Raw genomic sequence first — 108,630 nt, forward strand, 5'->3', positions numbered from 1 at the left:
GCTGGTCGTCGTGATCTTCATCGGCGTGAGCTGGATCGTCGACGGCGTCGTGGCGTCGGACGACTATTCCGCGGCGAAGGCGCTCACGTCGCCGACGAGGCGGGTGTTGTCCGCGGGAACGGGGTCGATGACCGCCTTGGCGACCTCGGCGGCGAACTCGGACACGTTGTAGAGACGGCCGGCGGATTCGCGGCGCTCGGCGATCGCCCCGGGGTTCGCGCGCTCGAGCAGCGTCGCGGTGATCGTGCCCTCGATCATGTCGCCGGAGACGACCGTGAAGCCGATCCCCTTCTCTGCGAGGCCGGGGATCAGTTCCCGCAGCGCGTCCTCGCCGGCCCGCTTGGACAGAGCGACGGGCTCGTACTCCGGCATCGTCGGCGTCGTGCGGATGAAGTGCGCCTGGTGGCTGGTGACGAACACGACGCGTGCGCCGTCCGACAGCAACGGGGTCGCGGCGTTGAGGACGTTGAGTTGCGCGTCCCGGTTGAGCGTCAGGGCGTAGTCCTCGGCCATCCCCGACTCCATGCCACCCGAGGCGTTGAGGACGAGGACGTCGAGACGCCCGTACTCGGCGCGGACGGCGTCGAACATCTCGGCGATCGACGCCGGGTCGGTGAGGTCCGCGCCGACGACGAGCGCCCGGCGGCCCAGCTCGCGCAGCTGCGCTGCGAGCTTCTCCGCGCGCGGCGCCTTGTTCCGGTAGTTGATGACGACGTCGGCGCCGGCCTCGGCGAGGTACCGCACGGTGTCGGCGCCGATCCCCCGCGATGAGCCGGTGACGAGGGCCACCTTGCCGTCGAGGGATCCTGCGGGAAGAACGTCGGTCACGGGTGACTCCTCATGGTGCGTGGAACGCCGTGAGCGCACGGCCCTCACAGATTACCAAGGGGGCGCGGTGGCGGCCGGTCGGGCGTCGCCACGCGTGGTACGTTGACGGCAAAGGAGGCCGCATGGACAACTTCTCGACGTTCGTCACGTTCATCGACCACTGGGCATGGATCGGGTGGCTCGTCCTCATCGCCGTCTTCCTCGTCATCGAGATGCTCTCCCTCGACTTCACCTTCCTGATGCTGAGCTTCGGCAGCGTGATCGGTCTCGTCACCGACTTCGTCGGGCTCCCGGTCTGGATCCAGATCTTGATCGCCGCCTTGGCGTCCGCCCTCTTCATCCTCTTCCTGCGGCCGCCCCTCTTGCGCCGACTGCACCGCGGTGCCGACCCCACCCGCTCGAACGTCGAGGCGCTCGTCGACCTCCGCGGCATCGCGCTCAGCGAGATCACGCAGATCTCCGGCCAGGCGAAGCTCGCGAACGGCGACACCTGGACCGCCCGAACCACCACCCCGATGGCGATCCCCGCGGGGGCGCCTGTCGCCGTCAGCGCGATCAACGGCGCGACCGCCATCGTCCGACCCCTCAACGACTAGGAGCACGCGTGGACGACGCATCGATCATCCCGACCGTGATCATCTGGATCCTGGTGATCGCGGTCATCATCTTCGTGATCGTCACGATCGCGCGGGCGATCCGCATCATCCCGCAGGCGACCGCCGGCGTGGTGGAACGACTCGGCCGGTATCACAAGACCCTCTCCCCCGGCCTCAACATCCTCGTGCCCTTCATCGACCGTCTGCGGCCGCTGATCGACATGCGCGAGCAGGTGGTCTCCTTCCCGCCGCAGCCCGTGATCACCGAGGACAACCTCGTCGTCTCCATCGACACGGTCGTCTACTTCCAGGTGACCGACGCCCGTGCCGCCACCTATGAGATCGCGAACTACCTCGGCGCCGTGGAGCAGCTCACCACCACGACGCTCCGCAACGTCGTCGGCGGTCTGAACCTCGAAGAGGCGCTCACGAGCCGCGACAACATCAACGGCCAGCTCCGCGTGGTCCTCGACGAGGCGACCGGCAAGTGGGGCATCCGCGTGGGCCGTGTCGAGCTCAAGGCGATCGACCCGCCCGTCTCGATCCAGGACTCGATGGAGAAGCAGATGCGCGCGGAGCGGGACCGCCGTGCGGCGATCCTGACCGCCGAGGGGACGAAGCAGTCCGCGATCCTCGAGGCGGAGGGCCTTCGTCAGGCGGAGATCCTCCGGGCCGAGGGCGACAAGCAGGCAGCGGTCCTTCGCGCCCAGGGTGAGGCGGAGGCGATCCAGAGCGTCTTCACCGCGATCCACCAGGGCGCTCCGGACGACAAGCTCCTCGCCTACCAATACCTGCAGATGCTCCCGAAGATCAGCGAGAGCCCGTCCAGCAAGCTGTGGATCATCCCGAGCGAGCTGACCGAGGCGCTCAAGGGCATCGGCACCGCCTTCACCCCGAAGACCGGGCCGGGTTCGACCACTCCCCCCGCTGGCGCGTGACCCACCCGTACTTCGTCAAGGCCGAGCAGCCCCGGATCCTGGCCCATCGCGGTCTCGTGACCGCCGAAGGGCGGGAGTCCGGGGTCTGGGAGAACACGGCGGCCGCCTTCGCCGCTGCTCATGCCGCCGGGGCCGAGTACATCGAGACGGACTGCCAGGTCACCGCAGACGGCGACGTCGTGCTCTTCCACGATCACGACCTCCGGCGTCTGGTGGACGATCCGCGCGCTGTCCACGAGGTCCGGACAAGGGAGCTGAGCGCGCTCTTCGCGGAGCACGGCGGTCTGCTCACCGTGGCCGAGGCGCTCTCCGCGTTTCCGGAGACGCGCTTCAACATCGACGTGAAGACGCCGACCGCTGCGGCTCCCCTGGGGCCCGTCCTGGCCGCGCACACGCACCGTGTCCTGGTCACCAGCTTCTCGGACGCCAACCGGCGCGCGACGGTGGAGGCCGTGCGACAGACCGGCACCGGGCTCCGGCCCGCCACCTCGGGCGGGAGCCGGACGATCGCGGCGCTCCGGACGCTGTCCGCGATGCGCCTCTCCCCCGGCCGGCTGCTGCGGGAGATCGATGCCGTGCAGATCCCGGAGCGCCACGGGGCGCTCACAGTGCTGACGCCGGCCCTCCTCCGCGCCGCCCACCGCCTCGGTACCGAGGTCCACGTGTGGACGGTGAACGAGGCGGAGGACATGCGCCGCCTCGTCGACGCCGGTGTGGACGGCGTCGTGACCGACCGCGCCGACCTCGCCGTCGCCACGCTGCGGACGGTCTGAGCGCCCTTTATCCTCCGGCGCTGGGATTCCGCTGTGAATACCGGGCAGAACGCCCCCACGTGGATGAAGCGCACAGGCTCGAACGTTATACCTGACAGCGACGAGAGGACCACACAATGGCAGATCGCAGCCTGCGCGGCATCCGACTCGGCGCCCAGAGCCTACAGAGCGAAGAGGGCGTCGTTTTCATGGAGCGCCGTGAGACCACCTACACCTGTGACACCTGCGGACACGACACCACGCTCATGTTCGCAGCCGATGCCGAACCGCCTCAGACCTGGGAGTGCCGTTCCTGCGGAGCGGAAGCCCGCCTGAAGGTCGACGGCGAGGCCGTCACCCTCGAGGTCACCGACGAGAAGGCCGCCCGCACCCACTGGGACATGCTCATGGAGCGTCGTACCCGTGCGGAGCTGGAGGAGCTTCTCGAAGAGCGCCTCGCCTACATCCGAGCCCGGCGCGGTGCCGGCGAGGACCCCACCCGAGAGAAGATCGGCGCCTAGCGCCGACGGGCGCGCCACCACCCGAGACCGAGCGCACCCAGACCGCCCCAGAGCAGCACCTGCTGCAGCCAGGGGCCCAGGACGATTCCCGCCGTGAGGCCGGAGCGGAGTTCGACATCTTCGAGCATCGCTCCGGCCTCATCCGCGTCCAGGCTGGTGACCGTGCGACCGTCCGGGAGGATGACCTGGCTCGTGCCGACCGTGGAGATGTTGACGACGCTCCGGCCCGTCTCGATGGCGCGCATCCGAGCGAAGGCGAGCTGCTGCAGGTTCTCGTCCGTGCCGCGGAAGTCGGCGTTGTTCGTCTGGAAGACCAGTACTTCGGCGCCGCCGTACAGGCCCTCGGTGATGACGTCGTCGTAGATCACGTCGAAGCAGATCGCGAGACCGACGCGGACGTCGTCGACCTCGACGATCGGCGGGTTGGTCCCCGGGGTGTACTCGCGCTGGATCAGCCCGATGAGGTCGGGGACGAGGGCGTTGAAGAAGGCCCGATCCGGCACATACTCGCCGAAGGGCACGGGGTGGCGCTTGTCGTGCTTCTGAGGCGCCGTGGCGTCCGGCAGCCACAGCATCGACGTGTTGTAGTAGAGGTTGCCCCGACCGGTGGCGGCATTGGCGAGCAGCGGCGCATCGATGCGGTTCGCCACGAGGGTCATCCGCCGCGCGATCGCGGAGTTCGCGAACGGATCCGTGTCCAGCCCGCCCTCCGGCCAGACGAGAAGATCGACGTCCTCGCCGTAGAGGGGCTCGGTCGCCTCCGTCTGCGCCTGGACGACGGCGAAGGGTTCGCGCTGGTCGAAGTAGCCGGTCGGCCCGTTCCCCTGCACCGCGGCGATGCGCATCGATCCGGACGGCGTGGTCGGGAAGAGCGGGGTGAGGAAGAGGATCAGGACCAGTGCGACCGGCGCGAGGAGGGTGACCGGCCGCCGCCACAGCCCCGTGCGGACGATCTCGATCACCATGGCGACGAGGAAGACCATGAGGAAGCTCAGTCCGCTGACGCCCACCCAGGAAGAGAGCGCCGCGAGCGGGCTCTCCGCCTGGCTCATCCCGAGACGAGCCCAGGGGAAGCCGCCGTATGGCCACCAGCCGAGGAACAGCTCCCTCCCTACCCACAGCGCCGCAACGACCGCCGGGAGGGTCAGCAGGCGACCCGCGGTGCCCGGCCAGGCCCGGGGCAGCCACCGGTAGGCAAGGGTCAGCGGGATCAGCGCCACGGCCGTGAGCGCGCCCTCGACCACGCTCAGGGCAGCCCAGGGCAGCGGCCCCAGATATCGAGACGTCCAGGACACGAGCAGGGCGAAGAACACGATGCCGTAGACCAGTCCCACGAGCAGTGCGCCACCGGCCCGTCGACCGATCAGCGCGAGCAGCAGCAGCCCCGTGGCGGGGAAAGCCAGGATCCAGATCGCCGCTTCGGGAAACGCGAGGTCCATGAGCAGCGCAGCCAGGGCGGCGACGGGTACGGCGGCCCACAGGGGCAGGAGGGCGCGTCGGCGAACGGGAGCTTCGATCATGCGGGCGGATCTCACATCGAGGAGTAGGCGACGATGCCACGGCGCACACCGTCGAGGGCTGCCCGGGCGGTGCGTGCGAGTGCGGCGTCCTCCGCGACGATGGACAGCTGATCGAGGAGGTCGATGGTCTGCTTCGCCCATCGCACGAAATCACCGGCCGCCATGTCCGCGTCGATGAGCACGCGATCGAGCATGCCGCCCCGCGCCCACGCGTGCATCGCTCCCGCGAGTCCCGCGGCCAGCGGCTCGCTTCCCGGCAGCTGGTGGTCCTGCTCCAGGTCGTCGAGCTCGGCCCACAACGCGGTCGTCTTCTCGTATGCCGCTCGGAAGGCACCCCGCGGGAGGCCCCGCTCCCCCGCGTTGGCTTCGTCCCGACGCGGCTCGTACACGAGGGAGCACGCCATCGCCGCGAGTGACGGGGCGTCCAGTCCCTTCCAGAGCCCCTGACGCAGCGACTCGGCCACGAGTAGATCGCGCTCACCGTAGATCCGCCGCATCGTGCGGCCGGCGTCGGTCAGGTGCATCCCGTCCTCGTCGCGACGCACATAGTCCAGCGTCTCCAGCACCTCGACGACACGGTCGAAGACGCGAGCCACCGTTCCCGTCCTGGTCTCGATCTGACGCCGCGTACGGTCTGTCTGTCGCTTGAGCTTCCAGTAGCGCTCGGCCCAGCGAGCGTGCTTCTCGCGGTCGGGGCACCGATGGCACGGGTGGCGCTGCATCCGCGTGCGGAGCGTCTGGATGCGCTTCATCCGCTTGTCCCGGGCGGCACGGGGAGCCTGGGTGTCCTGTCGATTCTTCTTCTCGAGATCGCTCAGCTCGCGGCGGATGGCGGCGTACTCCGGGAAGTCGCCGTGCTCGCACGCCATCGCCGACTGGTAGCCGGCCAGCGACTCCTCGGCCTCCCGCACCTGTCGGGCCAGGCCGACCACGGCGCGGTCGGCCTGGAACTGGGCGAACGACGACTCCAGGATCTGCCGCGCCCTGGCCTGCCCGAACAGATCGATCAGGTTGACGGCCATGTTGTACGTCGGCCGGAAGCTGGAGTTGAGCGGGTAGGTCCGCCGCGATGCGAGGGCGGCGACGGCCTGCGGGTCCATGCCCTCGGTCCACTGCACGACCGCGTGCCCCTCGACATCGATGCCGCGGCGCCCGGCGCGGCCCGTGAGCTGCGTGTATTCGCCGGATGTGATCGCGACGCGCGCCTCTCCGTTGAACTTCTCCATCTTCTCCAGCACGACCGTGCGCGCCGGCATGTTGATGCCGAGGGCCAGCGTCTCGGTCGCGAAGACGACTTTGAGCAGTTTGCGCCGGAACAGCTCTTCGACGACCTCCTTGAAGGCAGGGAGGAGGCCGGCATGGTGGGCGGCCACGCCCCGTTCGAGGTTGTCCAGCCACTCCCAGTAGCCGAGCACCCCGAGATCCTCGTCCTGCAACGTGCGGGTGCGTTCCTCGACGAGGGCCCGGATCTCCGCGCGCTCCTCCGACGAGGTCAGGCGCAGGCCGGAGCGCCGCACCTGCTGCACCGCGGCATCGCAGCCCACGCGGCTGAAGATGAAGAAGATGGCGGGAAGGAGATTCGACCGTTCCAGCAGCTCGACCACGTCAGGGCGGTCCATGCGCTCGATCCGGTGCGCGTTCGCGGCGCGCACGGGGCGGCGGCCGCCCCGTGGCGGTCGGGCGGCCTGGCGCCCGGCGTGGCGATTGCTGCGATACGACTGCGCCTGGCGGTTGCTCTCGTAGGTGGAACCCGTGAACGAACGGATGCGCATGAGCTCCTGGTTCACCTGGGCCGTGGCGATGCCCGCCCGGTCGTCGAAGAGCGGCAGCAGGTCGTCGCGTACGAGCACGTGCTGCTCCAGCGGCACCGGACGGATCTCGGAGACGATGACCTCGGTGTCTCCGCGCACGGTGTCGAGCCAGTCGCCGAACTCCTCGGCGTTCGACACGGTCGCGCTCAGCGAGACCAGCCGCACGCGGGGCGGGAGGTGGATGATGACCTCTTCCCACACGGCACCACGGAAGCGGTCGGCCAGATAGTGGACCTCGTCCATCACGACGTAGCGCAGGTCGCGCAGCGCCGCGGAGTCGGCATAGATCATGTTCCGCAGCACCTCGGTCGTCATGACCACGATGCGGGCGTTGCCGTTGATGTTCGTGTCGCCCGTCAGCAGACCGACGTCGTCCGCGCCGTAGACGTCGACGAGTTCACGGAACTTCTGATTCGAGAGCGCCTTCATCGGCGTGGTGTAGAAGGCTTTGTCCGTCGCGGTCTGCATCGCCAGGTGGATGGCGAACTCCCCCACGATCGTCTTCCCGGCACCCGTGGGGGCTGCCACGAGAACGCTGCGTCCGTTCTCCAGCGCGTGGCATCCGGCGAGCTGGAACGGGTCGAGCTGGAAGCGCTGGCGCGAGGCGAATGCTGCGGTCTCCGGGTGCGCCGCGCTCTCCTGCGCCTGCGCGTATCGCTCGGACGGCGAACTCATGGGGCGTCCGGGATGAGTCCGGCGGCGGTGTCCTGCTTGCGCTTGCGCCGGTCGAAGAGGAGGGAGAGCCCTGCCGCTGCGAAGAAGAGGACGATGAGGATGCCGGCCAGCATCAGCATGCTCACGACGTCCGCCGCGGGCGTGGCCAGTGCGGCGAAGATCGTCGCGATGAGGATGGCCACCCGCCACCCCTTCAGGATCGCTCGGCCCGACATCACCCCTGCGAGGTTGAGCGCGACGAGGAAGACGGGGAGGACGAACGAGATGCCGATGACGATCATCAGCTTGAACACGAAGTCGTAGTACTCCTGTGCGGAGTAGAAGTTGGTGCCGCCCTCCGGGGTGAAGCTCCACATGAGCTCGATGACGTGCGGCATGATCTGCACCCCGAGATAGCACCCCGCGAAGAACAGGGGCACCGCGGCGACGACGAAGCCGACCGTGTAGCGGATCTCCTTGCGGGTGAGACCGGGCATGATGAAAGCCCAGATCTGCCACAGCCAGACGGGTGCGGAGAGGAACAGGCCGATCGTGAGGGCGATGCGCATGCGCATGTCGAACGCGGACGTCACTGTCCCGAAGTTCAAGGCGCTGAAGTCATCACCGCGCTGTTCCGAGATGATGCGGATCGGACCGGTGATGAAGTGGATCACCGGATCCGCGATGAGGAACGCCACCACCATGCCGACGACGAGAGCGATCGCCGCGTACATGAGGCGCTTCCGCAGTTCGACGAGATGGGCTCCCAGCGACATCCGCCGATCTCGCTCCGCCGTCGGCGTCACGGCCGGTTCGATGGCTGCCACGGCCGTCAGGCGCGAGGCGGGGTCTCAGGGTCGGTGCCCGAGTCCTTCACCGTCGTGGGCTCCGCGGGTGCCGACTCGGCACGACTCGCGTCCTCTTCCTTCATGGCCTTCATCTCCCCCTTGAAGACGCGGGCCGACTGGCCCATGCTCTTCGCGAGAGCCGGCAGCTTGGCAGCGCCGAAGAGAAGGAGGATAACGGCCAGCACGATGAGCAGGTGCCAGCCTTGCATTCCAGCGAACATATCGACAATCCCGTCGTAGGGGGGCTTTCCGCCCCAGTCTACAGATCAATCCTCGGCATCAGGCCGGTGGTAGAGCGCGAGTCCGGCGGCGGCCCACTCCCGTGTGGCAGCCCGTGCGATGCCCGGATCCGTGACCTCCATCGCGCCGCCGAAACGGGCCGCGAGCCGCTTGATGCTGCGAGGGTCCGCGAGGTGGAGGTGCGTCGTCACCATCCCATCACCCGTGCGGAGCGTCTCGGCGGGCACGAAACCGCTGAGCAGCGGAGCAAGGCGCTCCGGGACACGGACGGTGACCTCCCGCTCCTCCTCCAGCCCCGCGAACGCCTCCGGCACCCGGTCGCCGCCGTGCGTGCTGGGGATGTCGGTGAGGGTGGGTGCGCTGACGCGGTCGAGGTGGAACGTGCGCATCGCCTCGCGCATATGGCACCAGCCCTGCAGGTACCACTGTCCGTTCGTGATGAGGATCTGCACCGGATCCACGGTGCGCGTGGTGGGCTCGGCGTCAGGGGCCTGGTAGGTGAACGAGACGGCCACCCCGTTCTGCAGGCCGCGGGCGACGACCTCACGCACCTCGTCCACCGCGGTCGGGGCGACGACGACATCAGCCGGCGCATCGGCGGCTCCCCGCGAGAGCTTCGAGATGAGGCCGGCGACGAGACCGGAGTCGGATACGGCCGGCACGGCGGCGACCATCTGCAGGCCGGCGAGCAGGGCCGCGGCCTCACGCGCCGTGAAGCGCGGGACGCGACGCAGGGCCACGTCGTTCGTGATCTCGATGACGTCCTCGAGATCGAGGAGATCCCAGTTGATGTCGAACATCTCCTGCGGCTGCTGCCAGTAGCCCGCCTCGCCGGGAAGGCCGATGACGGTCAGCTTCTCGACCATCGCCCGCATCTCCCGCGGGGTCACGCCGAACTCCTCGGCGGCCTCGGCGAGGGAGACCTGCCCGTGCTCGAGCAGGTACGGGACGAGCGTGAGGTAGAGACGCACGCGCTCTGCGGCGAGGAGGGGCTTGGGTGCGGCGCTCATGCGGGCACCTCCGTATCCGTGTGGGCCTCGACCACGGCGCGCAGGCGGCTGATCACCGCGTCCCTGAGCGATGCCGGCTCCACGACTCGGACCTCGGGTCCATAAGAGGCGAGCTCATCGGCCAGGATGTGCAGATCGACGAAGGGCACGTGGATGCCCTGGGCGGCGGGGGTCGCCCGTCGGCCCAGGCGCAGTGCGGCTTCGGTTCCGGGTGTGACCTCCAGCAACGCCGAGTTCTCCGCGGCGACGCGCTCGAGACCGCTCAGCGCCCGCTCCCCCGCGCCCTCGCGCAGCGCGGGGTCGAACGTCGTGGCACTGACCACGACCTCGCCGACGATGCGGCTCAGCAGGAACGTCCGGTCCTCTTCGATGTCGACGTCGACGCCGTACACGTGCCAGCGCGCCTCGTAGTCCACCAGTGCGAGCGGGCGGATACGACGCCGACGAGGGGCGTCCTCTCCCGGCTTCAGATAGTCGAAGGTGACCACTCTGCGGCGTTCGATCGCGTCCTGGAGCGGGCCGAAGGCGGCATCGCGTGCGGTGATGCGCGGCGCGAAGCCGATGATCGGCTCGTCGCCGTCGATGCCGAGGGCGCGGATCTTCCGCACTCCGGACTGCGCGTCTCCCGAGACGGACTCCGCGCTCCAGACACTTCCCGCGAGGCGCAGGACAGCCAGCTCCGCAGGGGAGAACTCGATGTCTCCTGGCAGGTCGTATTCCGCCTGCGGGATGCGGTACCTGGCCTCGCGGAGGTCGTTCGGGTCCGCGGCGTCGCCGATCGTCTCGATCGGGACGCCGAGCGCACGGAGCTCGTCCTTGTCCCGTTCGAACATCTTCTCCAGGGCATCCGAGCGTGTCCCGGCATCCGCGCGCTGGCGATAGCCGGAGACGTTGTCGAGGATCTGCTGCTTGGTGAGCCCGATCTCCGTCGCCATCAGCGCCACGACGAGGTTCGTCAGGCGCTCTTCGGCAGGGATCCGGGCAGCCATCAGGGTGCGGAGACCGGGGACACGCCGAGGATGTCGACCACGACGGCCATCGCGGAGGAGGTCTCGGTCTTGGGGAGCACGACGAGGACCTGGGAGCCGACGGGCTGCCCGACGAGCGCGTCAGCCACCGGCGCCGCGATCTGTCGGATGCCGTCGGTGGCGGACTGTCCCCAGGTGCTCTGCAGGACGGACTTGTCGTCCCAGCTCACCGCGGTGAAGTGGACGAGCGGCGTCTGGTCCGCGGTCAGCTTCTCGCCGTCTCCACGGATCAGCGTCTGGACGACCTGCTCGTCCGGGGCGGCGCTGTCGGGGATGATGATGCCCGGGGTGCCGTCATCGGCGCGCACGACGGTCGGCATCCCCTTCGCGTCGTTGAACTGCAGGGTGCCCTCTGCCTTCGGGAGGAAGGCGTCGACGACGTCGATGACGAACACCGCGATGTCGTCCTGGCCCATGCCGAAGCCGCTGAGGTTCGCCTCGCCGAAGTCTTCCGGGGTCAGACCCGCCACGATGCGGGTGCCGCCGGTCGCGCACTCCATGGCGTCGGCGAGCCCGGGAGACTGTGTGGCCCAGGAGCCGATCGTCGACGCGCGGGTGCTCTCCTCGTCGTACGTCGTCTGGAAGATCTGCTCGCCGGTCGCACCGTTGTAGATGGAGATCTGGGCGATGAGCGGCTGGGCGTCGTCGACGAGCGCACGACCGTCCCCCGTCACGACGTCGGCGTAGGACGTCTCCGTCAGGCGGACGGGCGCGAAGATCTCGACCTCCGGCTCGGACCCGACGTCGCCGGTGACGGTGACGGCACTGTCGATGCCGTTGGCGTGCCCGTCGCGATCGCACGAGGCGTCAGCGGACGATGCGGTCACGCTGCACCCGGTCAGGGCGAGGGCGGCGAGGCTGAGAGAGGCCAGAACGGCGGACGTTTTACGCACGCGCTCCAGTCTATTCCGTCGTGTGCTCGGATTCGCGCGATGCCGCGGCCAACCGCGCGCCTTCGGCCGCCTTCCCGGCCTCCCTGGCACGTTTGCGGAGGTTCTTGTCCGTGATCTCGCGATCACCCACCGCGCCCGGCGTCCACAGTTCGACGTCCTCGTCGCCGTAGCTGCTCTTCGAGGCGCGACGCTTCACCGACGGAGCCACGGCGCCGGGAGCGAGCCGGCGAGCCGTGAGCAGGAAGCCGGTGTGCGCGACCATGCGGTGGTCCGGCCGGACGGCGAGCCCCTCCACGTGCCAGCCGCGCACCATCGTCTCGGATGCCTCCGGGTCGGTGAAGAGGCCGGTGCCCCGGATGAACTCGGCAACGCGGGAGAGCTGTGTGGCAGTGGCGATGTAGCAGAGCACGACACCGCCGGGGGTCAGCGCGTCCGCGACCGCCTCGATGCACTCCCACGGCGCGAGCATGTCGAGGACGACCCGGTCGACGGTGCCGGGCTCGACTTCCTCGGGCAGCGCGGCGACGAGGTCTCCGACGACGACCCGCCAGGAGTCGGGGCGCTCCCCGAAGAAGGTCTCGACGTTCGCCTGGGCGACCTCGGCGAAATCCTCGCGGCGTTCGAAGGAGAGCAGGCGTCCGGCAGAGCCGACGGCTCGCAGCAGCGACAGCGACAGGGCGCCCGAACCGACTCCGGCCTCGACCACGGTGGCGCCGGGGAAGATGTCGGCCTGCATGACGATCTGCGCCGCGTCCTTCGGGTAGACGATCGCGGCACCGCGGGGCATCGACATCGCGAAGTCCCGCAGCAGCGGCCGCAGCGCCAGGTACTCGTGCCCGGAGCTGTTCGCCACGACCGAGCCATCGGGGAGCCCGATGAGGTCTCGGTGCCGGAGGACCCCGTGGTGCGTGTGCAGCTCGCCGTCTTCGCGGAGCGTCACGGTGTGCAGGCGACCCTTCGGGCCGGTGAGCTGCACGCGGTCGCCCTCACGGAAGGGGCCGCTGGGGCGCGGGGCGGATGTGGTCGTCATCGGGTGGCCTCCGTGATCGCGGCGCGGGAGCCGAAGAGCTCCACGAGGTCGGCGGCACCACGGCCGTCGAGGGTCGGCCACAGCTCATGGGCACCGAGGCCGTCGAGCGGGACGATGTGGGGCACGCCGAGCGTCAGAGCGCCGGAGGCGAGGCCCGCGCGGAGACCGGTCGGGGAATCCTCGATGACCACGACCTCGGCGATGTCGACGTCGAGGAGCGCGGCGGCCTGGAGGTACGGCTCCGGGTGCGGCTTGGGGTTGTCGACGTCGTCTCCGGCGACGACGATGTCGAAGGCCTCGAACTCGATCAGCCCGACCACGTCGAGAGCCATCCGGCGCAGCGACATCGTCACCAGCCCGGTCGGGATGCCGGCGGCACGGAGGTCGCGGAGAAGCTCCTGGGCGCCGGGCCGGAAGGGCACGCCCTGGGCCCGCAGCGACTCCTGCACGGCACTCGTCAGATGGGAGACGATCGCCTCCGGGGCCATGTCGACCCCCGCGCCCTGGAGGATGATCGCGCTGTCGATGAGGCCGCTGCCCACGAGCTGCAGGGCGTCCTCATGGGACCACCTGCCGCCGAACGACTCCACCAGCGCGGTCTCGGCCGCCATCCAATACGGCTCGGTGTCGACCAGTGTTCCATCCATGTCCCAGAGGACCGCGCGGGGCTTGTTGCTCACTGAACCCATGCTAGCCGGGCCCGCCCACATCCCCTCGACGCGGGCTAGCCTGGGGGGATCGAATCCTCGACCTCGAAGGGAGCACGGCATGGACGTTCTCGGTTCACGCATCATCATCGCCGCCTTCGACGGCTGGAACGACGCCGGTGAGGCCGCGACCGGAGCCGTCGGCGCGCTGCAGGCGGCGGGCGGCTACGACCTCGTGCACTCGGTCGATCCGGAGCTCTACTTCGACTACCAGTACACCCGCCCGGCGACCCGACTCGATGCCGAGGGACGCCGTCAGATGACGTGGCCCGAGGCCGGGCTGTGGCGCCCGCGTGATCCGGGCCCCGGCCCCGAGTTCTGGCTGCTCACCGGTGCCGAGCCCGCGCGCACCTGGCAGGCGTTCGCGTCCGAGTTCATCGACGTCGCCCTGCGCGACGACATCACCGGCTTCGTGACCCTCGGCGCCATGCTCTCCGACGTCCCGCACACCCGCCCGATCTCGATCTTCGCGTCGAGCCAGAACGAGCAGGTCCGCGAGGCACACGCCCTGGAGCGGTCGGTGTACGAGGGACCCGTCGGCATCCTCACCGTGCTCGAGCACTTCGCCGAGAACGCGGGGATCCCCTCCGTGAGCCTCTGGGCGAGCGTCCCGCACTACGTCGCCTCGGCCGCCCCGTCGCCGAAGGTCACCCTCGCGCTCCTCGACCGGCTCGAGGAGCTGACCGGTGTGGACGTGGACCGCCGGCACCTCCGTACGGAAGCCGCGGCCTGGGAGGCGTCGATCGATGCCGCCGCGTCCGAGGACGAGGACATGGCGGAGTACATCCGGCAGCTGGAGCGCACGCGCGACACGTGGGACTCCCCCGACGCCTCGGGAGACGCGATCGCCCAGGCCTTCGAGCGCTATCTGCGGCGCCGCGACGACGGCCGCGGCGACCGCAAGCGCTGAACGGCGCGCGCCTCAGGCCGAGGCGGGGATGACGCCCATCGCGAGCAGCACGAGCAGCACGCCGCCGAGCAGGATCCGGTAGATCACGAACGGCAGGAAGCTGCGCTTCGAGATCCAGTTCATGAAGAACGCGATCACACCCAGTGCGACGACGAAGGCGACGCCCGTGGCGGCCACCGTGTCGCCGAGCGAGAAGAAGGACGGCTCGCCCCAGCTCTTGAACAGCTGGTAGAAGCCGCTGCCGAACACGGCAGGGATGGCGAGCAGGAAGGCGTACCGGGCGGCGGCGGCGCGCTCGTAGCCGAGAAAGAGACCCATGGTGATCGTGCCGCCGGACCGCGAGACGCCGGGGATGAGGGCGAGTGCCTGGGCGAGCCCGAAGGCGATGCCGTGCGGGTAGGTCAGGTCGTCGAGCTTCCGGCGCTTGGCCCCGACGTGATCGGCGATGCCCAGGAGGATGCCGAACACGATGAGCATGATCGCCACGATCCAGAGTGACCGGAAGACGGTCTCGATCTGATCCTGGAAGAGCAGCCCGAGCAGCACGATCGGGATGCTGCCGATGATGATGAGCCAGCCCATGCGCGCGTCCGAGTCGTTCCGCGGCACCTTCCCGGCGAGCGACCGGAACCACTGGGAGATGATGCGGACGATGTCCCGCCAGAAGAACACCACGACGGCGGCCTCCGTGCCGATCTGCGTGATGGCGGTGAAGGCCGCGCCCGGGTCCTCCCCGGAGGGCAGGAACGTCCCGACGACGCGCAGGTGGGCGCTGGAGGAGATCGGCAGGAACTCGGTGAGACCCTGGACGATTCCCAGGATCAGTGCTTCGAGCAGGTGCATGGAGAGGCCTTCGTCTTTCGGGACGGCACGGAGCGCGTGGACGCCGCTCAGTACGTGCGCAGCAGATCGGCCAGCACCCGCTGACCGAAGACAAGTGAGTCTACGGGCACCCGCTCGTCGACTCCGTGGAACATCCCGGTGAAGTCGAGATCGGCCGGCAGACGCAGCGGGGCGAAGCCGTAACCGGTGATGCCGAGAGTGGCCAGCGCCTTGTTGTCGGTCCCGGCTCCCAGGAGGTACGGGATGACCGGTACGCCGGGGTCGTGCCGACCCAGGGCTGCCACCATCGCGTCGACGAGCTCCCCCGCGAACGGCGTCTCCATGCCGATGTCGCGCACCACGGTCTCGATCCGGATGTCGTCGCCGACGATGCGCTGGAGCTCGGCGAGCACGTCGTCCTCGGTCCCGGGGATCACCCGGACGTCGATCAGCGCCTCGGCGCGCTCCGGGATGACGTTGTGCTTGTAGCCGGCGGTGAGGGCCGTCGGGTTGGTCGTCGTGCGGAACGTCGACCGCAGGAAGGCTTCTGCCGGACCGGCCGCGGCGGCGAGGGCGTCGGGGTCATCGGCGCTCCGGCCGCTCAACGCACTCAGGCCCTCGAGCAGCGCCTCCGTCGTCGGCGTGAGCCGGACCGGCCACCGCGTGCGGCCGATGGCGGCCACCGCCTCGGCGAGCTTCGTGACGGCGTTGTCGTCGTGCAGGCGACTGCCGTGTCCCGCTCGGCCGGTGGCGACGAGGCGGATCCAGATCAGGGCCTTCTCCCCCACCTGCAGCAGGTACGCCCGGCGGTCGTCCACGGAGATCGAGTAGCCGCCGACCTCGCTGATGGCCGCCGTCGCGCCGGCGAACCACTCCGGACGATCCTTCACGACGAGCGCGGAGCCCTCCACGCCGCCGTTCTCCTCATCGGCGAAGAAGGCCAGGATGAGGTCACGCTCCGGCTGCTCCCCCGCGCGCAGGATGTCCGCCACGGCGGTGAGGATCATCGCGTCCATGTTCTTCATGTCGACCGCGCCGCGGCCCCACAGCATGCCGTCCTGCACCGTGCCGGCGAACGGATCCACCGTCCAGTCCTCGGCGACCGCGGGCACGACGTCCAGGTGGCCGTGCACGACGAGAGCCGGCTTGGTGCGATCGCGCCCCGGGACACGTGCCATGACGTTCGTGCGCCGCGGGATGGGCTCGTGGTACTCGACCTCGAGTCCCAGCTCCTCCAGGTACGCGCCGACGTACTCGGCGGCTTCCCGCTCCCCCTTCGCGTTGCCGCCGCCGTAGTTGGAGGTGTCGAAGCGGATGAGGTCGCTCGCGACGCGGGCGACCTCCGGCAGGGAGGATTCGGTCATGGACTCAGGCTATCGAAACCGCGTGCCACGCCCGGGCGTCACGCTCGGTTCGAGACGCCTCCGAGAACGTGCTAATCTCATTCTTCGGTCGGCAACGATCAAATCCAACACCTGCGCGGGTGGCGGAATGGTAGACGCGCTAGCTTGAGGTGCTAGTGCCCGATAGGGCGTGGGGGTTCAAGTCCCCCTCCGCGCACAGAGAGCGAAGGCCCCGGATCCACGGATCCGGGGCCTTCGTCGTTTCCCGTGCGTCGCGGTGGGGCGCTGTGGTCCCGCACGCGGCGGGACCACAGCGCCGTCACACCGCGCCGACGCCGAAGAGCAGGCCCAGCGCGTAGGTCACCGCCGCCGCGCCGAACCCGATGGCGAGCTGCCGAAGGGCGCGGCGGAGGGGCGGGCCACCGGAGAGCACGCCGACCATCGCTCCCGTGCTGAGCAGAGCGATGCCGACCAGCACGAGCGCGAGGACGATCGCCGCAGTGCCCTCCATGCCGAAGATCCACGGCAGGACGGGGATGATCGCGCCGGAGGCGAAGAGGAGGAAGCTGGAGATCGCGGCCGTCCAGTCGCTGCCGACGACCTCGTGGGCGTCCGCACCCTGGACGCTCACGGGCCCCGTGGCCGCCCGTCGGACACCCTCCTGCGCCGCCTGGACGATGCGGCGGGCCCTGGCCAGCGACTCGCCCTGGTCCATGCCGCGGGCGCGGTACACGAGCGCGAGCTCGTTCTCGTCGATGTCGAGGTCGGCGGCGGCCGCCGCCGCATCCTCGTTCGCCTCGGTCGCGGTGAGGAGTTCCCGCTGCGACCGCACCGACACGAACTCCCCCGCACCCATGGACAGCGCACCGGCGAGGAGCCCGGCGATGCCGCTGAACAGGACGAAGCCCGAGCTCACGCCGGTGGCGCCGATGCCGAGCACGAGCGCGAGGTTGCTGACCAGGCCGTCGTTCGCGCCGAAGACGGCAGCGCGGAAGGAACCGGAGAGGCGCCGACGCCCGCGTGCGGCGAGGCCGCGAACGACCTCGTGGTGAACCTTCTCGTCTGCCCGCATGGCAGGGGTGGCCCAGCGCTCGGCGTCGTACGGAGAGCGGGCCTCGGCGCTCTGGGCGAGGGCGAGGACGAAGATCGAGCCGAAGCGTCCGGCCATCCACCCCAGGAGGCGCGAGCGGACCCCCGCCCGCGGCAGGCGGGTCGGTTCTCCGCCCAGCAGATCGAGCCAGTGCTTCTCATGCCGGCGCTCGGCCTCGGCGAGCCCGAGCAGGATCGCCCGTTCCTCCCCCGACCGGCGGGACGCGAGGCGCTGGTACACGGCGCCCTCCGCCCGTTCCTCGACGAGATAGCGAGCCCAGCGCCGTCGATCGGCGGCCGTGGAATCGGCTGCGGCAGGGGCTGTCATGGAACCTCCAGGTGTAACCGTGCCCGGCGTCCGGGCAACCGTTCCACGCTATCCGCGCGGGGTCGCACAGGCCGCGTCCTGGCACGGATTGCCAGCATTTCGGGGATCCGAAGCAGCGACCGGACCTCGCTCAGGAGCGGACGCGTTTGCGCAGCACCTCGATGCGGGACTGCAGCTGCGTCACGGTCGCCTGCGCCACCGCCGGTCCGCCGCAGATGCGACGGAGTTCGGCATGCACAGCACCGTGCGGCTGGCCCGACTGCCGCGCGTAGAGGCCCACCAGGCTGTTCAGGAGCTGGCGCTGTTCGCGCAGGGTGCGATGCAGCGGCGCAGGGAGCGTCGTCGTCTGCGCCGGCTCTGCCTGGGCCTCCCGCACTTCGCGGTGCCGGGACTGCCGCGCCTGCCGCTGCATGAGGAGCTCGTGGACGTGCTCGGGTTCGAGGAGACCCGGGAAGCCGATGAACTCCTCCTCCTCCGGCGTGTTCGGCTCCGCGAGCTGGCCGAACTCCTTGCCGTCGAACACCATGCGATCGAAGTGGGCGACGGAGGAGATCGCCTGGTAGCTGAACTCCTGGGTCAGCGCGTCGGAGGCCTCGTCCTCTCGGTTCGCGCTCTCCAGGAGTGAATCCTCGAGACCGTCGTCATCCTTGGACTGCCGATCCAGCGCGTGGTCGCGCTGCTTCTCCATCTCGTTCGCGAGCTTCATCAGCACGGGGACGTGCGGAAGGAAGACGCTCGCCGCCTCACCTCGACGACGGGCGCGGACGAAGCGGCCGATGGCCTGGGCGAAGAACAGCGGAGTGGACGAGGAGGTCGCGTAGACGCCCACCGCGAGCCGCGGCACGTCGACGCCCTCCGACACCATGCGCACCGCGACCATCCACCGGGCGGTGCCTTCGGAGAACTTCTCGATCCGCTCGGAGGCGGTGGCGTCGTCGGACAGCACGATCGTCGGCTGCTCGCGCGTGATGCTGTGCAGGATCTTGGCGTAGGCCCTGGCGACGGTCTGATCCGTCGCCAGCACGAGTCCGCCGGCATCCGGGATGTGGTGTCTGATCTCGGTCAGACGGCGGTCGGCCGCCGAGAGCACCGCCGGCATCCAGTCGCCCTCGGGATCCAGCGCCGTGCGCCAGGCCTGCGACGTGACGTCCTTCGTGTTGTCCTGTCCCAGATGGGTCTCGAGCTCGTCGCCGGCACTCGTCCGCCACCGCATCTTCCCCGCGTACATGTGGAAGAGCACGGGGCGGACGACGCCGTCCGCGAGGGCACGCCCGTAGCCATAGGCGTAGTCGGTGCTGGAGACCCGTGCCCCGGACTCATCAGGGAGGTACTCCACGAAGGGGATCGGCGCCGTGTCGCTCCGGAACGGGGTCCCGGACAGCAGCAGCCGACGCTTCGCCGGCCCGTAGGCGTCGCGGATCGCGTCACCCCAGCTCAGCGCGTCGCCGCCGTGGTGCACCTCATCGAGGATGACCAGGGTCTTCGCGTCCTCCGTGAGGTGGCGGTGCACCGAGGACTTCGCCGCGACCTGCGCGTACGTGACCACGACGCCGTGATAGTGCCGCGCCGGTGCCCAGTCGCTGTTGCGGAAGCGCGGGTCGAGCCGGATGTGCACGCGGGCGGCGGCGTCGGCCCACTGGGTCTTGAGGTGCTCCGTCGGAGCCACGACGATGACCCGGTTCACCTCCCCCATGCGCATCAGCTCGACCGCGAGGGTGAGCGCGAAGGTGGTCTTGCCGGCGCCCGGTGTGGCGGCCACGAGGAAGTCGCGCTGGTCGGCCTGGAAGTACGCATCCAGAGCCTCCTGCTGCCATGCCCGCAGCTTGTTCGCCGTTCCCCACGGGGCGCGCTGAGGGAAGGACGGAGAGAGCATCGACTCCACGATAATCGCTCCCACCGACACCGGGGCATCCGCCGGGGCGCCGCGCGCGTCCTCCCTCGGGAGCGGCGGCACGGGTAGGCTCGGTCACTGCGCGGCGGTCACCACCGTGCGCGCACGCGTTGGCGAAGGAGAGTCGGATGAGCGATCAGGAATCGACCAGGACCCCGTACGTCGCGAACGAGACCCCGCACCCGTGGCGACGGTTCGTCGCGATCGGCGACTCGTTCACGGAGGGCATCGGCGACCCGGACCCGGCGGCCCCGGGTGGACACCGCGGCTGGGCCGACCGCGTCGCGGAGGTGCTCGCCCAGCAGGTGGACGACTTCGCCTACGCCAACCTCGCCGTCCGAGGGAAGCTCATCGCGCAGATCGTCGCCGATCAGATCGAACCCGCCGTCGCGCTCCGCCCCGACCTCATCTCGATCTGCGCCGGCGGCAACGACGTCATCCGCCCCGGCACCGACCCGGACGCCATCGCCGCGCAGCTCGAAGACGCGGTGGCACGGCTGTCCTCCACCGGTGCAGCGGTGATCCTCTTCACGGGCATCGACACCGGATTCACGCCGGTGTTCCGTCCGTTCCGCGGCAAGGTCGCGATCTACAACGAGAACATCCGCGCGATCGCGGAGCGGCACGACTGCATCGTCGCGGACCAGTGGGCGCTGAAGGTCGTGCAGGACGCACGCTTCTTCGACGATGACCGCCTGCACTACAACGCCCTCGGCCACCACGAGGTCGCGCGGATGGTGCTCCGCGCCCTCAACGTGCCGAACGACCTCGAGGCCATGCAGCCGGAACCGCTGCCGCTGCGTACCTGGCGTGCCGCCCGCGGCGAAGACCTCGGCTGGGCGCGGGAGCACCTCGTGCCCTGGGTGCTCCGCCGTCTGCGGCACCAGTCGTCGGGGGATCACATCGCGGCGAAGCGCCCAGAGCCCTCTCCGGTCATCTTCCCCGGCAAGGAGTGACACGCGCCCTCACTCCGCGGGAGCGAGGGCCCACAGTGCCACGGCGGCCGCCGAGGCCACGTTGAGCGAATCCACGCCGCCGGCCATCGGGATCGTGACCACGGTGTCCGCGCTGTCGAGAGCAGTCGGCGTGAGTCCGTCTCCTTCGGCGCCGAGGAGCAGCGCCACCTTCTCCGGCCGCTGCGCTGCGTAGACCCGGAGATCCACCGCCGCGTCGCTGAGAGCGAGGGCGGCGATGTCGAAACCCTCGTCACGGAGGGCGCCCACGGCCGCATCCCAGTCGTCGATCCGGGTCCAGGGCACCTGGAAGACCGTGCCCATGCTCACCCGCACGCTCCGGCGGTACAGCGGGTCGGCGCAGCGCGGCGACACCAGCACCGCATCGGCCCCCAACCCGGCGGCGGCACGGAAGGCCGCACCGACGTTGGTGTGATCGCCGAGGTCCTCCAGGACCAGCACCAGCCGTGCGTCGCGCACCACGTCCGCGACCGGCGCCAGAGCCGGGCGGTGCATCGCGGCGAGGGCCCCTCGGTGCACCTGATAGCCGGTGACTTGTTCCGCGACCTCGTCCGGGACCACGAGCGCCGGGACGGCGCGGTCCCCCAGGATGCGCCGTACCTCGTCGACGCGCCGGGCCGAGACCAGCACCGATCGGGGTTCGTGCCCGGCGGCCAGCGCACGCTCGATCACCTTGGCGGTCTCGGCGATGTAGAGTCCCTCCGCGGGCTCGCGGACGGCGCGGAGGGCGGTGTCGGTGAGGCCGCGGTAGTCGTCCAGCCGCGGGTCGTCGATGTCGGTCACATGCTCGAGGTCCACCGCTCCACTCTGCCATCCCGGTTCTCGCCCACCCCACGCCCCGTAGACTCGAGCGAGGAGGTCCTGTGAGCGTGACGAACACCGCCGAGCCGTCGGCCGAGCTCTCCCACGCCGCCGACCTGCTGCGCGGCAAGCGGATCGCCCTCCTCACCGGCGCCGGCATCTCGACCGACTCTGGCATCCCCGCCTACCGCGGCGAGGGGGCGCGCACCCGTAGCGATCCCATGACGATCCAGACCTACCTCGGCGACGAGGCGGCGCGGCGTCGCTACTGGGTCGGCGGGCACCTCGGGTGGCGCGCCTTCGCCCAGGCCGCCCCGAATCCCGGCCACCGAGCCCTCGCGGAGATGGAGTCCAGAGGCGTGGTCTCGGGCGTCATCACGCAGAACGTCGACGGCCTGCACCTACGCGCGGGCAGCTCGCACGTCATCGAGGTGCACGGGACCATGCGCCGCGTGCTCTGCCTGCACTGCGGCCAGGTGTTCGACCGTCGCGACATCGCCGTGCAGATCGAGGAGCGCAATCCCTGGATCACGGTTCCGGAGAACGTGGCGCTGGCCCCGGACGGCGACGTGCTCCCGGAGAGCACCGAGGGCTTCGTGATCCCGCGCTGCACCGTGTGCGAGGGCATGCTCAAGCCCGACGTGGTGTTCTTCGGAGAGTACGTGCCGCAGGACCGCTTCCGTGCCGCGGAGTCGTTGCTGCGCTCCAGCGATGCGCTCATCGTGGCCGGCTCCTCTCTCGTCGTGAACTCCGGCGTGCGCCTCGTGAACCGTGCGCGTCGGCGTGGCATCCCTCTGATCATCGTCAATCGCGAGCCGACCCGCGCGGACGCCTGGGCCGATGTCACCATCGCCGCCGGCACCAGCGACGTGCTCCCCGCCCTCCAGGAGATGCTCTCGTGACCTATCTCACTCTCATCCGCCACGGTCAGACCGACTGGAACCTCGCCCGCCGCATCCAGGGGTCGACCGACATCCCGCTGAACGAGACGGGGCGCGAGGACGCACGGTGGGCGGCGGAGAAGCTCGCCGGCACGACGCACCATGCCGTCTACACGAGCCCGCTCGTGCGAGCGAGCGAGACCGCCGGCATCATCGCGGAGCGCCTGGGGCTGGAGATCGCGGGCGTGGTCCCCGACATCCGGGAACGGGAGTTCGGCGACGGCGAGGGCATGCTCGTTCCCGACTACATCTCGACCTACGGCGACTGGCACGCGGAGGTGCCCGGGGCGGAATCGCTGCACGAAGTCGGCGTCCGTGCCATCGCCGCGCTGCACCGGATCGCACGGGACGCGCGACGGAGGTCGGCGCCGCAGGCCGAGTCCGTGCTCGTCGTGACCCACGGGGGCGTGATCCGCGCCGTCATCGACCACGTCTCCGGCGGCACGCTCCCCCGCGACGGTGAGGTGCTGCGCAACGGCTCTGCGCACCGGTTCGTCGCCGCACCCGGCTACCTCCGCCTGCTGGAGGAGACGCCCGTCCTCTGACGGGACGGTCAGCCGGCGCGGGAGACCACGGCGCGCGCGTGGCGCAGGACGGGCTCGTCCACCATGCGCCCCTGGAAGCGGAACACACCCCGTTCCTCCGCCGCTGCCGCGAGGACCGCATGTGCCCAGGCCACGATCTCGGGGTCCGGTGCGTACGCGGCTCGGATCACCTCGACCTGACTCGGATGGATGCAGGCCGTCGCACGGAACCCCGAGGCTGCAGCGTCCCTCGCCTCCTGCTCCAGCCCTGCCGTGTCGGCGATGTCGACATGCACGGCGTCGATCGCCGCCTTGCCGTACGCGCCGGCCTCCAGCAGCACCCGGGAACGGGCGTAGCGGGCGATGTCCCGGTACCCGCCCTCGTCGTTCCGGGATGACGTGCCGCCGAGCGAGGCCACCAGATCCTCCGCTCCCCACATCAGTCCGGCGACTGCCGGGTGCGCGGCGATGTCGGGCGCCGCATGGATCCCGCGCGCCGTCTCGCACAGCGCGAGGAGCGAGTAGTCCGCGCCGAAGGCGTCCAGACTCTCCGCGCTCTCCGTCTTCGCCACCATCACGGTCCGGAAGGGCGACCGTGCCAGGGCCTCGAGGTCGTCCGCGAAGGCCGCGGAGTCCGGGGCGTTCACCCGCACGATGACGCGCGCGGGATCGAGGTCAGCGGCGACGACGTTCTTCCGGGCCTCGGCCTTCGCAGCCGGCAGGACGGCGTCCTCCAGGTCGAGGATCACGGCATCGGCGCGCTCCTGCGCCTTCGCGAAGCGCTCGGGGCGGTCCGCCGGGCAGAAAAGCAGGGCAGGACCGAGCTCGAAGGTCATACCGCCTCCCCTTCCGGCCGGCAGCGCACGAGCACCGTGCGGACGGCCGTCGCGACCACCGTGCCGTCCTGATTGCGTCCGGTGTGCGCGATCTGCACGACGCCCTGACCGGGGCGGGACGACGAGAGCCGCTTATCGACGACGACGCTCTCGGTCGTGAGCGTGTCACCGGCGAACAGCGGATGCGGGAAGGCGATGTCGCCGAGGCCGAGCTGCGCCACCAGCGTCCCCTGCGTGAGCTGGGCGACGGAGGAGCCCACCATCGTCGACAGCGTCCACATGGAGTTCATGAGGCGCGCGTGGAAGGGCTCCTGGGCATCGGCGAACGCGGCGTCCAGGTGCAGCGCCTGAGTGTTCATCGTCAGGGTCGTGAAGAGGACGTTGTCCGCCTCCGTAGCCGTGCGACCGGGGCGATGCACGTACCGGACGTCGGTCTCGAACTCCTCGTAGTACAGGCCGCGCTGCACGATCTCGCGCATGGTCATGCCTCCACGCTACCGGGCGAGTCCGAGCGCCCTGGCGATCACGAGGAGCTGGACCTCGGTGGTCCCCTCGCCGATCTCCAGGATCTTGGAGTCGCGATAGTGGCGCGCCACCGGGAACTCGTTCATGAAGCCGTTGCCTCCGAAGATCTGCGTGGCGTCGCGGGCGTTGTCCATCGCGGCCTCCCCGGCGACGAGCTTCGCGATCGCCGCCTGCTCGGCGAACACCTCTCCCGCGTCGCGGAGACGGGCAGCGTGGTGCCAGGCGAGTCGTGCCGTGTGGACGCGGGCCCGCATGCGCGCCAGGGTGAACTGGGCGTTCTGCCGCGTGCTGAGGGCGCTGCCGAAGATGGTGCGGCTCTTGGCGTAGTCGACCGCCGCCTCCAGGCAGCCCTCCGCCGCACCGGTCGAGAGGGCGGCGATCGCGATGCGCCCCTCGTCCAGGATGCTGAGGAAGTTCCGGAAGCCGCTCCCCCGCTCGCCGAGGAGGTTGCCCGCCGGCACCCGCGCCCCGTCGAACGTCAGCGGATGCGTGTCCGAGGCGTTCCAGCCCACCTTGTCGTAGGGCGGCTCGACCGTGAACCCCGGCGTTCCGTTCGGGACGATGATCGTGGAGATCTCCTTGCGCCCCTCGTTCTGACCGGTGACGGCGGTGACCGTCACGAACCGTGTGATCGGGGTGCCCGAGTTCGTGATGAACTGCTTGGAGCCGTCGATCACCCATTCGTCGCCGTCGAGCCGCGCTGTCGTCCGCGTCGCCCCGGCATCGCTCCCCGCCTCGGGTTCCGTGAGTCCGAACCCGGCGAGGGCACGACCGGCGAGGAGATCCGGCAGCAGCTCGCGCTTCTGCTCCTCGGTGCCGAAGCGGAAGACGGGCATCGCCCCGAGGCTCACGCCGGCCTCGAGGGTGATCGCGATCGACTGGTCGACTCGTCCCAGAGCCTCGATGGCGAGGCCGAGCGCCATGTAGTCGCCGCCCTGCCCGCCGTACTCCTCGGGGAAGGGCAGCCCGAAGAGGCCGAGCTCGCCCATCTGCCGCACGACGTCCATCGAGAGCGTGTGGGTGCGATCCGCCTCGTAGGACTGCGGGGCGACCACCGTGTCGGCGAATTCGCGTGCCATCGCGGCGAGTTCGCGCTCCTCTTCGGTGAGATCGTGCATCATCGGTCCTCCTCCGTCATCGACACGCGGGCGACCGGTTGATCGCGCCGCACCTGATCGCCCACCGCGACCAGCATCCGCACCACGCCGTCGTGCGGCGCGACCACGGGGTGCTCCATCTTCATCGCCTCGATCGATACGAGAGGCTCTCCCGCGCGGACGGCCGCCCCGTCCTCGACATGGACCGCCACGACACCGCCCGGCATGGGGGCGCGCGCCTCGGGCTCGGTGGCGCGGGCCTCCCGCTCCGCGGCGGCGAGTCGCCTCCGCATCCGGCCGCGGCGATCCAGGGGGCGGAGCCGCAGCGTCCGCCCGCCTTCGCAGACCCATATCGCGCCCTCGGCATCGCGGGCCGCGCACACCCGGTCGGACGGGGGCAGCGTCGGTGTCGTGCGCACGATCTCGTCGTCGTCGTCGGTGAGCAGGGTGAAGGGTTCGGGCGCGTGCGGTGCTGCCCCCAGACGCCACCCGGGGAGGGAGCGCCACAGCGATCCGGCGCCGCCCGGTGATGCGGCGGTCTCGCGACGAGCGTCCACCAGTCCGGCAGCTGCCGCGACCTGCGCCGCCGACGGGCTCATCGGCTCGAGCGGGAGCAGGGTGTCGATGAGACCGGTGTCGAGGTCGCCCTCGAGCACGCGACGGTCCCGGAGGAGCCGGCGCAGGAACGCGATGTTCGTCTCCACTCCCAGCACCACGGTGCGGGCGAGGGCATCGTCGAGTCGCTGCAGCACTGTCGCCCTGTCCTCCGCCCACGCGATGATCTTCGCGATCATCGGGTCGTAGAACCCGCTCACCACGCTCCCGGATTCCACGGCCGCGTCCACGCGGACACCGGAAGGTGGGTCGAAGAGCAGCACGGTGCCGGTCGACGGCAGGAACCCGCGCTCCGGCGACTCGGCGTACACACGGGCCTCGACGGCATGCCCGGTCGTCCGGGGTGCGACGTCGAGCGGCTGTCCGTCGGCCATGCGGAGCTGGAGTGCGACGAGGTCGAGTCCGGTGACCTCCTCGGTCACCGGGTGCTCCACCTGCAGCCGGGTGTTCATCTCGATGAAGAAGACGTCGTCGGGAGCATCGGCGTCGACGAGGAACTCCACGGTCCCCGCTCCGACGTAGGCGACGCTCTCCGCGGCGCGCACGGCTGCCGTGAGCAGCCGGTCGCGGGTCGCGGGCGGGATCCCGGCGGACGGCGCCTCCTCGATCACCTTCTGATGACGACGCTGGAGCGTGCACTCGCGCTCGCCGAGCGCCACGACGGTGCCGTGCGCATCGCCGAACACCTGCACCTCGATGTGACGCGGTCGGCGGATGAGACGCTCCAGGATGAGCGCATCGTCGCCGAAGGCGGATGCCGCGACGCGTCGGGCTGAACTGAGCGCGCCGGGAAGACCCGCGCTGTCGACGACGACCTCCATACCCTTCCCACCCCCGCCGGCACTCGGCTTGACGAGGAGCGGGAACCCGACCGCCTCCGCCTCCTCGCGGATCTCCGCATCCGAGAGGCCCCTGGCGTCGAACCCCGGCACCACCGGCACGCCGCTGCGGCTCACATGCTCACGGGCTCGCGCCTTGTCTCCCATGATCTGGAGTGCTTCGACCGTCGGGCCGATGAACACGATGCCGCTCTCCGCACAGGCCTCCGCGAGCCCGACGCTCTCGGAGAGGAATCCGTAGCCGGGATGCACGGCCTCCGCTCCGGAAGCGCGGGCCGCGGCGATGACGGCGTCGATGTCGAGGTAGGACTCCGCCGCCGGCGCCGGCCCGATCCGCACGGCGGCGTCCGCCTCGCGGACGTGCGGCGCGTCGACGTCTGCATCGCTGTAGACCGCGATGCTGCGGATGCCGAGGTCGCGGAGGGTCCGGATGATGCGGCGCGCGATCTCGCCGCGGTTCGCGACGAGGGCCGAGGAGAACGAGAGGGAAGGCGAGTGCGACATGGGGCTCACATCCGGAAGACGCCGAAGCGCGGCTCGGGCAGGGGGCTGCGGGCGACGACGTCCAGGGCGAGACCGAGGAGGTCACGGGTCTGCTCCGGGTCGACGATGCCGTCGTCCCACAGCCGTGCGGTCGCGTAGTACGGTTCGCCCTGCTCCTCGTACTGCGCCCGGATCGGCTCTTCGAACGCCGCACGCTCCTCCGCGGTCCACGCCTCCCCGCGCGCCGCGAGCTGGTCGTCCTTCACCGTGGCGAGCACCGAGGCGGCCTGAGGCCCGCCCATCACCGAGATCCGGCTCGCCGGCCAGGTCCAGAGGAATCGCGGCGAGTAGGCGCGCCCGCACATCGAGTAGTTGCCCGCCCCGAAGGAGCCGCCGATGATGACGGTGAGCTTGGGGACCCGGGTGGTCGCCACCGCCGTGACCATCTTGGCCCCGTCCTTCGCGATCCCTCCCGCCTCCGCATCGGAGCCGACCATGAACCCGGTGATGTTCTGCAGGAAGAGCAGTGGGATGCCGCGCTGATCGCAGAGCTCGATGAAGTGCGCGCCCTTGAGCGCCGACTCGCTGAACAGCACGCCGTTGTTCGCGACGATGCCCACGGGGTGGCCGTGCAGCCGCGCGAAACCCGTCACCAGTGTGGTGCCGTACTCGGCCTTGAACTCATGGAAGGTGTCGCCGTCGACGAGGCGTGCGATCACCTCGCGCACGTCGTACGCGGCGTTGACGTCCACGGGAACCACGTCGTACAGGGAGCCGATCTCCGCCGGGGCGCGACTCTCCCCGACGTTCCAGGCCGGGGCGAGCGGCGGCGGCAGCGTGGCCACGATGTCGCGGAGGATCTCCAGCGCGTGCTCGTCGTCGTCGGCGAGGTGATCCACGACGCCGCTGCGCCGGGCGTGCAGCTCCCCTCCGCCGAGCTCCTCCGCCGTGACGATCTCGCCGATGGCAGCCTTCACCAGAGGAGGCCCGCCGAGGAAGATCGTGCCCTGTCCGCGGACGATGACGGTCTCGTCGCTCATCGCGGGAACGTAGGCGCCACCCGCCGTACACGATCCGAGGACCGCCGCGAGCTGCGGTATTCCCTGCGCGGACAGCCGGGCCTGGTTGAAGAAGATGCGTCCGAAGTGCTCGCGGTCCGGGAAGACCTCGTCCTGTCGAGGAAGGAAGGCGCCGCCCGAGTCCACGAGGTAGAGGCACGGCAGACGGTTCTCGAGGGCGATCTCCTGCGCCCGCAGGTGCTTCTTCACGGTGAGCGGATAGTACGTTCCGCCTTTCACGGTGGCGTCGTTGCAGACGACCATGACGTGTCGGCCGTGGACCAGGCCGATGCCGGCGATGACACCGGCCCCCGGCGCCTCCCCGCCGTACAGACCGTCGGCCGCGAGCGGGGCGATCTCGAGGAACGGGCTGTCCTCGTCGAGGAGACGGGTGACGCGGTCGCGCGGGAGGAGCTTCCCGCGGGCGACATGTCGCTCGCGGGAGGCCGCGGGGCCACCCTGCGCTGCGGTCGCGAGACGGTCACGGAGCCGCTGGGCGAGCGCTTCCTGGGTTGCCGGCATCGTGACGTCCTCCTCGACCCACGTCGCGCCGGGCGGGGAACCTGGCGCGCTGCATGCATTCTCGGTTAGTGTTCACTAACCCGTTGATTCAGGTTAGCGAGGATTAACTGAGATGACAAGCCCCGCCACCGCCCGTGACCGTGCCAAGGCAGAACGCTCCGACGCCCTTCTGCATGCCGCGGCTCGGCTCTTCGCCGCGCGCGGGTACAGCGGGGTGAGCCTGGAGGACATCGGCGCCGCCGTCGGTGTGTCCGGGCCCGCGGTGTACCGCCACTTCGCCGGGAAGCAGGCCCTTCTCGGAGCGGTCCTGGTGAAGGTCAGCCAGGACCTCGTCGCGGGCGGACGACGCGTGTCCGAGGAGACGAGCGCACCCGACGAGCGCATGCGCGGGCTCATCCGCTTCCATGTGGAGTTCGCGCTCGGCAACGCCGAGGTCATCCAGGTGCAGGATCGCGATCTCGCCTTCCTCGACGAGGACGATCGCGCCGAGGTCCGCCGACTGCAACGCGCCTACATCGAGCTCTGGATGGACGCTCTCGCCGCGCTCGAGCGTCCGGAGCCGCTCGACCGGGACGAACTCCGGCTCCGCGTGCAGGCGTGCTTCGGTCTCATCAACTCGACCCCGCACAGCACGCGGGCCGCGACGAGACGGCACACGGCCACCGCGACCGTGCTGGTCGCGATGGCCGAGGCTGCACTGCGCGCCGCTAGCTGAGCAGCATCGCCCGTCCCGGATCCTCGAGGATGTCGGCCACGTCCTTGAGGAACGTCGCGCCCTCGGCCCCGTCGACGAGGCGATGATCGAAGGACAGACTCAGCGTCATGAGCTGACGGAGTGCGATCTCACCGCGGTACTCCCACGGCTGCCGCCGCACCGCGCCGACCGCGAGGATCCCGGACTGCCCTGGCGGGAGGATCGGCGTTCCGGCCTCCACCCCGAACACCCCGATGTTCGACAGGGAGAACGTGCCCCCGGCGAGCTCGGCCGGGGAGGTCTTCCCTGCGCGAGCGGTGTCGGCGAGCCGCCTGACCGCGGTCGACAGCTCCACCAGGTTCATCCGCTCCGCATCCCGGATCATCGGCACGATGAGACCCCGATCGGTCGCCGCAGCGATCCCCAGGTCGACATAGCTGTAGTGGACGATCTCGCCGGACTCCTCATCCCAGCGCGCATTCAGGCCGGGCGCCCGGCGCAGAGCGAGACAGACGGCCTTCGCGACGACGGCGAGCGGGCCGATCCGGTGCTCCGCAAGCGCTCGGTCCTCGCGGAGACGTGCCAGCATCTCCATGGTCGCGGTCACATCGACCGTGTGGAAGACCGTGACGTGCGGGGCGGTGAACGCGCTCTGCACCATCGCCGCTGCCGTGTGCTTGCGGACCCCGCGGATCGGGACGCGCGTCTCCCGCGGCCTCCCCTCCGCGCGCGGAAGGGTGCCGGAGGCCGCGGTGGTCTCGCGCTCAGGCGTCCCGGCGGGCCGTGACGGCTCCGCTCCGATACGCTCCGCGTACGCATCCACGTCTGCCCTCGTGATCACTCGGTCACCGACTTCCGCAGCGACGAGGACGAGGTCGACGCCCCGTCGCTTGGCGTAGGCGCGCACCGGAGGGGTGGACCGTGGTCGCTCCAGAACGGGCTCGACCGCGACCGATGGCGTCGCGTCGTGCGGCGCTGCCTCGAGAACGGCGGTGTCGGCCGCCGAGGCCACCTGGGCGGCACTCCGGCGCCGCGCCCGGCGCGCGGGGCGTCCACTCGATGTCGGGGCGGCTCCGTAGCCCACGAGGTTCGGCTGCGCCTTCTCCGCGGAGGCCTCTTCCTCGCCACCGGACGGCGCCGCCGGAGGATCGTCCCCCTCGATGTCGAAGGCGATCAGCGGTGCTCCCACGGCGACGGTCTCTCCCGCGTCCGCGTGCAGGGTCGACACCGTGCCTTCATAGGGCGACGGCAGCTCGACGACGGCCTTGGCCGTCTCGACCTCCGCGAGGGTCTGATTCAGCGCGACGCTGTCGCCGGGCGCGACGAGCCACTGCACGACCTCCGCCTCGGTGAGTCCTTCGCCGAGGTCGGGGAGACGGAATTCGGCGATCATGCGTCCGCTCCCGTCAGGCTGTGCGGGCGATCCATCACGCGATCGACCGCATCGAGGATCCGGTCGAGATCAGGCAGGTGGTACTTCTCGAGCTTGGCGGGCGGGTACGGCACGTCATGCCCGGTGACCCGTAGCGGAGGGGATTCGAGGTACTCGAAGCAGAGCTCGGTCACGCTCGCGATGACCTCCGCGGCGAGGCCGGCTTCCCGAGAGGCCTCGTGCGCGACGACCACTCGTCCGGTCTTCCGCACCGAGGCGGCGATGGAGTCGTAGTCCACCGGAGAGAGCGATCGCAGGTCGATGACCTCCAGGGCGACGCCCTCGTCTTCCGCGGCCTCCGCCGCCTGCAGCGCGGTGCTCACCATGGCTCCGTAGGTGAGGACCGTGACGTCCGTCCCGGAGCGCACGACCCGGGCGAGTCCCATCGGCGGCGCATCCGCGAGCGGTGCCTCGAGGTCGACCTCGCCCTTGTGGTGATAGAGCCGCTTCGGCTCGAAGAACACGACGGGGTCGTCCGACGCGATCGCCTGCCGGAGGCTCCGATAGGCGTCCTCCGGGTTCGAGACGGCGACGACACGGAGGCCCGCCGTGTGGGCGAAGTAGGCCTCCGGCGACTCCGAATGATGCTCGGCGGCACCGATTCCGCCGGCCCACGGGATCCGGATCGTGATCGGCATCTTCACCCGCCCCTGGGTGCGGTAGTGCAGCTTGGCGACCTGCGAGACGATCTGGTCGAAGGCGGGGTAGACGAACCCGTCGAACTGGATCTCGACGACCGGGCGGTAGCCGCGGAACGCGAGACCGACGGCCGTGCCGACGATCCCGGACTCCGCGAGCGGTGTGTCGATGACCCTGGCCGCCCCGAACTCGTCGAGGAGGCCGTCGGTGATCCGGAAGACGCCGCCGAGCTTGCCGATGTCCTCGCCCAGGAGCACCACCTTCTCGTCGTCGCGCATCGCCTGACGGAGGCCGGCGCCCAGCGCCTTGCCGAGAGTGAGTTCGGTCATGGTCACGCCTCGCCCTCGAATGACGCGAGGTATGCCGCGTACTCGTCGCGCTGCCGCTCCAGGCCCGTGTGCGGCTCGGCATAGACGCCGTCGAACACCGCCAGCGGCGGACGGGTGACCATGCCGAGGCAGGTCGCGCGCATCTCCTTGGCGACCGCGTCCGCAGCCGCCTGCGTCTCGGCGAGATGCTCCTCGGTGAGGTCCCCGGTCGCACGGAGGTACGCCTCCAGTCGCGTGATGGGGTCGCGGCGGCGCCAGGACTCCAGCTCGGCCTCGTCCCGGTACCGGGTGGGGTCGTCCGCGGTGGTGTGCGGGCCCAGCCGATATGTCACGGCCTCGATGTAGGCCGGGCCCTTCCCGGAGCGCGCGTGGTCCAACGCCCAGCGCATCGCCGCCAGGCAGGCGAGGACGTCGTTCCCGTCCACACGGAGGCTCGGGATCCCGAACCCGGGCGCGCGCCCGGCGATCGGATACTGCGACTGCACGGCGACCGGCTCGGAGATGGCCCAGTGGTTGTTCTGACAGACGAAGACGACCGGCGCCTGATACGACGCGGCGAAGATCATCGCCTCGTTCACATCCCCCTGGCTGGTCGCCCCATCACCGAAGTAGGTCACGGCGACCTCCGATGCCTTCTCATGCTGGATGCCGAGCGCGTACCCGACCGCGTGCAGGGTCTGGGCGCCGATGATGATCTGCAACGGAGCGACGCGGAGGGCGGCGGGATCGTAGGCCGCCCCCTCTTCACCGCGCCACATCCGCACGTAGTCCCCCGGCTGCGCGCCGCGCGCGTAGATCACGCCGGTCTCCCGGTAGCTCGGGAAGACGTAGTCCTGCGGATCGAGCGCCCTGGCCGTACCGATCTGCGTGGCTTCCTGGCCCTGGCACGGCGCCCAGAGTCCCAGCTGCCCCTGACGCTGCAGGGCCACGCCCTCGGCATCGATGCGGCGGAGGATGACCATGTCGCGGTGCAGTGCCCGCAGCTGCGCGGCGTCGACATCGGTGACGAACGGGTCGAGGCGGTCGTTGGCGACACGGGTTCCGTCCGGAGCGAGGATGCGCTCCGACAGCTCCAGATCCTGGGCGGTGTCCGCAATGGGGGTGGTCTGCGGCGACATCATCGTCCTCCTCGTCCCTGGCGGCCCTCGCGGGGCGACGCGCAATGGTGCCGGCGTCATCACCGGCATGGTCTGAGGGTACGTCCGGTGAACACCTCGCTCAAGCAACTCAACCTGGATTGAGCATGTTGCTCATTTTTCTCCGGTCGCGTGCTGCTAGGGTTTGGCACTATGCCTGGACTGGACCGGATCGACCTGGAGCTTCTCGCCGCGCTCGCCGACGACCCGCGCGTGACCATCGTCGCTCTCGCCGAGCGCATGAGCCTGTCGCGGAACACCATCCAGGCGCGGATGGCGCGGTTGGAGCAGAGCGGCGTGTTCCTCTCCTACGAGCGCGCCTTCTCCCCCGATGTCCTGGGGTTCCCGCTGCAGGCGTTCGTCAGCATCGGCGTCCGCCAGACCGAGCTTCCCCGGATCATCAACGAGCTCGCGCGCATCCCGGAGGTCGTCCAGGCGCACGGCCTGAGCGGCTCCATCGACCTGTTGGCGCGCGTAGCATGCCGCGACGCGCGTCACCTGTTCGACACGGACGCCCGGATCCTCTCGATCGAGGGCGTGGAGCGCACGGAGACCTCGCTCGCGATGGGCGAGGTGATCCCGTTCCGGGTGGCCGGACTCATCGGCCTCGCGCGACGGGAATCCTGAGGAACCGACGGACCGCTCCGGCCGCCTCGGCCGGGGTCTCGTAGTGGATCAGGTGACCCACGTGCGCGATCTCGACGAGGGACGCGTCCGGGAAGAGAGTGACCAGCGCGCGCTCCGCCTCGATCGGGGTGATGTCGTCCTTCTGGGCGGCGATCAGGAGCGTGGGAACGTCGATCGACGGCGCGAACTCCCTGACGTCGTGGGAGACGCTCGCGACGAACGCGTCGTGCAGGACCTCCCGGTCGGAGAACCGCGAGAAGTAGGTGTCGTGCTGGTCGTGGATGAAGCGACGCAGCTCCGGATCCCGCGTCTTCGCCATGGTCACGCTCATGACACGGACGATCACCCGGTTGCGCAGGAGCGCGGTGCCGATCCGCGGCGGAAGCTTGGCACCGAGAGCGTAGTACAGCACCGCCAGTCGGGTCATGATGCCCTTCGGTCCCTCCAGCGCGGGCGCGCCGATGGGGTTCACGAGGATCAGCCGCGGGGTCTCCAGCCCCCGGGCGACGGCGGCGGCGGTCACGATGGAACCGAACGAATGGCCGAGGATCACGGCACCGGGTGCCGTGGCCGCCGTGAAGTCGGTGAGCCATCCCGCGTACTCCGCCAGATCGTGGCGGCGACCGGGCAACGGCGCGGACTCCCCGAATCCGGGGAGGTCGGGAGCCAGCACCCGGAGTTCAGGCAGGAAGGCCAGGACCGACTCGAGACCGTGGTGCTCGCCCCGGAAGCCGTGGACCGCGATGACGGTCGTCTCGGCGTCGTCCGGACCGTACGCCCAGTACGCCGTCGATCCGCCGCGGACCTCCACCTCATGGCGCTGCACCGGAATCCGGCTCAATCGCTCCGCATACGGGGAAGGCACACTCATGATCCGAGTCTACGAGGCCCCGACCGCGCGGCCCGCCCGCGGGCCCGCGGAGCATCCCCACCGTGCTGTCAGTGGCATGGGCTACTGTCCAAGAAGCCCCGGCCGCCCGGAAGAGGGCGCAGCAAGGAGTGTCGGTGCAGTTCACATCCACGGACATCGAGCAGGTGGAGACCACCTGGCAGCAGTTCGTGCCCTCGGCGACCCTGCAGGACGTGGACCCGCGCCGGTTCCGCTTCGATTGGCGCTCGGTGGAGGCACCCTCGATGTCGCTGGTCCGTTACCAGCTCGCCGCCCAGGTGCACTCCCGCGCCGAGCCCGAGGATCAGCTGTTGGTGTGCCGCGTGGATGCCGCCGATGCCCGGATCTGGTCGGGGCGCCAGGGACTGGACGCCGCCCAGCCGTGGCTGACGGACGGCGTCCGCGTGGAAGCGAAATGGAATCAGGTGGCCCGGGTCCGGGCCCTCGTGTTCGATCGGACCGCAGCGCGCGACTCGATCAGGCAGATCACCGGCGACGACCGCCTCGAGCTCCGGGCCACCGGGCTCGCTCCGCATACGCAGGAGGACGGAGCGCGGTGGGAGCAGATGTTCTCCTATATCGACGGCTCGTTCGGACCGGACGGCGCCGCCCCTCTCATCGCCGCAGAACTCGAACGCCACGCCCTCCTGCTGACGATGTCGGCGTTCCCCACCACGTTCAGCGAGTCGCTGCACCGTCCCGCGCAGCGCTCTGCGGCACCGGCCTCGGTGCGTCGTGCCCTGGCGTACATCGAGGACAACGCACATCTGCCGATCACGGTCGACGACGTCGCCGCGGCCGCGTACATGTCCACGCGTGGCCTGCAGTATGCGTTCCGCCGCGCACTCGACATCACACCGAACGAGGCCCTGAGGCGTGCTCGGCTCGATGGCGCGCATCGGGATCTGCGACACGGCAAGGGAGCCTCCGTGTCGGCCGTCGCCCGCCGATGGGGTTTCAGCAATGTCTCCCGGTTCGCCATCGCCTATCGCGAGGCGTACGGGAATCCGCCCGTCCTGGCGGCCCTGTGACGCCGGACTGACACCGCGCGCATACTCTGTTCGCGCCCGACGGCGAGTCCCGGCGATGCGCACGATGTCGTGCGCAAATTGGGTAGAGTCCAAGTATCCCCGGGAGCGGTCTGCCGTCTTCCCCCTGCACGTTCCGAAGGAGCGCCATGAACACCCCCGCCTCCCGCGCGAAGGTCGGCTGACGATGGGCAGCCTGTACTACGGCGACACCCAGACGCCGATCCAGATCGAAGACCGCGCACTCGCGCACCTCAAGGTCGTCATCGCCACCAAGCTGCGGCGCAACGAGAGCTTCACCCTCTCCTGGCGCCACCCCGAGGGCGACGCCCCCGGCCGCTCCACGCTGTGGCTGCACCCGTCCATCCCTCTCCGGTTCGTCTTCGACGAGGCCGAGACGCCCGAGCTGAGCCGTCGCTGGATCGAGGAACTCGCGCACTCCGCGAACTCGAGCGGAGGCATCACCCTCGTCGAGGAACATCTCGAAGGCGCAGACGTCGTCTGACGAGAAGGGCCGCGGGTTTCCCCGGGGCCCTTCTCGTTTCCGAATGAGTCAGCTCAGAGGCCCTCGTCCGAACTGGAGCTGACCGAACGCCGGGTCGTGGGCTCCCCCGTCGCCGGGTCGACGTACGTGCGCGACACGGTCTCCGTGCGACGTCGGCGGGCGAGCAGCACGATGCCGATGAGGAAGATGATCACGCCGGCACCCATGAGGATGTAGCCGACCATGTCCAGGTTGACCCACGGCACGTCGACGTTGATCGCGAACACGAGGATCGCTCCGATGACGAAGAGCGCGATTCCGCTGCCGATGCTCATTGTCTCTCCCGTTCCGCGGCGCGGTGCCGCTCTCGGGGAGCATGGCAGCGCCTCGTGGCGTCGAGGAGGGGCTTGACACGGCCGCGCTCAGGTCTCCGGGACTCTCAGGCCGCACCGGACTCCGGGCGCCGGGCCCAGAGGTCAGGGCCGAAGACCTCGTAGTCGATACGGTCCGGCTCAATCCCGCGGGCCGTCAGTGCGCCCCGAACGGCTTGCATGAACGACAGCGGCCCGCAGAGGAAGACGCGTGCCGTCGGCGGAAGGTCGATGCCGGCGAGATCCATCCGGCCGGACCGCACCGACGGCCCCTCCTCCACGCCCGCCGTGTACCAGGTCAGGGCGCGGACGTCGCTCAGATGCTGCGCACGACCGCGCACGGCAGAGACGAGGGCGTGCGTGTCCGGCTCCCGGTCCACATGGAACAGGTGCACCGGCCGGTCGGGACGCCGCTGTGCGAGGTCGTCCACCATCGCCGCGACGGGAGTGATGCCGATTCCCGCCGAGATCAGGACCAGCGCGTCATCGGAGTCGTCGAGGAGCAGGTCGCCGGCGGGCTGGGAGACATCGAGTACCGTACCGACCTGCGCGTTCTCGTGCAGCCAGGTCGACACCTGACCGTCCGGTGCGCCGTCCACACCACGCACACGCTTCACGGTGACGCGCAGCGCTGCCCCGGGTGCAGACGAGGAGATCGTGTACTGCCGGGGCTGGCGCGTGCCGTCCGGGAGGTCGACGGCGACGGCCACGTACTGCCCGGTCCGATGGGGCGCCCGCTGACCGTCCACCGGCTCCAGGACGAGGGAGATGACGTCGCGGGCCTCCTCCACCCGCTCGATGACGCGGTGCGGCCGCCACGGGTGGTCCGGGTCTGTGCCCGCCTCCGCGTAGAGCCGCGCCTCCTCCGCGATGAGCGAGCAGCCGAAGAGCCAGTACACCTCATCCCACGCGGCGTGCACCGCCGGTGTGACCGCCTCGCCGAGGACCTCATCGACGGCGGCCAGGAGATAGCGGCCCACGATCGCGTACTGACGGGCCGACACCCCCAGCGAGACGTGGCGGTGGGCGATACGTCGCATCACCGGGGAGAAGTCCGGCGCGTCGGGATCGATGAGGTGGACGGCGAACGCCACGACGGACGCCGCCAGTGCCTTGGGCTGATCGCCCTGCGCCTGATGCGCGCGGTTGAAGACGTTCAACAGCTCCGGATGCGCCTCGAACATGCGCCGATAGAACAGGGTGGTGATCTCGTCGGCGTGAGAGGCGACGACGCCCGCGGTGGCGCGGACGATGGCTTCGGAATCCGTGGAGAGCTGCATGGCTGCCTTTCGGTCGGTGTCCGTTCAGCCTCTCGACGACGAGCGCGCCACGTCGCCGCGGATACCGTGGAAAACAGGACTCCGCCCCGCTTTCACCTCACGTAGCCGTAGGACTCGACCCGCGGGAACGCGAGTCCATCGCCTTCGCCCGTCCACACGCCGGTGAAGCGCAGCACGACATCGTCTCCGGCGTCGAGCGGCCCGTTCCACGTGACGGTGTTCTCCGCCGCGGAAGGGCGGCCGGAGGTCGCTTCCAGCGTCGACGCTGCCCAGGTCGAGTCGTCGAGGAGGCCGTCCAGGCGGAACGTGAGCGCGCTCTTCGTGGAGTCCACCTCGCCGTTGTTGAGGAACTGCATGGTGTACGTCACGGTGTCCCCCACCTGGGGATCGGTCGGGCTCATGTTGAACGTGTACTGGAAGAAGAGACAGGCAGGCCCGACGCGCTGCGCGAGCACGCCCGTGCTCAGCGGCTTCGACACGGCCGGGTCCGCAGGTGTCGCCTCCGCGTGAGCGGCGGGAGCGAGCGTCGCTCCACCGAGCGAAAGAGCGGCCGCGACGCCGAGGGCGGCAGAGGCACGGGCAATGAGCGTCTTGGTCATGAGAGATGCCTTTCTCCGACGCGCTGCGGCGTCGGCGTGGTCGTCGAGGGAAACTCCTCGACGACCACTAGACGCCGAATGGCACGATCGATCACGCGACGACGAAGAAGTCGTCGCGCGATCGATCTGCCTGGCCTCTCCTAGTCCTCAATCACCGACGCGACCCGCCACCCGATGGCGGACGCCGAGCGCTGTCAGTCCCGCAAGCAGCAGCAGCGCTCCCAGGGCGAACGGGCCGGCGGGTCCCTCGGATCCGGTCAAGGCGAGCTCACCACCCGGAGGGGGCGGCGGAGTGACGGCGGTCCCATTGGTGAGGACCACCCCGAGCGTCGCGTCTTCGGAGATCGTGAGCGTCGCGCCGTCGTCGCCGACGTCGACTCCTGCGCCGGTGAAGTGCGGGCTCTTCCACGTGACGCCCTCCACGGCGATCGGCGCCTTCTCGCGGAGCGTGACGACCGTTCCCGCCGGCAGATCCGCGAGTCCCTCGCTCTCGCCGGCACGGAGCGCGAGTTCACCGGTGACGGAACGCCCCGCGAGCTCGTACGAGTACTCCACGGTGAAGGTCTGGTGCGCAGGAACGAGGGAGGCCCCCGCCCCCGTGACCTTCTTGGTCACCGTGAAGCCCCCGACCGGCGGCGGCGTGACCGTCGTCGGGTTGGTGAGCGTCACCGCGACTGTCGTGCCCCGTGCGATGGTGACGGTCGCGCCGCCATCGGTGATCGCCACATCGGTGCCGGAGAAGACCGGCGCCTGCCAGGTCACGCCGTCGACGTCCGCAGGCGTGACCTCAGACAGGGTGACGACCGTGCCGGCCGGCAGATCTTTCAGACCATCGGTCTGCCCGGATCGCAAGGCGAGCTCGCCCTCAACCGTCTGTCCTGCGCGCTGATACGAGTAGGCCACCCGGAACTCGCGATCGTCGGGCACCAGAGCCGCCCCCGGACCGCTGAGCTTCTTTGTCACCGTGAACGCGCCGACCGGAATCACCCCCTCGCCGTCTCCCCCACCCTGCGAGTAGATGACCGGCGTGCTCTCGGCGACCCACCGGGAGCCGGTCACGGTGTTGTGGAATGCATCACCGGGACGGACGTCGGCGGGCAGTGCGGTCTTGTACCGGAGCACGTAGATCGCGTCGGCGACGATCGGCGCGTCCACCGTCACCGTGAACGACTCGGAGCTGACCTCCGTGACGGTGAAGTCGCTGCCCGACTGCAGCCCGGTCGACACGGTGTACTTGCCTCCCGCCCAGTCCTTCGCGAGCACGTACGCCACGGTGACGGAGGCGGGATCGAGCACGAGGCCGGCCGTGAACGTGTCGCTGAGCGTCGGAGCCTCCCCGGCCAGCACGGAGGACGGGATGTTCACGCCCCACGCGATGTTCCGACCGTCGAGCGTCACGTCGCCCCACTTGGTCGGGGTCGTCGGCGCAGGGAACTCCGGGACCGGCCCGATCCCGCCGGGAACGTCGACCGGGACGACGGTTCCGCCGCCCGTCGTGAACGGGATCTCCGTCAGTGTGGTCTCCTCGTCCGCCCTGGCGCGGAAGTGCAGGGTGCCGCTGACGTCGGTGTGGCTGTCCACGTAGTCCGTGAGCGTGCACACGAGCTCACCGGTCGACACCTCGCACGTTCCGACGGTCTGGCCATCCGGTGCCGTCAGGGCGAAGGAATCCCGCACCCCGGTCAGGCTCGGGCTCGTCGGAAAGGCAAGGCGGAACGTGTCTCCCGCGGTCGCCGTGTCCGGCACTGCCCAGGTCGCTTCGAACGCGATCCGGTCCCAGACCTTGATCTGGTCGGTGGGTTCGGTGATGGTCAACGAGGTGATCCCCGCGACCTCCGCAGCGCGGGCCGTGGCCGGCGTCGCGATGACGGCCGCCAGGGCCGCCAGACAGATCGCGAGCAGAGCACCCACGAACGTCGTCAGGCGCGTTCCCCGCGCGCCCGATCTGATTGCATGCTGAATGACTGGCACTTTCGACTCCCCAGATGATCGATGAACTCGCGCATTTGGCTTCTTCCGCGCGAGTGATGTCCCCAGGAAGGGATGCAGAACGGCACGTTCTGTTACGCGGTTCGGCCGAACGGGTTTCTCGCGGCACACGCAATATGCCGTGATCCTGCGGAAAACGGCGTCATGAAACGGTCACCTCGTCATCTCTCCTGTGACGGATCGCTTCCCCTTCCGACGCGTCCGTCCGTCTGTAGAGGCATTCGCCGTCTACCTGGTGCCGGGGGCATCGTTGTCTCTCCCCGCTCCCGGCACCTCCTTTCGCAGCGCATCGATGCTCCACCGGTAGCGCTTCAGCCCCGCGAGCAGGATCGCGGCGGCCGTGAAGACGAAGACCGGGTATCGGAATGGCGCAAGCGGCCCGAGGAAGACGAGCATCGTCACGCCGAACGTCACCGTGAGCAGCGCGGCGACTCCCGCCGCGAGCCGGGTCCACAGCCCGACGGCCAGCAGCAGAGCGAGGATGGTCTCCAGAGCCGTCGCCAGCACGGCCGCCGTGTCCACCACCAGGTCGACGGGGACAGGGACGAGCTGCGCCGTGTACGCACGGAAGATCGTCCACGATCCCCACGACACGCCATCAGCCCCCGGGCCGCCGAGGAGCCCGAAGCGGTCGGCGACGGCGAGGGCGAAACTCGCCGCGATCGCGAGACGCAACGCGATCTGCCCCACGTCCTCGATCCGACGACGGGTCTCCGCGTTCGGCACACTCGTGGTCGTCATGGCTCCTGCTCCGATCCGGAGGCTGACGGGCGTCGAGACCTCCAGAGGAGAGACGGGAGAACGCGGCGACGATTACGACGGACGAGACGGGTAGTAGGGCGGGTCGGACTTGAACCGACGATCGTTGGGTTATGAGCCCACTGCCTTAACCAGCTTGGCCACCGCCCCGTACCGCCCAGCCTAGCGGGGCAGGGCCTTACGCTTCCGTTGCGCGGACGTGCGTCGCCGCGTGCTCCAGGTAGATCGCCGCGTTCGCCACCAGAGAGGCACGCTCGTCGTCCGACAGCGCCCTGCGCACCTTCGCGGGAACACCGGCGACCAGGGAACCCGGCGGCACCTCGGTCCCGCCGAGCACCACGGCTCCGCCGGCGATCAGGCAGCCCTCTCCGATCACGGCACCGCTGAGGACGACGGCCCCCATGCCGATGAGAGAGCCGTCACCGATCGTGCAGCCGTGCACCACCGCGTTATGGCCTATGGACACCTGGGAGCCGACGACGACGGGATGCCCGGCGTCGACGTGGATCGACACGTTGTCCTGGACGTTGCTGCCCGGACCGATGATGATGGGCGCCGAGTCACCGCGGAGCACGGCGTTGTACCAGACGCTCGCACCGGGTCCGAGGGAGACCGCGCCCACGATGCGGGCGCCGTCCGCGACGAAGGCCGTGTCGTCGAGCTCGGGGATGCGATCCGGGAGGGCGAGGATGGAAGCTCCGGCAGCGATGCTCATGAGGCGAGACTACCCTCACTTCCGCGGAATCACGCGGAAGTGAGTGGAGCCTCAGCTTCCTTGCGGAATGTCTGAGGCTGAGTAGCGTTGTACTCGTCAGTCATGGAACTTCATTCGGAGGAGCACAAGATGAGCAAGGCCCAGACCGTTTCCACCACCGCCATCGACCCGACTGTCGCCGCCGGTGCGGCGCAGTTCCTCTCCCCCGTCGTCCTCGGTCTCCAGGCGCTGACCGTCAACGGCAAGCAGGCGCACTGGCACGTCCGCGGCGCCAACTTCGTCGGCGTGCACGAGCTGCTCGACACGATCGTCGCCCACGCCGGTGACTTCGCCGACACCGCCGCCGAGCGCATCGTCGCTCTGGGCCTCCCGATCGACGCGCGTGTGAACGCCGTCGCCGAGAAGGCCGGCGCCACCGGCGTTCCGGCCGGCTTCGCGCAGTCGGACGAGCTGATCCGCGCCGTGATCGCCGACATCGACGCGATCCTCGTCGATGTGAAGGCCGCTGTGGAAGGCCTCGACGAGGTCGACCTCACGAGCCAGGATGTGGCGATCGAGATCCAGCGCGGCCTCGAGAAGGACCGCTGGTTCCTCGTGTCGCACATCGCGGCCTGACACCACGTTCACGACGAAGGGCGGCTCCGATACGGGGCCGCCCTTCGTCGTGTGCGCGCCGCCTCAGGCAACGTGCGTGAGGCGGCCGCCGAGCAGCGTCGTGGTGACGGGCATCGTCCGGAGCCCCGCCGCGTCAGCGATGCGAGGATCCCTCCCGAGGATCACGATGTCGGCGCTCTGACCGGGACGAAGAGATGTGCGGACACTCGCTTCGAGCGCCTGCTCCAGCGTCAGCCGCTCCTCCGGATGCCAGGCAGCACGGTCGTCGTCAGTCCGCCAGACGGCCGCGGAGATCGCGTGCCAGGGGTCGAGCGGGGCGACCGGCGCGTCGGACCCGAAGCGCACCTCCGCGCCTGCCGCCCGCAGCGAAGCGAGCGGATAGCCGATGGCCGTCTGACCGGCCCAGTGGTACTCGACCAGGTCGCGGTCGTCCACCGCATGCTGGGGTTGGACGCTCGCGCGCACCCCGAGCCGGGCGAATCGAGCCAGATCCGCGTGCCGCACCAGTTGCGCGTGCTCCATCGACCCCGTGGCACCGGAAGCGCCGAAGGCGTCGAGGGCCGCCGTCACGGCGCGATCGCCGATCGCGTGCACGGCGACCTCGATCCCGGCTCCCGCCGCCGTGGTCAGCAGCGCCGTGAGTTCGTCCGGAGGTACAGTCAGCACCCCGTAGTTCGCGGAGTCGCCGGGGTAGGAGTGTGAGCACGCCGCGGTACGGGTGCCGAGCGAGCCGTCGCTGATGACCTTCAACGACCCGACCCGCACGAGGGATCCGACCAGCCCGGTCGGATCCGACACCGCGAGGCGCTCCCCTGTCCGGAGGCCCGCGGTGATCGCCCGATCGAGATCCGCCCGATAGAACGCGAACTCGACACGGTGCGCGGCGAAGCCCGCGAGGATCCGTCGCGGCCAGGCATCGGCGTTCCACGCCATGTCGAAGTCGACCAGACCGGTCACGCCACGCGCTGCGGCCGCCGCCCCCGCACGGGTGACCGCCTCATCGCTGTGGGCAGGGTCGACGGCATTCAGGCGGCGGGAGATCTCGAACGCGTCCTCCTCGCGGAGCAGACCGTCGTCCCCGCGGAAGCCCTCGCGCGCCAAGGCCGCCGAGTTCAGCCAGACGCTGTGCACGTCCGCGTTGATCAGGTAGGTCGGCACGACGCCGGTTTCGGCATCGAGCGCGGCCACGGATGGCCGATCAGGCCACAGCGCGTCCCGGAACCCCGTGCCGATCCGTCTTCCATCGGGGAGGACCGGAGCGCCGCGCATCAGTCTCGCGGCCGCTGCGGCCGAGTCCGCCTCGTCCAAGGGCACGCGCTCCGCCGCCAGAGCCCACTGCACGGTGTGCACGTGGTTGTCCCACAGCCCGGGGACCGCCCAGGCACCGTCGGCCTGGATGACCTCGCCGCGCGCCGGCAGGGCACCGGTCGGCGCGATGTCGACGATGCGTCCGTGGGCGAGGTGGAGGTCGACCGGCTCATCGTCCAGCAGGAACTCCCGCCCCGGACCCACGGGGCGGACGGCACGGACCGTTCCGACCTCGACTCCGAGGGCGCTCACGCCCCGCCACCCGTCCGTGCGTCCTGTGCACGACGCATCTCCGCGGCGAGGGCGGCGTTCTCATACGGGCCCTCGGCGTGCAGCGCCGCGATCACCGCCTCGATGGTCTCCGCGGGCTTGTTCTGGCTCAGCTTCCGCTTGGCGACGACCTTCGTCGGGGCGAGGCGGAAGCCGACCGTTCCGGATTCGAGTCTCTCGATGAAGGCCGCGTCGTTCGGACGCTCCCACATCAGGCGCGGGTCGGGCAGGCGCGACTCGAACCGCGCGACGAGGGCATCGAGCACACGGAGATTCTCCGCGGTGCTGAGGATCTCGGGAACGCCCGACAGGTGCACCGCGGTGTAGTTCCAGGTGGGGACGGCGGGGACGTCGCCGTACCAGCCCGGCGAGACGTACCCGTGCGGCCCTTGGAAGGCAAGCAGGATCTCCCGGTCCCCCAGACCGTGGATGGCGTCGTCCGGGCGGCCCACGTGCCCCACGACCGTCAGATCATCGCGGTCGTCGTCGAGGAGGACGGCATAGTGCGAGGCGACCAGACCATCCTCAGGCGCACTCACCACCGTCGCCCACGGGTTGGCGTCGATGACGCGGCGGATCTCGGCCACATCGGCGAGCGTGAAGCTCGGATTCTGTCGCATGGATCCCAGCCTAGAGCGGCGGAAGCCCCGGGGATCCCGCCCTCAGGCCTGACAGCGCGGGCACCAGTACAGCTTGCGGGCGCCGATCTCCTCCAGGGCGATCTCGGTCCCGCACACCCGGCACGGTAGGCCGGCGCGGTGGTAGACCCAGTGGCGGTCGTCGCGGCTGGCCATCGCGGCGCGGTACTGCTCAGGAGACAGTCCGTCCATGGTCATCATCTGACCGGTCTCCACACCGATGGCCAGCAGCCGCACCCAGTCGTGCCAGAGCGCCCTGACGACATCCTCCGGGACGTCGCGGCCCGGCGTGTGCGGGTTCAGGCGCTGCCGGTAGAGCATTTCGGCGCGGTACACGTTGCCGATGCCGCTGACGACCGCCTGGTCCATCAGCAGCAGCGCGATCGGGGTCGGCTTCTTCCGCACGGCGCGGACGAACCGCTCCTCGTTCTCCGCCGGATCGCCGACGAGCGGATCGGGGCCGAGCTTGGCCACGGTCGCCAGCATCTCCTCCGGCGTCTGCAGCACGCACGCGGTGGGACCGCGCAGGTCGGCCACGGTGATGTCGGTCATGAGACGGAGACGCACCTGACCCACCACGGGCGGGGGCCATTCGTCGACCTCGTCGGTCAGCCCCTTGGTCTGCTCGGACATCCGCACGTGGACCCTGGCGCGACGCGGAGCCCCGATCGAGGCGAGGGAGTTCTCCCCCGCGTCGTCGAGGATCGCCTCGTCGAAAGTGGTGCCGCGCTGATTGGTCTGTCCCATCCGGCCGTTGGCCGACGCGATGGTGGGATCGACGAGGATCTCCCCCGCGAAGTCCCACGCGCCGTAGAGGCCGAGGTGCACACGCAGCCAGAGGTCGCCCTCCGCCTCGAGGAACATCTGCTTGCCGACGGCCTGCACGCTCACGGCCTGGCGCCCGTCGAGCACGGCGGCGCCCTCGGCGAAACGTCCCTGCGGGCTGGAGGCGCTCATCGTCTTGCCGACGAAGTTGCGATCGAACTGCCGCGCGATGCGGTGGACGGAATGTCCCTCGGGCATGTCAGGCCCGGGGGTCCGGGAGGAGCGAGCCGTCGCGCTCGAAGTCGGCGATCTGTCCGATGCGCCGGACGTGCCGCTCGTCGCCGGAGAACGGCGTGGCGATGAACCTGTCGATGAACGCCGTGACCTCGTCGTAGGTGTGCTGACGCGCGCCGATGGAGATGACGTTCGCGTCGTTGTGCTCCCGCGCGAGCTCGGCCGTGGAGAGGTTCCAGACGAGCGCCGCGCGGACCCCGGCGACCTTGTTCGCGGCGATCTGCTCGCCGTTGCCCGAGCCGCCGAAGACGATACCGAGCGCCGGCACCCCTGTCGCCTGATCGACGACGACGGCCTGCGCCGCCCGGATGCAGAAGGCCGGGTAGTCGTCGAGCGCGTCGTACTCCACCGGACCGTGGTCGATCACCTCGTGCCCCGCGGCGCGGAGATGCTCCTGCAGCCGCGTCGAGAACTCGAGTCCGGCGTGATCGGTGGCGATGTGGATGCGCATGGTCTCCATCCTAGGATCCGGTGTCCGGGACTCAGGGGGCGATGCCGGCCGCCGCGGGCTTGAACCCCGCGCGCACGTTCTCGCAGCACCCGGGACGGCAGACGTCGAACGCGCCGGGCAGATCGGTGACGTGCGGACGCTCCGCGTTCGGGCGACCCTGCAGGCGCTCCTCGATGAGGTCGACGATGCCCTCCACGAACGCCTCGCGGACGCCGGGCGTCGGCGTGCGGACGAAGGCGAGGCCCGCCTCCTCCGCGGCCTCGGCGGCCTCGGTGTCGAGATCCCAGAGGACCTCCATGTGGTCGCTCATGAAGCCGACGGGGACCACGATGACCGCCTTACGACCGCGCACCGGGAGCTCCGCGATCACGTCGCAGACATCGGGCTCCAGCCAGGGCTGCGACGCGGGGCCCGAACGGGACTGGTAGACGAGCTCCCAGGGCACATCGGCGGCTCCCGGGATGGCCGCCCGCACCTGCTCCATCGTCCACTCCGACACGGCGAGGTGCTGCGCGGCATAAGCCCCACCCTCGCCCCAGTCGATATCGCGGGCGCCGGAGCGCTCGGCGTCGGCCGTCGGGATGCTGTGCGTGGAGAAGAGGACCTGGATCTCTGTCGGCGCGAAGCCCTGGTCGAGATAGCCCTGCACCGACTCCCGCACGCCCGCCTCGAAGGCCTCGACGAAGCCGGGGTGGTCGTAGAAGGGACGGATCTTGTCGATGGTGACCGTCTCGCCGAGGCCGGTGTCCGTCAGTACGCGAGCGAAGTCCTCGCGGTACTGGCGGCAGCTGGAGAACGAGCTGTACGCGCTCGTGGCGAAGGCGAGGAGGGTGGTGTGACCGTTCGCGGACGCCTCGGGCAGCACGTCCTCCAGGTACGGACCCCAGTTGCGGTTGCCCCAGTACACGGGGAGGTCGATCCCCCGGGCCACGAGCGCCTTCTCCAGCGCGTCCTTGAGCACACGGTTCTGGCCGTTGATCGGGCTCACCCCGCCGAAGTGACGGTAGTGGTGCGCGACCTCCTCCAGACGCTCATCCGGGATGCCCCGACCGCGCGTCACGTTCCGGAGGAAGGGGATCACGTCCTCCTGACCCTCCGGGCCGCCGAAGCTCGCCAAGAGGATGGCGTCGTAGGCGACGGGCGTGGTCACATAGGGGGCGCCGCCGGCAGCGGCGGGCGAGGCAAAGGGAACGACATTCGGCTCGATCGCGGTCACCCCTCCATCTTCCCACCTCCGCGGACGACGAGCGTCCGCACGACCGTGACTATCCCCGGTCCGTGAGGATCGACGGCGCGCGCGTCGCTCTGGCGTAGGCTGTCATGGTTGCCGTCGGCGCCAACTGCGCCGACCCCGGTTACATCCCCTCACCCCTGGGAGTACAGCTTTGCCTGGAGAGAACCTCACCCGAACCGAAGCGCAGGAGCGCCGCGACGTCGTCGACACGCACTCCTATGAGGTCGCCCTCGATCTGACCAAGGGCGCCGAGGTCTTCGGCTCCCGGAGCGTCGTGCGCTTCTCCGCGTCCCCCGACAGCTTCACCTTCATCGACCTCATCGCCCGTGACGTGCGCGAGATCTCGCTCAACGGAGAGCAGCTCGACCCGCGCGAGGTCTTCGCAGACTCCCGGATCGCGCTCGCCGGTCTGCAGGAGGAGAACGTCCTCGTCGTCGACGCCGACTGCCTCTACACGAACACCGGCGAGGGCCTGCACCGCTTCGTCGACCCGGTGGACGGCGAGGTGTACCTCTACTCGCAGTTCGAGGTGCCCGACTCCCGTCGCGTGTTCGCCGTCTTCGAGCAGCCCGACCTCAAGGCCACCTTCCAGTTCACGGTGACCGCTCCCGCGGAGTGGAAGGTCGTCTCCAACTCCCCCACGCCCGAGCCGATCGTCCACGACGACGGCGTCTCGGCCACCTGGGGCTTCGAGCCCACGCCCCGGATCTCCTCCTACATCACGGCTCTCGTCGCAGGACCGTACGAGGCCACCTTCTCGGAGCTCACCAGCGCGTCCGGCCGGGTGATCCCGCTCGGCGTCTACGGCCGCAAGAGCCTCTGGCAGCACCTCGACGCCGACTACATCTTCGACAAGACCCGAGAGGGCTTCGCCTACTTCGAGTCGAAGTTCGGCGTGCCGTACCCGTTCGCCAAGTACGACCAGCTCTTCGTGCCGGAGTTCAACGCCGGCGCCATGGAGAACGCGGGCGCCGTGACGTTCACCGAGACGTACGTCTTCCGCAGCAAGGTCACGGACGCCGTCAAGGAGCGTCGCGTCGTCACGATCCTGCACGAGCTCGCGCACATGTGGTTCGGCGACCTCGTCACCATGAAGTGGTGGAACGACCTCTGGCTGAACGAGTCGTTCGCCGAGTGGGCCTCGACCATCGCGACCGCCGAGGCGACCGAGTGGACCGAAGCCTGGACCACGTTCAACGCCATGGAGAAGACCTGGGCCTACCGCCAGGACCAGCTCCCCTCGACCCACCCGATCGTCGCCGAGATCAACGACCTCGAGGACGTGCAGGTGAACTTCGATGGGATCACCTACGCCAAGGGCGGCTCCGTCCTGAAGCAGCTCGCCGCGTGGGTCGGCATCGAGGCGTTCTTCGCCGGTGTCTCGCAGTACTTCCAGAAGCACTCCTGGGGTAACACCGAGCTCAGCGACCTGCTGTCCGAGCTGGAGGCCACGAGCGGTCGCGACCTCGGCACCTGGTCCAAGAAGTGGCTGGAGACGGCCGGCGTCAACACTCTCGAGCCGGTCGTGGCCGAGGACGACAACGGGAAGATCTCGCGCTTCGCCATCACTCAGACGGCTCTGGCCGACTACCCGACCATCCGTCCGCACCGTCTCGGCATCGGCTTCTACTCGCTGCAGGACGGCGCGCTCACGCGCACCCACCACATCGAGGTGGACGTGGACGGTGACCGCACCGAGGTGCCCGAGCTCCAGGGCCTGGCTCGCCCCGATCTCATCCTCCTCAACGACGACGACCTCGCGTACGCGAAGATCCGTCTCGACGAGAAGTCGCTCGCGACCGCGATCGCCCACCTCGCCGACATCCACGACCCCCTCGCCCGCTCGCTCGTGTGGGGTGCGGCCTGGGACCAGACCCGCGACGCGGAGACGCCCGCATCCGACTACATCGACCTCGTCCTCGGCAACATCGGTCGGGAGACCGAGTCCACCACGGTCCGGACCACGCTCGCGCAGCTGCGGACGGCCGCGACGCTCTACGTCGCTCCGGCGGAGCGCGAAACCGCACGGCTGAAGGTGGCCGACGGTCTCTGGGCGCTCGCCGAGTCGGCGGAGGCCGGCAGCGACAGCCAGCTCCAGTTCGTCACCGCCTTCGCGAACAACCTGGTGACGCCGGAGCACGCCGGCATCGTCGGCCGTCTGCGCTCGGGCGAGGAGACGCTCCCCGGACTCGACGTGGACGCCGACCTGAGCTGGCAGCTCCTCGTCGGCCTTGCGACGATCGGTGCGACCGACGCCGGTGCCATCGACGCCGCGCTGGCCGCCGACAACACGGCCAAGGGCGCGGAGTTCGCCGCGCAGGCGCGCGCGGCTCTTCCGGACGCCGGAGCGAAGCAGCAGGCCTGGGACGCGCTGATCGCGCGCGACGACGCCCCGAACACGATCGTCCGCTCCGCAGCCCTCGGTTTCGTCCACCCGGCGGGTGCCGAGGTGCTCGGTGCCTTCGTGTCGCAGTACTTCGACATGCTCCTGCCGGTGTGGGAGTCGCGGACCTACCAGATCGCCCAGTACCTGGTCGTCGGGCTGTTCCCCACCGCGCTCGCGGACGTCGCCCTGCGCGACGCGACGCGCGGATGGCTCTCCGCGCACCAGGACGCGCCGCCCGCGCTGCGCCGTCTCGTTCTGGAGAACCTCGCGGACGTGGAGCGCGCTCTCGCCGCGCAGTCCCGCGACGCCGAGGACTGACCCTCCGCCACCGACACGACACGGGCCTCTGCCGCCGCTCTTCCAGCCGGCGCAGAGGCCCGCTCGGTACCATCGAGACGATGCTGATTTCCGCCGAGACGACCCCCGCGCCGACGCCCGCCGAACTCCCGCCGTGGGTGCAGGACATGCTCGCCGTGCTGACCACGGTCGGCGGCAAGCTCCTCCAGATCGCGATGATCATCGGCGCCTGCGTCCTCATCGCGCTCGTGCTGCGCCGGGTGATCACCCGCGTCGTGCACCGCATCGTGGACACCGCCAAGAACAAGGCCGCCGTCGACGACACGCAGGCGCTGGAACGCTCCCCGCTCGCGGACATGCGCCTCGTGCAGCGCACCCGAACGCTCGGCACCATCCTGCAGAACATCGTGAACGTGATGCTCGTCATCATCGCGATCATCCTCATCGTCAACGCGATCGACAACGCTCTCCTCGGATCGCTCACCCTCCTCACGGCAGCGGTCGGCGCCGGCCTGGGTTTCGGCGCCCAGAACATCGTCAAGGACGTGCTGAACGGGATCTTCCTCGTCGCCGAGGACCAGATCGGCATCGGAGACGTCGTCGACCTCGGGCTGGCGAGCGGCGTCGTCGAATACGTCAGCGTGCGCGTGACCCAGGTGCGGGACGTGAACGGGACGCTCTGGTACGTCCGCAACGGCGAGGTCACCCGCATCGGGAACATGTCGCAGGGCTGGGCGCGGGCGATCGTCGACATCGGTGTCGCCCCGGATTCCGACCTCGAGCAGGTCGAGCACATCCTTCTGGAGACCGCGCAGGGACTGGCGAAGGACCCGAAGTGGCGCACGCGCATCGTGGAGAAGCCGGAGCTGTGGGGCCTCGAGTCCATCGACGGGGATGCGCTCGTCGTCCGGGCCGTCATCAAGACCAGGGCGAACGCGCGGGACGACGTGGCACAGGAGCTCCGACGCCGCCTCCGGGCCGCTCTGCTGGAGAAGGAGATCGACGTGCCGCGTCTCGCGGACGTCGTGCCCACAGGACTGGAGGGCGCGCGCCGCGTCCGGGGCGCCAACCCGCCGAAGACGCGCCCCAACGCCGTCACCGGGGTGCCCGTCATCCCCGACCGCGGCATCTGGCGACGCAAGAAGAACACCGGCGGCGACGGGAGTGCAGACAAGTGACGTTCTACGACGAGGTCGGCGGCCGCGAGACGTTCGCGAAGATCGTCTCGGTGTTCTATCGCGAGGTCGCCCTCGATCCCGTGCTCAAGCCGATGTACCCGGAGGAAGACCTCGGTCCCGCGGAGGAGCGGCTGCTGCTGTTCCTCGAGCAGTACTGGGGCGGCCCGACCACCTACGGCGAGACCCGAGGGCACCCCCGGCTGCGGATGAGGCACATGCCGTTCCATGTGGATCCCGACGCACGCGATCGTTGGCTCCGTCACATGCGCACGGCTCTCGACGAGGCGCAGTTGTCCCCGTTGCACGAAACCACCCTCTGGGACTACCTGGAGCGCGCCGCCTATGCCATGGTGAACACATTCGAGCCGTCCGGCATCGGCACGGCACCCCAGGGGCGCACGACCCTGGAGACCCGCTCCCGTCAGGAATCAACGGAGAACCCATGACGACCACACCCCCGACCGCAGACGTCCTGGTGATCGGTTGGGGGTTGGCGGGTCTCGTCGCGGCCGCGGAAGCCCTCGAGGCCGGGCGCCGCGTCGTCATCGTCGACCAGGAGCCCCGCACGAACCTCGGCGGGCAGGCGTGGTGGTCCTTCGGCGGGCTGTTCCTCGTGGACTCCCCGGAGCAGCGCCGCCTCGGCATCAGCGACTCGCTCGAGCTCGCGACCCAGGACTGGTTCGGTACCGCGGGATTCGACCGACCCGAGGACGAGTGGCCACGGCGCTGGGCCGAGGCCTATCTGCAGTTCGCGGCCGGCGAGAAGCGCTCGTGGCTCCGTGCCCGCGGCGTCGGCTTCTTCCCGGTGGTCGGGTGGGCCGAGCGGGGCGGCTACGGCGCCCTCGGCCCCGGCAACTCAGTCCCTCGCTTCCACATCACGTGGGGCACCGGGCCGGGGATCGTCGCCCCGTTTGCGGCCGCCGTCGAGCAGGGTGAGCGCGAGGGACGACTCACCGTCCTCGCCAGACACCGCGTCGAGGAGCTCATCCTCACCGACGGACGCGTGACCGGCGCGCGCGGGAGCGTGCTGGCGTCGGATGGTGCCGCACGCGGCATCCCCTCCTCGCGCGAGGTCATCGGCGCCTTCGAGATCGACGCGACGGCGACGATCGTGGCCTCGGGGGGCATCGGCGGAAACCATGACCTCGTCCGCGCGGCCTGGCCCCCGCGCCTCGGCACTCCCCCGGCGCACATGCTCTCCGGCGTGCCCGCCTATGTCGACGGCTCGATGCAGGCCGTGAGCGCCACCGCCGGCGCCCGCCTCATCAACGGCGACCGGATGTGGCACTACGTGGAGGGCATCACGAACTGGAACCCGGTGTGGCCGCAGCACGGCATCCGCATCCTGCCAGGGCCGTCGTCGCTGTGGCTCGACGCGACCGGACACCGGCTCCCCGTTCCGCTCTTCCCCGGCTTCGACACCCTCGGCACGCTCGAGCACCTGCGGCGGACGGGCCACGACCACTCCTGGTTCGTGACCTCGCGGCAGATCGTGGAGAAGGAGTTCGCGCTGTCCGGCAGCGAGCAGAACCCCGACCTCACCGGCAAGGATGTGGCGCTGCTGCTCAAGTCCCGCCTCGCGAAGGGGCCGACGGGACCGGTGCAGTCATTCCTCGACGAGGGCGAGGACTTCATCGTCGAGAACGACCTGGAGTCGCTGCTGGAGCAGATGGCGGCTCATCCCGGCGGCGAGCTCCTGGACATCGATGCCGTGCGCCGGGAAGTGGTCGCTCGCGATCGCGAGATGGCGAACGACTTCAGCAAGGATGCGCAGATCGGCATGCTGCGCTCGATGCGGGCCTATCGCGGGGACAAGCTCATCCGCACCGCGGCGCCGCACCGGCTGCAGGATCCCTCCGCAGGACCGCTGATCGCGGTCAAGCTGCACGTGCTGACCAGGAAGTCCCTCGGCGGGATCAACACCGATCTCGACGGTCGTGCCCTGGACGTAGGCGGCGCACCGATTCCTGGCCTCTTCGCCGCCGGTGAGGCCAGCGGCTTCGGCGGCGGGGGCGCGCACGGCTACCGCGCCCTGGAGGGGACATTCCTCGGCGGGTGCCTGTTCTCCGGCCGTCAGGCGGGACGCGCGGCGGCTGCGCTCGGCTGAACCGGCACTGTTCCCTGGTCCTGCCTGCGGTCACGTCAGGCTGTGGAGCCGGTGGCCCGCACCCCCGTCAGTCCGGTGGCGACGGGGCCCCGTGCGAGGACGTGGCCGCGGCGGAACGCGAGCCTCGTCCAGCGGCCGGACCGCGTGACGGTCACGTCCTCTTCACCGGAGATGAAGCCCAGCGCGTCCGCGGCGAACGCCACGCCCCGCGGCAATCCGCCGAGGTCGTCGTCCGGCTCGCCCCAGATGGCCGCGCGAAGCGCGCGCACGGCCTCCTCACCCGACCCCGGTCCCGCACCGTGGGCGACCGCGGAGATGCCCCACTGTGCACGCTGCGCGATGATGGAGGCGGGCAGGACGGACTCCGCGAGCCAGCCCTGCCGCGGGGGCGCGACGCCGGCCCATGCGGGCGAGAGGGCGGTCTCGGGCAGCCCGAGGCGCTGCGGGTCGTCCGTCGGGCTCAGGGCGTCGATCACGAGGTCGCACTCGAGCTCCGGATCGGCACGGACGATGCGCATGGCGAGGATCGTCGGCGTCTGGTCGAAGAGCCCCTGAGGTGCGAGGACCGCCGTCGTGAGCGCCAGGACGCCGTGATGGGCCTGCAGGCGAACCCCTTCGTCAGACACCCGGGCCGCGCGGCCCGTGAACGTGAGGACATCCTTCGCCGTGTCCGGATCGGCGAGCAGGAGCTGAGGGGTCACGCGTTCTAAACTACCAACGAGCGGCGACCCGGGGCCGCGGAGGGGAACACATGAGCGCCGACGAGCACGCCATCCAGACCGTGGAGCGTCTTCTCGACGTCCTCGACCTCGACGCCACCCAGGCGCGGACCACCGAGGACATCTTCACCGGTTCGTCGCACCCGATGCCGAGCGGCCGCATCTACGGCGGTCAGGTGCTCGCGCAGACCCTCGTGGCCGCGGAGCGCACGCTGCCGGAGGACCGGGCCGTCCACTCGATGCACGGGTACTTCCTCCGCCCCGGCGACGCGAGCCAGGGCATCACCATCGCCGTCGACCGCATCCACGACGGCCGCTCGTTCTCCACCCGTCGGACTCAGGCATACCAGAACGGCGTCCCGATCTTCTCGATGATCGCCTCGTTCCAGGACGCCGACCCCGGAGTGGAGCACGCCGAGCCCATGCCCGCCGGTATCCCTGTCCCCGAGGACCTCGTCCCCGATGAGGACCGGGTGCCGGGCCTCGCCGGCGGTGCACGGCGCATGCTGAGCGAGCGCGCCGCGGACATCCGCCACGTCGACTCCCCGCTCTATCTGCCGAACGATGATGAGAGGGTTCCGCGGCAGGCGGTGTGGATGCGGCTGCGTGCCCCGCTCCCCGACGACCAGCGGCTGCATCGGGCCGCGCTCGCCTACCTCAGCGACATGACGATCCAGGAGTCGATCCTGCGCGCTCACGGAGTGTCATGGTCGCTGCCCGGGTTGAAGGTCGCGAGCCTGGACCACGCGATGTGGTGGCATCGTCCGGCCCGCGTGGACGAATGGCTCCTCTACGTGCAGGAGTCGCCGAGCGCCCGGGGCGGTCGCGGTCTGGCCACGGGGCGGGTGTACACCCGTGAGGGCGCGCTGGTCGCGAGCGTCGCGCAGGAGATCATGATCCGCGTCCCGGAGGATCGCTGACCTGCGCTCAGCGGTGGGCGTACTCGATGGAGGGGCCGACGTACGGCTCCCATGCCTCGCGCATCTCCGCGGTCAGCCGCGTCGGCCGCCCGGTCCCCGCGTCGACGAGCACGATGACGGCCGTGGACCGCGCGTAGAGTTCACGCGGCTCGGCGGCCGGGTCGTTGTGCACCTCGTAGCAGACCTCGACGCTCGATCCACCGAGCTTCCCGAACCACATCTGCACCTCCAACGGGCGGCGCTGATACGGCACCGGAGCGAGGTACTCGATCTCCTGCCGCGCGATGAGCGTCAGGATGCCTTCCTCGATCCCGGAGTCGAGGACGGCCGTGGACGGCGCCTGCTCGCCGGGTCCCGCCCGCCAGAACGCGCGGACGCGCGCCTCCTCGAGCAGCTTGAGCATCGAGGTGTTGTTGACATGGTTGAACGCATCCAGATCGCCCCAGCGGAGCTGGATCGGGATGTGCAGGCGGGAACCCGGCGAGTCGGTGCTCATGACCGGCTCAGTCGCGCGTGAGCTTGCGGTGGGTCGAGCGGTGGGGCTTGGCCGCGTCCGGCCCGAGGCGCTCGATCTTGTTCTGCTCGTAGGCCTCGAAGTTGCCCTCGAACCAGTACCACTGGTCGGGCTTCTCGTCCGTGCCCTCGTACGCGAGGATGTGCGTCGCGATCCGGTCGAGGAACCACCGGTCGTGGGTGATGACCACGGCGCAGCCGGGGAACTCGAGCAGCGCGTTCTCCAGGGAGCTCAGGGTCTCGACGTCGAGGTCGTTGGTCGGCTCGTCGAGGAGGAGCAGGTTGCCGCCCTCCTTGAGGGTGAGCGCGAGGTTCAGACGGTTGCGCTCACCACCGGAGAGCACGCCGGCCTTCTTCTGCTGGTCCGGACCCTTGAACCCGAACTTGGACACGTAGGCACGGGACGGGATCTCGGTCTTGCCGACCGTGATGAAGTCGAGTCCGTCGGACACGACCTCCCACAGGGTCTTGTTCGGGTCGATCGACGAACGCGACTGGTCGACGTAGCTGATCTTGACGGTCTCGCCGATCTTCAGGTCTCCGCCGTCCAGGGGCTCGAGACCGACGATGGTCTTGAACAGGGTCGTCTTTCCGACGCCGTTCGGACCGATGACGCCGACGATGCCGTTCGGCGGGAGGCTGAAGCTCAGGCCGTCGATGAGCGAGCGCCCGTCGAAGCCCTTCTTGAGGTTCTTCGCCTCGATGACCACGTTGCCGAGTCGAGGACCGGCAGGGATCTGGATCTCCTCGAAGTCCAGCTTCCTCGTCCGCTCCGCCTCGGCCGCCATCTCCTCGTACCGGGCGAGACGGGCCTTCGACTTGGTCTGGCGGCCCTTCGCGCTGGAGCGGACCCAGTCGAGCTCGTCCTTGAGGCGCTTCGCGAGCTTGGCGTCCTTCTTGCCCTGGATGTCGAGGCGCTCGGCCTTCTTCTCCAGGTACGTCGAGTAGTTGCCCTCGTAGCCGATGAGGCGGCCGCGGTCGACCTCGGCGATCCACTCGGCCACGTGGTCGAGGAAGTACCGGTCGTGGGTGATCGCGATCACGGCGCCCTTGTACGACTGGAGGTGCTGCTCGAGCCAGAGCACGCTCTCCGCGTCGAGGTGGTTGGTGGGCTCGTCGAGGAGCAGCAGGTCGGGCTTCTGCAGCAGCAGCTTGGCCAGCGCCACACGGCGCTTCTCGCCACCGGAGAGCGGAGCGATGGCCGCGTCGCCGGGCGGGGTGCGCAGGGCGTCCATCGCCTGCTCGAGCTGGGAATCGAGGTCCCAGCCGTCCGCCGCGTCGATCTCCTCCTGCAGCGTACCCATCTCCGCGAGCAGCGCATCGAAGTCGGCGTCCGGGTCGGCCATCAGCGCGGAGATCTCGTTGAACCGGTCGACCTTGGCCTTGATGGCGATGCCGTCCTGGATGTTCTCCAGGACCGTCTTCGACTCGTCGAGCTCGGGCTCCTGCATGAGGATGCCCACGGAGTAGCCCGGCGAGAGCTTGGCCTCACCGTTGGAGGGCGTGTCGAGCCCCGCCATGATCTTGAGGATCGTCGACTTTCCGGCGCCGTTGGGGCCGACCATGCCGATCTTCGCGCCCGGCAGGAACGCCATCGTGACGTCGTCCAGGATGAGCTTCTCACCCACCGCCTTGCGGGCACGAACCATGGAGTAGATGTACTCAGCCACCGAAAACCGCTCCTTCTGTTGGCGTCGAAGATCGACACTCCAGCCTACCGGCCGTGAGCGGGCTTATCTGTGTACGCGGGTCACCAGTCGATCGGCCGCGTCACGCCCACGAGACAGCGCCCGCCGGCGAGCTGCGGCATGACGGTGGTCACGACGGCGCCGGTGGAGGGCCCGACCTGTCCGATCAGGCACTCCTCCTCGCCCCAGCGGACCGAGAACTGGATGCTCTCCGCCGGGTTCCCGACCGTGGACTGGTCCGGCGTGAGCTGCATGGCGTCCCGATCGAACCCCGCCGCGACGAGACCGTCGACGTATGCCCGCCCCTCCGCACGCTGCTCCGTGCCCCACACCTGTTCGGCCACTGCGGTGAACACGGGAAGGTTGTCTGCGGCGCTCCCGCCCGGCACCAGAGCAGGCGCGGCCGGCGGTGTCGGCGTGGCACTGGCCGTCCCGGTCGGGGTCGGCGTCACCTCCGGCTCCGGGGCGCACCCGGCGAGGACGGCTGCCGAGAGACCGGCGACGAGCACGAGCGCCGCAGCGCGGGAGTTCAGGACCGATCGGAGCACGAGCAGAGTCTAGGCCGCCTCGCCCTCCGCCGGCTGCTCCCACGCATCGCGCCCTTCCTCATCGGTCGTCGGGACGTCCCCGCTCACCTCCACATCCGTGGGAGACGGACGGGTGCTCGGTCGGTACGCGGTGGTCCCCCACCGCAGATCGTGTCCGATCGTGTCGGCGTCGATGTCGACGCTCGTCCCCTGCTTGCCATTGCTCTCCCACGGTCGTACGCGCAGTCGTCCCGAGACGATGACGCTGTCGCCGACCCTGAGCGATGCGCGCGCATGCTCCGCGAGCTGGCGGAAGGCGGCGATCGAGAACCAGTTGGTCCCCGCATCCACCCACGAGCCGCTCGCTGCGTCGAAGCGCCGGTGCGTGCTCGCCAGCCGGAAGTTCGTGACGGGCACCCCCGCACTCGTCCGCCCCGGGGTGGGCTCCGTCGCGACTCTCCCCACGATGGTCACGGTGTCGATCATGCGTTCGTCCTCTCGCTGCCGGCTCAGTGGCCGGATGCCCTCCAGCGTGCACCTCGCGGAGCAGGTTGCAGGGGCACGATCGCGCGATCTGTGGACGGGCTAAGGCAACCGTCATCCGTGCAGAAGAAGCCAGGTCACCGCCGGATATCGATGCGCGGACCAATGTCGGTGGTCGGTCGTATGTTCGAACCATGGAAGGAGAGACCATGACCGCCACCACCACCGCTTCGATCCCTGCTCCCGGAAACCCCCTCGTGGCCCCGCCGCTCGCGTCCCGGCGAGAGCACCTCGTCCGTGCCGCCGATCACCTGTGGCGCGTACAGGACAGCCGCGAGCACGTCCTCGGCCACCTGCGCGTGGTGGCCGATCCTCTCGGCCTCCGGTACCGGGCGGAGCGGCTCCATCTGGCGACGGGTGACTTCCGGCTGATCGGCGAGTTCTGGCGCGCGGACGACGCCGTCGACGCGCTGCGACACTGCTGACCTCCGGTCGACGTGACCGGCGATCACTGGCGCCCCCGGCAGGATTCGAACCTGCGACCAAGAGATTAGAAGGCTCCTGCTCTATCCCCTGAGCTACGGAGGCGGACATCTCTACCGTACCGCGCTCCCCCGGCGGATGTCGGGGCCGTCGATAGGATGGCGACATGGTGACTGCTTCCGAGAACGACCGCCTCGTCTGGATCGACTGCGAGATGACGGGACTCGATCTCGCCATCGATGAACTGGTCGAGATCGCGGTGGTGGTCACCGACTTCGAGCTGCGTCCGCTCGACCCCGGCTTCCAGGTCGTCATCCGTCCGAGCGCGGACGCCCTCGCGCACATGAACGACTTCGTCACCGCGATGCACGAGACCTCCGGGCTCATCGAGGAGATCCCGCAGGGGATCAGCCTCGAGGAGGCGGAGGAACAGACGTTGGCCTACATCCGCCGCTTCGTCCCGCTGGAGCGCCGCGCGCCCCTCGCCGGCAACACGATCGGCACCGACCGGATGTTCCTCGCGAAGTACATGCCACAGGTCGACCAGTGGCTGCACTACCGGAACGTCGACGTCTCCAGCATCAAGGAGCTTTCCCGCCGCTGGTACCCGCGGGTGTTCTTCCAGGCACCTGCCAAGGACGGCGGGCACCGCGCGCTGGCGGACATCCTCGAGTCGATCCGCGAGCTGCGTTACTACCGCGAAGCCGTCTTCGTCGACGAACCGGGACCTTCCAGCGATGATGCGAAGGAGATCGCCGCCCGCACGGTGTCGGAGTTCACCTCGAACATGTAATAGACTCGTGGGGTTGCCTGTTTCGGCGGGCGCATGGTGGGTATAGCTCAGCTGGTAGAGCGCCTGGTTGTGGTCCAGGAGGTCGCGGGTTCAAGCCCCGTTACTCACCCCAGTAAGGAGTAGGGCGGGCGGGGGATAAACCCCCCGCCGCCTACATCCCCGCCTACATCGCCTCGGATCACGCCCAATCTGGGAGTGATTATGACCGAAGACGAGAGCACAGCCAGCAACTTTGCCGACCGTGAAGCATCGCGGCGAAGTCAGCGCTGGGTGCCGACCCTATCGGGCGAGAGCGGCGCGGCGGTCGGGTCCATACTGACCGGAGATGAACTAAGGCTGACCTTCGATAAGCCTGAGTTCGACGCTCCCGCCGTGATCGGGCACATGGAGGCTCGGGATTCCGGCATCACCGAAGACCCTGAAGAGGGAACGATCGTTCAGCGCCTGGAGTACTGGGCGCGCGACCGTGAATACGACTTCACGCGAACCACTCGCCCGGAGTATGTCGAAGGGTTCAGGGACGCGCAGGGCGTCGTTCTGGGTCTGATCCAGGCATGGGAAGACCCAGGACAGGTAGCCGAGCCGACTGACGCAGAGGTGCTCGCAGCGATTCGTGCGTATGCCGATGATCGTTTCCGATATGGACATCAGGACCGCACGGTCGGCTCGATGAGGGTCGCGTCTGACCTGTACGCGATCCTCGGTCTGTCTGCGGAAGAGCTCCCAGCCGCGGAGCCCCAGGGTCAGCAGTCGGACGCTCAGGTAACGAGTGAGGCGCTTCGACGCTGGCCGCGTGACCCGAACGACCTATCTGCTCACGCCCTACGCCGCCTGCTGTTTCTGCAGGGGGCTTTGTGGATGCGCGCCGCCTCCGGAGCAGTGTCCGACCCCCAGCGTAGGAATGGGGAGTGACGATGGAATCAGCCCTGCACGAAGTGGCGCGCGTCTACATAGAAGCTGCCGCCAGTTCGCGAACGCCACTCAAGGTGGTCGCGGATCACTTTGGAGTTTCTCAGAGCACGGCCACGCGCCGCGTTGCCGCGGCTCGTAAGTCCGGCCTCGTGCCCGAGGTCACCTCCACCACCAATCCGTATGTCGCAGCCATCTGCGCAGATCTTGGCGTTTCGGTCGAAGCGTTCGAAGCCGCCGTGCGACGGCATGCCCCCAATGGGAACCTTCGCGTGCAGGTGGGCAAGCGTGGCTAGTGTCTCTCCGCGTACTCTCGCGTCTGGTGAGGTGCGTTGGCGTGTGCAGGTGCGCGTCAAGGGACAGATGAAGCAGACGACGTTCCTCAACAAGAAGGGCGCTGACCAGTACGCCGACATGATCGACAAGCACGGCTGGGAAGTGGCCGAGCGTGTCCGCATCGACCGCATGAAGCGCACCGAATCGACACCGACGCTGCGGGAGTACACGGCCCGCTACCTCGACCCGCACAGCGGCCTCCTGACCGGTGTGGAGCAAGGAACACGGCAAGGGTACGAGGCTGAGGCGGAGAGGTCGTTCCTGCAAACGCTGGGCGAGATCCCGATAGATCTAGTGACGAAGCAGGACGTCGGTTCGTGGTTGGCGTGGCAAGAGCGTCAACCCGTTTGGCGCGACCGGAACAAGCCGCTGGATCAGCAGAAGCCCGTGTCGTCCAAGACGGTTCGGAACTACCACGCGCTCCTGTCCGCGATCTTCAAGTCCGCCGTCGACCAAGGCCTCCGCACGGACAACCCCGCGTTCAAGGTGCGCGTCACCAGGGGAACCAAACGCGAGAACGTGTTCCTCTCCCCCGCCGAGTTCAACACCCTGCTCCACTTCATCCCCGAGAAGCATCAGAGGTTCGTCCTGTTCCTCGCCGGCACCGGGATGCGGTGGGGTGAAGCGACCGCGGTCACATGGGGTGACGTTGCCCTTCACGGGAAACCGCCCACGGTGCGCGTGACGAGGGCGTGGAAGAAGTCGAAGGGTGGGCCGCTGCTCAAGTACCCGAAGACGTCACGGTCGAGGCGTTCCGTGTCCCTGTTCCCGGACCTTGTGGCGATCATGGGTGCACCCGGTGAGGCCGACGCGTTCGTGTTCCCGAACCAGACGGGCGGGCACTTGTGGCACGGGCCGTTCAACACGCGCGTGTGGACCCCTGCCGTTCGAAAGGCGATGGATGCTGACCTGTGCGCCGAGCTCGGATTGACGGTAATCAAACGGGCGCCGACGATTCACGACATGCGGCACACCCACGCGTCCTGGTTGATCGCTCAGGGCATCCCACTCCCCTACATTCAGGCACGCCTTGGGCACGAGTCGATCACGACCACGGTGAACACGTATGGGCACCTTGTTGCGGATGCGCACGACCAGATGGCCAGCGCTATTGCCGCGACGTTGACGAACGTTGGGCCGCGCCTTTCGATCACACAACACGCCGAACCGTAAAGCCTGCTTGACATGACCGTAATTACAGACACATAATGGGGACATGCACAGCACACACAACTCGGGCCGGCGGGTAGTGATGACCGCCAGAAGATGCTTAGGGGTCGATGGAGACCCCGCCAACGGCAACGAGTAACACCACAGCATCACCGACACAGCGCCGTGTCCCGTATACGCAGAAGAGCCCCCGCCCAAACAGGCGGGGGTTCTGTGTTTCATCACGCAGCGGTACGGGCGGAGCGTTCGCGAGATCGTTTCGCCATCCGTTCCCTCACCATGCGCGCCGTCACCGGGTCGACTTTGATCCCGTCGACGGATTGTGCGGCACGGTGGAGGAGCGTGTAGTAGCGGACTTCGGTGATACCAATTTGGTGGCGGATTGCGTGAGTCTTCGCGGGTGTGTGTTTCGGGTGGCGGGCTTCGAAGGCGAGTAGTTCAGCGGGCGTCACGGTTCCCATGATCCTCGTGGGGTCGGACATTGACGCCGCGACTAAACTGACTTGTCTCGGCCGGAGAAATGGATGATCCGGCATGCAATCACGAGGCCTCTCCCCCGCGGTGAAGCTCAGTATCGAGTTGGATGCGATCTGTTCACGCAACAGGTACACGACTGACCCGGCACCCGTGTTGGGTGAGCTGAGGGCGACCGCGGGTGATCGTACGGATGTGCTCGCTGAGGCCGTGGGGACGTGGGTTGGTTACTTCGAGGACGAGTACACAGCCACACTGTGCACTGCCCTCCGCACGCTCCCGGACCTTGAACCGTGGATCGCGTTGGGTCAGCATCGTCGGTCACTCCCAGACCCGTCCACACCCGAACGGTTGGGGCATGGGCAAGCAGCTGCACTCCCTCTCTACATCACCACCGACCCGGCCATCCTCGACGCGCCCTAGGCAAAAACGAAAAGCCCCCGCCTGACCGTATGAGTCAGACGGGGGCTTCTCTGTTACAGGTTCGGTAGCGCCGCCCACGTTCCAGGGGTTCACTGCTACAAGACAATCAACCATCCGATCCCCCGCCCTTCCTAGATTCGATGTTCAGTTAGCGTTAGCCGGCGCCGCATACACGGCACCAAAACCAACCAGGAAGCCTCCAACGGCCAGGCCGATGATGCTCCACACCTCGTCGCCCGCGATCGCACCGTCCGACAGTGCAGCCGTGATCGCAGACCCGACACCACCAGTCGCGAGACCAGCGATACCGCCAGCGAGAGCCTTCTTCGTGCGCGCCCAGAACGACGGCGCATCAACAACAGGTGTACTCATGTGTCACTCCTTATAGATAGGTGGTTCTGTATGCCACTCGTCATCAGCGAGGTAGCCCAGGCCGAGACGGTGGAGAATCTGAGGCGGCGGCATTGGCATGTCACCGAGACGGCCACGCTGACCCCACCGCCAAACGCCCACGATCCACTCGCGGAACGCGTTCTGAATCTCATGCGATTCCTTCTTCACCGCGTCGAGCTCAGAACGAATCGGGGCAACCTGCCGTTCCACCTCTTCACGGATGTACTGAGCAAGCTGGGACGCGTCATCAAACCGCTCCGTGATACCGGTCGCCTTGTCACGCTTCCGGGTAGCGATGAACACCAGGATCGCCGCGAGACTGCCACCGCCAAGCAAACCGCCCAGAAGCGTGCCGACCCACGCTTCCATCAGGCGGCCCTACGTGCGCGCTCTTCAGTCCCGAGGATCCAAAGACGCAGACAGGGGATCAGCATCGCCGCCAACAGCAACCCGGACACCGCATCCTTCGCACCATCAACGGTCGTTGGGGAAGCGCGCATGGCGATGAAGTAGAGAAGGAGCACGGAGAACAACGCCCCCTTCCCGACAATCTCGAACGGCCACAACGCCGGGAACACCGACCCGACGAAGCAAGCAACCGCGAGTAGGAACCATGCCAGGTAGATCGCGAGCGCAACCCCTGCCGGGTACAGGGACTCGATCGACGGGATGCCGACGAACAGCGCCCGCCCACCAATGACCGCCATGATGACGTCGAACGCGGGGAACACGAACCACTTGAGCGGCCCCGCGTACTTCCGCTCGAGGATGGGGACGGCGCTCGGGTACCAGATCGACGCGCGCCACAACCGGCGCATCAGTACGTCCCGAGAGCAACGATCTTGTTGTACCAGCTCTTCGAAACCGGAACCAGCCGCGGCAACGGCACACCACCCGCCGTAGACGCAACAGCCTTACGCGACTCCCACTCCTGCTTCGTAACCACACGCGACTTACCGCGCGCCTCGTTAAAGAAACGGTAAGCACGGTTCGCGTCCGAAACATCCCGAAAGTAATAGCCCATAACCTCGTCCTCCTCCTGATCATCTGACGGCGTCGCGACCGGCCTCGAAGACCCTCCGCCCGCCGGCGCACCATAGTTCTTGTCCCGGTCGCGGATGTACTCAAAATGGTGATTCTCGTTCGCCACATACAAGCGGTTCCGGATGAAACCGTTCTCAGCGAGGATCGCCACGATGCGAGCGTTACGCCAGTCATCAGAATCCAGAGCGACACCGGCAACATGGAACGACTCAGACGGGTGCACCGCCTTGCTATGGCCGGGATACTTCGACCACTGGTAGCCAGAAACCACGTATGCGAGCCACGCGACATGCATCGCCAACTGCGTCGCCCACGACCGATACGTGGAATTGACATCGATGGCGCGCCCGAACTCTCGACGCACCTGCGCCTCCGCGCGCCTAAACGCGGCTGCCGCCTCAGGTGTGAACTGAACCCCCGGACGAACCTCCTCGATTACCAGGCCGCCCATGATCAGGCCGCCTCATATTCGACACAGAGGTAGAGGGTAGTCCCGCTTTGATGCGCCGAAGAGGTAGGGAAGGTTGCACTGAGATTCGATCCCTGGCTGATCGCTGAACCCGAAGCGGCAGGGAAGTTGACCGCCACCGTGGAGCCACCCGTATAGCGAGGTCGCACCGAGTACAACACGCTGCCATTCGCCAGGAAGAATGATCCCCAGCCGATATCCCGCGTCATCGACGTATTAGCGATCGGAGTCGGGAGGCTAAGCGTGACAGGCGCTGTCGGGGAGGCCAACGCCGAACGAGTGACCTCGTACTGAGCGCGGACCATTTTTCCCCGCTGTTCGAACTTCGCAACAGTTGTGACCCCCGTAAGACCGACGACGGTCGGGGTGAACGCGGTGAGAGGACGGAACAACACGGACCAGCCGGCAGCCGTCGTATACAGGTACTCAACCCCCGAATCCAACGCATACCCGCGCAAACCCTCGCGCTTAAACCCATACGCCTCAAGGGCGGCAACGTTCGCACGAATAATGCGGTTACCAACGTCCCCCGCGTACTCTGCCGCTTTCGTCGGATCGACCTTGATGTCTGGGGCGTCCGTATCCAGAAAAATCGGGTGTCCGTCCGGCCCGTAACTATTCACTGCCATGCCTGCCCCTTAAAACACAAAACGCCCCGAAGAGGGGCGTCGAAACGAAAATGTCTTGATTCGGGTCAGCGGGTGCCCGAAATGCGCAGAGCGCCCGAGAGGGAGTCAGTTGAGGTGCCCCGCCACATGTTGTACCCGCCGTCCGCTACCGCTATCCCCCGACCGCCCGCCGCAACATACGCACCGAACGAGAGGGGAAGCGTCTGCCACCCAGACCGTCGCCCCTGAGGAAGTGGCGTCATCGAGGTGATGGTCGGCGCACCACCAGGAATCGATGGGTGCGGGTGAACGCCAATAGACGCAACGCCAACCTGCTGCACCAACGGCAAGTAGATGTCGATCCTGGAGACCGTCCCCGCCCCCACGGCATCACGCACCCGGTTCCCGTACACCCAGATGCCGTCGTTGTTCGCCGACGCCCAGGGATCGTTCCCCCACCAGCCGGAACCCGGCTGAAAGCGACCACTGTTGGAGGCACGCACGGTCACTGTGAACGGAACCGCTTCGCCCCCCGTCTCATCCGGAGGCGCCGGTCGATCAACCGCCGCGACCTTCCCAAGAATCATCCCGCCCGGAACAGTCCAGTCCACCACCACCGAATCACCATTCGCGGGCGTGTAGGACGCCATCACCGGCATCATGTAGGACACCGAGTCGACAAGCACCGTCGCCCGAGGCGTTCCCGCTGCCGTGATCTCCCCCAACGGGCTCAAAGGCGTCACCGGCCCCGTCACAGCCGGTGAACCGTTCACCCACTCCACACGCACAGCCATACCCGCAAGGGGAGGATTAAACCCGACGCACGGAACCGTCACCGTCGCGGGGCCAATGTTCACCACCGCGAATCGGCCATCCATCCGCACAAAGACCGCAGTCTCGGAACGGGCCGACCCCTGAGCTGACAGGCGCCGCGCAACAGCCTCAGCGTTGATCACATCAACCTCCGAGCAACCCGCAACGTAACAGTCATGTATGGCGAGTCAGACAACGACACCCTCCGCAACCGACCAACCAGAGGACGCTTCCAACCCTCCAACTCCACCACGTCACCAACTTCAACGAGCGGATTCACATGGCACTGCACCTGCACGTCATACTGCTGCGAACTAATCGACTCATTCAGAACCGCGCGAACCGCCGCATCAGCCTGAGCCTGCGTCTTCACCAAATCCGAAGAGTGATACCGGGTATTGACCCCGTAATCGCCAGATACCGACAACGGACCCGACGTGACCTCCGCCACGGCATACAACGGTTTCCCCGTCGCGTCCTCATATGAACCAACAACCTGATTGAACACCGTGTAGGTCTCAATCTCGTCCGCAACCTCAGTGACCGTGCCTCGCTCACCCAACAGCAATGTTGCAACTGGATCACCAATCACATCCGGCAGAATCACCCAAGCACCGCGACTATTAACCACGGCCGAACCGCCCAGAACCTTCCCAAGCTCGAGAACCGCCTCCAACCGCCCGCCCTGCTTCGCCTCCCACACCTTCAACGAAGGAACAGGAACATCAGGAACAGACTCCTCAACCGGCATGCCAGTCAACCGACGAATCTCCGAAAAAGCAGACACCCCCGCCCTCGACTGCTCCGGAAACTTGAAGCCCCACCGGTCAACATCCACCTCAAGCGAATCGAAACCAAGCGACACGCGAGACGCAACAACCAACGACCGGCCCTCAACGACAGCCATAGTGTCCGAAGCCGCGGTAACCGACCCCACACGGTACGTCCCCAACGAAATCGATTCCTCAAACCCCCCTGCGCGAATCGTCATCACCGGCTCAATACGAGCGCGAAACGGAGACAACACGCCCTCCGTGCCAACCGGCACCACCGAAGACCCATCCACAGACGGCCGCACGATCGTCCCCGAACCCTGCGAACACACCCCACGCCCCAGATCGGAATCGATCTGCCACGACTCGAACCGGACCTCCTCGAGCACCCGCTCCGACCCGTTAAACACATTCGACGAAACCTCACGCTCAAACGAACCCGTCAGAACACTCGCGAGCTGAGCACTGTGCTGCCTCATACGGCCCCCTAGCTACCCGGCCGCGCCGGCAAGATCGTACCTACGGTTGACATCCAAAGCGAGAAGATGCGCACTGTTCAGAGCACCCGCAGTCGCAAACGACACATTGATGTCAGCAGCAGTAAGCAACGGAATGAACAAACCTGGAATCGGCGGGTCAACCTCATCCCCCTCAATCCTCTGGACCGTGGCCTGACCGCCGTACCTCACCGAAACGTCTTCCTCATTGATGTCCAGTACGCCAAGGAACAACGGCATCGAAACCCGCGTAGGGTTCTTTGACCCCACGCGCACACAGATAACCGGAACCAACGACCGCGCGTACGAGCCGATCAAGTCTTGGACCTTGTCCGCATCCTCAAGGGTCGAGCTGAGCACATCGAAGACGCCGCCAGACAGGCCGCGTCGCGGCTCCGAGAGCATGACACCCACGCGACGCCCAAGCGGGTACGAAACCTCACCCGGGACAGGCCTGCTCACCTTCTTGATGGCCGTGTCGAGTAGCGTAACCTTCACCGCGCCAGACGGATTCAACGGGTTGTGCATCCACGTGTCCTCGCAGAGGATCGTGGTCGTCGCAGAGTCCGTGAACCCCAGAGACTCCCCCGCCGCGTCAAACAACTCCGCCCGATATGTCACAGGCGCGTTGAACGGCACCTCAAAATCGATTCGCGTGAACGCGCCACCGGTAGGAGCTTTGACCGCACCTCGAACCTGAAACTCTCGCCCACCAGCCAACCGGTACACGGTCACGCTCGCGGCCTCCGGAACGAGCTCGTCGATGAACACTTCGACAAACGGCGCCCCGGTCACGTCGGTATGCAGATTGATCGCCATCAGACAGCCTCCGCGTTGTAAGCAGTGATGACGACGTAGCCAATCGCCCAAGCAACCGCATCGAACTCATACAGCAACGGCTCCGCCGCCGTCAGATCTTCCTTGTCATACAGGCCAGGCTCCACAAGTGCAGCGTCACGACCGGGCGAGAACAGATCCGGGTAGTACCGGTCCTGACGGAAAGCACCAAACGCCATGAGCACCTCCGTCAGGACCGAACACCACCACGCGACCACGCATTCGAGGACTGGTCGTAGCGGCCGATCCGCGCATCCGCTTCGACACCCATCCGTCCCACAAGCTGGTCGTTCACATCACGGATGACGAGCTCGGAGGGCATCCGCGGTGCGGCAACAGTCGCAGCACCCGTCAACCCGACAAGGTTCGAGAACGACAACTGCGGACGGAACGACTCAGCGCCAAACGCGAACTGTTCCATCAACGACTGGCCACCATCGAACACGGACGCCCAACCCTGACCCGAGAACGGGCCGCGAAGAGCCGGCGAATGCGGGAAGAACCCTTGCGCCCAACTCAACACGCCACCGATCGCGTCACCGACGTCGCGGATCATTGAGTTGATCCCGTCGATGAACCCCTGCAACAAGGCGCGACCCGAACTAACTAGCCACGAACCGGCACCCGCAAACAGATTCTGAATGTGACGCGGCAGGGCAGTGAAGATCGTCACGACTCGGCTCACACCACTACTGAAAGAGGAGGTGAGCGTCGACCAGATGCGCGTCGCCGTCCCGCTGATGTTCGTCGCCGCCGAACTGAAGAACGACGTAACCCGAGACCATGCAGCATTCCAAGTAGACGCCACCTGCGACACCAACCCCATCAAGAAGTTCAACGCCGGCGCCAACCACTCATTAATCCCGCGAGCGACATCGATGATCGGCCCCTGCGTACCCTCGACCTGCTTTCCCCAATCCTCAAGAGTCTTGTTGCCATTCAAGAACAACAGCAGGTTCACCACGAACGCAGTCAACTCCGCAAGACCCTGAATCAACGGCACAAGCACCGGCACCAGAATCCGAAGCGCCTCAGTCAGCACCGGAAGGATGTCCACCGCAAGCTGAACGAGCGGCGGGATCAACGGCAGCAACGCCACCAACAGATCAGTCAAAGGCGGCGCCAACTGCGACACCGCCTCAACAAGGGCCTCAGCGAGCAACGGAATCACCGGCTCCAACGCCTGAGCAACCTGCTCGAACGTCGCGGCTAGAACCGGACCCACCTTGGACCCGAGCTCTCGCAGCACAGGAATCAACGGCTCGAGCGTCGTCAGCAGAATGCCGAACGGTGTTGAGTCGAAGTTCGCAATGAATGAGTCCAACCCGGCGAGGAACCGTTCCCCGAAACCATCGAGCTGGACTAGGCCGCCGAGCTTGTCTTGGATGCGCTGCACCCACGGCCCGACGCGCTCCTCCAAGCCGTCCAAGATGATCGTGATCTCGTTGAAGAACGTCTTAGCGCCAGAAAGGCCGTCCCCGACGAATGCGAGCCCCAATCGGGAGAGCGAGGCGCGCATGTTCGCGAAAGCACCGCGAGTCGTGTTGCCCGACTCAAGAGCCGCGCCACCGATGTTGTCCTCGATCGCCTTACGGAAGGTGGCCGCGTCGATCTCACCCCGCGACACCATCTTCTGAAGCTCATCCGCAGTGACCCCATACTCCTTCTGGAGCCACTGCATGATCGGGATACCGCGTTCCGTCAACCGATTCAGGTTCTCCATCCCCGCGTAACCCTTAGAGGTCACCTGGTTGATGATGTCGCCCATCTCACCCATCGACGTGCCAGCAATCGTCGCCGCATCCGCCGTCAACCGCAGATACCGCTCCAACTCCTGACCCGGCTTGATACCCGCAGCAACCGCAGAAGCCGCAGTCGTCGCCGCAGCATCCAAACCAAACGCCGTACCCTTCACCGACGCAAGAGCGTCCTGCATGATCGCCTCAACGGCCTTCGTGTCATGCCCCAGACCCTTAAGCTTCGCCGTCGCATCCTCAATGTTCAGAGCACGCGAGATACCCCCACCGATAGCCAGGGCGCCAACAGTCGTGACGATGCCGGCGACAGCAAGCGCACCCCGCTTAGCCCACCGGGTAACTCCGGAGAAGAATCCGTCCGACGACTTCTCGGCACCCTTGAAAGCAGACTCAGCCTCCGTCTGGACGCCCTTCGAGAAGCCCTTACCGGACGGAAGCAGCGACACATAAGCAACACCGATTTCCTGCGCCACGAAACGCCCCCTCTCTGCCCCAAAGGGCGAAAAGGGGCAGTGCCCCACGAATTGAGTGCTACCGGCTGTCAGAAATACCGGTTAAGATGCAGCCATGAGTTCAATGGCGCAGATTGCGCCCGGCTGGTACGACGACGGTTCCGGGCGTCAACGATGGTGGGACGGCTCAACGTGGACCGCGCACTACGCCGACGCGCAACTGGTCGACCCAGCCCGGAAGACCGCGATCCTGAACGCCGAGGTCGCCCGTTACGCCGCCGCAGGGTGGATGGTGCAGTCCGCCACACCCAACCAAGTCGTGCTGTCCAAAGTGAAGCGGATGGGATGGTTCTGGAACCTGATCCTCGTCCTACTCACCGCCGGCCTATGGCTCATCTACGTCATCTACCGTGCCCTCAACCGGAAGTCCGAGAGCATGATCCTCACGATCGACGACTACGGCCGCATCCACCGGCAGCAGGCCTAGCCGCTCCCGAAGCGCCCTACGCCGCTCCGAACGCGTCGGATCATCCGTGGGCACACGCTGCTTAGAAGCAGACTCCCACGGACGTCGCACCGGCTGAGGCATCACCTTCCCCGGACGGTGATGCATGACCGCCTGCGCATCCACCCAGTCCAGAAAGAACGCGTCCATCGGGTTCGGGGCGTAACCCCAACCACGCAACGACGCATAAAGATCCGAGTAAGTGTCCTTCACCACCCGGTCAACAAGAAGCGCCACCAGATTCCAGGCGCGCCGACCCGCAACAACCTCATCGAAGCCCCACCCGTACCGTGACCACAACTCATGCTCGAGCGGGCCACGGTGGGCGAAGAAGGCAACGGTGAGGGTCAGGCTTTTCCCGCGTCGAACCCGTGCTCAGACGACACCGACACCCAGTGCTTCAACACATGGGACAGGTTTGCCTCATCGAGCCGGGCAAGCTGACGCGTCGCATCCGGGTACGTGTCCGCGAGAGTCTGAATGAAGAACCCCCACGCCTGAGCAACCTCAGACTCCGTGAGCTTCCGCCCAGCCTGGAACTTGTCCCAGAAGATAGCGAACGCGGAAGTAATCCCCATCGGGACACCCTTCACGCCAAGCACCGGCAACTGAAACAGCACCTTCCCGTTCTGGCCGAAGTCGATCATCGGGGTGTTCTCGTTCTCAAGTTCCAGTTCAAACATGGCGACCTCCAACTAGGGCGACCAGAAGAGATAACCGGGGGTGAGCGGGTCGCCACTCACCCACCCCCGGAGTAGAGAATCAGGGAGTTTCGGGCTCGGGCTCCTCAGCCACGAATCCCCACGCCTTGAAGTGGTACGGGGCAGACGAACCACCACGGAACGTCTTGAACGCCAACCCATACGCCAGCAGAGTCGTCCGGTTGAACGTCAACGCCTCACGCGAACTGTTGTCGATCTGCACGTTCGGGAAGTGCACCAGAATCAGGCGCTCCTTCTGATCCAGACCAACCGCGATCAGGTCATACCGCTTCGTCGCAGCCGCCGAATCAACAGTCACAGAACCATCAACCGCAACATCCACACCGAAGTAAGCCGACGTGACCGTCTCATTGCCCTCGAGGCCAGCGAAACTCACACCCCAGTAGCCCGGGGCGGCCTCCGAAATCAGAGGATCACCGTTATGGCCCGTCAGGTTCGTCTCATCACCCGGAGTCGGCGTCAACGTGAACCCGTCATCCGAGTAGTAACCGACCTGCTCGTCACCCGTCGTGGGCGTCCAGGTCGTACCAGTCGGGGCCGTCGACCCCACCGGACGCAAGAACAGCGCCCCATCCTTAATCAGTCGGGCAAGATCAGCGTCAACACCCGAGGTCATGTACGCAGGCTTAGCCATAAGCGTTCTCCTTCAACTAGGTAGATGCCCACGGCGACAAGGGCGAGAAAGTGACCCGGGGTCACGACTGTCAGACCGCCACCTCAAGGAGAACGGTCGAGTAGAGATATTCGAGCTTCGTCACAGGGTCAGTGACCCGAGACGGCCCAGATTCGACATCGGCGGAAAGAACCACGCCCGTCGTGTTGTTCTCAAGCCACGCGTTACCCGCCGCGGCAAGATCGAAAGCGTCACCAAGATCCGAAGACCCGTCAGGACGCAGAGACCACGCAGACAACCCCACACGGCAGTACCGCGAAATCGGGGTCACCTTCTGTTGCAGGTCAGCGCGAACCACCAGCTCGCGGCGCCGATTCGTGCGCACGTTCACTGTCGCCTCAACAGACGAAAGCCCCGCAATCAGCAGGGCCTCGATGTCCGGGGAACTCGTCGGGATACTCATAGGCGCCACCCGCCGATCAGACGAGAAAGCGTCCCATTCTGCGCCTCATCGTCCATGCTCCCGTACACGCGGGCACGAGCACGCGAAGGGGCCTGCTCGCTCACCGCATCATCGCCGACGATGCCGCGAAGAAGCGCCTCCGTCTCTGCACCTTTGAGGATCTGGGCACGAAACGCCGCCTTGTTCAGAACGAACTTCGACACACGCATCACGCCACCCCCTCAGCAGAGTCACGCAACTTCACGACCAGGCCCCCCACCGTGCGACCACGCCAATCCGCCGGCACCGAAGCAACCTCGTATTCCACGCCACGGACCCGCAACCGGTCGTCAGCGCGCACGTCAGGCCACGCTTCAAACCAGTACAGTGACGGCTCCACCACAGTCGGGGAACGCCCCACTTCCACGGCAGGGATCACGTCCTTCGGGGCAAACAGCGCGAGCTCGGCAAGCACAGTCTCCACAAGCTCATAGACCGGGTTACCGTAACGATCAGAACCCGTCTGCTCGCGACGCAACCGCGTCACCACATCCACACCATTCAAGGAGCAACCTCCCACCAACCCGGAGGCTCCACGGGGGCCGCCCAGTCCGCCATCGGGACCGTGAACGCCACCTGCACACCGCAACCCAACAGGTCACGGTCCGCCTTCGTCAAATACAGGTCACCGGTCGGATTCGCGAACTGCTGCGTCTCCTGAAACGGGCCAGCACCAGCCTGAACAGACGTCACACCAATCCCGGCCACACCCCCGGGAGTCGCCATCGCCCGCTTCACCATCTCGCACGACACGATCTTCCGGGCCGCGAGTTCCGAGACGGTCGGTGGGACCGAAGGGGGACACGACACATCCAAACGGACGGCCGCGTCCCCCAACAGCACCTCAGCGCGCGCCCGCTCCACGCTGGTGAGGGTGCGCCACCGGTCTTCAAGATCCGCAACAGTTGCGTAAGCCATAAGACGCACCCTCACCTTCACTCAGACTTCTTCGGCCGGCCGGGCTTCCGCTTTGGCTCCTGCGGCGCGGCCTCGTCGGGTGTGACGTGAACCCATCCAGCCGCTTCGAGAACCGCGATCGTCTTTTCGTTGGTCGTCACGACGACCTTGGAAGAGCCGTCGCGCCTGAACTTCACGGAGTAACAGCCGCGGGGGTCAAGACCGCGGCCGGGTAGCGGGTAGCCGCCGTACCGTTCACGCGAGTGAGCGGGTTGGCAACCTGGAAGCCGACACGGAATACCACGCGCATGATCTTCGAGTCCTGCTGGTAAGCGTTGACGATGACCTTGCCTGCGGAGTCGGTGATGACCGCACTGTCCGAGATGTTGAACGTGATGTCCTGACGGATACCAACGACAAACTTGCGGAAATCGGCCGCGAGAAGGCGAGCCTCCTCAGAATCCCACGCGCCGTTCGTGACCTCGTTCAGGGGGTACCCGTAGAGGGTGGACGGCGCGCCGGACGCCAGCGACGGCGTGTAGATCGGGGTTCCCTGCTCGTTGCGCAGCCCCACGAGCTCCCAGTTCATGCCAGGCTCAGAAGCGAAGCCATTCGCAGCGAATCCGTCCTTGGCAAGCGCCTTACCAAGGCTTGCCACATCCTGGGCAAGGTCCACGCCAGTGCCCGCCTCGACCACGTTCCCTGCCGCGATGGCCCCGGGGACGACCGCGGTGGGCCAAGAGGTGGGCTTGTCCACGCCGAACAGGCCAGCCTCATCGACCTTGCGACCGATGGCCTCAACCAGGAGCGGACGGACTTCGGACCAGATCGGGATCGAGCTGTCATCGATCACTGCATCAGGAACCACGATCAGCGCCGCAAGCTCCTCAGCCACGATCGTCAGGTTTTCCCACTCTGCCTTCGTGGTCTGCTTGAGGCCGTTGTCTCCGTTGACCCAGTAGGCGTCGGGCAGGGCGGAAAGAACCGGCTGCTTCGACGTCTTCGAGGACATGCGGACGTTTCGCGCTCGATTCAGGAGCACAGAAGCGCTCGGAAGCTCCTGGATGATCTCGTTTGCGATGGGTTCGGGGACGAGCGTGTCGTCCCGCGTGATGGACTCGTTGTATCCAGCCATGCTGAATCTCCTTCTCTAAGTTGTGTCTAGCGGCGGGCAGCCTGGCGGAGCCAGTCGTCTGCATCCTGAGCTGCCTCAGGAGGCTGCTTGCCCTGGCCAGGGATGACCGGACCCTTTGCCGGTTCACCCCGAAAAGCGATGAGCGCATCAGCCGCCGCCTCGAGCTCTTCCCGCGTGCCACCCGAAAGCAGCTCCACCGGGACGCCCTTCGACGCCGCAACCTCCGCGCGAGCAGCCTGCAAACGAGTCTCCGCAAGCTCGCGCTGAGCCTGCTCAAGAGCCTCCTGGGCCTTCTGTGCTTCGGTCTTCTGAGCGTTCTCCCACTCCGCGAACTTGTCGGCCTTCGCCTTCAAGTCGTCATAGTCGGAGAACTTGCTGCGCTCCCGGGCAATACGAGCCTGAATCGCCTTGTCGAAGTCCTCCTGCGACGTGATCGCCTGGAACTCCTTCGCCGCGTCCGTGCTCTGCCCGTTGGTTTCTTCCGTGCCCGTGGTCTGGGCCGTTTCCTCAGCCATGCTGAGCCCTCATTCCGTTTAGGGGCCGTGCGCCCATGAACCGGCGAAACCGTCACCGTGCGGCCACGGAAGAAACCGTGGAAGATCAAACGGACGACGTAACGCCATCCGTAAACGAATCAGGGAACAAGCGACGCATCGCCGCAGCAATGTCCTTCGGATCACCACTCCTAGCCGCGTCACGAGCCTGCAAATACTGGTCGTACAACCGATCCGGGTCATAACCCTCGATATGCGAACTACCCGCATCCCACTCAGGAACGATCTGACAGTCACAGTCGTCGTGATAGTCGCTGGCGACCATGCCTGCCGTCTCGCGGGACATGTACACAAACCCGCGCGAAGACAACATTGAGCACCAAGCACACGTCTTCGCCCCAGTCGGCACACGACCAAACCGCGGCTTTGACGGATCCAGTCGCACATTCCGCGCAACCGTCGTTCGACCCGAGTACAAGATGAACCGCTGCAAAGCCCCGCTGATACCGTTCACCGCGGCATACGGGTCATCCGTGAACAACGCACCAGCGTGATACCGGACGTTCTCCACCACCCCAGCCGAAGGAAACGTCTCAGCAGCGGTCTGCGCCAGAAACGCACCAGGATGCACCTGCTCAAACCACTCCGCCGCGACCGTCGCCACCAACTCGCCATACTCACGAGTCAGCAACGGCACAATCTCAACCAGAGCATCCCGAACAAGCTCCGGACGCGTCAGATCAACAGTCGCGAAGAACCCCCGGAGCTCGTTCTGAGCCATCCGCACCAACTCGCGCTGAGCAGCCGTCAACCGGTTCAGATCATCCCGCGACGTCATCCGTCACCGCCGACTGAGCCGTAGGAGTCTGCCGCGCAAGAACCTGCTGCAACACCGACCCCGACTGCGCCCGACGCTTATCCGACAACAACCGGGTGATCTCAGCATGCGAGAACCCCGCAAACTCCAACGCCACCTCAGACTCCGACAGCCACGGGAACACCGACGACAACTTCACCAACGCATCCGCCGACGTCGCCGGCGAAGTGAACGCCGGGTTAGCCCACGACACATCCAACTTCGCCAGATCCGACGTCACCGGCCCGCCATCACGCAACCGCACAACACGCTGAGCAACACGCTTCAACGACGCACCTAGGATCCGGTTCTGCGCACGCGCCGTGTTCACGATCCGCCGGTCATCCGCATACAGCGCCTCCGCGGACGGCGGGTTGTCCGTCACGATGCCCAGATTCGACACCGGAACACCCGTCGCACCACTGAACTGGGTAGCGATCGTCCGATACATGTCCGTGATCGGCTGCATCGTCATCTGCGGGAACTGACCCACACTCGGGGTGTCACCCTCAGAGTCCTTCGTCAACGCGAACCACGAATCGATCGCCGCCTGCCACTTCCCCCGCGAGAAGATATTCGCGTCCGCCAAGCCCAACGCATACATACGAGGCACAGCGTAGAAATCAGACGCAATCTCAGCCCGAATGATCGTCAACAACGCCCGATCAGTGATGTTCATCACCGCACGCGAAATCCGCGACTGCCCAAACGGACGCGTCAACTGCGGCGCATACGTCAACGGCTCAGCAAGAACCTCACCAACAGCATTCGCCCGCCGCTCAGCAACCCACGACCCAGACGGCCGACGAGTCAACGACACCACCGCATACGGGAAGAACACATCCATCCCAGTCGGCTGACCAGACTCATCCACATCCGTGATCGCCAACATGTCCCGCAGAACACGACGACGAGAATCCCACCGCGCAGCAGACCACGAAGCCTCACGAGCCATCACCAACACCTCAGGCTCACCCGAAGCAACATCACCCACAGCAGTCGTCAAGAACGAACACGAATGCGTGTACGCCGAAGAAATCGCCTGCGGCAACTCAAGATCAAACCGGTTCGCGTCCAACACCGCGCCCAGCTCGAACGGATCCTGCTCACCACCAGGCGAAACAAACCCCTCGAACACCGAACGCTCCGCCAAAGCCGAAACAGCCTTCTCGGGCCACTCCGACACAGCCTCCACCCGAGCAATCGCCTCAGCCGGAATGTTCTGCGACGGCTTCACCCGAACCTTCATGTCCCGGTACTGCGACCGCAACACATTCCGCGGAAACTTCGCCTGCCACGTCGCAAACAACCCACGAATCGCATCCAGCTCAACCTCATCAACACCAGACACAAACTGCGGCGCCGCCCACACCCCGGAGAAAGCCGTCATAGCAAAACCTGCTTCCGTCCCGGAACACGCTTAGTAGTACGCGCAGCCCAGTAGGCCGCACAGAAAGCCTCGAGGGGCTCCTTTTCAACATCCGGGACGGTTGCAATCCATCCCCATCCCGAACCGCGGGTCTTCGCATCGCAAACCGCTACCGCCGCGTCGAGAACGTCGCCAGCCTCACCGAACGGTCGAGACACCTTCTTCTCTCGGATGGCGTTCTCGGTCATGGCATTCGCGGAGAAGTAGTCGCCGGTCGTCATCGCGTGGATCATGCTCGACGGCACCCCCTTCTCCTTCAAGGCAGTCACCAACGACACACCCGCCTTGCCCAGAATCGAGATCTGCGCCGTCCGCTCCTTACGAGCAGCCAACCAATCCGCCAAAGGCTCAAGCCCGTCATCAATCGACCAACCATCAGCAACGCGAGCGGCCTCCACGATCTCGACATGCACGAGCTCGTCGGTCTTACTTGCCCCTGCGACAGCCAGCGACTTCCCATCCAGCGAGAACGCGACAGCGAAGGACCGCACACCCCCAGTCGGGGCCTCATTCGTCCCACAAGACGACCAGAACTCATCAGACCAACGCCGCGCACCCTGCGTGTCGTCATCCCAGACACCCAAAGCCTCACGACGCCAAGACTCATCAGACGGCAAGTTCTTCCGCAGCCGCAGCACAGACCTGTGCGGCGTTCGATGCGGATACGACGGGTTCGCCTTCTTGATCTGCTCGATGTCGTCCACGGAGGGACCGCCCGGCCGGCCCACGTTCTTGTCCGCAGAACACTCGATGTAAAGGGCATCCTCGCCCTCAGCCGGCACAAACTGCTCCGGAGCGAACACCAACGCCTCACGACGCCGCATCTTGAACGCCTCACCCGGGTCCACCGGCCGCGGTGGAGTTCCCATGAAGAACAGCAACGCACCAGACTCAAACCGAGACTGGTTCGTTGCTGCAACCATGTCCTCGAGCGCCTTCTCCGTCAGGATCTGCGCCTCGTCGAACACCTCAACGTCGACCTCATCGAAGCCACGGCCGAACCCGCCCTCGCGAGCACCGAACATAATGACCGAACCGTTCGTGAAACGGATCTCCTGCTCTCCATTCACCGAACGAACACCCTCGATGTACGGCGCCACCGTCTTACGACCCGCGAACTGCTTCAACGACGTGAACGTCTTCGTCGCCGTCTTCGTCCGATGAGCAGTCCACAACACCGTCAGATTCGGAAACAGCGAACACAACGCAAAGATGATCCGAGAAACCAGGTACGTCTTCGCCACCTGACGCGGGATGCTCAACGTCACCCCACCGATCGTCGCCGCGTAGTCCCCGTTCTCCCGCTTCGCGAGTATCAGCGTCCCAGCACCCCGCTGCCACTCATCAAATGAGTCACCAAACTCATTGATCCGAGCCTCCACCTTCGGAAACCCAGACGTAGCGATACCAGTAGGCATCACCACATAGCGAGCAACCTCAGATAGCCGCCTTGTCGAACGGTCGGTCTGCGACGTTGGAGGCATCGTTCTTGTCCTCCTGCTGCTGACGCTTCAAAGCCTCAATCTCACGCGAGATCTCAATCTGCCGGCGAGACAACGCGGCCAGATCGCGAGGCGACGTGTTCTCGTTATCGAGAGCCCGCGCAATCACCTTCCGCATCTGAACCAACTCATCCAGACGAGTACCGTTCTCCGCCGCGTCCAGAACCGAAACGATCGCCCTCTGAGGGCGCTCATCCTCACCGACCGCACGCAAAGACTTGTTCACCATGCGGCACCCCCTCAAAGCTCGATGCGCTTGCCCGTCATCCGAATAAACCGCTCGCGCGTGTAACGCTCAACGTTCCCGCGCTTCCACCCCCGCTCCTCCGGGGCCTCGACGAACACATGCACGCCTTCGCCAGACAGTGACCGCTCGATGAAGATGATTGGCTCCGGAATGTCGCGAACAATGGTGCGAGCGTCAGCATCAGAAACGTGATCCAAGTCATAGCATCCGATGCCGCCACCGAGCATGAAGCCAAAGCCATCGCCGGCAGTAGACCGCCGCACTGCATCGAATGATGACCACGTTGCAGGGTCGGTGCTTGACGCGGACCTTCCCGCCACGGTCAAGGGGCGCTTACCATCAGCTCGAACCCAGCGCGCCCGCGACGTCATCTGCGATGGCACACGGTTAGCCGCACGAGAGGCATAAACGCGGCACTTTGGAGAGCAGTACTTCGCCCCCGATCGCGACAGAATCAATGACCGCCCGCACCAACCACAGGTCCCGTACTCCATACTCCAACTCTACCATTTTGTTACGGATAAAGCGCGGAAATTCAAGGTTTCTATTCAGGTGCGGAGCCCGTGCGGCCATCAGCGCCAGCACCCCTCCCGGGACTCACCCGACCCCCAGTTCGGGCCTTACCGAGGCCATACAAGGCCGCTCGGGGGCGTGTGGAAAAAACGGCGGGGAGAGAACGGCCCTATACCTTCGGGGTGGCCTTGGGCGGGGGCGGGAGGGGGTCTGGCCCCGTGGCCTTGAGTTGTGCTGCCTACCAGTTGATGAGGTTGGTTACTCGTGTGGGTGGCTGCTGTTGTGTTGTTTGTGCGTGGAACTCTGCGATGGTGAGTGTTCCTTTGAGTCTGTTGCAGCGGCGGTGCATGAGGTGGGTGTTGGCGCGGTCGTATGGTGACCCGCCTCTTGCCCTGGGTAGGTCTTCGTCGACTTCTCCGCGCATGTCGTCCGGTATGCATCCGGTGCAGTTGCCTTTGCAGCGTGGTCCGTGTGCTCCTGGCTGCATGCCCCGGGTTTTGTCGATGGGGGCCCCGCATAGTGCGCACCGGTGTTCTTCTGCCCATACCCGGGCTCTGAGTTCTCGCCTCCGGTGTCCGTTGGCGTTGGCGGGTTGTGTGGGCATGGGCTACTCGCGAAAGATAGTGCGCAGCCTGCTGAAGTCGACGGTCATGCCCGTGTCTGTTGAATCAATCGGGATCGCTACGGTTCCGATCAGCACTGCTTCACCGCCGGGGATGCGCGCCAGGATCTCGATGCTCAGATTGCCGAGAGTGATTGCCATCACGTTCTCCTTAGTCGTTGTCGCCTGGGGCTGCTGGGTCGCAGCATGTGGCGGCTTGCCAGATGCTGACGTGGCCTTCGTTGCAGGTGGTGCAGGTGTGGAGTGTGCGGGTCATCGTTGACCTTCTTGTTTGGGTTTGTGGCGATAACCCTTAGTAGCGACACTGCTACTGGGGGTTGTGTGGGTGCGGAGTTCAGTCGTAGGAGAGTCGGTAGCTGAGCCGGTTCCTGCTCGGGTCGTAGCCGGTTAGGTCGTCGTTGTCGCAGCAACGGTCGCTGGCGGATTGGGAGTTCCACACGGTGTCGCAGGAGACGCACGCGTATTCGGGTTCGGTCATGCGTGTGCTCCGGTGGTTGTGCCGTGGATTCGGTTTCCGCAGACGCATGTGGTGGTCCCGTTGGCCGGGTAGGTGGCGGGTCGTCCGCATCGTGCACACGTGGTGGTCACTGTTCGGTCCCGTTGATCCAGGTGCGCATTTTGGGTGTCCAACCTTCTGGTGTTTCGGGCTGGTCAAGGTCGTGGCTGAAGGCCCAGTTGAGTGCGGGTCGGCGGAGGATGTAGGCGAGGATGATCGCGGTGAGTGTGATGGCGGTCCATGTGAGGGTGCGCATCATTCGTCCTCGTCGTCCAGGTCATCGTCGGCGTCGTCCCACGAGTCCTCGAGGATCTTCGCGCCTACTGTGATGAGCCCGTTGTCGACGTGGAAGGGTTGGCTGTTGGGTGAGAAGAGTCGGTAGTTGGTGGAGTCGGGGCGGTCGAGTGCGGTTGATGCTGCGATGACGACCCATGCGGTGGTGTAGTAGCCGGGGAAGTTTTCGGCGACGTGTGCGTTGATGGCTTCGTCGAGTTTTGCTCTGGTTTCGTCACTCATGACGTGTCCTTGTGGGTTCTTTCTGCCACCAGTAGTCGCCGTCGACCGCGTGGCCTTTGTGTGGGCCGGCGTGACCGTTGGTGAGGTGGCAGTCGAGGGAGTCGTGGTCGAGGATGTGCGTGGCCGTGCAATCAGGCGTCATCGTCGTCTCCTGCTGGGGCGCACACACACTGCCAATCCCCCTCGCCCTCCATGTGGATGATGGCGAGGTCACGGATGAGGTCTCTGGTGCTCTCCATTGAGCGTGCCTTTCTAGGCGGGTGTGAGTTCTACGATGAGGGCGCCCATAGAACGGGCGGCGTCTGCGTATTTCCGGGCGTGGTGTCCGCAGTAGACGAGTGTGCGGCCGCTCGGGAGTGCGAAGACTGCTTTGCCTCGAACGCTGATCCCGCACGCGTCGCAGGTTGCTAGGGAGTAGTCCTCGGTGTCGATGCCATTCACATCAGCTCCCATCTCGGGGGTTTTCTGCGCGGGTGCCATGTGACGGCATGTGTTGGGGCCGGAACACTTGGTTGGTGTTCCGGCCCCGTTTGGTTCTGCCCACCGTTCCTCGACGCCGGTTGCCCTACATGTGTGGCTGTTGCCCTGTGGCTGTTGCGTGGGAGGTGGGAGGCTTAGATGAAGGCGACGTCTGACCACCCAAGGGGGTGGTGTTCGCCAACCAGGAAAGTGATGATTCCGGACCGGGAGAACTTCCCCGTCGTGTCCCGCAACCACTTCGACCCGCCATCACAAGACGGGCACGAGAAACCGAACGTTGATCCGAGATCCCATGCCTGGAAGTTGTGGCGGTGCGCGGTGACCCAGATGCGTGCTTCGTGTGCACGCTGGTCGCCGCGGGCTTGACCGTTCAACCACTTCTCGAACCCGGCCGCGTCGCTGCCTGGGATCTTGTGGCCATGGTTGAACCCCATGGGCACGTTCGCGGCGGTCGTGTACACGTTCATCTCGTCGTGCGGGATGGTGAAGTCGACGTGATCGAAACCGGGAGTTGCGTGGAGCACGCGTTGCAGGGTTTCGGCGAGGAACGCTCCCCCGTTGTCGGAGTCGGAAGTGATCGACTTCGCCGACCCACCTTGACGACCGAACTCGGTGTGGTTGCAGAGCACGGAAACGAACTGGCCCTTGTCGAATGCTGGGTACAGTTCGCGTGCGTACGCTGACCACACGTCCAGGACAAGGTTCATCTGGCCGCGGAGGCCAGCTTGTACCGTGTGCGTCTGCGACGTGTAGTTGCCGGCGATGCCTTCGAACGGGTCACCGTTGTTGACGATGACGAGCTCGGTGACGTTGCGGTGCTTTCGCTGCCGGACAACTTCGGTCTGGAAGTTCTCGAGGCCGTCGTAGAGGCGGTCGAGGGTTGCGTCGATCCCGCCGCCCTCAGACTTCCCGAGTTGCATGTCGGAGAGGTTGAGGATCGCGGCTACGGGTTCGCCGAGGCCGCTTCCGGGGATGCGGCGCGGGAGCTTCCATGCCCGTGCGCGTTTCTGCGCTTCGGTGATGTCAGCTTCGGTGACCGCGTTGGTGGTCTTCCGGCGAAACGAAGCCCTGTATGAGAACAGGTTTACGATGTCGCGGTTGCCGTCTTCGGTTCGCTTGGACGACTGCCAGGTGGATGCGCGGACCGTGTCCCCGATGATCTCGAAGAGTTCGGGGTCGAGCATGAACTTCTCGAAGACGTGATCCCAGTTGGTCAGAGGGCCTTCGGAGCGGATGCCGGTGAAGTCGCCCCCGATGACGGCGCCGTCTGGCCCGTACCTGAAGTCGCCGTTCTCCTTCGCCGTGTCCTTGTCGGGCGCTTCGGAGAGGCGGTCCGCGATGCTCACTTCGTGTATCCCATCCGTCTGCGCCACACACCGAACGTGGTGTCGGCAACCTCGGGCATGCCTTCGTCGATGAGGGCTGCGAGGAGGTCCACGTGACGCCATGCGCTGTCCGTGATGGCGTTGGATACGGCGAGCTTGTCTTCCGCTTCGAGGTCTTCGTACCACCGGTTGAGGATGGTTTGGTTGGCTTTGGGCGCGGGCGGTGCCGCGAGACGGGTTGAGAGCGACACTGGGGTCACCTTTCATAGCCGGTTTGGGCATAAGCCGTGAACATGCCGTGTGAAGTTATGAAGAGGACGGCAGAGGCGGTCAAGGGGCAACCAAGACAGGGCGCATGCCGTTGCGCGAGTGTTCCGACTTCAGGCGTGGGAACAGTCGCTGTTGTGCGGGGGTGCCTGATACCCGCGTACCGCTCCTGGGATTCGGACCCAGACTGGACGGATTTTGAGCCCGTTGCCTCTACCGGTTGGGCTAGAGCGGCGTACCCGACCAAGCGCGGTGGCTGCTTCGGGTTATGACACGACGGGGTGCGCGCTTTGACCTGTAAGCGTGGGGCTAACGGTCGGTGGGGCTGTCGTGTGTTTGTCGGGTGCGTTCTTGTGCACCTGTTTTCGCCGGCGTCGACCCGGCTTGTCCTCGACCGACCATTCGCCACGGGTCATTCCATGAGCCGACCGGGAGGAACAAAAAACCCCGCCAGTCACAGATGACGACGGGGAACTATGCTTCGTGGAGTTTAGACACTCCTTCTAGGCATATTCAGGATAGCAGATGTTACCCGAGTTCTGCTACCACTTTGGTGAGCGTGTCGAAGTCGATTTCTACTCCGATTGCGCGGCCGAGTTCGATGAGCCCTTCACGCCCCACCCATACCGCAGCGCATTCATGGTTTCGGCATTCGGCGGTGATTTCGTGCCCAACGCGTGCGCTGATGCGAAGGTTGTCGGATGACTCGCCTTCCGCGTTGGTGACTTTACCGACGCCGCACCTGGGGCATTCGGATGATCGCAACGGAACCTGTTTGGGTGGTTCGATGAGATCCCACACTTTCGCCGCCCACGTGTCCGGGTATGCGTAAAGCCGTTCGTACATGTACTCGTCGATGTCGCCGGTGTTGTGGAGGGCGTGCAGTCGGTCCCAGAATCCGCGTAGGTCGAGTTTGAGTTCGCCGGCGACCTGGACGCCCCATTCCTGCAACCACGCCCGGGTGACGTCCTGGATGTGCATGAGGAGGTCGAGGGCGATTGCGTCGACAAGGTTACGGGTTGCTGGTGATCCTCCCCCGCCGCGGCTGTTGTTGGAGGGGGTGACGAGTCTCGCGAGCCAGTCGACGAGGGGCGGGAAGTGTTGCTGTCTGTCGTGATTGTCGACGGTCACGGTGAGGGTCCATGGTCCGATCAGTCGGGCCATCCCATCGGACAGTTCGGTCATGGGTTCCTCTTCTCTGCCTTTGCCGCCAGACCTCGGAGCATGCCAGCGAATCGACTGTTACTGCTGTTGCCGTTGCTCTCCCAGTCGTTCGCCGCATCACGCATGGCCTCCGCAAGTGATCCAAACCATGTGCTGTCATCGGTGTACTCGACACCCTTTGCCACCTCGCGCCATGTCCACTGCCACTCTCGCGTCTGAGAGTGCTGGAAGAACTGGTAGCTACCGAGGTCGGGAGAATGCTTATCGATGTAGTAGGCGGTCATGGGTTCTCGCTTTCGTGTTCAAGTGTGTGTTTCCGTGCACCGTCGATCTGTGGGCCGACAAGGATGACCGGACACGACGGACAACGCCACAACGGCGGCAAAGTCATCGCGCACCCCCAGCAGGGCCATGCTCAGCGCAGAAGTGCATCCCGCCGGCCGTGACCCGAGTCGGCTCGTTCCAGCAAGTTCGCTCATCGCACAGCGTTCCAGGCTTCTCCACGTCCCGTGTGAGCGCATCGATCACTAGCGCGGTGATGCTGGTCCGCTCCATGAACGCCCGCGTTCGCAGCGCCTCATGGAGCGCGTCCGGCATCCGAAGGGTCATTGCCCGGCTCATCGCGCACCCCCAGCAGCACGCAGAGCGACACGCGCTATGCCGCCAACCAGCTCGTCCCACCAGTGATCGGAGAAGCCGGAGTAGCGGCGCAACAGCCGCAGGCCCGCGAGGCGAGACACTTCCTGCACGATGATGTCCTGCGCGTCGGACGGCTCGCCCTGCGGCTCCACGGTTCGTGTGCGTTCGATGATGCTGTTGACGATCGCGCCCTGGTTTGCCATGAGTGCGTCGGCGGCTTCCTGCATGAGCCAGTTCGATCGTTCGCAACCGTTGCCGTCTCCTTTGCGGAGCTCTGCGATCAGTTCAGAAAGGTGTGTCATCGCTGTAGCTCCCCGGTGTTGCCCATGCGTCGGTCTGGGTGGATGCGCCCGGTGTCTGCCAGGGTTCGGGTGTGGGCGCCGGACGAGACTGGCCCGTGTTCCGCAGCACCGTCACCCCGTCAACCCACACGAGCAGGTCGTAATACTTCTTGCCCTCGTGTTCCCGTTCGACGGTCTCTTCACGGCCGAAGAACGAGATCCGGTCCTTCTCCTGGAACTGGGTCCAGTCGATGTTCTTGCCGCGGATGGTTCGGAAGGTGCGCCCGGTGGTGTCGTAACCGCCGTTCTCGTTCTTCCGCGAGTGGGGTTCGCTGGTCTTGAGTCCCCACGCACCATCTGTGCCAACTAGCACCTTGTCGACGAACGCGGATCGGACCTGAATGTCAGCCATTGCTGTTTCTCCTTGTGTTGATGGTTTCGTCGATGAGGTCAGGGCGGTAACCAGACCAGTGCTTCTCCCCCGTCATCACGACGGGGGCGGTCATGTGACCCATCGCTTTCAGCAGGGGCCTGTAGTCGTCCGCGGCGACCTCCTTCACCTCGATGCCTGCCGTGTTGAACCTGCGGAGTGTGGCTTTGCAGGGTTGACAGTTGGGTTGGGTGTACACAACAACCTCAGTCATCCGTCACCTTCCTAAGCGCTTCGGTGAACAGTCGAAGGTCGTCTGCCGTCCCGCCGATCTGAGCAAACATGCGCAGAGCTTCGAGTTCCTCCGGCCCCCATCCCAGTCCGCGGAGTGTGAGCGCGATGTCGTCGGTTGTGGCAAGCGTGTCGAACATGGCTCGGATGGGCTCTGTGATCCAGTCAATGACCTTCATGCGGCCTGCCTCCCCCAGTTCGCCGGACGACGGTTCGCCTTCAGCCCGAACCAACGCCGCCGCTCAGCCACCTGGTACACGAACATGCCCAGCCGGTCAGCGATATCCGCATCCGGCAGACCGGCCTTCACGAACGCCTGAAGCAGATCGTCACGGGTCACGCCGCGCGCTTCCCTGAACCCGACGACGGCAAGGTCTGAGATCTTCACGTCGCGGTCTTCGAGAGCGTTGACGAGATGCCACCACTCCCGGTCGGAGATGTTCAGCTTGATCTCCATCAGTTCCTCCATAGTTTTAGTTCTTCGGGTGTGAGGACCGACCGGCACGACGCACACAACGCCGCCGTTGTCCTGGCCTCACGACGCAACCCACACCTCGGACACGCAGACACCGGACCACTCATTCGCCTCTCCTCGCCGGGCACGGGTAACGAACACACGACCCATCCACAGCCCACTTATGACCACCCGCGCACGGATCAACCTGTTCACGCATCGCCGCATCCCACTGCGCATTGATCGCCGCCGTGTCCGCAACGGGTGGTTCGTCGTTCCACCGCTCACCGTTCAACCAGACGACAAGCGCCGGCACATACCTCTTGTCGGTCGTATCCGTGTACGCCTTCCCGAACCGGATGATGTCCGCCACCAGGGCGTCCACGTTCATCGTCTTCGCGAGGCTCAAGAACTTCGCCAACGAACGCTTCTTCTCCGTCTTCTTCGGCCACCACTCATAGGCTCTTTCGAACTCACTCTCGAGCGATCGTTCACCGATCGCGGGTAGGTGGTTGTCAGTCGCCAGTAGTAAGTAGTTAGTAGTAAGTAGTGGGGCCTTCTTTTCGGAAGGGTTCGGGGAACGGTTCGAAACCAACTCGGAAGGGTTAACCGAACGGTTCCCGAGTAGTGCTTGAACCTCCGGGAGAACGAACCCGCGCCAGTCAGGGAACTTGTCGTGGAGCCGGTTCAGCTCGTGCACGATCACACCCTTGAGTGCCATCGAGTACACCTGCCCGTAGGCGGTGACCATCGCCTTGGTGACGTTCGGCTTCTGCAGCAGGCCGTCGTGTTTCAGGAACGACCGGATCAGAACTTCCTCTGTCTCCTCGTCGATGACGACGAACAGGCCGTCTGCGAGCTCCTGGGCGGCGTCTTCGGTCTGCTTCGGGGTGCGGCCGGCTGCCAACGCTGCGATCCGCTTAGGACGCCAATCGGCCACCCCCGCGTATGTGAGGGTGGCCGATGTGAGGAGCTGCAAGTACAGCAGTTGGGCGTGTGGACTGAGACTTCGGAAGTCGTCGTCGTTCCAGATGTCAGTCCGGATATTCGCTCTGTCGCGCGCCAACGAGCTTCACCCCCTTGAACTCCCACTGGTTGGTGAAGGGGTTTACCTCACCGAATGGGAACGAGTTGTCGATGTGATGTGCGAGGAGATCGTTCATGATCTCGTTCTCTCGCGCTTCTGCTAGACCCCGCCGCTTGCCAGCGTCGAAACCGTGGTGCCAGGAATCGTCGGAGTAGGACTCTGCCTCTGCGGCGGTGTAGACAGCGGCAGTATCGGAGGTGACGCTGTAGTCAATCTCGCGTTCGTTCACCATGTTCCAGATGACACCTGCGAAGTAGGAGAACTTGTCAGGCTGCTTCACCTGGTGGCGCAGCATGGCGACAGGGATTGCCAGTTCGTACGCGGAGACGGGGATGCCCATCTGCTTCCATCGAAACAGCGTCATCCTGTAGTCGTGAGGGAGCGGTACCTGTTGGCGGTCCTCCCCCTCCCCCACGCCCCACACGTCCCACATCTCGCGGAACTCAGCCTCGTAGTCCTCCAGCGACTCAAGATCCTGCCTAAACCGCGTCATCTTGTCGATCATCCCGAGCGCGTACGCTGCCGCACGTTCTGAGAGTCCCTGCACAATGGGCGAGTCTTGCGGGATCGACGACTTCCCTGAGTTGCAATCGCGGCAGGCGGTGACGAGGTTGGACGGCTTGTCATCCCCGCCTAGAGCAACCGGGACCACGTGATCGATTTGCAGTGTCACGTCGGGCGCCTTCTCACCGCAGTATTGGCAGGTGTGCTTGTCGCGGCGGAGGACCTCGAATCGCGTGCGCTTAGTGACAGCCATAGTTCATCCTGCCTCTCTCTTGTGGCATGTGCAGGTGTTGATGCGGCATGCTTCGTCGCCACCCCAGTTCTTGCCGGGGTGGCAGCGTGGGCAGCGACCGCATGCGGGCTGTTCGCGGGCGTACGTGGTCGGGATCGCGCCCGGTGCTGTCAGGTAACTCATGCGGCGCTCCTTCTCCTGATTGCTTGCAACGACTTCGCGGAGTACCCGGCCCAGATGCCGGTTGACTGGCCTGTGCGTAACGCGAACTCGAGGCATTGGGCTTGGACGGGGCATGTTTCGCGGCAGATGCGTTTCGCTTCGTCCGCTGTTGGTTTGTCGCCGTGGAGGGGGAACCAGAGTTCGGGGTTTGTGGTGGCACAGGCAGCGTCTCGCATCCACGTTTCCGGGGTCAGGTTGTCCTCCGTATACACACGGATCGTCATGCTGTCACTCCTATGGCTTCCATTGCCCGCTGGCCGATCCATTCCGTGTACACGGGCGGTATAGCTTGTGCGAGCTCGTGTTCGTTCATCCAGTCGATGCCGAGCAGTTCGCCTCGCACGCTGAGCGCCGGGGTGTATCCGCCGCGCCTGTCGGGGTTGTCCCGGTGCTCGGGCTTGCGGTGGCGTGATCCCTTGTAGGAGCCACCGACTGGCCGGCTATCGTGCGCGCACGGGGCCGGTGCTAGACCGATTGGGAAGGACGTTTCGAACAGGCGGTGTCGTTGCAGCTGCAACTCCACTCCGTCAACGTCGGGTGCTGAGAGTCCGAACATGCTGCCACAGAGCATCACCGGGTTCTGGAGGGGGGCGCCGACGACGTTCTCGATGATGTGCGGCCGGCCCACTTCGACGAGGGCGTCACGGGTCGGAGCGAGCAGATCCGGGTGTTCCACGGAGTGGCTGTTCGCGGTGATGCTGTACACCTGGCAGGGCGGCGACGCGTGAATCACATCGAACTCGCGGCCATGCTCGAGGACGAAGGCGATTGCGTCGGCCTGGTGGAACTCGTGCGGGTATCGCGGTTGCGGTGATACGTCTACGCCTACGACGTCGAATCCTGCTCGCGCGTACCCTTCGCCGGCGCCTCCCGCGCAGCAGAACAGGTCGAGCAGTCTGGGCCGGCTCACGTGGTCACCTCGAGTTCGAGTCGTGCGATGCCGCCTGGTTCGTGGCGGATGAGAGGCGCGCGTTTGTCCATGTACTGGGGGGTGTCGTCGGGGACGATGCCGGCGTCTACGAGCCCGTCGCACATGGCTTTGAAGGTGGGGTAGATGTTGTCTGAGTCGCGGCGGCGTTTGTCTGTGACGACCCATGTGAGCTGCACGGTGACGTGAGTCTTGGGGGCGATGTCGTTTGCGCCCGCTAGTGCGTCAGTCCATTCGCGGATCTGTCGTGTGAGTTTGGCTTTCTGCGCCCAGTGGAGGCGTTGGTTTGCGTTGAGTGGCGGTCTGGGCCAGTCGAATGTGAGCACCGTCATGTTTGTCTCCTGGGGTGCAGTGAGGGCGCGCATCCTGATCGGTTGCGCGCCCTCAAGGTTTGTTGAGTCGTCAGTTGGTGATTCGTTGCGCGTACCCGGCAGAGAGGATGTGGTCGGCAAGTCGGTCGATGGCGTCCGCGGGAATGCCGAAGTCGTCTCCGCCGAGCATCAGGGCTCCGTGTCGTTCGGCGAAGCGATTGATCACGTCTGCCAGTCGCTCTGTGTCTTTCATTCGAGTTCCTTCCGCCGCTGTTCGATTGCGTCTTTCACCTGGTTGTGGATGCCGATGAGTGTTGCGTGTGCGGCGATCTCGTCGAGTTTCTGTGTGGTGGTTGCCTGGTTGATGGCGGCGTGTGCAGCATCAACCACCGCGGGGTCTACGGGGGTGTCGGCGAGGGGTTCGACCTTCCACGGCTTCGGCGAACGTCCTCTGCCAGACGCACGAATGTTCACCGTCTGCGGGCCATCAATGTGTGACAGGTGGCTCACTCGGATGCCACCTACGCGGTCTTTGCCGAACATGACGTCGGGGTCGTTGTAGAGGGTGACGCGGCGGCCGACCCACTGTTTCGCGTCGGACCCCCAGCATCGGGCGAGCACGTCGAGCATGCCTTTGCTGGGTCGCCATACGCGGGGGAAGCCTTCGAGTGCGATTTCCGCTACGGTCTTGCCGTCGCGGAGGGCCAGGCGTCCTCCGGCAGCGATGGTGAACGTGCGAGGCGTGACGAGTTCGATCGCGTCGAGCTGGTCACTGTTCGGCGCGAGGGCATCAGTGATGTCCATTAGTAGACCTCTCCGTCTATGTACTTGCCTTGGATATCTGGATGCCACGGCGGGAACACCTCGCCGCACTCGCAGCAGGTAGGCAAACGCCCGGTACACAGTGGGCAGTGGCCCTTTGAGCATCGATCCATCAGAATGTGATCTCCTCGATGCTTGCCCGCCGTTCGGTCATGGGTAGACCGGCGGTGGCGGTGGTGAAGTTGTTGACGATGTTGGTGACGTTGATCTCGAACGTCTCGGCGGCGGCGTGGATGGCATCTGTCCAGCGCTGGTCGGGGTGGACGCGTTTGACCCAGAGTGGGAGGCCGGCGCTGTATGACACGTAGTCGCACCAGTCGCGATCGCTGACGAGCATCCCCGCGTGCATTTGGGCCATGTTCTCGAGTGGCGGCAACCCTTTGAGTACGGTCTTGAGGTGTTCCTTGGGGCGACGGGACTTGATCTCAATCAGCCCGTCATCCCCCACGAGGCCGTCTGGTGAGTAGCCGATCTTGTAGCTTCCGAAGTCGCGGACCATGAACCCGACCTGTTCGACGGGTGCGAAGTGCTCGGCGTAGGCATCACGCGCGAACGGTTCGTCGTCTGTTCCCCGTTGCATGTCTTCGGTCGGGTACACGAAGTCGACGTGTCCTGTGATGCGTTCGGCGGCGAGTTGCATGGTGAGGCCGCGTGACGTTTCGTTGTCCGCGACTTTGAGGGTGGTGGGGGTGATGAGGCGGCCGATGGTGGATGCGGTGAGTAGACCACATCTCGCAGCCAGCCAGGATTCGCTGCCCTGTTCTAGGTCTTCGTAGATGCGCACATTCATGCTTGCTTCAATCCTTTACATGAGACCAATGCTGGCCGTTGAGAACGAACTGGATAGCGGCTCTCGAGACACCGAATTTCTTCGCTAGGTCTGTCTGCACCGCACCCTGAGATCGAAGGCGGCGGATCTCTCGCACTGATGCATCCGTGAGCTTGTGCATACCGTTGCGCTCGCCCGGGGTGTCTGTGCCGTGCCGGCGCTTGTCTGTGGCGTTCTCGGTCGCAGTCGCATACCGAAGGTTGTCGAGTCGGGCATTCTGCCGGTCGCCATCAGAGTGGGCTACCTGCATACCGTCCGGGCGTGGTCCCAGGAAAGCCGCGGCAACAAGAGAGTGAACGGGATACTTGCTGCACCGGTTGCCGTCAGGCTTCTGGAGAGTTACACAGAGATAGCCGGTCGCTCCGACATGCAGGCTTTTCTGTCTAGCCGCATTGGTGAGTCCGCGCGCCCTTCCGCCATGACGCCGGAAGGATCGAACTCGACCGAGGTTGCTCACCTCGTAGCCCTCGAATCCGGGTACAGCGCGCCAAACTTCACCCTGTTCGAGCTCGGCGTACGTCGTGAGCGTCATGGGTTGATCTCGATTCCGGTGATGCCGAGGTTCTGGTAGATGGCTTCGTTGCGTGCTGCCCGGTATGCGTGGACCCACATGTCGGGTGGGTAGATGGTGAGCATGTAGGTGCCGCGGTAGACGCCCCAGCATCCGGATTCGGTGTGGGCAACACGGACACGACTAGTCATGGTGTGGTCCTTTCCATCCGCCGGCGTCTTCGAGTCGTTTCTGTGCCACTACGGATTCCCAGTAACGGACGTGTGATTGTGCGAGTGCGATGGCTGTGGGGTTGTTGCCGTGTTGGGCGTGGTTGAGGTATGCCTGTTCCTGCGCCAACCGGTCGAGTGCTTCGTCAAGAGTCGTCATGGCCTCTCCTATTGCGGATAAACGACCTCAACCCGTATGCCTCGTTCGTTGGCCTGGGCAAGGATTTGATTCACCAGTTCTTGTGTCTTACCCGCACTGCGCGCCGAAACTATGGCAGTTGGGGCGGGAGGTGCCTGAGCAGGTTCGTGTTGAAGGAACTCTCTAACCGCTTTCGCGGCATCGATAGGTAGCGCGAGTGCCCACCCGAAGGCGGTAGTGATCTCGATGGCCCCGTCTCCGCGGTCACGGACACCAACCCCAGCGCTCGATATGAATGCTGTTTTCAGGCTCTCTTCGTAAAAGTTCATGGTCGTCTCCTGGTTTTGGGTTCGCGGCATGTCAGGCAGACGATGGCGAAGAAGGTAAAGAAGAGCCCCGTCAACCAGAGGGTTGCGGGGCTGTTGGGGGTGACGGCGATACACCCGAGGGAGAGGGCGGCGAGTGTGAACGCCGCAAACCTGAGCGTGGTCATCGCCTCTTCCGTCCCGCGATGTACGCAGCTCGCCAGGATGCGATTAACCCGTAGGCGGCGGTAGTTCCGATGAAGTACCAGCCGAGGAGCACACGCAGGGCACCTTCCCCGGCCGGCGGTGGCCCTGTCAGCGCGTAAAGAGCACACAGGATGCCCGGTACGGCCCAGATGCATACGAGCGCCTGCATCCATTGCTTCTTCTCGGTGTCGCTCATCGGAGTGCTTCTCTCTGTTGTTCGGTGAGGAATCGGACGGGCCGTTTGAGGATGAGTCGTTCGATCTCGTCCCACATGTCCACCAAACCGATACGCCACATCGTGTGCGCCTGCATGCCCTCCGCGAGCTCACGGAAAATACGGTCTTCCATCACGACTCCTCGCCGCTTGTCGGGTTGTAGGGTTCCCACTCGGGTTCGGGTGGGATGGGTCGCCGCTCGATCGAGTAGGTCAGCTTGTCCTCCGCGAGAAGCAGACCTGTTTGCACCAGCTTGTCTTCGGCCGCTTGAAGCGCAGCGGCTCGGGCCTGTGCTCCTTGAAGGGAGGTGGTACGCTCCCATTCCCATTGGTCTCCGTCAACGAGTCGACCAACCAACCGGTACTCGAAGTTCTCCATCACGGTTCTCCTTTGATCGTGTACGGGTTGTCTCCGGGTGCCAGCCAGCGTTCGGTCTCGTCTCGGATCGCACCGCATTCCACGGCAGCCCACAACGCGCCTTCCGCCCACACGGGACCTGCGATCGTGTTGATGGCGGCCTGTGCGCGGGTGATCCACCATGCGCGGTCGTCCGGGTGTTTGGGTGGCCAGGGTGTTTTGGGGGCGTCGCGGGCGTCGGGTGCGGGGGCCTCAAACATCGCCGCCGCCACCCGCTCGATCAGGTCATCCATGCGTTCACCCCCAGCACGCTCGGCATGTGCAATGGGGCACCGTGTACCCGAATCTGAGGTACTGGCACCGTGACGTCTGGTTGTTGTGACCCGGCCCACCGTGAGCGTTCGCCAGGACACACTTCTCACACCCCTCAACCGTGAACATCAGTGGCCTTCCTTGTGTAGTGCGCGTTGGTAGGCGGCCGTTTCGACCAGGAACCCCGCAACCCGCAAACGCCTATCCCGACGCAACACCAACAGCCGCTGAATGAGCGAGAACATCAGGACACCGGCCGGACTTCATAGCGATACTGGAAACGCTGAGCCCCGATGAAGTCCCAAGCGTCGTCCTCAATGACGAACCAAGCGATGGCAATCCCTCGGTCGCAGACCTCAAACTTCGCAGCATCCATGTCGTGCTCCTTATGTGTCTTGTGCCATAAAACGTGGATGCCGGGGACTCGAACCCCGGAGTATGCCCTCCACCCGCCAGGCCCTCCATCTCCCCGCATATGCACCAGCCGAAGCGCACGAGAAGTTCTAGACCGGTAACCGCCACCCCGAACGGGGAAGCCTGGACTCGTTAGATCACCGGCCCGTGAGAGCCTTGAATTACTCCACACCCCGCCCTCACGAGACGGAGCCGCCATCCCAACCAAGGAATGGGCCTCACACCATCCGCGGAACCACCCCTTGGTGGCCGGCCATCGGCTTGACGCTTACCTCTATGTAGTTCGCCCGATCTCCCCTTAGCCGGTCGGTATAACGCGGGATGGGGGCGGGATTTAGTTGTGCGTGCACCCTGTTTTTGGGTGCACTGAGTGACGGGTAGATCAGTGCGACCTACCAGCCGGATCTGGTGACGGGGATCAGCCGGAGAGAGCGCACCACCTACACGCGCTGTCCCGAGCGAAGTTCTCGTGGGCCAACGTCGAGTTGGGCTTGGGCCACCCGCACGACGCACACCACGACATCGCGTAGTAGAGGTCGTTGCCCGAACAGGAGGGGCAGAGGTAATCGCTCACGATGCTCTCCTCGACCGGGAACGGGAGGGTTGAGCCCATGCATCCTGAGGCGGAGTGAAACTCGACGCTTCAGGGGAAGGATTCGACTCAGCGAATCTCCTACCGAGAGCGGCGGAGTCGATGAGGTCGTATGCGGTGATGCCGAGGAAACTCGCGACTTTGTCGAGCTCGTCAGCGGTGAACGGGGTGTGCCCGTTGAGTCTGCCCGAGATGGTCGGCCGGCTGAGGCCAAGCGGGGCGGTGAGGTCGGTGAGCTTCTTGCCCTGTCGTCCCAGTTCCGCTCTGACCGCTGATGCGATCGAGGCGGAGAACGTATCCGTGGTTGCTGGCATGTCTTCATTGTTGTCCATATTTACGGACAGCGCAAGCGAGTGTGACAAACGAGTCCGTAATTGAGTACGCTTCTCACATGGGACACAAGCCGACAGTTGGGCTGACAGCCGCCAACTCGCAGTTCGCTCAGGAGATAACGCGCTACCTTGAGCACGTGCGCGCGCGGTCTGGCGTGTCCGTCCGAAAAGTCTCGGAGCAGCCAGCAAGCAAGCGCGCCAACTCGTGGTGGGCAGAGATTTTCAACGGCAAGAAGATCCTCACCACGAGCGACATCGACTGGATCTCTACAGACCTGCTCGGGATAACACCTTTCCGACTCATCGAGTACGCGCGCCTCCATGCGGAAGGGTCTGCTACGCCTCCGGTTCGGTTCTATGTCGGTGACCTCGACGATGATGTGAACGTGCTGACGCAGGAGGAAGAGTCGTTCTTGCGTCAGAGCGAGCTAGAGCTTGCGGCTTACCGAGGACGCAACGAAGCGGACAAGCCGCACGCCGAATAGGGGGGATATGCTGCGCGATCTGATACGCCACGCTGGTTCGCTCGGCGCCCAGGTTCACTTCGCGCCGATCGAAGATGACCCGGATCTCCTCGGGTACTTTCTCCCGCGGCAGAGGCGGATCGTCGTCCGCTTGGGTATGACCCTCGCTCAATCGCGGTGGGTGCTGGCTCACGAGTGCGGTCACGCGTACTACGACCACAGATGCACCGGCCCTGCTGATCGGGACTCTGCTGAGCGTCAGGCGAACGCGTACGCGGCCCGGCTGCTCATCGACCCGGTGGAGTATGCGCGGCTCGAGGCCATCAACCCGGATCAGCATTGGTTGGCGGATGAGTTCAGTGTGTCGGTCGATGCGATCCACGCGTATGAGACGCACTGTCTGACGAGGTTGCGTGGGATCACGTACTCGAGCGCCCGGATGGGCATCAATCAGTGGGCTCACAAGGCGGTGTTGGCGTAGGCGGGGTGTAGGCGTGCCTACATCGGGGGGTCAAAATCGTTGAATCTGCGGTAAACTGTATTTACAGACACACCGTACGGTGAGTCATTAAATTCCGCGTGATTCCGCGGCAAAACAGGCATTCAGTGGGTGTAGGCGTGACAGTTTCAAGCCCCGTTACTCACCCCAGCTCGAAGAGGCTCGGACCGTTCGGTCCGAGCCTCTTCGCCTTTCGGCCGGTCCGGCCCCGTGGTCGCGCGGCCCTAGACTGTCCTGGTGTCACTGGCGGTCTGGTTCTCCCTTCTCACCGCATCCGTGGTGATCAGCTTCACGCCGGGAGCCGGCGCGATCAACACGATGTCCAACTCCCTCACCCAGGGCTGGAAGCGCTCGATCTGGGGCATCATCGGCCAACAGATCGCGCTCATCGTCCATGTGGTGATCGTCGCCGCTGGAGTCGGGCTCCTCGTCTCACGCTCGGATCTCCTGTTCAACGTCATCCGGTACGCCGGCGCCGCCTACCTCGTCTACCTCGGGATCCGGTTGATCCTGACCCGGCCCGCGCCGGCACTCGACGACGCGCCGGATCCTGTGGACGCCCGGGAGAGCCACTGGTCGATGATGCGCCGCGGGTTCTGGGTGAACCTGCTGAACCCGAAGGCGATCGTGTTCTTCCTCGCGTTCATCCCGCAGTTCATCCGACTGGACCAGCCACCGCTCCCCCAGTACCTGGCACTCGTCGCGACGGTCGTGGTCGTCGACGTCCTGGTGATGTGGGGGTTCTTCGCCACGGCGGCGCGTCCCTTCCGGCGTCTCACGCGCTCCCCGCAGGGACAGCGGATCCTCAATACGGTGTTCGGAACCCTCTTCATCGGCGTGGCAGCCCTCCTCGTCCTTCTGCACTGAGCACCCGGCCGTCGCCGTAGGCTGGAGGCGATGGACATGGACGCCGCGGCCTTCGAGGCCCTCGTGATCGACGAGCTCGACCAGCTGCCTGACGAGATGGTCGAGCAGCTCGAGAACGTCGTCTTCGTCGTGGAGGACCGTCCGGAGGACGGCGGTCTCGACCTGCTCGGCCTCTACGACGGCCTGGCGCTGACGGAGCGCACGCAATACGGGATGGGCGAGCTGCCCGACCGCATCATCGTCTACCGGGAGCCGCACCTCGCACAGTGCGACGACATCGACCAACTCCGTGACGAGATCCACACCACGCTCGTCCATGAGATCGCGCACTTCCACGGCATCGACGACGCGCAGTTGCATGAGCTCGGGTGGGCATGATCATGTCGACCGCTCTTCCCGAGGTCGAGGAGACCACAGACCTGTTCGCTGCTCCGCTGGAGCCCTGGGAGGTCGTCGTATGGAACGACCCCGTGAATCTGATGAGCTACGTCATGCGCGTCTTCCGCACCTACTTCGGCTACACGACCGAACACGCCACCCGCCTCATGCTCGCCGTTCATCACGACGGCCACGCGATCGTCGCCACCGGCCCGCGAGAGACCATGGAGGTGCACGCTCAGGCGATGCACGACTACGGACTCTGGGCGACCGTCAGGAAGGCCGCATGAACACCACGCCGATCACCGTCTCCGTCGCCACGATCGAGGGGATGCACCTGGCCCGACTCGTCGATGACTTCATGGAGGTGCTGCGGGACTCCGAACAGGACGACCCGGGGGTGGCCCGGCTGACCCCGAACGCCTACCCGGACGACGACGATGCGTCGGCCGCATTCGCCTCCGCCACGCGCGCGGACCTCCTCGACCGGCGGTTGCACGACGCCCGCACGGTTCGCGCATCGCTGCAGATGTTCGACCCCGACGCCGAGGTGACCGATGCCGATGCCCGGATCCCTCGCGATGTCGTGGTGCGCCGTGACCACGTGGACGCCTGGCTGCGCACCCTCACCGCCATCCGCCTCGTGATCGCGACGCGCCTCGGCATCACCGACGACGAGCCCGACGTCGGGGGCGATGGCCAAGCGGTGTACGACTGGCTGGGATACCGCCTCGAGCTCCTCATCGAAGCCGTGGACGAGAGCGACGCCGACGCCCTCCGCTGAGCGCTCTCAGGGAACCTCGACGACTCGGGTGGCGAGTTCGCGGGGGCTGTCCCGCTCGACGTGACGGCGCTCCTGCGCCGCCCAGCGGTCCCAGTGCGGGCGGTAGGTGTCTCCGTCCCGGGCGAGCGCCCGTGACTTGCGTGAGTGTTCCCCGGACTCCACCCAGACGCGGACATCCGCCAGCCGTGCCGTGGACGGACGCAGGATCCCGCTGCCTTCGACGATGACCCCGAGCGCGGGATCGACCGCATGCGTCTCCGCCTCCTCGCCGCGCTCCCAATCCCAGCGACGCCAGGCGCCGAGCAGGCCGCGTCCGTGCGGGCGGAGGATGCCCTCCAGCGCCTTCTCCGCGCCCCCGTCGAGTCCGTCCCAGCCCGGGTACAGCGAATCCAGCGCGATGACCTGCACGCGGCCGGCAACCGGCCAGGCATGTGCCACACGCGCAGCCAGAGAGGTCTTGCCGGCACCGCTTCCCCCGTCGATGATCACGACAGGATTGGACGCCGCGAGTGCGCGGACGTCCTCGACGATCAGTGTCGCGGCGTGCGAGAGAGCAGCTGCGACCGCGTCGTCACTTCTTGAGGGCACGGATGATGCGCGTGAGTGCCCGACCTGTGACCCAGACGAAGGGCACGGCCACGACCAGGAGCGTCACGATGTTCGGCTCGAAGCGCAGTCCCTCTTCGCGACGGACGTAGACACCGACCGGGACCGACACGCCGCCGCCCCCGCCGCCTTCTCCTCCGTCGCCGCTGGCGCCGCCGAAGCCCGCGTAGGTGAACGCCACCGGAGTGACGGTGACACCGTCGATCTCCTGCGGCTCCCCGTATGCGCTCTTCACGCCGAAGGACGCGACCTGATTCCCGAGTTCCAGTGCAATGTTCGGCATGTTCCCACGGTAGCCGACGGCGGCCTCCGGCGCGCGGTCAATCGACGCCGTGATCCTTCGGATGGCGAGCGGCACCTCGTCCTTCACCTCGTCCGATGTGGCGCGCTCTGCTGATCGTCGCCGAACCGAACCGTGCCATGGCCTCGTCGACCGCCCCCTCGACCTTGCGCCAGCCCTCGTCGTCATCCCAGAGTGCCAGCGCGCTACCTCCCGCAGGCCGGAGGTTCTCGGCGCGGACTCCCACGAGGCGGATCGGGTCGCGACGCTCGATGAGCGCGAACAGACCCTGCGCCGCCTCGCCGATGCGCTGTCCGACCGCGGTGGGTTCGCTCAGCGTCTGCGATCGGTTGACGGTCCGGAAGTCGTCGAAGCGGATCTTGATCGCGACCGTGGAGGTCTCCCACCCGGCCCGACGCAGACGGGCGCCCACGCGATCGGCGAGCCGGAGCAGTTCGGCGCGGAGGAACGCTCGATCCGTGATGTCCTGGTCGAACGTCTCCTCGTGGCCGATGCTCTTCTCCACGCGCTCGGTGTCGACGGCGCGGGGGTCCTCTCCCCGGGCGAGCTGCGCGAGCCGCGTGCTGAGCGCCGGCCCGACAGCCCGGTCCAGCATCTCCGGCGGCGCCGTGCGCAGGTCGTCGATCGTGCGGAGGCCGCGGGCTTCCAGAGCTTCCGCCGCCTTCGGCCCCACTCCCCACAGCGCCCGCACCGGGCGCGGCGCGAGGAACGCGAGAGTGTCGTGCTCGGCGACCACGAGCATTCCGTCGGGCTTTGCCATGGTCGATGCCATCTTCGCGACGTGCTTGGTCGCGGCCACGCCGACGCTGCAGGTGATGCCGACCTCGGCGAGGACGCGCTCGCGGATCTGGGCGGCGATCCGGGCGGGACTCCCCCACAGCCGGCGCACACCCTGCACGTCGAGGAAGGCCTCGTCCACCGACAAGGGTTCCACGAGCGGCGTGAACGACTCGAAGATCGCCATCACCTGCCGCGAGACCTCTTGATACCGAGAGAAGTGCGGCGGGACGATACGTGCGGTGGGACACAACCGCAGAGCCTGCGATACGGGCATGGCGGAGCGCACGCCGTAGCGCCGTGCTTCGTAGGAAGCGCTGGAGACCACCGATCGTCCGTCCGGGGATCCGATGATCAGCGGCAGCCCGCGAAGACCCGGATCATCCAGCACCTCGACGGCGGCGTAGAACGCATCCATGTCGACGTGGAGGATCCGCGTCCCGGAATCGTCGGCGTCGGCCGAGGACACCATGCGGCCTCTGCCATCACCGTGTCCCATGAGTCCATTGTCCCCCGGGCCGCCGACACGGCGGCCCGGGGGCGAGAATCACTGCGCGGCGCGCTCGAGGATGAGTTCGCGGACGCGTGCGGCGTCGGCCTGGCCCTTCATGGCCTTCATGACCGCGCCGATGATGGCACCGGCCGCCTGGACCTTGCCATCCTGGATCTTGGCCATCACGTCGGGCTGCGCGGCGAGAGCCTCGTCGATCGCCGCGATGAGGGCGCCGTCGTCCGAGACCACGGCGAGACCACGGGCGTCGACGACCTCTTGCGGCGTGCCTTCCCCGGCGATCACGCCCTCCAGCACCTGGCGCGCGAGCTTATCGGTCAGCGTGCCGGCATCGACGAGCTGCTGCAGTGCGGCGACGCTCTCCGGGCTGACCAGGTCGACCGCGTCCTTCTCCTGCGCGTTGGCGAGGCGGGTGATCTCCCCCGTCCACCACTTCCGTGCCGCGGCGGGCGTGGCCCCGGCGGCGATCGTGGCCTCGACGACGTCGAGCAGACCGCCGTTGCGCACGTCCTGGAACTCCAGCGGGGTGAAGCCCCACTCGTCCATGAGCCGGCGACGGCGGGCGACGGGCTGCTCGGGCAGCGCCGCACGCAGCTCCTCGATCAGCTCACGGGGAGGCTGCACCGGAAGCAGGTCGGGCTCGGGGAAGTACCGGTAGTCGTCGGCGTCCGACTTCGGACGGCCGGGAGAGGTGGTCCCGGTGTCCTCGTGCCAGTGCCGCGTCTCCTGGGTGATGGTGCCGCCGTCGGCGAGGATCTGCGCCTGGCGCTGGATCTCGTACCGCACCGCACGCTCCACCGAGCGCATCGAGTTGACGTTCTTCGTCTCGGTGCGCGTGCCGAGCTTCTCCTCGCCACGAGGACGGAGAGACACATTGGCGTCGCAACGGAGGTTGCCGCGCTCGAGGCGAGCCTCGGAGATCCCGAGCCCGCGGACGATGTCGCGGATCGCGGCGACGTAGGCCTTGGCGACCTCGGGGGCCCGGTGATCGGTGCCGAAGATGGTCTTCGTCACGATCTCGACGAGCGGGACACCGGCACGGTTGTAGTCGACGAGCGAGTACTCGGCACCCTGGATACGCCCGGTCGAGCCGCCCATGTGCGTGAGCTTGCCGGCGTCCTCCTCCATGTGCGCGCGCTCGATCGGGATCGTCACCATCGTGCCGTCCTCGAGCTCCACCTCCACCGAGCCCTCGAAGGCGATCGGCTCGTCGTACTGGGAGATCTGATAGTTCTTGCCGAGGTCCGGGTAGAAGTAGTTCTTCCGGGCGAAACGGCTGGACTCGGCGATCGAGCAGCCGAGCGCGAGGCCGAGGCTGATCGAGGATCGGATGGCCGTCTCGTTGACGACCGGCAGCGAACCGGGCAGACCCAGGTCGACCGGCGCGATCAGGGTGTTCGGCTCCGCCGCGTGGTACGCCTCGTTCGCGGGGTTGGGCGCGTCGGAGAACATCTTCGTGTTCGTGTTGAGCTCGACGTGCACCTCGAATCCGAGGACCGGCTCGAACATCTCGAGCGCCTTGTCGAAGTCCATGAGCTTGGCAGCGGCCATCAGCGCGCGCCTCCTTCCAGCTGGGGGGCACGGGACAGCAGCGGCGCGCCCCAGGAGTCCACGAGCAGCGTCTCGAGGGCGGCGCCCACGCGGTACAGACGAGCGTCCTCCCGCGCCGGGGCGAGGAACTGGATGCCAACGGGCAGGCCGTCGTCGTCCGCAAGACCACTCGGGATCGAGATGCCGGGGACACCGGCGAGGTTCGCCGGGATCGTCGTGATGTCGTTGAGGTACATCTGCAGCGGGTCGTCGATCTTCTCACCGAGCTTGAACGCGGTGGTCGGGGCCGACGGGGTCGCGATGACGTCGACATCGGCGAAGGCCGCGGCGAAGTCCTGCTGGATCAGCGTGCGGACCTTCTGCGCGCTGCCGTAGTACGCGTCGTAGTAGCCCGCCGACAGCGCGTAGGTGCCGAGGATGATGCGGCGCTTGACCTCGTCGCCGAAGCCGGCGTCGCGCGTGGCGGACATCACGTCCTCGACGGTGGGGTTCCCGGCCGGGGTGACGCGGAGACCGAAGCGCACCGAGTCGAACTTGGCCAGGTTGCTCGAGGCCTCCGCCGGCAGGATCAGGTAGTAGGCGGCCACGCCGTACTCGAAGTGCGGCGCACCGATCTCCACGATCTCCGCGCCCTGCGCCTCGAGCAGCGCCAGCGCGCTGCGGAACGACGCCGCGACGCCCGGCTGGAAACCGCTGTCGGGGAGCTCGCGGATGACGCCGACGCGCAGACCCTTGAGGCCGTCGCCGCGCGCACCCTCGCGTGCGGCCGCCGCGAAGGACGGCCACTGCTCGTCGAGCGACGTGGAGTCCTTCGGGTCATGGCCGCCGATCGCGTCGTGCAGCAGACCGGCATCGAGCACCGTGCGGGTGACCGGGCCGACCTGGTCGAGGCTCGACGCCAACGCGATGGCGCCGTATCGGCTGACACCGCCGTACGTCGGCTTCACGCCGACCGTTCCGGTCACGTGCGCAGGCTGACGGATCGATCCGCCGGTGTCGGAGCCGAGGGCGAGCGGGGCCTCGAAGGCGGCGACGGCGGCGGCAGAGCCCCCACCCGAGCCCCCGGGGATCCGGTCGAGATCCCAGGGGTTGCGTGTCGGGCCGTAGGCGGAGTGCTCCGTCGACGAGCCCATCGCGAACTCGTCCATGTTCGTCTTGCCGAGCGGGATGAGTCCGGCGGCACGGGAGCGGGCCACGACCGTCGCGTCATACGGCGAGCGGTAGCCCTCGAGGATCCGCGAGCCGCTCGTGGTCGGCTGATCGGTCGTGACGAGGACGTCCTTGATCGCGAGCGGGACACCGGCGATCGGCCCGAGGTCCTCCCCCGCGGCACGGCGGGCGTCGATGTCGGCCGCGGCCTCGAGCGCGTGCTCGTTGACGTGCAGGAACGCGTGCACGGCGCCGTCGACCTGGGCGATGCGGTCGAGGTGCGCCTGCGTGGCCTCGACGCTGGAGACCTCGCGCGTCGTGAGCTTGTCGGCGAGCTCCGCCGCCGTCAGTCGGATGATGTCGCTCACTGCTCTTCTCCCAGGATCGCGGTGACGCGGAACCGGCCGTCGGCCTGGTCCGGGGCGTTCTGCAGCACCTGCTCGTGCGTCAGCGTCTCGCCGACCACGTCGGGACGGAACACGTTGCTCAGCGGGATCGGGTGGCTGGTCGCGGCGACATCGGCGGTCGCGACCTCGGACACCTTGGCGATGTTGTCGACGATGGCGTCGAGCTGGCCGGTGAGCCGCGTCACCTCGTCGTCGTTCAGCTGGATGCGCGCGAGCACGCCGAGATGGCGCACAAGATCAGGGGTGATTTCAGACACGCTCCCCAGTCTAGTTGGCGAGCCGCCCGCCGCTCGGTGCGGCGCGGCCCGCCTAAGCTGGGCGCGTGAGCACGTTCCAGCCCCCTCGCCCGTGGATCGCCAGCTACGCCGACGGCGTCCCGGAGGACCTCGCCCCCGTCAGCGGCTCCCTCGTGGACATCGTCGCCGCGTCGGCGCGGGACTATCCCGATGCCCCGGCCCTGCAGTTCTTCGGCAGGGAGACCACCTACGCACAGCTGCAGGAGGCGATCGATCGCGCCGCCGCGGGGCTCCGGGATCTCGGCGTGCGCGCCGGCGACCCGGTCGCCATCGTCCTGCCGAACTGCCCCCAGCACATCGTGGCGTTCTACGCCGTGCTGCGACTCGGAGCGGTCGTGGTCGAGCACAACCCGCTCTACACCCCCCGCGAGCTGCGCAAGCAGTTCGAGGACCACGGCGCCAAGCACGCGATCGTCTGGAACAAGGTCGTGGCGACGGTTCAGGAGTTCCCGAGCGACCTGGCCGTCTCGACGCTCGTGTCCGTTGACGTCACTCGCGCCATGCCCGCACTCACCCGCTTCGCGCTCCGGCTGCCGGTGGCGAAGGCGAGGGAATCGCGGGCGGCGCTGACCGAGCGCGTCCGCGGCACCGTCCTCTGGGAGTCGGTGGTCGCCGGTGCCCCGATCCCCGCCTCGCATCCGCAGCCCGGCACGGACGACCTGGCGATCATCCAGTACACGTCGGGGACCACGGGCACGCCGAAGGGCGCCGCCCTCACCCACCGCAACCTCCTCGCCAATGCGGCACAGTCCCAGGCCTGGGTCCCATCCATCCAGCGCGGCAAGGGCTGCGTCGTGTACGCCGTGCTGCCCATGTTCCACGCCTACGGCCTGACCCTCTGCCTCACCTTCGCGATGTCGATGGGGGCGCGCCTCGTGCTGTTCCCGAAGTTCGATCCCGATCTCGTGCTGGACGTGGTCAAGAAGCACCCGGCGACGTTCCTGCCGCTCGTGCCGCCCATCGCCGACCGGCTGCTCGCGGCCGCCAACGCCAAGGGCGTCTCCCTCGACGGCATCGAAGTGGCGATCTCCGGCGCCATGGCGCTGCCGCACGAACTCGTCGTCCCGTTCGAAGCCGCGACGCACGGCTATCTCGTCGAGGGCTACGGTCTGAGCGAGTGCTCCCCCGTCCTCATGGCGAACCCGGTGGCCGACAACCGTGTCCCCGGCACGGTGGGCCTCCCGCTCCCCGGGACGGAGTGCCGCGTCGTCGATCCGGAGAACCCCACCGAGGACGTCCCGGCCGGTTCCGCCGGCGAGCTCGTCGTGCGCGGCCCTCAGGTCTTCTCCGGGTATTACGGAAAGCCCGAGGAGACGGAGGCCGTGTTCGTCGACGGCTGGTACCGGACCGGCGACATCGTCACGATCGACGACGCCGGATTCGTGCGGATCGTCGACCGGATCAAGGAGCTCATCATCACGGGCGGCTTCAACGTCGCCCCCACCGAGGTCGAGAACGCGCTGCGCCAGCATCCGTCGGTCGTCGACGCTGCGGTCGTCGGACTGCCCAGCGACCACTCGGGCGAGGAGGTCGTGGCGGCGATCGTCGTCGACCCCGGGGCCGATGTCGATGTCGAGGCGATCCGCGAGTACGCCCGCAGCATCCTCACGCCGTACAAGGTGCCGCGCCGCGTCTTCGTCGTCGACGAGCTGCCGACGTCGCTGATCGGCAAGGTGCTCCGCCGGCAGGTGAAGGAGAAGCTGCTCGCCCTCACCTCGGGCGTCTGACCCGGTCGCACAGGAAGCGGGTCGCCGGGCGCGCTACCCTTGGGAAGTGACCCCTGAAGAAGTGACCCCTGAAGAAGTGACCCCCACCGACGCCCCTGACGAGTCCCCCGCAACCCCCGGATTCGAGGACCTCGGCATCACCGGGCCGGTCCTCAAGGCCATCAAGGATCTCGGTTACGAGACCCCCTCGCCCATCCAGGCCGCGACCATCCCGACGCTGCTCGCCGGCCGCGATGTGGTCGGCATGGCGCAGACCGGCACCGGCAAGACCGCCGCCTTCGCCCTCCCCGTGCTGGAGCGGCTCGACGTCACGCAGAAGACGCCGCAGGCCCTCGTCCTCGCCCCGACCCGCGAGCTCGCGCTGCAGGTCTGCGAGGCCTTCGAGTCCTACGCGTCGCGCATGAAGGGCGTGCACGTGCTCCCCGTCTACGGCGGTCAGGGCTACGGGGTGCAGTTGTCCGCGCTTCGCCGTGGCGTGCACGTCGTCGTGGGAACCCCCGGCCGCATCATGGACCACCTCGCCAAGGGCACGCTCGACCTCTCCGAGCTGCAGTACCTCGTGCTGGACGAAGCCGACGAGATGCTGAAGATGGGCTTCGCCGAAGACGTCGAGCAGATCCTCGCGCAGACGCCGGAGGAGAAGCAGGTCGCCCTGTTCTCGGCGACGATGCCCGCGCAGATCCGCCGCCTCGCGCAGCAGTACCTCCGCGACCCGGAGGAGATCACGGTCAAGTCCAAGACCGCGACCAACACGAACATCACCCAGCGCTACCTCGTCGTCTCCTACGCGCAGAAGGTGGACGCTCTGACCCGCATCCTCGAGGTGGAGAACTTCGACGGGATGATCGTCTTCGTCCGCACGAAGAACGAGACCGAGACCCTGGCCGAGAAGCTCCGCGCCCGCGGATACTCCGCCGCCGCGATCAACGGCGACGTGCCGCAGGTGCAGCGCGAGCGCAGCGTCAACCAGCTCAAGGACGGCAAGCTCGACATCCTCGTCGCCACGGACGTCGCCGCCCGCGGCCTCGACGTCGAGCGCATCAGCCACGTGGTCAACTTCGACATCCCCACCGACACCGAGTCGTACGTCCACCGCATCGGACGGACCGGGCGGGCCGGCCGGACGGGTGACGCGATCAGCTTCATCACCCCGCGCGAGCGCTACCTGCTCAAGCACATCGAGAAGGCCACGCGTCAGCAGCCCACGCAGATGCAGCTCCCGAGCACCGAGGACGTGAACACGACGCGGCTCGCCCGCTTTGACGACGCCATCACGACCGCGCTCTCGGAGACGACGCGCATCGACGCGTTCCGCGACATCATCGCCCACTACGTGCGGCATCACGATGTGCCGGAAGGCGACGTCGCGGCCGCTCTCGCCGTGGTCGCCCAGGGCGCCACGCCGCTGCTCCTCGACCCCGCCCAGGACGCCCTGTCGCAGGCGGTGGCCGCCGACAACCGCCCGCCGCGCGAGCGGCAGACGCGGGAGCCGCGCGAACCCCGGGAGCGTCGCGGCCGCGGCGACTACACGCCGTACCGCATCGAGGTGGGTCGCCGGCACCGCGTCGAGCCGCGACAGATCGTGGGCGCGCTCGCGAACGAGGGCGGTCTGGGCCGCGACGACTTCGGGGCGATCAACATCCGTCCCGACTTCTCGATCGTCGAGCTTCCGGCGAACCTCGACCCCGCCGTCCTCGACAAGCTCCGCAACACCCGTATCTCGGGACGACTGATCGAGATCGCTCCCGACCGTGGCCCCGGGGCGCGACGCGGGTCGTCCTCGCGCGACGGCGACGGCCGTGGTCGCCCGACCCGCTACGACAAGAGCGACCGCGACGAGCGCCCGGCGCACGGCGACCGCGAGGAGAAGCCCTTCCGGAAGCCCCGTCACAAGGCCTGAGCGGACCGACGATGCGCATCGACCGCGCCGGCAGGGAGGATCTCCCCGCGCTCGCCCAGCTCAAGTGGCAGGACGTGCCGAGGGACTTGACGGCCGGTCGATCGCTCGACACGTACACCGCGGAACTCGGCGACTGGTGGCAGGCGCACGCCCGCACCCACGTCGCCTTCGTCGCGCGCGCCGAGGAGGATGACCGTATCGTCGGTGCCGCCTGGGTCGCCCTCGTGCCGCGTGTGCCGCGGCCCGGGGCGGTCGATCGCATCTCCGCGGACATCCAGAGCGTCTTCGTCCTCCCGGAGCATCGAGGGCGCGGAGCGGGCCGCGGCCTCGTCGCCGCCGCCTGCGCGCACGCCGTGTCCGTCGGTGCCGAGCGGATCACCGTGCATTCGAGCGAGGCCGCCGTGGGTCTCTACCAGAAGCTGGGATTCGCGGACTCACCGCGGCTGCGACAGTTCCTCGCGCCCACCACGGCGGCCCCGGAGAGCGCCTGAGCCTCACTCCAGCGCCGCAGGGCCCTCCGTGACCAGCACGTGGAACTGCGCGGCGTCGAGGATGCGGACGCCGAGCTCCTCCGCCTTCGCGAGCTTGGAGCCGGCGCCGGGACCCGCGGCCACGAAGTCGGTCTTCTTGGAGACGCTCGAGGCCGCCTTGCCGCCGGCCTTGATGATCGCCTCCTGCGCGCCCTCGCGGGTGTAGCCGTCGAGAGATCCCGTCGCGACCACCGTGAGGCCTTCCAGCACTCCCCCGGCGGCGACAGCTGCTCCCGGCCCGGGGTGGCCCGGCGTCGCCCACTGCACGCCCGCATCCGTCCACTGCCGGACGATGTCCTGGTGCCAGTCGACGTCGAACCACGCGAGCAAGGAGTCGGCGATGATGCCGCCCACGCCCTCGACCGCGGCGAGCTCTTCCCGCGATGCCTCCCGGATCGCGTCGAGCGACCCGAACCACTGCGCGAGCGCCCGCGCCGCGACCGGTCCGACGTGGCGGATGTTGAGG

At 67.0% G+C, this 108,630-nt stretch carries 134 protein-coding genes, 5 tRNA genes and 1 pseudogene (1 of these 140 only partly in view); 35 read left to right on the forward strand and 105 right to left on the reverse strand.

Features of this window, described 5'->3' with window-relative positions; genetic code table 11:
• Positions 1-63: 63 nt before the first annotated feature.
• Entirely contained in the window at positions 64-828 is a 765-nt protein-coding gene (locus tag M4D53_RS01340) for an SDR family oxidoreductase (protein WP_259951525.1), read from the reverse strand.
• Between the two features lie 122 nt (positions 829-950).
• On the opposite strand from M4D53_RS01340, the gene M4D53_RS01345 reads away from it, so the two are divergent.
• The 4 genes from M4D53_RS01345 (at position 951) to M4D53_RS01360 (ending at position 3,635) form a co-directional block, all read left to right on the forward strand.
• Positions 951-1,424, forward strand: coding sequence for an NfeD family protein (locus M4D53_RS01345; protein WP_025103445.1), 474 nt, complete (start codon positions 951-953; stop codon positions 1,422-1,424).
• Positions 1,425-1,432: 8 nt separating this feature from the next.
• Positions 1,433-2,362: an SPFH domain-containing protein gene (locus M4D53_RS01350; RefSeq protein ID WP_025103444.1), complete on the forward strand. Its 930-nt coding sequence runs from the start codon at positions 1,433-1,435 to the stop codon at positions 2,360-2,362.
• The gene (locus M4D53_RS01355) at positions 2,359-3,135 is read left to right on the forward strand and encodes a glycerophosphodiester phosphodiesterase family protein (protein ID WP_259951527.1); all 777 of its coding nucleotides are present in this window, start codon (positions 2,359-2,361) and stop codon (positions 3,133-3,135) included. The genes M4D53_RS01350 and M4D53_RS01355 overlap by 4 nt, the downstream gene beginning before the upstream one ends.
• A 116-nt stretch (positions 3,136-3,251) precedes the next feature.
• Positions 3,252-3,635 (forward strand): RNA polymerase-binding protein RbpA, encoded by a 384-nt coding sequence (locus M4D53_RS01360; RefSeq protein ID WP_025103442.1) that lies wholly within the window; start codon positions 3,252-3,254, stop codon positions 3,633-3,635.
• On the opposite strand, the gene lnt is transcribed toward M4D53_RS01360, so the two are convergent.
• From lnt to M4D53_RS01405, 9 genes are read right to left on the reverse strand one after another with little or no spacing between them, the layout of a single operon-like run.
• Positions 3,632-5,155: an apolipoprotein N-acyltransferase gene (gene lnt / locus M4D53_RS01365; protein WP_259951528.1), complete on the reverse strand. Its 1,524-nt coding sequence runs from the start codon at positions 5,153-5,155 to the stop codon at positions 3,632-3,634. The genes M4D53_RS01360 and lnt overlap by 4 nt on opposite strands.
• 11 nt (positions 5,156-5,166) lie before the next feature.
• Positions 5,167-7,641: a DEAD/DEAH box helicase gene (locus M4D53_RS01370; RefSeq protein WP_187661463.1), complete on the reverse strand. Its 2,475-nt coding sequence runs from the start codon at positions 7,639-7,641 to the stop codon at positions 5,167-5,169.
• The gene (gene tatC, locus M4D53_RS01375) at positions 7,638-8,396 is read right to left on the reverse strand and encodes a twin-arginine translocase subunit TatC (protein WP_259951710.1); all 759 of its coding nucleotides are present in this window, start codon (positions 8,394-8,396) and stop codon (positions 7,638-7,640) included. The genes M4D53_RS01370 and tatC overlap by 4 nt, the downstream gene beginning before the upstream one ends.
• 56 nt (positions 8,397-8,452) lie before the next feature.
• Complete coding sequence (gene tatA / locus M4D53_RS01380) at positions 8,453-8,689, reverse strand: Sec-independent protein translocase subunit TatA (RefSeq protein ID WP_101845779.1); 237 nt, start codon at positions 8,687-8,689, stop codon at positions 8,453-8,455.
• Positions 8,690-8,734: 45 nt separating this feature from the next.
• Positions 8,735-9,718 (reverse strand): helix-turn-helix transcriptional regulator, encoded by a 984-nt coding sequence (locus tag M4D53_RS01385; RefSeq protein ID WP_259951530.1) that lies wholly within the window; start codon positions 9,716-9,718, stop codon positions 8,735-8,737.
• A complete protein-coding gene (locus tag M4D53_RS01390; RefSeq protein WP_187661461.1) occupies positions 9,715-10,707 on the reverse strand; it encodes a helix-turn-helix transcriptional regulator in 993 nt (330 codons plus the stop codon). Before M4D53_RS01390 ends, M4D53_RS01385 begins: the two co-directional genes overlap by 4 nt.
• Entirely contained in the window at positions 10,707-11,639 is a 933-nt protein-coding gene (locus M4D53_RS01395; RefSeq protein ID WP_259951531.1) for an FKBP-type peptidyl-prolyl cis-trans isomerase, read from the reverse strand. Before M4D53_RS01395 ends, M4D53_RS01390 begins: the two co-directional genes overlap by 1 nt.
• A 10-nt stretch (positions 11,640-11,649) precedes the next feature.
• Positions 11,650-12,669 (reverse strand): tRNA (adenine-N1)-methyltransferase, encoded by a 1,020-nt coding sequence (locus M4D53_RS01400; RefSeq protein WP_259951532.1) that lies wholly within the window; start codon positions 12,667-12,669, stop codon positions 11,650-11,652.
• Positions 12,666-13,349 carry an HAD family hydrolase gene (locus M4D53_RS01405; protein WP_259951533.1) on the reverse strand — a complete coding sequence of 228 codons (684 nt, stop codon included), beginning with the start codon at positions 13,347-13,349 and terminating at the stop codon, positions 12,666-12,668. Before M4D53_RS01405 ends, M4D53_RS01400 begins: the two co-directional genes overlap by 4 nt.
• An 88-nt stretch (positions 13,350-13,437) precedes the next feature.
• Between M4D53_RS01405 and M4D53_RS01410 the strand changes: the two genes are divergently transcribed.
• Positions 13,438-14,286 carry a PAC2 family protein gene (locus M4D53_RS01410; protein ID WP_060922601.1) on the forward strand — a complete coding sequence of 283 codons (849 nt, stop codon included), beginning with the start codon at positions 13,438-13,440 and terminating at the stop codon, positions 14,284-14,286.
• A gap of 12 nt (positions 14,287-14,298) precedes the next feature.
• Here M4D53_RS01410 and M4D53_RS01415 read toward each other — a convergent pair whose 3' ends face one another.
• Entirely contained in the window at positions 14,299-15,129 is an 831-nt protein-coding gene (locus tag M4D53_RS01415) for an undecaprenyl-diphosphate phosphatase (protein WP_259951534.1), read from the reverse strand.
• Between the two features lie 47 nt (positions 15,130-15,176).
• Positions 15,177-16,472 (reverse strand): M20/M25/M40 family metallo-hydrolase, encoded by a 1,296-nt coding sequence (locus M4D53_RS01420; protein WP_259951535.1) that lies wholly within the window; start codon positions 16,470-16,472, stop codon positions 15,177-15,179.
• A gap of 113 nt (positions 16,473-16,585) precedes the next feature.
• Between M4D53_RS01420 and M4D53_RS01425 the strand changes: the two genes are divergently transcribed.
• Positions 16,586-16,668 (forward strand) — tRNA-Leu (locus M4D53_RS01425).
• 102 nt (positions 16,669-16,770) lie between these two features.
• Here the strand turns inward: M4D53_RS01425 and M4D53_RS01430 are convergent.
• Both M4D53_RS01430 and M4D53_RS01435 read right to left on the reverse strand, forming a co-directional pair.
• Positions 16,771-17,868: a VIT1/CCC1 transporter family protein gene (locus M4D53_RS01430; protein ID WP_187664055.1), complete on the reverse strand. Its 1,098-nt coding sequence runs from the start codon at positions 17,866-17,868 to the stop codon at positions 16,771-16,773.
• Positions 17,869-17,998: 130 nt separating this feature from the next.
• On the reverse strand, positions 17,999-19,741 hold the full coding sequence (locus M4D53_RS01435; RefSeq protein ID WP_259951536.1) for a DEAD/DEAH box helicase: 1,743 nt from the start codon (positions 19,739-19,741) through the stop codon (positions 17,999-18,001).
• Positions 19,742-19,887: 146 nt separating this feature from the next.
• On the opposite strand from M4D53_RS01435, the gene M4D53_RS01440 reads away from it, so the two are divergent.
• Entirely contained in the window at positions 19,888-20,715 is an 828-nt protein-coding gene (locus M4D53_RS01440) for an SGNH/GDSL hydrolase family protein (RefSeq protein WP_259951537.1), read from the forward strand.
• A 9-nt stretch (positions 20,716-20,724) separates the two neighbouring features.
• On the opposite strand, the gene M4D53_RS01445 is transcribed toward M4D53_RS01440, so the two are convergent.
• Positions 20,725-21,531 carry a TrmH family RNA methyltransferase gene (locus M4D53_RS01445; protein ID WP_259951538.1) on the reverse strand — a complete coding sequence of 269 codons (807 nt, stop codon included), beginning with the start codon at positions 21,529-21,531 and terminating at the stop codon, positions 20,725-20,727.
• A gap of 65 nt (positions 21,532-21,596) precedes the next feature.
• Here M4D53_RS01445 and M4D53_RS01450 point away from each other — a divergent pair, with 65 nt between their 5' ends.
• Together M4D53_RS01450 and M4D53_RS01455 are read left to right on the forward strand one after the other, a co-directional pair.
• Positions 21,597-22,436: a Sir2 family NAD-dependent protein deacetylase gene (locus M4D53_RS01450; protein ID WP_259951540.1), complete on the forward strand. Its 840-nt coding sequence runs from the start codon at positions 21,597-21,599 to the stop codon at positions 22,434-22,436.
• Entirely contained in the window at positions 22,433-23,020 is a 588-nt protein-coding gene (locus M4D53_RS01455; protein WP_060922608.1) for a histidine phosphatase family protein, read from the forward strand. The genes M4D53_RS01450 and M4D53_RS01455 overlap by 4 nt, the downstream gene beginning before the upstream one ends.
• Before the next feature lie 8 nt (positions 23,021-23,028).
• Here M4D53_RS01455 and M4D53_RS01460 read toward each other — a convergent pair whose 3' ends face one another.
• The 5 genes from M4D53_RS01460 to M4D53_RS01480 are packed head-to-tail and all read right to left on the reverse strand — an operon-like array spanning position 23,029 to position 28,974.
• A complete protein-coding gene (locus M4D53_RS01460) occupies positions 23,029-23,835 on the reverse strand; it encodes an HpcH/HpaI aldolase/citrate lyase family protein (RefSeq protein ID WP_259951541.1) in 807 nt (268 codons plus the stop codon).
• Entirely contained in the window at positions 23,832-24,320 is a 489-nt protein-coding gene (locus M4D53_RS01465; RefSeq protein ID WP_259951542.1) for a MaoC family dehydratase, read from the reverse strand. The genes M4D53_RS01460 and M4D53_RS01465 overlap by 4 nt, the downstream gene beginning before the upstream one ends.
• A gap of 9 nt (positions 24,321-24,329) precedes the next feature.
• Positions 24,330-25,478, reverse strand: coding sequence for an acyl-CoA dehydrogenase family protein (locus tag M4D53_RS01470; RefSeq protein ID WP_259951712.1), 1,149 nt, complete (start codon positions 25,476-25,478; stop codon positions 24,330-24,332).
• Positions 25,478-27,415 carry an acetyl/propionyl/methylcrotonyl-CoA carboxylase subunit alpha gene (locus M4D53_RS01475; protein WP_259951543.1) on the reverse strand — a complete coding sequence of 646 codons (1,938 nt, stop codon included), beginning with the start codon at positions 27,413-27,415 and terminating at the stop codon, positions 25,478-25,480. The genes M4D53_RS01470 and M4D53_RS01475 overlap by 1 nt, the downstream gene beginning before the upstream one ends.
• A gap of 5 nt (positions 27,416-27,420) precedes the next feature.
• Positions 27,421-28,974, reverse strand: coding sequence for a carboxyl transferase domain-containing protein (locus tag M4D53_RS01480; protein ID WP_259951544.1), 1,554 nt, complete (start codon positions 28,972-28,974; stop codon positions 27,421-27,423).
• Between the two features lie 112 nt (positions 28,975-29,086).
• On the opposite strand from M4D53_RS01480, the gene M4D53_RS01485 reads away from it, so the two are divergent.
• On the forward strand, positions 29,087-29,689 hold the full coding sequence (locus tag M4D53_RS01485) for a TetR/AcrR family transcriptional regulator (RefSeq protein WP_259951545.1): 603 nt from the start codon (positions 29,087-29,089) through the stop codon (positions 29,687-29,689).
• Here the strand turns inward: M4D53_RS01485 and M4D53_RS01490 are convergent.
• The 3 genes from M4D53_RS01490 to pdhA are packed head-to-tail and all read right to left on the reverse strand — an operon-like array spanning position 29,682 to position 33,186.
• Positions 29,682-31,061, reverse strand: a complete 1,380-nt coding sequence (locus tag M4D53_RS01490) for a dihydrolipoamide acetyltransferase family protein (RefSeq protein ID WP_187664045.1) — start codon at positions 31,059-31,061, stop codon at positions 29,682-29,684. The genes M4D53_RS01485 and M4D53_RS01490 overlap by 8 nt on opposite strands.
• Complete coding sequence (locus tag M4D53_RS01495) at positions 31,058-32,068, reverse strand: alpha-ketoacid dehydrogenase subunit beta (protein WP_259951546.1); 1,011 nt, start codon at positions 32,066-32,068, stop codon at positions 31,058-31,060. The genes M4D53_RS01490 and M4D53_RS01495 overlap by 4 nt, the downstream gene beginning before the upstream one ends.
• A gap of 2 nt (positions 32,069-32,070) precedes the next feature.
• Positions 32,071-33,186 carry a pyruvate dehydrogenase (acetyl-transferring) E1 component subunit alpha gene (gene pdhA, locus M4D53_RS01500; protein WP_259951713.1) on the reverse strand — a complete coding sequence of 372 codons (1,116 nt, stop codon included), beginning with the start codon at positions 33,184-33,186 and terminating at the stop codon, positions 32,071-32,073.
• 171 nt (positions 33,187-33,357) lie between these two features.
• Here pdhA and M4D53_RS01505 point away from each other — a divergent pair, with 171 nt between their 5' ends.
• On the forward strand, positions 33,358-33,831 hold the full coding sequence (locus M4D53_RS01505; protein WP_025103414.1) for an Lrp/AsnC family transcriptional regulator: 474 nt from the start codon (positions 33,358-33,360) through the stop codon (positions 33,829-33,831).
• Here the strand turns inward: M4D53_RS01505 and M4D53_RS01510 are convergent.
• Positions 33,803-34,702: an alpha/beta fold hydrolase gene (locus M4D53_RS01510; RefSeq protein ID WP_259951547.1), complete on the reverse strand. Its 900-nt coding sequence runs from the start codon at positions 34,700-34,702 to the stop codon at positions 33,803-33,805. The two genes, M4D53_RS01505 and M4D53_RS01510, sit on opposite strands and share 29 nt — an antisense overlap.
• Positions 34,703-34,836: 134 nt before the next feature.
• Between M4D53_RS01510 and M4D53_RS01515 the strand changes: the two genes are divergently transcribed.
• On the forward strand, positions 34,837-35,751 hold the full coding sequence (locus M4D53_RS01515) for a helix-turn-helix transcriptional regulator (RefSeq protein ID WP_259951548.1): 915 nt from the start codon (positions 34,837-34,839) through the stop codon (positions 35,749-35,751).
• 184 nt (positions 35,752-35,935) lie between these two features.
• On the forward strand, positions 35,936-36,253 hold the full coding sequence (locus M4D53_RS01520; RefSeq protein ID WP_060921991.1) for a DUF7882 family protein: 318 nt from the start codon (positions 35,936-35,938) through the stop codon (positions 36,251-36,253).
• A 53-nt stretch (positions 36,254-36,306) separates the two neighbouring features.
• Here M4D53_RS01520 and M4D53_RS01525 read toward each other — a convergent pair whose 3' ends face one another.
• From M4D53_RS01525 to M4D53_RS01555, 8 genes and pseudogenes are all read right to left on the reverse strand, one after another.
• Positions 36,307-36,567 (reverse strand): DUF6458 family protein, encoded by a 261-nt coding sequence (locus tag M4D53_RS01525; RefSeq protein ID WP_187664041.1) that lies wholly within the window; start codon positions 36,565-36,567, stop codon positions 36,307-36,309.
• Between the two features lie 104 nt (positions 36,568-36,671).
• Positions 36,672-37,523 (reverse strand): ferredoxin reductase domain-containing protein, encoded by an 852-nt coding sequence (locus M4D53_RS01530; RefSeq protein ID WP_311198677.1) that lies wholly within the window; start codon positions 37,521-37,523, stop codon positions 36,672-36,674.
• Positions 37,509-37,886: pseudogene (locus tag M4D53_RS17485) on the reverse strand (globin domain-containing protein); the annotation flags it as partial. The pseudogene M4D53_RS17485 and the gene M4D53_RS01530, both read right to left, overlap by 15 nt.
• An 89-nt stretch (positions 37,887-37,975) precedes the next feature.
• Complete coding sequence (locus M4D53_RS01535; protein WP_259951549.1) at positions 37,976-38,482, reverse strand: hypothetical protein; 507 nt, start codon at positions 38,480-38,482, stop codon at positions 37,976-37,978.
• A 147-nt stretch (positions 38,483-38,629) separates the two neighbouring features.
• The gene (locus M4D53_RS01540; protein ID WP_259951550.1) at positions 38,630-40,393 is read right to left on the reverse strand and encodes a DUF5979 domain-containing protein; all 1,764 of its coding nucleotides are present in this window, start codon (positions 40,391-40,393) and stop codon (positions 38,630-38,632) included.
• A 306-nt stretch (positions 40,394-40,699) separates the two neighbouring features.
• On the reverse strand, positions 40,700-41,212 hold the full coding sequence (locus M4D53_RS01545) for a DoxX family protein (protein ID WP_259951551.1): 513 nt from the start codon (positions 41,210-41,212) through the stop codon (positions 40,700-40,702).
• Between the two features lie 94 nt (positions 41,213-41,306).
• Positions 41,307-41,380: transfer RNA gene (locus M4D53_RS01550), tRNA-Ile, on the reverse strand.
• Positions 41,381-41,408: 28 nt separating this feature from the next.
• On the reverse strand, positions 41,409-41,945 hold the full coding sequence (locus M4D53_RS01555; protein ID WP_187664036.1) for a gamma carbonic anhydrase family protein: 537 nt from the start codon (positions 41,943-41,945) through the stop codon (positions 41,409-41,411).
• Positions 41,946-42,074: 129 nt separating this feature from the next.
• Here M4D53_RS01555 and M4D53_RS01560 point away from each other — a divergent pair, with 129 nt between their 5' ends.
• A complete protein-coding gene (locus M4D53_RS01560; RefSeq protein WP_025103404.1) occupies positions 42,075-42,560 on the forward strand; it encodes a Dps family protein in 486 nt (161 codons plus the stop codon).
• Between the two features lie 63 nt (positions 42,561-42,623).
• Here M4D53_RS01560 and M4D53_RS01565 read toward each other — a convergent pair whose 3' ends face one another.
• The 5 genes from M4D53_RS01565 to M4D53_RS01585 are packed head-to-tail and all read right to left on the reverse strand — an operon-like array spanning position 42,624 to position 47,502.
• Positions 42,624-44,120 carry an amidohydrolase gene (locus tag M4D53_RS01565; RefSeq protein ID WP_259951552.1) on the reverse strand — a complete coding sequence of 499 codons (1,497 nt, stop codon included), beginning with the start codon at positions 44,118-44,120 and terminating at the stop codon, positions 42,624-42,626.
• A complete protein-coding gene (locus M4D53_RS01570; RefSeq protein ID WP_259951553.1) occupies positions 44,117-44,758 on the reverse strand; it encodes an FMN-binding negative transcriptional regulator in 642 nt (213 codons plus the stop codon). Before M4D53_RS01570 ends, M4D53_RS01565 begins: the two co-directional genes overlap by 4 nt.
• A gap of 42 nt (positions 44,759-44,800) precedes the next feature.
• Positions 44,801-45,799 (reverse strand): Fpg/Nei family DNA glycosylase, encoded by a 999-nt coding sequence (locus M4D53_RS01575; RefSeq protein WP_259951554.1) that lies wholly within the window; start codon positions 45,797-45,799, stop codon positions 44,801-44,803.
• Position 45,800: 1 nt separating this feature from the next.
• A complete protein-coding gene (locus M4D53_RS01580; RefSeq protein WP_136052822.1) occupies positions 45,801-46,286 on the reverse strand; it encodes a ribose-5-phosphate isomerase in 486 nt (161 codons plus the stop codon).
• Between the two features lie 31 nt (positions 46,287-46,317).
• A complete protein-coding gene (locus tag M4D53_RS01585) occupies positions 46,318-47,502 on the reverse strand; it encodes a ferrochelatase (RefSeq protein WP_259951555.1) in 1,185 nt (394 codons plus the stop codon).
• Positions 47,503-47,671: 169 nt separating this feature from the next.
• Between M4D53_RS01585 and pepN the strand changes: the two genes are divergently transcribed.
• The 4 genes from pepN (at position 47,672) to M4D53_RS01605 (ending at position 53,488) form a co-directional block, all read left to right on the forward strand.
• Positions 47,672-50,224, forward strand: coding sequence for an aminopeptidase N (gene pepN, locus M4D53_RS01590; protein WP_259951556.1), 2,553 nt, complete (start codon positions 47,672-47,674; stop codon positions 50,222-50,224).
• 80 nt (positions 50,225-50,304) lie between these two features.
• The gene (locus tag M4D53_RS01595; RefSeq protein ID WP_259951557.1) at positions 50,305-51,381 is read left to right on the forward strand and encodes a mechanosensitive ion channel family protein; all 1,077 of its coding nucleotides are present in this window, start codon (positions 50,305-50,307) and stop codon (positions 51,379-51,381) included.
• Positions 51,378-51,827 carry a globin gene (locus M4D53_RS01600; RefSeq protein WP_259951558.1) on the forward strand — a complete coding sequence of 150 codons (450 nt, stop codon included), beginning with the start codon at positions 51,378-51,380 and terminating at the stop codon, positions 51,825-51,827. The genes M4D53_RS01595 and M4D53_RS01600 overlap by 4 nt, the downstream gene beginning before the upstream one ends.
• Complete coding sequence (locus M4D53_RS01605; protein ID WP_259951559.1) at positions 51,824-53,488, forward strand: FAD-binding dehydrogenase; 1,665 nt, start codon at positions 51,824-51,826, stop codon at positions 53,486-53,488. Before M4D53_RS01600 ends, M4D53_RS01605 begins: the two co-directional genes overlap by 4 nt.
• A 35-nt stretch (positions 53,489-53,523) precedes the next feature.
• Here the strand turns inward: M4D53_RS01605 and M4D53_RS01610 are convergent, their stop codons facing one another.
• Positions 53,524-54,189 carry a DUF8185 domain-containing protein gene (locus tag M4D53_RS01610; RefSeq protein ID WP_259951560.1) on the reverse strand — a complete coding sequence of 222 codons (666 nt, stop codon included), beginning with the start codon at positions 54,187-54,189 and terminating at the stop codon, positions 53,524-53,526.
• Positions 54,190-54,239: 50 nt separating this feature from the next.
• On the opposite strand from M4D53_RS01610, the gene M4D53_RS01615 reads away from it, so the two are divergent.
• The gene (locus M4D53_RS01615; protein ID WP_259951561.1) at positions 54,240-55,127 is read left to right on the forward strand and encodes an acyl-CoA thioesterase; all 888 of its coding nucleotides are present in this window, start codon (positions 54,240-54,242) and stop codon (positions 55,125-55,127) included.
• A gap of 7 nt (positions 55,128-55,134) precedes the next feature.
• On the opposite strand, the gene M4D53_RS01620 is transcribed toward M4D53_RS01615, so the two are convergent.
• From M4D53_RS01620 to M4D53_RS01635, 4 genes are all read right to left on the reverse strand, one after another.
• Positions 55,135-55,623 (reverse strand): acyl-CoA thioesterase, encoded by a 489-nt coding sequence (locus tag M4D53_RS01620; protein ID WP_187664025.1) that lies wholly within the window; start codon positions 55,621-55,623, stop codon positions 55,135-55,137.
• A gap of 7 nt (positions 55,624-55,630) precedes the next feature.
• Complete coding sequence (gene ettA, locus M4D53_RS01625) at positions 55,631-57,310, reverse strand: energy-dependent translational throttle protein EttA (RefSeq protein ID WP_025103391.1); 1,680 nt, start codon at positions 57,308-57,310, stop codon at positions 55,631-55,633.
• 80 nt (positions 57,311-57,390) lie between these two features.
• Positions 57,391-57,876: a DUF6993 domain-containing protein gene (locus tag M4D53_RS01630; protein WP_259951562.1), complete on the reverse strand. Its 486-nt coding sequence runs from the start codon at positions 57,874-57,876 to the stop codon at positions 57,391-57,393.
• Between the two features lie 9 nt (positions 57,877-57,885).
• Positions 57,886-58,341, reverse strand: a complete 456-nt coding sequence (locus M4D53_RS01635; protein WP_187664024.1) for a single-stranded DNA-binding protein — start codon at positions 58,339-58,341, stop codon at positions 57,886-57,888.
• A gap of 206 nt (positions 58,342-58,547) precedes the next feature.
• Here M4D53_RS01635 and M4D53_RS01640 point away from each other — a divergent pair, with 206 nt between their 5' ends.
• Positions 58,548-58,823 carry a hypothetical protein gene (locus tag M4D53_RS01640; protein ID WP_259951563.1) on the forward strand — a complete coding sequence of 92 codons (276 nt, stop codon included), beginning with the start codon at positions 58,548-58,550 and terminating at the stop codon, positions 58,821-58,823.
• Positions 58,824-58,850: 27 nt separating this feature from the next.
• Here M4D53_RS01640 and M4D53_RS01645 read toward each other — a convergent pair.
• A tRNA-Arg gene (locus M4D53_RS01645) sits at positions 58,851-58,926 on the reverse strand.
• Between the two features lie 61 nt (positions 58,927-58,987).
• Here M4D53_RS01645 and orn point away from each other — a divergent pair.
• From orn to M4D53_RS01670, 5 genes are all read left to right on the forward strand, one after another.
• Positions 58,988-59,614, forward strand: coding sequence for an oligoribonuclease (orn, locus tag M4D53_RS01650; protein WP_187664022.1), 627 nt, complete (start codon positions 58,988-58,990; stop codon positions 59,612-59,614).
• A gap of 36 nt (positions 59,615-59,650) precedes the next feature.
• A tRNA-His gene (locus M4D53_RS01655) sits at positions 59,651-59,726 on the forward strand.
• Positions 59,727-59,815: 89 nt separating this feature from the next.
• Positions 59,816-60,526 carry a hypothetical protein gene (locus M4D53_RS01660; RefSeq protein WP_259951564.1) on the forward strand — a complete coding sequence of 237 codons (711 nt, stop codon included), beginning with the start codon at positions 59,816-59,818 and terminating at the stop codon, positions 60,524-60,526.
• The gene (locus tag M4D53_RS01665) at positions 60,523-60,819 is read left to right on the forward strand and encodes a hypothetical protein (protein ID WP_259951565.1); all 297 of its coding nucleotides are present in this window, start codon (positions 60,523-60,525) and stop codon (positions 60,817-60,819) included. Before M4D53_RS01660 ends, M4D53_RS01665 begins: the two co-directional genes overlap by 4 nt.
• Before the next feature lie 43 nt (positions 60,820-60,862).
• On the forward strand, positions 60,863-62,032 hold the full coding sequence (locus tag M4D53_RS01670; protein WP_259951566.1) for a tyrosine-type recombinase/integrase: 1,170 nt from the start codon (positions 60,863-60,865) through the stop codon (positions 62,030-62,032).
• Between the two features lie 218 nt (positions 62,033-62,250).
• Here the strand turns inward: M4D53_RS01670 and M4D53_RS01675 are convergent, their stop codons facing one another.
• The 11 genes from M4D53_RS01675 to M4D53_RS01725 form a co-directional block, all read right to left on the reverse strand.
• Positions 62,251-62,490, reverse strand: a complete 240-nt coding sequence (locus tag M4D53_RS01675) for a DUF3263 domain-containing protein (RefSeq protein WP_259951567.1) — start codon at positions 62,488-62,490, stop codon at positions 62,251-62,253.
• Between the two features lie 580 nt (positions 62,491-63,070).
• Positions 63,071-63,298, reverse strand: coding sequence for a hypothetical protein (locus M4D53_RS01680; protein WP_259951568.1), 228 nt, complete (start codon positions 63,296-63,298; stop codon positions 63,071-63,073).
• A 3-nt stretch (positions 63,299-63,301) separates the two neighbouring features.
• Positions 63,302-63,688 carry a hypothetical protein gene (locus M4D53_RS01685; protein ID WP_247642242.1) on the reverse strand — a complete coding sequence of 129 codons (387 nt, stop codon included), beginning with the start codon at positions 63,686-63,688 and terminating at the stop codon, positions 63,302-63,304.
• Complete coding sequence (locus M4D53_RS01690) at positions 63,688-64,137, reverse strand: hypothetical protein (protein WP_259951569.1); 450 nt, start codon at positions 64,135-64,137, stop codon at positions 63,688-63,690. Before M4D53_RS01690 ends, M4D53_RS01685 begins: the two co-directional genes overlap by 1 nt.
• A complete protein-coding gene (locus tag M4D53_RS01695; RefSeq protein ID WP_259951570.1) occupies positions 64,137-64,814 on the reverse strand; it encodes a M15 family metallopeptidase domain-containing protein in 678 nt (225 codons plus the stop codon). Before M4D53_RS01695 ends, M4D53_RS01690 begins: the two co-directional genes overlap by 1 nt.
• 2 nt (positions 64,815-64,816) lie before the next feature.
• Positions 64,817-65,461 (reverse strand): hypothetical protein, encoded by a 645-nt coding sequence (locus tag M4D53_RS01700; RefSeq protein ID WP_259951571.1) that lies wholly within the window; start codon positions 65,459-65,461, stop codon positions 64,817-64,819.
• A gap of 65 nt (positions 65,462-65,526) precedes the next feature.
• Positions 65,527-66,396 carry a hypothetical protein gene (locus M4D53_RS01705; protein ID WP_259951572.1) on the reverse strand — a complete coding sequence of 290 codons (870 nt, stop codon included), beginning with the start codon at positions 66,394-66,396 and terminating at the stop codon, positions 65,527-65,529.
• Positions 66,393-67,505, reverse strand: a complete 1,113-nt coding sequence (locus M4D53_RS01710) for a hypothetical protein (protein WP_259951573.1) — start codon at positions 67,503-67,505, stop codon at positions 66,393-66,395. The genes M4D53_RS01705 and M4D53_RS01710 overlap by 4 nt, the downstream gene beginning before the upstream one ends.
• A 12-nt stretch (positions 67,506-67,517) precedes the next feature.
• Complete coding sequence (locus tag M4D53_RS01715) at positions 67,518-68,342, reverse strand: hypothetical protein (RefSeq protein ID WP_259951574.1); 825 nt, start codon at positions 68,340-68,342, stop codon at positions 67,518-67,520.
• Complete coding sequence (locus M4D53_RS01720) at positions 68,342-68,539, reverse strand: hypothetical protein (protein WP_259951576.1); 198 nt, start codon at positions 68,537-68,539, stop codon at positions 68,342-68,344. The genes M4D53_RS01715 and M4D53_RS01720 overlap by 1 nt, the downstream gene beginning before the upstream one ends.
• Before the next feature lie 11 nt (positions 68,540-68,550).
• Positions 68,551-70,590, reverse strand: a complete 2,040-nt coding sequence (locus M4D53_RS01725; RefSeq protein ID WP_259951577.1) for a tape measure protein — start codon at positions 70,588-70,590, stop codon at positions 68,551-68,553.
• 94 nt (positions 70,591-70,684) lie between these two features.
• Here M4D53_RS01725 and M4D53_RS01730 point away from each other — a divergent pair, with 94 nt between their 5' ends.
• Positions 70,685-71,056: a DUF2510 domain-containing protein gene (locus M4D53_RS01730; protein ID WP_259951578.1), complete on the forward strand. Its 372-nt coding sequence runs from the start codon at positions 70,685-70,687 to the stop codon at positions 71,054-71,056.
• A 365-nt stretch (positions 71,057-71,421) separates the two neighbouring features.
• Here the strand turns inward: M4D53_RS01730 and M4D53_RS01735 are convergent, their stop codons facing one another.
• The 44 genes from M4D53_RS01735 to M4D53_RS01940 all read right to left on the reverse strand — a co-directional run bounded on the left by M4D53_RS01735 (position 71,422) and on the right by M4D53_RS01940 (position 95,399).
• Positions 71,422-71,757, reverse strand: coding sequence for a hypothetical protein (locus M4D53_RS01735; protein WP_247642232.1), 336 nt, complete (start codon positions 71,755-71,757; stop codon positions 71,422-71,424).
• 79 nt (positions 71,758-71,836) lie between these two features.
• Positions 71,837-72,430, reverse strand: a complete 594-nt coding sequence (locus M4D53_RS01740; protein ID WP_259951579.1) for a phage tail tube protein — start codon at positions 72,428-72,430, stop codon at positions 71,837-71,839.
• A 70-nt stretch (positions 72,431-72,500) separates the two neighbouring features.
• A complete protein-coding gene (locus tag M4D53_RS01745; RefSeq protein ID WP_259951580.1) occupies positions 72,501-72,872 on the reverse strand; it encodes a hypothetical protein in 372 nt (123 codons plus the stop codon).
• Positions 72,869-73,081, reverse strand: coding sequence for a hypothetical protein (locus M4D53_RS01750; RefSeq protein WP_259951581.1), 213 nt, complete (start codon positions 73,079-73,081; stop codon positions 72,869-72,871). Before M4D53_RS01750 ends, M4D53_RS01745 begins: the two co-directional genes overlap by 4 nt.
• On the reverse strand, positions 73,081-73,416 hold the full coding sequence (locus M4D53_RS01755) for a hypothetical protein (RefSeq protein ID WP_259951583.1): 336 nt from the start codon (positions 73,414-73,416) through the stop codon (positions 73,081-73,083). Before M4D53_RS01755 ends, M4D53_RS01750 begins: the two co-directional genes overlap by 1 nt.
• Complete coding sequence (locus tag M4D53_RS01760) at positions 73,413-73,829, reverse strand: phage Gp19/Gp15/Gp42 family protein (RefSeq protein WP_259951584.1); 417 nt, start codon at positions 73,827-73,829, stop codon at positions 73,413-73,415. Before M4D53_RS01760 ends, M4D53_RS01755 begins: the two co-directional genes overlap by 4 nt.
• Positions 73,830-74,001: 172 nt before the next feature.
• Positions 74,002-74,943: a phage major capsid protein gene (locus M4D53_RS01765; RefSeq protein WP_259951585.1), complete on the reverse strand. Its 942-nt coding sequence runs from the start codon at positions 74,941-74,943 to the stop codon at positions 74,002-74,004.
• A gap of 26 nt (positions 74,944-74,969) precedes the next feature.
• Entirely contained in the window at positions 74,970-75,458 is a 489-nt protein-coding gene (locus tag M4D53_RS01770) for a capsid assembly scaffolding protein Gp46 family protein (protein ID WP_259951586.1), read from the reverse strand.
• Between the two features lie 85 nt (positions 75,459-75,543).
• On the reverse strand, positions 75,544-76,275 hold the full coding sequence (locus M4D53_RS01775; protein WP_259951587.1) for a VG15 protein: 732 nt from the start codon (positions 76,273-76,275) through the stop codon (positions 75,544-75,546).
• Positions 76,259-77,683: a hypothetical protein gene (locus tag M4D53_RS01780; protein WP_259951588.1), complete on the reverse strand. Its 1,425-nt coding sequence runs from the start codon at positions 77,681-77,683 to the stop codon at positions 76,259-76,261. Before M4D53_RS01780 ends, M4D53_RS01775 begins: the two co-directional genes overlap by 17 nt.
• On the reverse strand, positions 77,680-78,990 hold the full coding sequence (locus M4D53_RS01785; RefSeq protein ID WP_259951589.1) for a hypothetical protein: 1,311 nt from the start codon (positions 78,988-78,990) through the stop codon (positions 77,680-77,682). Before M4D53_RS01785 ends, M4D53_RS01780 begins: the two co-directional genes overlap by 4 nt.
• Before the next feature lie 169 nt (positions 78,991-79,159).
• Positions 79,160-79,453 (reverse strand): hypothetical protein, encoded by a 294-nt coding sequence (locus M4D53_RS01790; protein WP_259951590.1) that lies wholly within the window; start codon positions 79,451-79,453, stop codon positions 79,160-79,162.
• A gap of 11 nt (positions 79,454-79,464) precedes the next feature.
• On the reverse strand, positions 79,465-79,797 hold the full coding sequence (locus M4D53_RS01795) for a hypothetical protein (protein WP_396818878.1): 333 nt from the start codon (positions 79,795-79,797) through the stop codon (positions 79,465-79,467).
• A gap of 794 nt (positions 79,798-80,591) precedes the next feature.
• Positions 80,592-80,747 carry a hypothetical protein gene (locus tag M4D53_RS01800; RefSeq protein WP_259951591.1) on the reverse strand — a complete coding sequence of 52 codons (156 nt, stop codon included), beginning with the start codon at positions 80,745-80,747 and terminating at the stop codon, positions 80,592-80,594.
• 443 nt (positions 80,748-81,190) lie between these two features.
• The gene (locus M4D53_RS01805) at positions 81,191-81,361 is read right to left on the reverse strand and encodes a hypothetical protein (RefSeq protein ID WP_259951592.1); all 171 of its coding nucleotides are present in this window, start codon (positions 81,359-81,361) and stop codon (positions 81,191-81,193) included.
• Positions 81,358-81,618 (reverse strand): hypothetical protein, encoded by a 261-nt coding sequence (locus tag M4D53_RS01810; protein WP_259951593.1) that lies wholly within the window; start codon positions 81,616-81,618, stop codon positions 81,358-81,360. The genes M4D53_RS01805 and M4D53_RS01810 overlap by 4 nt, the downstream gene beginning before the upstream one ends.
• 252 nt (positions 81,619-81,870) lie before the next feature.
• The gene (locus M4D53_RS17560; protein WP_522711763.1) at positions 81,871-82,098 is read right to left on the reverse strand and encodes a DUF7455 domain-containing protein; all 228 of its coding nucleotides are present in this window, start codon (positions 82,096-82,098) and stop codon (positions 81,871-81,873) included.
• A gap of 134 nt (positions 82,099-82,232) precedes the next feature.
• Positions 82,233-83,444: a hypothetical protein gene (locus M4D53_RS01815; RefSeq protein ID WP_259951594.1), complete on the reverse strand. Its 1,212-nt coding sequence runs from the start codon at positions 83,442-83,444 to the stop codon at positions 82,233-82,235.
• Positions 83,441-83,674 (reverse strand): hypothetical protein, encoded by a 234-nt coding sequence (locus M4D53_RS01820; RefSeq protein WP_259951595.1) that lies wholly within the window; start codon positions 83,672-83,674, stop codon positions 83,441-83,443. The genes M4D53_RS01815 and M4D53_RS01820 overlap by 4 nt, the downstream gene beginning before the upstream one ends.
• A 177-nt stretch (positions 83,675-83,851) precedes the next feature.
• Positions 83,852-83,925 (reverse strand) — tRNA-Leu (locus M4D53_RS01825).
• A gap of 293 nt (positions 83,926-84,218) precedes the next feature.
• The gene (locus M4D53_RS01830) at positions 84,219-84,875 is read right to left on the reverse strand and encodes a DUF7341 domain-containing protein (protein WP_259951596.1); all 657 of its coding nucleotides are present in this window, start codon (positions 84,873-84,875) and stop codon (positions 84,219-84,221) included.
• On the reverse strand, positions 84,872-85,138 hold the full coding sequence (locus M4D53_RS01835) for a hypothetical protein (RefSeq protein ID WP_259951597.1): 267 nt from the start codon (positions 85,136-85,138) through the stop codon (positions 84,872-84,874). The genes M4D53_RS01830 and M4D53_RS01835 overlap by 4 nt, the downstream gene beginning before the upstream one ends.
• A gap of 333 nt (positions 85,139-85,471) precedes the next feature.
• Positions 85,472-85,795, reverse strand: a complete 324-nt coding sequence (locus tag M4D53_RS01840) for a hypothetical protein (RefSeq protein WP_259951598.1) — start codon at positions 85,793-85,795, stop codon at positions 85,472-85,474.
• Positions 85,779-86,186, reverse strand: coding sequence for a hypothetical protein (locus M4D53_RS01845; protein WP_259951599.1), 408 nt, complete (start codon positions 86,184-86,186; stop codon positions 85,779-85,781). The genes M4D53_RS01840 and M4D53_RS01845 overlap by 17 nt, the downstream gene beginning before the upstream one ends.
• Complete coding sequence (locus M4D53_RS01850; protein WP_259951600.1) at positions 86,179-86,418, reverse strand: glutaredoxin domain-containing protein; 240 nt, start codon at positions 86,416-86,418, stop codon at positions 86,179-86,181. The genes M4D53_RS01845 and M4D53_RS01850 overlap by 8 nt, the downstream gene beginning before the upstream one ends.
• Positions 86,411-86,614: a hypothetical protein gene (locus tag M4D53_RS01855; RefSeq protein WP_259951601.1), complete on the reverse strand. Its 204-nt coding sequence runs from the start codon at positions 86,612-86,614 to the stop codon at positions 86,411-86,413. Before M4D53_RS01855 ends, M4D53_RS01850 begins: the two co-directional genes overlap by 8 nt.
• Complete coding sequence (locus tag M4D53_RS01860; RefSeq protein WP_259951602.1) at positions 86,611-86,892, reverse strand: hypothetical protein; 282 nt, start codon at positions 86,890-86,892, stop codon at positions 86,611-86,613. The genes M4D53_RS01855 and M4D53_RS01860 overlap by 4 nt, the downstream gene beginning before the upstream one ends.
• Positions 86,893-87,013: 121 nt before the next feature.
• A complete protein-coding gene (locus M4D53_RS01865; RefSeq protein ID WP_259951603.1) occupies positions 87,014-87,796 on the reverse strand; it encodes a hypothetical protein in 783 nt (260 codons plus the stop codon).
• A gap of 127 nt (positions 87,797-87,923) precedes the next feature.
• Positions 87,924-88,733, reverse strand: coding sequence for an HNH endonuclease (locus tag M4D53_RS01870; RefSeq protein WP_259951604.1), 810 nt, complete (start codon positions 88,731-88,733; stop codon positions 87,924-87,926).
• Positions 88,734-88,891: 158 nt separating this feature from the next.
• Positions 88,892-89,200 carry a WhiB family transcriptional regulator gene (locus M4D53_RS17525; protein ID WP_396818883.1) on the reverse strand — a complete coding sequence of 103 codons (309 nt, stop codon included), beginning with the start codon at positions 89,198-89,200 and terminating at the stop codon, positions 88,892-88,894.
• Entirely contained in the window at positions 89,155-89,844 is a 690-nt protein-coding gene (locus tag M4D53_RS01875; RefSeq protein ID WP_259951605.1) for a DNA cytosine methyltransferase, read from the reverse strand. Before M4D53_RS01875 ends, M4D53_RS17525 begins: the two co-directional genes overlap by 46 nt.
• Positions 89,841-90,194 carry a RusA family crossover junction endodeoxyribonuclease gene (locus tag M4D53_RS01880; RefSeq protein WP_259951606.1) on the reverse strand — a complete coding sequence of 118 codons (354 nt, stop codon included), beginning with the start codon at positions 90,192-90,194 and terminating at the stop codon, positions 89,841-89,843. Before M4D53_RS01880 ends, M4D53_RS01875 begins: the two co-directional genes overlap by 4 nt.
• 70 nt (positions 90,195-90,264) lie before the next feature.
• A complete protein-coding gene (locus M4D53_RS01885; protein WP_259951607.1) occupies positions 90,265-90,426 on the reverse strand; it encodes a hypothetical protein in 162 nt (53 codons plus the stop codon).
• Entirely contained in the window at positions 90,423-90,977 is a 555-nt protein-coding gene (locus tag M4D53_RS01890; RefSeq protein ID WP_259951608.1) for a hypothetical protein, read from the reverse strand. The genes M4D53_RS01885 and M4D53_RS01890 overlap by 4 nt, the downstream gene beginning before the upstream one ends.
• Before the next feature lie 130 nt (positions 90,978-91,107).
• Positions 91,108-91,785, reverse strand: coding sequence for a lambda exonuclease family protein (locus tag M4D53_RS01895; protein WP_259951609.1), 678 nt, complete (start codon positions 91,783-91,785; stop codon positions 91,108-91,110).
• 7 nt (positions 91,786-91,792) lie between these two features.
• Entirely contained in the window at positions 91,793-92,356 is a 564-nt protein-coding gene (locus M4D53_RS01900; protein ID WP_259951610.1) for an HNH endonuclease, read from the reverse strand.
• A complete protein-coding gene (locus M4D53_RS01905; protein ID WP_259951611.1) occupies positions 92,353-92,526 on the reverse strand; it encodes a hypothetical protein in 174 nt (57 codons plus the stop codon). The genes M4D53_RS01900 and M4D53_RS01905 overlap by 4 nt, the downstream gene beginning before the upstream one ends.
• Positions 92,527-92,712: 186 nt before the next feature.
• Positions 92,713-93,012, reverse strand: a complete 300-nt coding sequence (locus M4D53_RS01910; RefSeq protein WP_259951612.1) for a hypothetical protein — start codon at positions 93,010-93,012, stop codon at positions 92,713-92,715.
• Between the two features lie 160 nt (positions 93,013-93,172).
• Positions 93,173-93,391, reverse strand: a complete 219-nt coding sequence (locus tag M4D53_RS01915; RefSeq protein WP_259951613.1) for a hypothetical protein — start codon at positions 93,389-93,391, stop codon at positions 93,173-93,175.
• Positions 93,388-93,543 carry a hypothetical protein gene (locus M4D53_RS01920; protein WP_259951614.1) on the reverse strand — a complete coding sequence of 52 codons (156 nt, stop codon included), beginning with the start codon at positions 93,541-93,543 and terminating at the stop codon, positions 93,388-93,390. The genes M4D53_RS01915 and M4D53_RS01920 overlap by 4 nt, the downstream gene beginning before the upstream one ends.
• Positions 93,543-93,788: a hypothetical protein gene (locus tag M4D53_RS01925; RefSeq protein WP_259951615.1), complete on the reverse strand. Its 246-nt coding sequence runs from the start codon at positions 93,786-93,788 to the stop codon at positions 93,543-93,545. The genes M4D53_RS01920 and M4D53_RS01925 overlap by 1 nt, the downstream gene beginning before the upstream one ends.
• Positions 93,788-94,060: a hypothetical protein gene (locus M4D53_RS01930; RefSeq protein ID WP_259951616.1), complete on the reverse strand. Its 273-nt coding sequence runs from the start codon at positions 94,058-94,060 to the stop codon at positions 93,788-93,790. The genes M4D53_RS01925 and M4D53_RS01930 overlap by 1 nt, the downstream gene beginning before the upstream one ends.
• A 263-nt stretch (positions 94,061-94,323) precedes the next feature.
• The gene (locus M4D53_RS01935; RefSeq protein WP_259951617.1) at positions 94,324-94,455 is read right to left on the reverse strand and encodes a hypothetical protein; all 132 of its coding nucleotides are present in this window, start codon (positions 94,453-94,455) and stop codon (positions 94,324-94,326) included.
• A 608-nt stretch (positions 94,456-95,063) separates the two neighbouring features.
• Positions 95,064-95,399: a helix-turn-helix domain-containing protein gene (locus tag M4D53_RS01940; RefSeq protein ID WP_259951618.1), complete on the reverse strand. Its 336-nt coding sequence runs from the start codon at positions 95,397-95,399 to the stop codon at positions 95,064-95,066.
• 77 nt (positions 95,400-95,476) lie between these two features.
• Between M4D53_RS01940 and M4D53_RS01945 the strand changes: the two genes are divergently transcribed.
• From M4D53_RS01945 to M4D53_RS01970, 6 genes are all read left to right on the forward strand, one after another.
• Positions 95,477-95,902 carry a hypothetical protein gene (locus tag M4D53_RS01945; RefSeq protein ID WP_259951619.1) on the forward strand — a complete coding sequence of 142 codons (426 nt, stop codon included), beginning with the start codon at positions 95,477-95,479 and terminating at the stop codon, positions 95,900-95,902.
• A 7-nt stretch (positions 95,903-95,909) separates the two neighbouring features.
• Positions 95,910-96,362, forward strand: coding sequence for an ImmA/IrrE family metallo-endopeptidase (locus M4D53_RS01950; protein WP_259951621.1), 453 nt, complete (start codon positions 95,910-95,912; stop codon positions 96,360-96,362).
• A gap of 255 nt (positions 96,363-96,617) precedes the next feature.
• Positions 96,618-97,247, forward strand: a complete 630-nt coding sequence (locus M4D53_RS01955) for a LysE family transporter (RefSeq protein ID WP_187664021.1) — start codon at positions 96,618-96,620, stop codon at positions 97,245-97,247.
• Positions 97,248-97,277: 30 nt separating this feature from the next.
• Positions 97,278-97,625, forward strand: coding sequence for a metallopeptidase family protein (locus M4D53_RS01960; RefSeq protein ID WP_187664020.1), 348 nt, complete (start codon positions 97,278-97,280; stop codon positions 97,623-97,625).
• 2 nt (positions 97,626-97,627) lie between these two features.
• Positions 97,628-97,915 (forward strand): ATP-dependent Clp protease adapter ClpS, encoded by a 288-nt coding sequence (gene clpS / locus M4D53_RS01965; RefSeq protein ID WP_259951715.1) that lies wholly within the window; start codon positions 97,628-97,630, stop codon positions 97,913-97,915.
• A complete protein-coding gene (locus M4D53_RS01970; RefSeq protein WP_187664018.1) occupies positions 97,912-98,409 on the forward strand; it encodes a DUF2017 family protein in 498 nt (165 codons plus the stop codon). The genes clpS and M4D53_RS01970 overlap by 4 nt, the downstream gene beginning before the upstream one ends.
• Positions 98,410-98,415: 6 nt before the next feature.
• On the opposite strand, the gene M4D53_RS01975 is transcribed toward M4D53_RS01970, so the two are convergent.
• From M4D53_RS01975 to gatC, 6 genes are read right to left on the reverse strand one after another with little or no spacing between them, the layout of a single operon-like run.
• Positions 98,416-98,997, reverse strand: coding sequence for a nucleoside/nucleotide kinase family protein (locus M4D53_RS01975; RefSeq protein WP_259951622.1), 582 nt, complete (start codon positions 98,995-98,997; stop codon positions 98,416-98,418).
• Positions 98,981-99,298 (reverse strand): hypothetical protein, encoded by a 318-nt coding sequence (locus tag M4D53_RS01980; protein WP_071328758.1) that lies wholly within the window; start codon positions 99,296-99,298, stop codon positions 98,981-98,983. The genes M4D53_RS01975 and M4D53_RS01980 overlap by 17 nt, the downstream gene beginning before the upstream one ends.
• Positions 99,299-99,335: 37 nt before the next feature.
• Positions 99,336-100,592 carry a DNA polymerase IV gene (gene dinB, locus M4D53_RS01985; RefSeq protein WP_187664016.1) on the reverse strand — a complete coding sequence of 419 codons (1,257 nt, stop codon included), beginning with the start codon at positions 100,590-100,592 and terminating at the stop codon, positions 99,336-99,338.
• 48 nt (positions 100,593-100,640) lie between these two features.
• Positions 100,641-102,155, reverse strand: coding sequence for an Asp-tRNA(Asn)/Glu-tRNA(Gln) amidotransferase subunit GatB (gene gatB, locus M4D53_RS01990; RefSeq protein WP_259951623.1), 1,515 nt, complete (start codon positions 102,153-102,155; stop codon positions 100,641-100,643).
• Entirely contained in the window at positions 102,155-103,672 is a 1,518-nt protein-coding gene (gatA, locus tag M4D53_RS01995) for an Asp-tRNA(Asn)/Glu-tRNA(Gln) amidotransferase subunit GatA (RefSeq protein ID WP_259951625.1), read from the reverse strand. Before gatA ends, gatB begins: the two co-directional genes overlap by 1 nt.
• Positions 103,669-103,968 carry an Asp-tRNA(Asn)/Glu-tRNA(Gln) amidotransferase subunit GatC gene (gene gatC / locus M4D53_RS02000; protein ID WP_025103377.1) on the reverse strand — a complete coding sequence of 100 codons (300 nt, stop codon included), beginning with the start codon at positions 103,966-103,968 and terminating at the stop codon, positions 103,669-103,671. Before gatC ends, gatA begins: the two co-directional genes overlap by 4 nt.
• 65 nt (positions 103,969-104,033) lie before the next feature.
• On the opposite strand from gatC, the gene M4D53_RS02005 reads away from it, so the two are divergent.
• Genes M4D53_RS02005 through M4D53_RS02015 form a run of 3 tightly spaced genes read left to right on the forward strand, consistent with a single transcriptional unit; the run spans position 104,034 to position 108,125 of the window.
• Positions 104,034-105,734 carry a long-chain-fatty-acid--CoA ligase gene (locus tag M4D53_RS02005; protein WP_187664013.1) on the forward strand — a complete coding sequence of 567 codons (1,701 nt, stop codon included), beginning with the start codon at positions 104,034-104,036 and terminating at the stop codon, positions 105,732-105,734.
• Positions 105,735-105,780: 46 nt separating this feature from the next.
• A complete protein-coding gene (locus M4D53_RS02010; RefSeq protein WP_396818887.1) occupies positions 105,781-107,634 on the forward strand; it encodes a DEAD/DEAH box helicase in 1,854 nt (617 codons plus the stop codon).
• An 11-nt stretch (positions 107,635-107,645) separates the two neighbouring features.
• Positions 107,646-108,125, forward strand: coding sequence for a GNAT family N-acetyltransferase (locus M4D53_RS02015; protein WP_187664012.1), 480 nt, complete (start codon positions 107,646-107,648; stop codon positions 108,123-108,125).
• A 3-nt stretch (positions 108,126-108,128) separates the two neighbouring features.
• Here the strand turns inward: M4D53_RS02015 and ligA are convergent, their stop codons facing one another.
• On the reverse strand, positions 108,129-108,630 hold the 3' end of the coding sequence (gene ligA, locus M4D53_RS02020; RefSeq protein ID WP_259951626.1) for an NAD-dependent DNA ligase LigA. The gene runs 1,814 nt beyond the window's last position; only the last 502 of its 2,316 coding nucleotides appear in the window; the start codon falls outside the window, past its right edge — the gene reads right to left on this strand; it ends in the stop codon at positions 108,129-108,131.

Source organism: Microbacterium meiriae, from assembly GCF_025143875.1.
GTDB lineage: Bacteria > Actinomycetota > Actinomycetes > Actinomycetales > Microbacteriaceae > Microbacterium > Microbacterium meiriae.

Coding starts and splice junctions, on each gene's coding strand:
- M4D53_RS01345 (WP_025103445.1), top strand. CDS start 951: ATGGACAACTTCTCGACGTTCGTCACGTTCATCGACCACTGGGCATGG.
- M4D53_RS01360 (WP_025103442.1), top strand. CDS start 3,252: ATGGCAGATCGCAGCCTGCGCGGCATCCGACTCGGCGCCCAGAGCCTA.
- lnt (WP_259951528.1), bottom strand. CDS start 5,155: ATGATCGAAGCTCCCGTTCGCCGACGCGCCCTCCTGCCCCTGTGGGCC.
- M4D53_RS01370 (WP_187661463.1), bottom strand. CDS start 7,641: ATGAGTTCGCCGTCCGAGCGATACGCGCAGGCGCAGGAGAGCGCGGCG.
- tatC (WP_259951710.1), bottom strand. CDS start 8,396: ATGTCGCTGGGAGCCCATCTCGTCGAACTGCGGAAGCGCCTCATGTAC.
- tatA (WP_101845779.1), bottom strand. CDS start 8,689: ATGTTCGCTGGAATGCAAGGCTGGCACCTGCTCATCGTGCTGGCCGTT.
- M4D53_RS01385 (WP_259951530.1), bottom strand. CDS start 9,718: ATGAGCGCCGCACCCAAGCCCCTCCTCGCCGCAGAGCGCGTGCGTCTC.
- M4D53_RS01390 (WP_187661461.1), bottom strand. CDS start 10,707: ATGGCTGCCCGGATCCCTGCCGAAGAGCGCCTGACGAACCTCGTCGTG.
- M4D53_RS01400 (WP_259951532.1), bottom strand. CDS start 12,669: ATGACGACCACATCCGCCCCGCGCCCCAGCGGCCCCTTCCGTGAGGGC.
- M4D53_RS01410 (WP_060922601.1), top strand. CDS start 13,438: ATGGACGTTCTCGGTTCACGCATCATCATCGCCGCCTTCGACGGCTGG.
- M4D53_RS01415 (WP_259951534.1), bottom strand. CDS start 15,129: ATGCACCTGCTCGAAGCACTGATCCTGGGAATCGTCCAGGGTCTCACC.
- M4D53_RS01420 (WP_259951535.1), bottom strand. CDS start 16,472: ATGACCGAATCCTCCCTGCCGGAGGTCGCCCGCGTCGCGAGCGACCTC.
- M4D53_RS01430 (WP_187664055.1), bottom strand. CDS start 17,868: ATGACAGCCCCTGCCGCAGCCGATTCCACGGCCGCCGATCGACGGCGC.
- M4D53_RS01435 (WP_259951536.1), bottom strand. CDS start 19,741: ATGCTCTCTCCGTCCTTCCCTCAGCGCGCCCCGTGGGGAACGGCGAAC.
- M4D53_RS01440 (WP_259951537.1), top strand. CDS start 19,888: ATGAGCGATCAGGAATCGACCAGGACCCCGTACGTCGCGAACGAGACC.
- M4D53_RS01460 (WP_259951541.1), bottom strand. CDS start 23,835: ATGACCTTCGAGCTCGGTCCTGCCCTGCTTTTCTGCCCGGCGGACCGC.
- M4D53_RS01465 (WP_259951542.1), bottom strand. CDS start 24,320: ATGACCATGCGCGAGATCGTGCAGCGCGGCCTGTACTACGAGGAGTTC.
- M4D53_RS01470 (WP_259951712.1), bottom strand. CDS start 25,478: ATGCACGATCTCACCGAAGAGGAGCGCGAACTCGCCGCGATGGCACGC.
- M4D53_RS01475 (WP_259951543.1), bottom strand. CDS start 27,415: ATGTCGCACTCGCCTTCCCTCTCGTTCTCCTCGGCCCTCGTCGCGAAC.
- M4D53_RS01480 (WP_259951544.1), bottom strand. CDS start 28,974: ATGCCGGCAACCCAGGAAGCGCTCGCCCAGCGGCTCCGTGACCGTCTC.
- M4D53_RS01485 (WP_259951545.1), top strand. CDS start 29,087: ATGACAAGCCCCGCCACCGCCCGTGACCGTGCCAAGGCAGAACGCTCC.
- M4D53_RS01490 (WP_187664045.1), bottom strand. CDS start 31,061: ATGATCGCCGAATTCCGTCTCCCCGACCTCGGCGAAGGACTCACCGAG.
- M4D53_RS01495 (WP_259951546.1), bottom strand. CDS start 32,068: ATGACCGAACTCACTCTCGGCAAGGCGCTGGGCGCCGGCCTCCGTCAG.
- pdhA (WP_259951713.1), bottom strand. CDS start 33,186: ATGTCGCCGCAGACCACCCCCATTGCGGACACCGCCCAGGATCTGGAG.
- M4D53_RS01505 (WP_025103414.1), top strand. CDS start 33,358: ATGCCTGGACTGGACCGGATCGACCTGGAGCTTCTCGCCGCGCTCGCC.
- M4D53_RS01510 (WP_259951547.1), bottom strand. CDS start 34,702: ATGAGTGTGCCTTCCCCGTATGCGGAGCGATTGAGCCGGATTCCGGTG.
- M4D53_RS01520 (WP_060921991.1), top strand. CDS start 35,936: ATGGGCAGCCTGTACTACGGCGACACCCAGACGCCGATCCAGATCGAA.
- M4D53_RS01525 (WP_187664041.1), bottom strand. CDS start 36,567: ATGAGCATCGGCAGCGGAATCGCGCTCTTCGTCATCGGAGCGATCCTC.
- M4D53_RS01535 (WP_259951549.1), bottom strand. CDS start 38,482: ATGACCAAGACGCTCATTGCCCGTGCCTCTGCCGCCCTCGGCGTCGCG.
- M4D53_RS01545 (WP_259951551.1), bottom strand. CDS start 41,212: ATGACGACCACGAGTGTGCCGAACGCGGAGACCCGTCGTCGGATCGAG.
- M4D53_RS01555 (WP_187664036.1), bottom strand. CDS start 41,945: ATGAGCATCGCTGCCGGAGCTTCCATCCTCGCCCTCCCGGATCGCATC.
- M4D53_RS01560 (WP_025103404.1), top strand. CDS start 42,075: ATGAGCAAGGCCCAGACCGTTTCCACCACCGCCATCGACCCGACTGTC.
- M4D53_RS01570 (WP_259951553.1), bottom strand. CDS start 44,758: ATGCGACAGAATCCGAGCTTCACGCTCGCCGATGTGGCCGAGATCCGC.
- M4D53_RS01575 (WP_259951554.1), bottom strand. CDS start 45,799: ATGCCCGAGGGACATTCCGTCCACCGCATCGCGCGGCAGTTCGATCGC.
- M4D53_RS01580 (WP_136052822.1), bottom strand. CDS start 46,286: ATGCGCATCCACATCGCCACCGATCACGCCGGACTCGAGTTCTCGACG.
- M4D53_RS01595 (WP_259951557.1), top strand. CDS start 50,305: ATGCTGATTTCCGCCGAGACGACCCCCGCGCCGACGCCCGCCGAACTC.
- M4D53_RS01605 (WP_259951559.1), top strand. CDS start 51,824: ATGACGACCACACCCCCGACCGCAGACGTCCTGGTGATCGGTTGGGGG.
- M4D53_RS01615 (WP_259951561.1), top strand. CDS start 54,240: ATGAGCGCCGACGAGCACGCCATCCAGACCGTGGAGCGTCTTCTCGAC.
- M4D53_RS01620 (WP_187664025.1), bottom strand. CDS start 55,623: ATGAGCACCGACTCGCCGGGTTCCCGCCTGCACATCCCGATCCAGCTC.
- M4D53_RS01635 (WP_187664024.1), bottom strand. CDS start 58,341: ATGATCGACACCGTGACCATCGTGGGGAGAGTCGCGACGGAGCCCACC.
- M4D53_RS01640 (WP_259951563.1), top strand. CDS start 58,548: ATGACCGCCACCACCACCGCTTCGATCCCTGCTCCCGGAAACCCCCTC.
- orn (WP_187664022.1), top strand. CDS start 58,988: ATGGTGACTGCTTCCGAGAACGACCGCCTCGTCTGGATCGACTGCGAG.
- M4D53_RS01660 (WP_259951564.1), top strand. CDS start 59,816: ATGACCGAAGACGAGAGCACAGCCAGCAACTTTGCCGACCGTGAAGCA.
- M4D53_RS01675 (WP_259951567.1), bottom strand. CDS start 62,490: ATGGGAACCGTGACGCCCGCTGAACTACTCGCCTTCGAAGCCCGCCAC.
- M4D53_RS01680 (WP_259951568.1), bottom strand. CDS start 63,298: ATGAGTACACCTGTTGTTGATGCGCCGTCGTTCTGGGCGCGCACGAAG.
- M4D53_RS01685 (WP_247642242.1), bottom strand. CDS start 63,688: ATGGAAGCGTGGGTCGGCACGCTTCTGGGCGGTTTGCTTGGCGGTGGC.
- M4D53_RS01690 (WP_259951569.1), bottom strand. CDS start 64,137: ATGCGCCGGTTGTGGCGCGCGTCGATCTGGTACCCGAGCGCCGTCCCC.
- M4D53_RS01695 (WP_259951570.1), bottom strand. CDS start 64,814: ATGGGCGGCCTGGTAATCGAGGAGGTTCGTCCGGGGGTTCAGTTCACA.
- M4D53_RS01700 (WP_259951571.1), bottom strand. CDS start 65,461: ATGGCAGTGAATAGTTACGGGCCGGACGGACACCCGATTTTTCTGGAT.
- M4D53_RS01710 (WP_259951573.1), bottom strand. CDS start 67,505: ATGAGGCAGCACAGTGCTCAGCTCGCGAGTGTTCTGACGGGTTCGTTT.
- M4D53_RS01715 (WP_259951574.1), bottom strand. CDS start 68,342: ATGGCGATCAATCTGCATACCGACGTGACCGGGGCGCCGTTTGTCGAA.
- M4D53_RS01720 (WP_259951576.1), bottom strand. CDS start 68,539: ATGGCGTTTGGTGCTTTCCGTCAGGACCGGTACTACCCGGATCTGTTC.
- M4D53_RS01730 (WP_259951578.1), top strand. CDS start 70,685: ATGAGTTCAATGGCGCAGATTGCGCCCGGCTGGTACGACGACGGTTCC.
- M4D53_RS01735 (WP_247642232.1), bottom strand. CDS start 71,757: ATGTTTGAACTGGAACTTGAGAACGAGAACACCCCGATGATCGACTTC.
- M4D53_RS01740 (WP_259951579.1), bottom strand. CDS start 72,430: ATGGCTAAGCCTGCGTACATGACCTCGGGTGTTGACGCTGATCTTGCC.
- M4D53_RS01745 (WP_259951580.1), bottom strand. CDS start 72,872: ATGAGTATCCCGACGAGTTCCCCGGACATCGAGGCCCTGCTGATTGCG.
- M4D53_RS01750 (WP_259951581.1), bottom strand. CDS start 73,081: ATGCGTGTGTCGAAGTTCGTTCTGAACAAGGCGGCGTTTCGTGCCCAG.
- M4D53_RS01760 (WP_259951584.1), bottom strand. CDS start 73,829: ATGGCTTACGCAACTGTTGCGGATCTTGAAGACCGGTGGCGCACCCTC.
- M4D53_RS01765 (WP_259951585.1), bottom strand. CDS start 74,943: ATGGCTGGATACAACGAGTCCATCACGCGGGACGACACGCTCGTCCCC.
- M4D53_RS01770 (WP_259951586.1), bottom strand. CDS start 75,458: ATGGCTGAGGAAACGGCCCAGACCACGGGCACGGAAGAAACCAACGGG.
- M4D53_RS01775 (WP_259951587.1), bottom strand. CDS start 76,275: ATGACGTCGCGGGATGATCTGAACCGGTTGACGGCTGCTCAGCGCGAG.
- M4D53_RS01780 (WP_259951588.1), bottom strand. CDS start 77,683: ATGACGGCTTTCTCCGGGGTGTGGGCGGCGCCGCAGTTTGTGTCTGGT.
- M4D53_RS01790 (WP_259951590.1), bottom strand. CDS start 79,453: ATGGTGAACAAGTCTTTGCGTGCGGTCGGTGAGGATGAGCGCCCTCAG.
- M4D53_RS01800 (WP_259951591.1), bottom strand. CDS start 80,747: ATGGCAATCACTCTCGGCAATCTGAGCATCGAGATCCTGGCGCGCATC.
- M4D53_RS01805 (WP_259951592.1), bottom strand. CDS start 81,361: ATGATGCGCACCCTCACATGGACCGCCATCACACTCACCGCGATCATC.
- M4D53_RS01810 (WP_259951593.1), bottom strand. CDS start 81,618: ATGAGTGACGAAACCAGAGCAAAACTCGACGAAGCCATCAACGCACAC.
- M4D53_RS17560 (WP_522711763.1), bottom strand. CDS start 82,098: ATGGCACCCGCGCAGAAAACCCCCGAGATGGGAGCTGATGTGAATGGC.
- M4D53_RS01830 (WP_259951596.1), bottom strand. CDS start 84,875: ATGACCGAACTGTCCGATGGGATGGCCCGACTGATCGGACCATGGACC.
- M4D53_RS01835 (WP_259951597.1), bottom strand. CDS start 85,138: ATGACCGCCTACTACATCGATAAGCATTCTCCCGACCTCGGTAGCTAC.
- M4D53_RS01840 (WP_259951598.1), bottom strand. CDS start 85,795: ATGACACACCTTTCTGAACTGATCGCAGAGCTCCGCAAAGGAGACGGC.
- M4D53_RS01845 (WP_259951599.1), bottom strand. CDS start 86,186: ATGGCTGACATTCAGGTCCGATCCGCGTTCGTCGACAAGGTGCTAGTT.
- M4D53_RS01850 (WP_259951600.1), bottom strand. CDS start 86,418: ATGACTGAGGTTGTTGTGTACACCCAACCCAACTGTCAACCCTGCAAA.
- M4D53_RS01855 (WP_259951601.1), bottom strand. CDS start 86,614: ATGAAGGTCATTGACTGGATCACAGAGCCCATCCGAGCCATGTTCGAC.
- M4D53_RS01860 (WP_259951602.1), bottom strand. CDS start 86,892: ATGGAGATCAAGCTGAACATCTCCGACCGGGAGTGGTGGCATCTCGTC.
- M4D53_RS01870 (WP_259951604.1), bottom strand. CDS start 88,733: ATGGCTGTCACTAAGCGCACGCGATTCGAGGTCCTCCGCCGCGACAAG.
- M4D53_RS17525 (WP_396818883.1), bottom strand. CDS start 89,200: ATGGATCGGCCAGCGGGCAATGGAAGCCATAGGAGTGACAGCATGACG.
- M4D53_RS01880 (WP_259951606.1), bottom strand. CDS start 90,194: ATGACGGTGCTCACATTCGACTGGCCCAGACCGCCACTCAACGCAAAC.
- M4D53_RS01885 (WP_259951607.1), bottom strand. CDS start 90,426: ATGAAAGACACAGAGCGACTGGCAGACGTGATCAATCGCTTCGCCGAA.
- M4D53_RS01890 (WP_259951608.1), bottom strand. CDS start 90,977: ATGGACATCACTGATGCCCTCGCGCCGAACAGTGACCAGCTCGACGCG.
- M4D53_RS01895 (WP_259951609.1), bottom strand. CDS start 91,785: ATGAATGTGCGCATCTACGAAGACCTAGAACAGGGCAGCGAATCCTGG.
- M4D53_RS01900 (WP_259951610.1), bottom strand. CDS start 92,356: ATGACGCTCACGACGTACGCCGAGCTCGAACAGGGTGAAGTTTGGCGC.
- M4D53_RS01905 (WP_259951611.1), bottom strand. CDS start 92,526: ATGACTAGTCGTGTCCGTGTTGCCCACACCGAATCCGGATGCTGGGGC.
- M4D53_RS01910 (WP_259951612.1), bottom strand. CDS start 93,012: ATGAACTTTTACGAAGAGAGCCTGAAAACAGCATTCATATCGAGCGCT.
- M4D53_RS01915 (WP_259951613.1), bottom strand. CDS start 93,391: ATGAGCGACACCGAGAAGAAGCAATGGATGCAGGCGCTCGTATGCATC.
- M4D53_RS01920 (WP_259951614.1), bottom strand. CDS start 93,543: ATGGAAGACCGTATTTTCCGTGAGCTCGCGGAGGGCATGCAGGCGCAC.
- M4D53_RS01925 (WP_259951615.1), bottom strand. CDS start 93,788: ATGGAGAACTTCGAGTACCGGTTGGTTGGTCGACTCGTTGACGGAGAC.
- M4D53_RS01930 (WP_259951616.1), bottom strand. CDS start 94,060: ATGGATGACCTGATCGAGCGGGTGGCGGCGGCGATGTTTGAGGCCCCC.
- M4D53_RS01935 (WP_259951617.1), bottom strand. CDS start 94,455: ATGGATGCTGCGAAGTTTGAGGTCTGCGACCGAGGGATTGCCATCGCT.
- M4D53_RS01940 (WP_259951618.1), bottom strand. CDS start 95,399: ATGCCAGCAACCACGGATACGTTCTCCGCCTCGATCGCATCAGCGGTC.
- M4D53_RS01945 (WP_259951619.1), top strand. CDS start 95,477: ATGGGACACAAGCCGACAGTTGGGCTGACAGCCGCCAACTCGCAGTTC.
- M4D53_RS01950 (WP_259951621.1), top strand. CDS start 95,910: ATGCTGCGCGATCTGATACGCCACGCTGGTTCGCTCGGCGCCCAGGTT.
- M4D53_RS01960 (WP_187664020.1), top strand. CDS start 97,278: ATGGACATGGACGCCGCGGCCTTCGAGGCCCTCGTGATCGACGAGCTC.
- clpS (WP_259951715.1), top strand. CDS start 97,628: ATGTCGACCGCTCTTCCCGAGGTCGAGGAGACCACAGACCTGTTCGCT.
- M4D53_RS01970 (WP_187664018.1), top strand. CDS start 97,912: ATGAACACCACGCCGATCACCGTCTCCGTCGCCACGATCGAGGGGATG.
- M4D53_RS01980 (WP_071328758.1), bottom strand. CDS start 99,298: ATGCCGAACATTGCACTGGAACTCGGGAATCAGGTCGCGTCCTTCGGC.
- dinB (WP_187664016.1), bottom strand. CDS start 100,592: ATGGGACACGGTGATGGCAGAGGCCGCATGGTGTCCTCGGCCGACGCC.
- gatB (WP_259951623.1), bottom strand. CDS start 102,155: ATGGCCGCTGCCAAGCTCATGGACTTCGACAAGGCGCTCGAGATGTTC.
- M4D53_RS02015 (WP_187664012.1), top strand. CDS start 107,646: ATGCGCATCGACCGCGCCGGCAGGGAGGATCTCCCCGCGCTCGCCCAG.